Source organism: Castellaniella sp. WN (genome assembly GCF_054457555.1).
Map to the genome: position 1 here is coordinate 1 of NZ_JBTKZC010000001.1, position 112,900 is coordinate 112,900.

The following is a 112,900-nucleotide window of genomic DNA, read 5'->3' on the forward strand; positions in this document are numbered from 1 at the left end:
TGATCCAGCGCGGCAAGGCGACGAACTCACGGCAACGGTGGCACTCCGGGCCAGACGTAGGTCTGCGGACACCGCAAAACCTACAGAAGGCTCGGAATCTTCGGCCCCGGTAGCCGATCAACCCCGAAAGGAGAAAGCACCCATGAACACGAACAGCACCGCCGCGCTGAGCTATGACAACATGAACGACGCACACCCCTTGTATGTGCGCAGCCCCAGCGGGCGCTACAAGCCCGCCACCGATAGCCAGATTCTGGCGGCAGGCCGCGAAGCCGCCGTCAGCCTGATTTCCATGGAGAACGCCATGGGCAATCCCCAGCGGGTGAGGTCATTTTTTCAGTCCAAGCTGGCCGGGCTGGGGCATGAGTGCGCGGCGTTTCTGTATCTGGATTCGCAGCTGCGGCCCATCCGCTACATCGAACAGAGCATGGGGACGCTGAGCCACGCCAGCATCTACCCGCGCGAGATCGTGAAGACGTCGCTGCGGTTAAACGCCGCTGCGCTATTTATGGCCCATAACCATCCGTCCGGCCTGGCCGAACCCAGCCCCGCGGATCTGAGCCTGACGCGGCAGCTGAAGCAGGCACTGGCTTTGATTGATGTGAGGATTCTGGATCACGTCATCGTCAGCGCTACGCAGACCACATCACTGGCGGAACGCGGGCAGCTGTAGGGCTGTGGGGCAGGGTGGGGATCCGCCCTGCCCTGGCCGCCTGGCTGGGCAGTAGGCAGATGGCATGATCGCTTGATCATGAGGGCAAAGGCAGTCAGCCGGCCCCTGCCGTGCGCCTGGGGTCGCCCGCCAGGGGCCGGGGAAACAGCGCAATCCCAAGAACGACAAGGCCGACTGGGTCAGGGTGCCCCGGTCGGCCTTGTCATCTGGTGCCGGTGGCAAGGGTCACTGCCTGGATGCGGGCCATGGCCCAGTCAGAGCCCCGAGGGTACGGGGCTAGGGGCGCTTGCCGCGCGGCTGCCGTGTGGGGTCATCGCCTGGATCGGGCCGTGATCCCGTCTTCCGTAAGTTCCGCCGCCTGAAACGCCGACGTGTACCACTTTCGCTTCTCTCTGCAAGGGGTGCGCTTGCGCCAGGTACTCACCCGGTCCCTGCGCCTGGGGCTTCGGGCTGCGGCTTGCGTGCCTGCCCCTTTCCGTTCGGCGCTGCGTGGTCCAGATCGGCACGGCGACGGAACTCACGGAAGACGGCGGCAAGACCGGAAAACCAGCGTAGACCCCACACGGCGGATATACGTTCCGGCTCAAGAATCTTCGGATCCGGTCAGCTGAGAAGCAGTTCAACCCTTGTTTTGGAGATCAGATCATGAACACCTATGAAGCCAAGCAGGCAGCCCGCAAGGCCCGGTACGAAGCCCGTGCAGGGCAGGCGCATGCACAATCCGATGCGGTCGCGTCCCAAGCCAGCCGCATGGCCGATGCCATCCCCATGGGTCAGCCCATCCTGGTGGGGCACCATTCAGAAAGATCCGACCGCCGGTACCGGGAACAAATCAGCCGAGGCTTTGAAAAATCCTTCGAGCTGCAGAAGAAGGCCGAGCACTACGCCGATAAGGCCGCATCTGTGGGCAAGGGCGGGATTTCCAGCGACGACCCGGCCGCTATCGAGAAACTGCAGGCCAAACTGGCCAGCCTGCAGGCGATTCAGGAAACGATGAAGGCGATCAACGCCATTTTGCGCCGCCATGCCAAGGCTGGGGCTGATGTGCAGGTGGCCGCCTTGGTGGCATCCGGCCTGACCTATGCGGAACGCGCCCGCGAACTCGTGACCCCGGACTACATGAACCGCATCGGCTTTGCCCCGTTCCAGCTGCAGAACAGCAACGCCAATATCCACCGCATCATGGCCCGCATCAAGGAATTGCAGCGTGCCGCCGAGCGCACCGAGACCGAGCAGGCAGGGGACGGCTACACCTACCGCGAAGATCCGCAGGAAAACCGCGCCATGTTCCTTTTTGAGGGCAAACCGGCCAAGGATACCCGCGACGTGCTGAAACGCTGCGGCTTTCGCTGGAGCCCCACGCGCAGCGCCTGGGTGCGCCAACTGACCGGCAACGCCCAATGGGCCGCCAAGGACGTGATCCGCCACCTGGACGCATTGAATCAGGCCTGACCGACTTATCTGCCCTGGGCCGGATTCCGGCCTGGGGCATCACCCCAGACTTTCATCATTGGAGCATCACCATGGCATCACTGAACCGCGCGACCCTCATCGGCAACCTGGGCAAGGATCCGGAAATCCGCTACACCCCCGACGGCGCTGCCGTCTGCAATGTGTCGATTGCCACGACCAGCACCTGGCGCGACAAGACCAGCGGCGAACGCCGCGAAGAAACCGAATGGCACCGCGTGGTGTTTTACGGTCGCCTGGCGGAGATCGCAGGCGAATACCTGAAGAAGGGCCGCACCGTGTTTGTGGAAGGGCGCCTGAAGACCCGCAAATGGCAGGATAAGGAGAGCGGAGCCGATCGCTACAGCACCGAGATCATCGTCGACCAGATGCAGATGCTGGGTGGGCGGGATGACGGCCAGGCGGGAGAGGCGAAGGCGGCAGCTGTTGCAGGAGGAGGTAGGGCGAAGGGGCGTAATGGGCAGACGGCAGCTGCAGCCCCGACGGCTGGATCCGCCGCGTTGGAGGAGTGAACGATGGACGAGAGACTGATGCCGATCGTATACATTGCTCCTCGGCCGAAGGCGGGCAGGATGCCGACGATCAAGTCGAATTTCATGCTTTCACCTTCCATCGGGCTTCAAGATAGCGCCCGAAGATCTGGACGATCGAAATCAGGACCAAGTACAAAATGGCCACGGTGATGAAGACCTCCAGGGGGCGGTAGTTGGAGGCGACGATCTGGCGCCCGACTCGCAGGAGGTCTGTGACGGTAATGACCGATACGATGGCCGAGGCTTTGATGATGTCGGCTGTTTCGGAGACGAGCTGAGGCACGGTGAGGCGCAGTACTTGCGGTATCTGGATGTGCCACAACGTTTTCCAGCGCGGGATGCCGACGCTATCGGCCGCTTCGACCTGCCCCTTGGGGATGCCCTGGAATCCCGCCCGTAGAATTTCGGCTTGGTAGGCGCCTGAATTCAGACCCAGCGCGATCACGGCGGCCACATAGGGATTGAGTTCGACGCCTAGGGCGATGGGTATGTAGAACAGCATCAGGAGCTGGACCAGTAGCGGGGTGCCCCGGAAGAATCCGAGATAGATGTTGGTGAATGCGACGGCTCCGCGCGCGCCTGTATCGCGGAGGCTGTGGAGGGCGACCCCGGCCAGGAATCCGAGCAGAATCGCCCCCATGCATATGATCAGCGTGACGCTGGCGCCGGCCAGCATCGGCCCGATATAGTCGTCCAGCCTTGAGAGCATGGTTCCTCCAGTTTTCCTGCTTAATGGATTTCGATCGGCTCGGGCACGTGGGTCGGCACAGGCATTTCGAATCCGAACCACTTCATTTGCAGTTCTTTCATCTTGCCGCTGGTATTGGCGAGGGCGATTCGCTCGTTGAAGAAGGCGACCAGCGATTCGCTGTCCGCATCTTTACGGCCGACCCACGAAAAATGATATTGCCCCCGTTTTTCGTAGTCCTTAGTTCGGGGTTCAGGCAGCGATTTTATAGTGATTCGCGTGCCAGATTTTTTCGTATTCCATTGGACTGGTGTAGCCCAGTGCCGAATGCAGTCGCCGGTGGTTGTAGAACGTAATCCAGTCCATCACGGCAACTCTGGCTGCGCGGTGGGAAGCAAACTTTCGGCCATCAAAGCAAGCGGCCTTCAAACGCGCCCAGAGGCTCTCTGTTGGCGCATTATCCCAACAGTCTCCCTTCCTGCTCATCGACGGATGGATCTTCCAGGTGCGCAGCGCCTGCTGGAAGTCATGGCTGCAATACTGGGCGCCCCTGTCGCTGTGGAAGATCAGTCCCGGTGCCGGTCGGCGGCGCAAATAGGCCATCTCCAGGGCATCCTTGACCAAGCTGGTCTGCATGTGCGGCTTCAGGCTCCAGCCAACGATCTTACGGCTGAACAGGTCGATCACGGCCGCCAAGTACAACCACCCTTGGTCCGTACGCAAATACGTGATGTCGCCGCACCAGATCCGGTCCGGTTGCGGCGGATTGAATTGCCGCTTCACCAGATTTGGGGCTACTGGCAAGGCATGCCTGCTGTCGGTCGTCACAACATATTTGCGTTTGACGCGAGCGCGTATTCCGTGGGCTTTCATCAGCAACCGAACCCGCTCCTTTCCTACCTTCAGCCCACGTCGCCGAAGCTCCCGATAGATCCTCGGCCAGCCGTACTCTGCCTTCACCTCACGGTGGATGACGCAAATGTGAGCCAGTACCCGTTCATCGGGCAAGCGAGTACCTGCCGAGACACGTCCAGAACGCTGCCAGCCGTAGTAGCCGCTTTCGCTGACACACAACACCCTGCACATCGCACGAATCGGCCAGCGACCTTTCATTTTTTGAATCCAGGCGTACTTTGCAGCGTGTCCAGCGCAAAGTACGCCGCGGCTTTTTTTGCAATGTCACGCTCCATCCGAAGCTGGGCATTCTCAGCTTTCAGACGGGCAATCTCCATCTGTTCCACCGAGACTGGCGCTGTCGCTTTCGTGGGCCCTGGGCCTAGATCCCCGAGCTCGTGTTGACGTACCCAGTTGCCTAAACTTGCCTTCGGAATCCCCAGCGAATCGGCCACGGCACGGATTGACGATCCCGCCAGCACCTGACGCACACTCTCTTGCTTGAACTCCTGCGTGTACTTCGCACGCCTTCTCAAATCTGTCATTTCTTACTCCTTGAGTTCCAATTTAACTGGAACTAAGGACTTCGTCATTCAGGGGCAAGCTCACATTTCCCGCATGGGCGAACGCACGGAACTCAGGCTGATGGGCAGTTCGGCGGCGAGCGGGGTATCGTTGAATCCGACCACGGCGATGTCTTTTCCAGCGCGTATGCCGTGGTCGCGTAGCGCACCCATCAGGCCGATGGCAAGAAAGTCGTTCACCGCGAAGATGGCCGTCGGTTTACGCGGGGAGGTCAACAGCGCATCCCCGGCCCGGCGCCCGCTTTGGGTGTCGAAGTGGCCATGGATGATCCATCGGGCGGGTACTGAAACTCCATGGGCGGCGCAGCAGGCGAGGAAACCGGCCGTGCGGTCGACACCGGTTGAGGCAAAGAGTTCGCCAGCCAGGACGGCGATATCTCGGTGGCCCTGGTCGAGTAGATGCTTGGCTGCGATCCAGCCCCCTTTGTGGTCGTCGCATGTGACCGAACAGTGTCCGGGCGCACGCCGGCTCACCAGTACCAGGGGGATGCCGCGCGCCGCGAGCTCATCGATGAACATCCGGGTATCGGTGCGGGCATCGCCGATGATCAGGCCTTCGACATTGCGGTCCAGGGCTGTTTCGCCCAGTTGCGTCTGGCGTTGCGGATCGTCGAGTGTGCTGCTCACGAAGGTGAAGTAGCGATGGCGCATGGCTGCCTCGTCGATTCCTTCGTAGATGGTGGCGACAACCAGGTCGGACAGCCGCGGCAAGAGCACGCCGATAGTCCGTGTCTTGCGGGTCCTCAGGCCGATTGCTTGAGGGTTGGGACGGTAATTCAGACGCTGCGCGAGTTCGCGGATGCGTTGAATCATGTCGGGCGAGGCGGCTTCGCGGGCTTCGGCCGGGGTGCCGTTCAGTACACGCGATACCGTCGAGACGTGTACGTCGAGCGCGGTTGCCAAGGATCGGAGCGTTACGCGTTGTCGAGGTGTTGTCATTTGCCAGCTTGAGAGTGCCGATCGGGCCATATCCGACCATGGAGTACGACCATGATCTTACCCTGGCCCGGAAGGGGCCTTCGATCTCTTTTTCCCTGTCGAACGTCGCCGCCCGTCATATGCTGCATGTTTCGCCGCCGAGGGGAGCGCGGCGATCCCCGTGCCCGCCGGATCGTTCGATGCACAGGCGCGCCGGGGCCGCGCCTTCCTGCGCTATAGTGGCGCTTTGCAGGCGTGGATGCCGCCCTCGCGATGGCGGGCCTGCCACCCCCGGAAGCGCGACAGCCTTATGTTCATCGAACTCGTCAAAGGAGTTTCCCTGCTGCTGGCGCTGTGCTTCCTCAACGGCGTGAACGTCCGGCTGTGGCGCTCGCGGCCGCTGGCGGGGCAGGTGTTCTCCGGCGTCATCTTCGGCGGCATCTGCGTCGTCGGCATGCTGACGCCCCTGGCGCTGGAGCCGGGCGTCATCTTCGATGCGCGTTCGGTGGTGCTCAGCATGGCGGGCCTGTTCGGCGGCCCGCTGGTGGCCGGTGTCGCTGCCGCCATGGCCGCCGCGGCGCGGCTGTCGCTGGCGGGCGAGGGCGCGGCCGTCGGTTTGCTGGTGATCCTGCTGTGCGCCGCATCGGGCCTGCTCTACCGCCGGGCACGGGCGCGCGGGTGGCTGGACGTGGATCCGGTCTCGCTGGCCTGCTTCGGGCTGCTCGTGCATGCGGCGGTGCTGGGCCTGTTCCAGTTCTTGCCCGCCGACGTGGCGCGGCATTTCAACACGCTGGTCGCTCAGTCATTCCTGATCACGTTCATCCTTGCCACGGTGGTGCTCGGCCTGTTGCTGCGGGACATGGAGGACCGGTTGTCCACCGAGCGCGCCCTGGCGGACACGGCGGCCCGGCTGCGCGCCATTTCGCAGGCCATTCCCGATGTGTTGCTGGTGCTCGACAGCGAGGGGCGCTACGTGGAGGTGCTTTCCCGCGACGAAGGTCCGCTGGTCGCCCGCGCATCGGAACTGGTCGGCCGGCGGTTGCACGAGGTGCTGCCCGCCGCGCAGGCCGACGACTTCATGGGCCTGATTCGCGACACGCTGCGGTCGGGTCGCACGCAAAGCATCGAATACGAGATGCGGACGCGGTCGGGCCAGTGCCATTTCGAGGGGCGCGTCCAGGCGCTCGGCGTCCTGGTGAACGGCCGGCCGGCCGTGGTCTTTCTCGCCCGCGACATCACCGAACGCAAGCGGGCCGAGGGCGCACTGCGCGAATCGGAGCTGCGTTTCCGCTCGGTGCTGCTCAACATCCCCTCGATCGCGGTGCTGGGCTATCGGGCCGGCGGCGTCCTGAGCTACTGGAACCGGGCGGCGGAGCGGCTCTACGGCTATACGGCCGAAGAGGCCATGGGCAGGCGGCTGCCGGACCTGGTCGAACCGTCCGCCATGCGCGGCCGGATGCGCGAGGACATCGACCGCATGTTCGCCACCGGCAAGGTGGTCGCGGCGCGCGAGACGCGGCTGCGGCGCAAGGACGGCTCCCCGGTGGATGTGTTTTCCAGCCACGCGTTCGTCGAACTGCCCGGCCAGCCGCCGGAGATGTTCTGCTTCGACGTCGACATCTCGGACCGCAAGGCCGCCGAGGAGGAAGCGCGCCATCTGGCATCCTACGATGCGCTGACCCAACTGCCCAACCGGCTGCTGCTGGTGGATCGCCTGCAGCGGGCGCTGGTCGGCGGAGCGCGGTCGGGCCTGATCACGGCGGTGTTCTTCCTGGATCTGGATGATTTCAAGACTCTGAACGATACTCGGGGTCACGAGGTGGGCGACCAGTTGTTGCGGCAGGTGGCCGACCGCCTGCGCGACAGCGTGCGCGAACAGGACACCGTTGCCCGCCTGAGCGGGGACGCTTTCGTGGTGGTGGCGCCGGACTTGAGCGCCGACGCGCCGGAGGCGGCCGGCCAGGCGCGCGCGCTGGGCGAACTGCTCCTGGCCCGCCTGCGCGAACCGTGCGATCTGGCCGGGTACGAATATCATTTTTCGGCCAGCATCGGGGTGGCGCTGCTCGGTCGTTTCGCGGAATCGGTGGACGAAGCGCTCAAGCAGGCGGACATGGCGATGTATCGCGCCAAGGACGCCGGGCGCGATACGCTGCGCTTCTTCGATCCGGACATGCAGCAGGCCGTGACACGTCGCGCGACACTGGAGACCGAACTGCGCAACGGGCTGCGCCAGGGGCAGTTCCTGCTGCTCTACCAGCCCCAGGTGGATGGCGAAGGGCACGTGACGGGCGCCGAGGCGCTGGTGCGCTGGCGGCATCCCGCGAATGGAATGGTGCAGCCGTCCGAATTCATCCCTCTGGCGGAGGAATCGGGACTGATCCTGCCGCTGGGCCATTGGGTCATGGAAACGGCCCTGCGCCAGCAGGCCCGCTGGCGGGGGGACCCGGTGTTCGGTCGCCTGGACCTGGCCGTCAATGTCAGCCCGCGCCAGTTCCGGCAGGATGATTTCGTGGAGCAGGTGCTTGCGCTGCTGCGCGACACCGGTGCGGATCCCGCGCGGATCAAGCTCGAACTGACCGAGAGCCTGCTGCTGCATAGCGTGGATAGCGCCATCGAGACCATGCGCGCGCTCCGGGCGCATGGGTTGGGCTTTTCCCTGGATGATTTCGGCACGGGCTATTCTTCGCTGAACTATCTCAAGCGTCTGCCGCTTTCCCAGATCAAGATCGACCAGAGTTTCGTGTGCGGCGTGCTGCGGGATCCCAGCGATGCCGCCATCGCGCGTTCCATCATCGCATTGGCCGACAGCCTGGGCCTGGATGTGCTGGCCGAGGGTGTGGAAACCGAGGCGCACCGCCGCTTCCTGATCGAGCATGGCTGCCAGGCATTCCAGGGATTCCTCTTCGGGCGCCCGATGGCGCTGGACGTGTTCGAGCGGCAGGTCCGCGCGGGCGTGGCGGCTCGCTGAACTCCGCCGGTTCCTGGTGGAATCAGGTGCGCAGCGTCTTCAGCGCCGTCGCCCAGCGCAGCAGTTCATCCAGCAGCGAGGTGGCCGAAGCGTCGATCAACTCGTTGGAGGCGAATTCGCCGTTGTCCTGGATGTGCTTGGCCACCATGGGGATGGCGACGCCCTCGACCATGGGCATCATCTTCAGTGTGGTGACCTGCGGCTTGGCCGACTGGACCGCGCGCAGGCCGCCCGAGACTCCGCCGTAGCCGACGAAGCCGCAGGGCTTGTAGTTCCATTCCTTGTAGACGAAGTCCAGCGCGTTCACCAGGGAGGGCGGCGCGCTGTAGTTGTATTCGGGCGTGACGAAGACATAGGCGTCCGCGCGAGCCACGCTGGCGCCCCAGCGCTTGGTGTGGTCGTGCGCGTATTGCTGCATGCGGGGGTGCACCGGCTCGTCATAGAGGGGCAGGTGGAAGTCGGCCAGGTCCACCAGTTCGGCGTCGAACTGGCCGTGGCCGCGGGCGAATTCGTGAAACCAGCGCGCGACGGAGGGGCCGACGCGACCCGGGCGGGTGCTGCAGATGATGACTTGAAGCTTGAGCGGCATCGTGTGTTTCCTTGTGTTTTGGGGGAGGGTGATCGTCAGCCCGCGCCCTCGGGGAGCGGGATGAATTCCTGGTCGTCGCCGACTGGCAGGGCCATGCGCTGGGCGCGCCAGTCCTCGCGGGCCTGTTCGATCCGGTCCCGGGAGGAGGAGACGAAGTTCCAGTGGATGAACCGTTCGCCGACGGGCTCGCCGCCCAGCAGCATGACGGTGGCGGGCCCGCGGGCCTGGATTTGCGCGGCGCGGCCCGGTTCCAGGATCAGCATCCGCCCTTCGGGCAGCGGATGGCCGTCCAGTTCGATTTCCCCCCGGGCGACGTAGACGGCGCGTTCGGCATGGTCCGTGCCCAGGGATCGGCGCGCGCCGTCGGTCATCTCCCAGTGCAGGTAGAACAGAGGGGAGTGCGTGCCGACACGGGCGGCGGCCCCGTCGATGGCGCCGGCGATCAGGCGGCCGGCGACGCCGTCCTCGTTGAATTCGGGCAGTTCGTCGGCGCCCTGATGGTGGTGGAATTCAGGCGCCGTTTCCTCGTGCTCGCGCGGCAGGGCGACCCAGGCCTGGATGCCGTGCATGGTGGCGCCATGGGCGCGGGCGTATTCCAGCCGCTCGCTATGGGTGATGCCGCTGCCGGCGGTCATCCAGTTGACCTCGCCGGGGCGGATTTCCTGGTTCGATCCCAGGCTGTCGCGGTGGGTGATGGCGCCGCTGTACAGGTAGGTGACGGTGGACAGGCCGATGTGCGGGTGCGGCCGGACGTCCAGTTCGCGCGGGGCGCCGCGCGCCACGTCCAGCGGTCCCAGGTGGTCGAAGAAGATGAAGGGCCCCACCATGCGGCGCTTGCGGTAGGGCAGGACACGGCCGACGATGAAGCCCCCGCCCAGGTCGTGCGGGCGGCGGTCGATCAGCAGGGTAGCGGTCATGGTGTTCCTCGCGTGAGCCGATGGGAGGACGGCCCCGCGACTACGATACTACAGCCCCCGTGCTACATGTGTCCGGGCAGCCAGGTGGCCAGCCCCGGGAAATACCACAGGATCATCAGCAGCAGCGCCATCAGGCCGAAATAGGGCGCGCAGACTCGGGCCAGGTAGGTGATCTCCTTGCCGGTCATGCTCTGCAGCACGAACAGGTTGAAGCCCACCGGCGGCGTGATCTGGGCGGTTTCCACGGTGATGACCAGGAAGATGCCGAACCAGATCGGGTCGATGCCGGCCGCCTGGATGATGGGCAGCACCACGCCCATGGTGAGGACGATGGTGGAGATGCCGTCAAGGAAGCAGCCCAGTACAACGTAGAACAGGGCGAGCGTGACGATCAGCATGCCGGGCGACAGATTCAGGCCGCCGACGAATTCAGCCAGTTGGCGGGGCAGGCCGATGTAGCCCATGGACAGGGTCATGAAGGCCGCGCCCGCCAGGATCAGGGCGATCATGCAGTACAGGCGTGTGGCCCCCAGCAGGGAATCGCGGAATGATTTCCAGGTCAGGGTCTTCTGCCAGGCCGACAGCAGGAAGGCGCCGATGACACCGATGGCGGCCGATTCGGTGGCCGTGGCCACGCCGCTGTAGATGCTGGCGACCACGCCCAGGATCAGCAGGACCACCGGGATCAGCTGGCGCGATTCGCGCAGTTTTTCGGCGAAGGGCAGCCCGCCCGCCGATTCCGGCACGCGCTCGGGGTGCAGCAGCGCCCAGCCGGCGATCCAGCCGCTGAAGAGCAGGGCGAGCAGCAGTCCGGGGATCACCCCGGCGATGAAGAGCTTGGCGATCGAGGTTTCCGCCGCGACGCCGTAGACGATCAGGATGATGGACGGCGGGATCAGCAGCCCCAGGGTGGCGGGACCGCCCAGCGAGCCGATGATCTGCGCGTCGGGGTAGCCGCGCCGCCGCAGTTCGGGCAGGTTCATGCGGCCGACTGTGACGCAGGTGGCGGCCGAGGATCCACACACCGAGGCGAAGATCGTGCAGCCCAGCACGTTGGTGTGCAGCAGGCGCCCGGGCAGGCGGTTGACCCAGGGAGCCAGGCCGCGGAACAGGTTTTCCGACAGGTTGGTGCGGTAGAGGATCTCGCCCATCCAGATGAACAGGGGCAGGGCGGTCAGGGTCCAGCTGCTGGAACTGCCCCAGATGGTCATGGCCATGGCGTCGCCCGCCGCGCGGCTGGAGAAGAATTCCATGCCGAACCAGGCGACGCCGGCCAGGGTCAGGCCGACCCAGACGCCGCCGCCCAGCAGCGCGAAGAGGACGACGATCAGGGCGATGCTGGCCGAGATCTCATTCATGGTGGAGCTCCTCGGTGGCGGCGGACGGGCGTCTGCCCAGCAGTTCCAGGCAGAACTCGTCCAGGAAAGCGATGAAGAAGACCAGGGTGCCGACGGCCATGGGGATCTGGGGGATCCACATCGGCGTGGCGTCGATGCCGGTGGAGATGTCCTGGAAGGACCAGGATTGCCAGACCAGGCGCGCCGAGTACAGGGCCAGGAAGCCCGACAGCGCGACGGCGATGAGCAGGGCGATGATTTCGAGCGCCCGGCGCCCCCTGCCGCGCAGCATGCCCAGGATCAGGGTGACGCGGATGTGCTCGCCGTGTTTCAGCGTGCTGGCCAGGGCCAGGAAGCCTGCGCCGGCCATGGCGTAGCCCGTGTAGGCGTCGGCGCCGCCGACCGGGAAGCCCAGCAGGCGGCCCAGGATCATCAGCGACACCATCAGCAGGACGCCGATCATGCCCAGGCCGGCCAGCCAGGCGCTGGCGGTATAGAGTCCATCGAGAAATCGGCGCATGGCGCGTTCCTAGCGGTCGGGGAACCGCGCGCCGGGCGGCGCGCGGCGGCGGCCGGTGGGCCGCCCGTGGATCGGATCAGCGGCTGGCGCGGTAGGCGTCCAGGATCTGCTTGCCTTCGTCGCCCGCCTTGGCGGTCCATTCCTGGATGACGGTTTCCCCGACCTTGGACAGGTCGGCCTTGAGTTGGGCGGAAGGCTCGACGATTTCCATGCCGCCGGCCTTCAGCTTGGCGATGGAGTCGGCGTCGACCTTGCGGGATTCCTCCCAGCCGCGCTTCTCGGCGGCGGCCGCGGCCTTCAGCAGGGCGTCGCGCGAGGCGGGGGACAGGGCCTCGACGGCCTTCTTGTTGGCGACCACCGCGTTCTTCGGGATCCAGGCCCGGACGTTGGTGAAGTACTTCATGTTTTCGTAGAGCTTGTTGTCCGCGCCGGTGGCGCTGGACGTGATCAGCCCTTCGATGACGCCGGTGGCCAGCGCCTGGGACAGCTCGGCTTCCTGGATGGTGACGGGCTGGGCGCCGACCAGTTCGCCGATGCGGGCGGTGGTGGGACTGTAGACGCGCCACTTCATGCCCTTCAGGTCCGTGCCGGAATTGATGGGCTTGTTGCTGTAGATGCTCTGCGGTGGCCAGGCCACGGCATACAGCAGCACCATGCCCTGCTGGTCCAGTTTCTTTTCCAGGGCGGGCTTTTGGGCCTGGTAGAGCTTCCAGGCCTCGTCGTAGTTGCCGGCCAGGAAGGGCAGGCCGTCCAGACCGAAGGGTTGCCATTCGTTCTGGAAGCTGACCATGAAGAATTCGCCCGCCTGGGCCTGGTTGCCTTGCACGGCGCGCTTGATTTCCGGCATCTTGAACAGGGATGCGCCGGAATGGACGGTGATTTTCAGGTCGCCCTGGGTGGCGGCGTCCACGTCTTTGGCGAACTGGGCCAGGTTCTGCGAGTGGAAATTGAAGGCGGGATAGGCCGAGGCCAGGTCCCACTGCGTGGCGGCCCGGACCTGGGCGGTGAGGCCCAGGCCGGCGACCAGGGCGGTGGCGAGGAAAATGCGGCGCTTCATGGGGGGGCTCCTGGAGAAGGATCGGGAGGGCATCGCCGCGCGACCGCGACCCGGCCCCGACGATGGCTGCCGACAAAGATAGACCATCGGCAGTCTGCCGTCGATCAGGGTTATCAACAATAAGATTGTTTTTGTAGTTGATGTAGCCTCTGATCGTTGATTTATTCTCTTATATTGTTGAACAATTTTGGTCCGGCATCGTATACGAGCGGCCGGCCAGGCATGCCGCAGGCGAGGAACGGGTCATTCGACGTGGGCGGAATAGACGGACAGCACCATGCGTTCGGACTGGGTCAGGTAGTTTTCCAGGTTCCGGGCCGCCGCCGCCGTGTCGCCGTGCTCGAACAGTTCCAACAGGCGGGCGTTCAGATCGACGAAGGGCGCATGCAGATATTCGGGATCGTCCAGCAGGCCGAAGGCCAGCCGCAATTCAGCCGAGATGTCGGCGAACATGGCCGACAGGCGCGCGCTGTCGGCCAGGGCCACGATGCTCGCGTGGAACAGCATGTTGGCCGACCCGACCTCCAGCCAGTCGCCGGCGTCGCGCATGCGGCGTGCGTGCGCCAGGGCCTGTTCCATGCGCTTGTGCGCTGGGTGGCGGGGCCATGCCTGGGCCAGGGCCTGGCATTCGATCAGACGGCGCACGCGGTAGATGTCGATGATGTCGGCGATCGACGGCACCACCACGGAGACCCCGCGGTTCGGCTCGTGGCGCAGCAGCCCTTCCTTGGACAGGATCCGGAAGGCCTCGCGCAGGGTGTTGCGCGAGACTTCCAGCTGCTCGCTCAGTCCCGCCTCGGACAGCCGCTGTCCCGCCCGCAGCTGGCCATGGATGAGCTGCTGGCGGATGGTCTCGGCGACAGTGTCGGTCAGGCTCGGCGCGACGGCGGGGCTGGGATAATGGCGGGGGTGCATGGCTGTCCTGGAAATCGCGGCGTGTGGAGGATCTTTTCGCCGCCGGGCCGCCGGGCCGCTGCCCGGGCGGGGATGAAATGTTGGCCGGTGGATCGTTCAACGATCCACCGATCATTTTTGCAATGATAAGGAACGCACATGGACTTGAACAGCGATCTCGGCGAAAGCTTCGGCCCCTGGCGCATGGGCGACGACGCCGCCATGCTGGACATCGTCACCAGCGCCAACGTGGCCTGCGGCTTCCACGCCGGGGACCCGGCCGGCATCCTGGACACCCTGCGCGCCGCGGCGGCGCGCGGCGTCGCCATCGGGGCGCACGTGGCCTATCCCGACCTCGCCGGCTTCGGCCGGCGCAACATGGACCCATCCAGCCGCGAACTGGTGGCCGACGTCATCTACCAGATCGGCGCCCTGCAGGGCCTGGCCGCCGCGGCGGGCACCCGGGTGACCTACGTCAAGCCGCATGGCGCCCTGTACAACACGATCGCGCACGACAGGCGCCAGGCGGAAGACGTCATCGCTGCGCTGCTGGAACTGGACCCCGGCCTGGTCCTGATGGGACTGGCCGGCTCGCCCCTGCTGGACTGGGCGCGGGAGAGCGGCCTGCGGGTGGTGGCCGAAGCTTTCGCCGACCGGGCCTACACCTCCGGCGGAGCGCTGGTCTCGCGCCGCGAGGCGGGCGCCGTGCTGCACGATCCCGCCCAGGTCGCGGACCGCATGCTGGATCTGGTGCGCACGGGCGGGATCACCGCCATCGACGGCAGTCGCGTACACCTGCGGGCCGATTCCATCTGCGTGCACGGCGACAGCCCGGGCGCCGTGGCCATGGCGCGCGCGGTGCGGCAAAGGCTGGAATCGGCCGGCGTCGCGCTGGCGCCGTTCGCGGACGCGCGGGCCGCATGATTTCCGTCCGTTGCCTGCCGGCCGGCGATGGCGCCGTGCTGGCTGAACTTGGCTCGCTGGACGAGACCCTGGCGCTGTTCCAGGCGCTCGGCGAGCGGCCCGCCGGCGTGGAGGACGTGATTCCCGCCGCCCGCACGCTGCTGGCGCTGTTCCGGCCGTCCGCCCTGACCGCGCGGGACGTGGCGGCCTGGCTGCGGCGGGCCGCCGCCGGCCTGGAGGCGGTTTCCGGTGGCGGGAACGGCGTATCCCGCCCGCGTTCGGACGCGGTTCCGGCCGCGGCCGCCCGGCGCGTGGAGATTCCCGTGCGCTACACGGGCGAGGACCTAGAAGCGGTCGCCGGACTGCTCGGCCTGAGCCGCGCCGAACTGATCGAGCGTCATACTGGCAGCGACTACCTGGCGGCCTTCGCCGGCTTCGCGCCGGGCTTCGTCTACCTCGCGGGCGGCGATCCCCGCTTCCACGGCGTGCCGCGCCGCGCCGCGCCGCGCGTGCGCGTGCCGGCGGGCTCGGTGGCCGTCGCAGGGGATTTCAGCGCCGTCTATCCGTCCGACAGCCCGGGCGGCTGGCAGTTGCTGGGCGTCACGCCCTTGCGCATGTGGGACATGGGCAGGGCCGAACCGGCGCTGGTTCAGCCGGGGTTCCGGGTGCGCTTCCGCGATCTGGACGCGGCCGGCGCGGTCCACAGCCTGCCGGGCCTATCGGAGCCCGCTTCCGTGCGTGCCGCCGGGCCGGCCGGCGGGGCGGGCGATCTTTCCGCCGGCGTGTCCCGGGCATCGGAGCGCGGCGCGTCCGGCCCGGCCGCGCCGTCCGTGTGTTTCGAGGTCCTGGCCGCCGGCCTGCGGACTTTGGTGCAGGACCTGGGCCGTCCCGGCCTGACCGGCATGGGGGTGTCCCTGTCCGGCGCGCTCGACCGGAGCGCGCTGCGCGCGGCCAACCGGATCGTGGGCAATCCGGCCGATGCCGCCGTGCTGGAAAACGCCCTGGGCGGCCTGCGCCTGGCGTGCCGGGGGCGCGCCGTGGTGGCCGTCACGGGCGCCCGGGCGGAACTGAGCCTGATCACGGCGGCGGGCCTCCGCCTGCCGGCGGCCCCGGGCCGCCCGCTGGCGCTCGACGACGGCGATGAACTGCGTGTCGGCGCGCCGAGCGCCGGGGTGCGCTGCTATGTGGCCGTGCGCGGCGGTTGGGATGTGGCGCCCGTACTGGGCAGTCGCGCCACCGACACCCTGGCGGGGATCGGGCCGGCGCCGTTGCGCCCGGGCGACCGGCTGCCGGTGGGCGCCGCCCCGGGCGGGACGCGGCCTGGCGCCGTCCAGCCCGGCGGCGAGGCCGTTCCGCCCTTGCCCGGGCGCGGCGACCTCGTCACCCTGGACATCGTCCTGGGACCGCGCGCGGACTGGTTCACTCCGGAGGCTCTGGCGCTGCTGTCCGGACAGGAATGGACGGTCACGCCGCAGTCCGACCGGGTCGGCATGCGCCTGTCGGGCGCGGAGCCCCTCGCGCGCGGCCGCCAGGGGGAACTGCCCAGCGAAGGTACCGTGGCCGGCGCGATCCAGGTGCCCGCCGGCGGCCAGCCGGTCCTGTTCCTGGCCGACCATCCGCTGACCGGCGGCTATCCGGTGATCGGCGCGGTCGTCGGACGCGACCTGGATCGCGCCGCCCAGATTCCCGTGGGCGCCCGCCTGCGTTTCAGGCCCGTCGGGCCGTTCGAGGAAATCCTGCCATGATCCGTAAAGTCCTGATCGCCAACCGGGGCGAAATCGCCGTGCGCATCGCGCGCGCCTGCGCCGACCATGGTGTGCGTTCCGCCGCCGTCTACGCCGACGATGATGCCGATGCCCTGCATGTGCGCCGCGCCGACGAGGCCTGGGCACTGGAGGGGCGCCGTCCCGCCGAGACCTACCTGGACATCGGCAAGCTGCTGGCCGCCGCGCGCCGGGCAGGGGCCGACGCCGTGCACCCGGGCTACGGTTTCCTGTCCGAGCGCGCGGAGTTCGCGCGCGCCGTGATCGATGCGGGCCTGGTCTGGATCGGACCGCCGCCCGAAGCCATCGAAGCCCTGGGCGACAAGGTGGCCGCGCGGCGGATCGCCCAGGCCGCGGGCGCGCCACTGGTCGCGGGCACCGACGGGCCGGTCGCCAGCGCCGCCGAGGCCCTGGCCTTCGCCGAGGCGTATGGCCTGCCCATCGCCATCAAGGCGGCGTTCGGTGGCGGCGGGCGCGGCCTGAAGGTGGCCTGGCGGCTGGACGAGGTCGCCGAGCTGTACGAATCCGCCGTGCGCGAGGCCACCGCCGCTTTCGGGCGGGGGGAATGCCTCATCGAGCAGTTCCTGGACCGGCCTCGCCACATCGAGGCGCAGGTGATCGCCGATACCCATGGGCGGGTGGTGGTGCTGGGCGACCGCGATTGCTCGCTGCAGCGGCGCAATCAGAAGCTGGTCGAGGAAGCGCCCGCGCCCTTCCTGTCGGATGGGCAGCGTGCCCGCATCCACGAGGCCGCCCGCGCCATCTGCGCCCGCGCGGGCTACGCCGGCGCCGGGACGGTGGAATTCCTGCTGGCGCGTGACGGACGCATTTCCTTCCTCGAGGTCAACACCCGCCTGCAGGTCGAGCACCCCGTGACCGAGGAGACTTCCGGCCTGGATCTGGTGGTCGAACAGTTGCGCATCGCCGACGGCCTGCCCCTGTCCGTCGAGTCCACGCCCGCGCCGCGCGGGCACAGCCTGGAATTCCGCATCAATGCCGAGGACCCGGGGCGCGGCTACCTGCCGATGCCGGGCCGCGTCAGGCGTTTCGCGCCGCCCTCCGGACCGGGCGTGCGGATCGACAGCGGCGTGGAGTCCGGCTCTCTGGTGCCGGGCGCGTTCGATTCGCTGATGGCCAAGCTGATCGTCAGTGGCGCCACGCGGGAGCAGGCCCTGGCCCGCGCGCGCCGCGCCCTGCGGGAATTCGAGATCGAGGGCGTCGCTTCCGTGCTGCCTTTCCATCGCGCCGTGGTGGATCAGGCCGATTTCATCGGCGCGGACGCTTTCCGCGTGCATACGCGCTGGATCGAAACCGAGTTCGCCGTCGATCTGGCCGATGCGCCCCGGCCCGAAGCGCCGGACGCGGCGCCGATGCTGCGCACCTTCGTCGAGATCGACGGCCGGCGCGTATCTCTGGGGTTGCCGGCGGGGGTGCTGGGCATGGAGGCGGCTTCGCTTCGGGGCGCCGCGCCGGGTGTATCCGGCGTCGGTCCGGATGCCGGCCGTTCGTTGGGAGCCGGGCCGCGGGACGCCGGGCCGGGCGGGCTTCCGGCGCCGATCAGCGGCGCACTGCTGGCCTGGAAGGCCGGCGATGGCGTGGCGGTCGAGGCCGGCCAGGTGCTGGCCGTGATGGAGGCGATGAAGATGGAAACCCAGGTTCTGGCACCCGTGGCCGGCGTGCTGCGCCAGGCCGTCCCGGAGGGTGCGTTCGTCGAGGCCGGAAGCCAGCTTGGACGGGTCGAGGCCGGATAGCAGGCCGGGAAAGCTCGCGGGCTCCGGTGGGCATCCGCCGATGCCGGGGTAAAGACTCCGGCTGTCCGGCCGTAGATTCCGGTGCGGGCTCGCCGGCTCCGTTCCGCATGCCGGGGCCCGCGGCCGGGACGACGCCATGAACCCCCTCGATCCGCTTTCTTCCGCCGTGTCCTCGGCGGCCGGCTCCGCGTCCATCGGCGGCAAAGCCCTGGCCGGGGACGCGTTCCTGGTCCCGCCGGCCTCGGCCCGGACGTCGATTTCCGATCTGGGGCGGGCGCTGTCGGGGGTCGCGTCCAGAACCTCGTCGAATGCCGCGAATCGCTACCAGGACATCGACGACAGCGACCTGCCCGACGCTGTCAAGAGCCTGTTGCGGATGATCCGGGATCTGCGGGAACGGCTGGCCGAATTGGCGCGGGAGCTGCAGGCGGTCCAGGCCGACGAAAACATGGATCCCGAGGCCAAGCGCGCTCGCCTGCGGCAGATCCAGGCGCAGATGGGCACGCTGAACGGCGCGCTGGTTTCGGCTACCCAGAAATTGTCCAGCCTGATGCGGGAGATGAAGCTGGACAAGGCGCAGCAGCTGGCCGCCGCGCAGTTGGCGCTGCGCTGAGCGGCAGCCGGCCCGGAGAGGAGCCGGAAGCGTCCGGTCAGACGGTCTTGCCGGGCCGGGCCCGCGCGGCGCCGTTGCGGCGCCACTCGATGAGGCCGATCGTGATGCCGCTGGCGCACACGACGGCGATGCCCAGCCAGGACACCGGGTCGGGAAACTGGCCCCAGATCAGCCAGCCCAGCGCGGCGGCACTGACGATCTGGAAATAGACGAAGGGCGCCAGCAGTGAGGCGGGCGCCCGCCGGTAGGCCTGGATCTGCAGGAAGTGTCCCACGCAGCCCCAGAACCCGGTGCCCAGGAGCACCAGCCATTGCGGCGTGGAGAGCCGCCCGGCCAGCGCCGCGAGATCCCGCCAGTAGAAGGGCAGGACCAGCATCATGACGGCGCTGCCCACGGCGCCACTCCAGATCAGGGTCGTGTAGGGATCGTCCACCGCCACCCGGCGCGATGCGATGTACTGCAAGGCCAGTGCGCAGGCCGTCATCAGGCCGAACAGTGTGCCCACGGGGTCCAGCCCCGAGCCCGGACGCACCACCACCAGCACCCCCAGGAGCCCGATCACCGCCGCGACCCAGCGTGACATGAAGGGGGGCTCCCTGAGCGCCCAGGGCGCGATCGCCAGCACGATCAGGGGCGCCAGGAAATTGATCGCGGTGGCCTGGCCCAGCGGCAGGTAACGCACCGTGGTGAAGAACAGCATGGTGGCGGCCAGCATGGATAGCCCGCGCGCGACCTGCGCGCGTGGCCGGATGCAGCGCAGGGTTTTCCATCCCCGAGCGGGGATGATCGTGATCATCGTCAGTGCCACGTGCACCCCGTAGCGCACCAGGCATACCACCGACAGCGTGACCCCGATGTCGGTGCCCATCAGGTACTTGCCGCTGGCGTCCAGGCCCGACAGCGCCCACATGGATACGACCAGAAGCAGGACGCCCGCCAGGGTCTGGCGGGCGGCGGGACTGGTGGGTGATGGGGGCACGGGGGGTCTCTGATAGCGCGAGGTTCTCACTATAGGCCACTTCCGCGGTGGATGGTAATCGGGCGGTCCGTGCGTGCCATCGTGGCGCTGGTGCCGCCGCCGGCTGGTGTCGGCATGTTGACATGGTGAAGTGACGATCTTATGATGCATACACTTTCATTAAAAGTGTATGCACTTTATTGTGAAAGAAAATATCCAATAAGCTAAAAGGAGAGGGTCATGACAAAGGATGAGACATCCCGGCGTGCATTCATGCGGACTGGGTCGGCAGTGGCGATGGCGACGATGGCGGGCGCGGCTTTGCCCGCAAATGCGGCTTCCGAGCCGCGAATCAAGTGGCGTCTGGTATCCAGCTTCCCGACGACGCTTGATGTGATACATGGGGGTATCGAGCAGCTTGGGCGGCGGGTTAAGGAATTGACGGACGGGAAGTTTGAAATCAGCGTGTTCCCCGCAGGAGAAATCGTCCCCGGCTACCAAGTGCTCGATGCTGTTCAGCAAAGCACGGTCGAGTGCGGGGTCACCTGCGGTTTCTATTATCTGGGCAAGCTTCCGGCCCTGGTGTTTGATACCTGCCTCCCTTTCGGGATGACCCCTCGCCAGCAGGACGCCTGGATGAGCTATGGCGGCGGCCTCGAGCTCATGCGTGAGTTGTATGGTCAATTTGGCGTTCTGCAGTTTCCGTGCGGCGGGACGGGGGCGCAGATGGGTGGCTGGTTCCGCTCGGAAATCAAAAGTGCGCGGGATCTCAAGGGATTGCGCATCAGGACGCCGGGTTTCGTCAGCGAGGTTTATGCGAGGCTCGGCGCCGTGCCGCAGCAGATCGCCCATAGCGACGTCTATTCTTCCCTCGAGAAAGGCACGCTCGACGCTGTCGAAATCATCGGTCCGCATGATGACGAAAAGCTTGGCTTGTGGAAGGCCGCCAAGTTTTACTACTCCCCCGGCGTGCTGGAACTCGACGCGCAACTGAGTTTCATCGTGAACAAGAGTCGCTGGGACAGCCTTCCGCCGTCCTACCAGGCGGCGATCGCCACCGCGAGCGCAGAGTCCCGTTCCAAGATGATCGCAAAGTATGACTCGGTGAATATCGCGGCGCTGCGGCGGCTGCTCGCCAATGGCGTCAAGCTGCGCTACTGGCCTGAGGATGTAGTCAAGGCCATGTATGAGGCGACGGGGGATCTCCTGCGGGAAAAGGCGCGGGCCGATCCCTTGTTCGCGAAGGTCCACAAGCACTGGGAGGACTTCCGGGCGAGCCAGTCCCTGTGGTCGTCCATCAATGACGCGGCCGCCGAACACTACGTCATGACACTCGCCAAACCATCAGGCAAGTAAAGCCTTGATGCTTCGATATCGTGATTTGGAATAGTCTTGGAGAAGAAATGACCACCGCCTTGCAAGGTATCAAGATTCTGGAAATGACGAGGTTCATCGCGGGGCCGTATGCGGGCAGCGTGCTGGCGAGCCTGGGCGCGGACGTCGTCAAGATCGAGCCCCCGGACGGGGATGTGGTGCGCAGTTTCGGTCCGATGAAGGCTGGGATCGGACTCCCGTTCGAGATGATGAATCACAATAAAAAGAGCCTCGTCATTGATTTGAAGAAACCCGGCGGGCGGGAAGTCGTCTACCGTATGGCCAAGGACGCCGACATCGTTCTGGAGAGTTCCCGGCCAGGGACCGCGGAGCGGCTGGGGGTCTCCTACGAGCGGCTGAATGAAATCAATCCCCGGCTCATCTATTGCTCGATCTCCGGCTTCGGCCAGGATGGACCTTACCGCGGGTTGGGCGGCGTCGATATCGTGGCTCAGGCGATGGGTGGGCTGATGGGCATCACCGGCGAGCCGGGCGGCGAGCCTGTCAAGGTGTCTCAGCCCGTCGCCGACTATGGCTGCGGCATGTGGGCGGTGATAGGCATTCTCGCGGCCCTGGAGGCTCGGCGGCACACGGGTCGTGGGCAGCGTGTCGATTCCGCCTTGCTGGATACCCCGATCGCATGGTCGCTCTGGGAGGCTTCCCGGTATTTTGGCCTGGGGGAGATTCCCGGGCCGCTGGGATCTTCGCATCGCAATGTTGCTCCGTACCGAGCCTTCCTTTGCGCCGATGGCCGGCATGTGGTCGTCGGCGCCGCAAGCCAGGCGCTTTGGGAAAAGCTCTGTCAGGCTTTGGATGTGCCGGCGCTGCTTGCCGATGAGCGTTTCGGATCGCCGCCGTTACGCGTGCGCCACCGGACCGTCCTGGAGGCTGAACTCGAGCCACTGTTTCGCAAGAAAACGAGCGAGGCATGGCTGTCCGTCCTGAACGCGGCGTCTGTGCCTTGCGGATTGGTGAAGCGTTACGACGAGGCAGTCAACGATCCCCAGGTGAGGCGCAGAAAAATGATCGCGGATGTCCATCATTCGAAGGCTGGCGCGCTCAGTATCCTGGACGTGCCGGTCTATCTGTCCGACACGCCGAGGGTTCCCGTGTCGCAGGCCCCCGGCCTGGGCGAGCATTCGACCGAGGTGTTGGAGGGCTGGGGTTTCAGGGATGACGAAATCCAGGCGCTGCTGGCCGGGAACGTCGTGGTGTAAAGACGTGCATCGCGCGCATGAGCGGATCGGGTGCGGGCATCTCTCGAGTCCCGCGCGATTCCGCCGGTGCCGCCCATGGGGGTTCTGTGATGAGAGCATTACTGTGTTTCTCCGAATTCGTGGACAACTTGTCCGCTCGGGTCGGGAAATGGGTGTATCGGCTTGTGCTGGTCATGGTTTTGATCAGTGCGTTCAATGCGGTCATCCGCAAGGCGTTCAGATACAGCTCCAATGGTTTGCTGGAGGTTCAGTGGTACCTGTTCGCGGCAGTCTTTCTGCTGGGGGCGGGATACACCCTGATGCGCAACGAGCATGTCCGGGTGGATGTGCTGGTGGGCCGCTTGACAGGTCGGGCGCAGGCCTGGATTGACATATTCGGGACGATTTTCTTCCTTCTGCCCATGGTGATTTTGATCTGTTGGCTTTCCTGGCCTCAATTCGTGGAGTCGTTCGTGCGCGCGGAGGTGTCCTCGAACACCGGGGGCCTGATCGTCTGGCCCGCCCGTTTGCTGATACCCACTGGATTTTTCCTGCTCGGCTTGCAGGCGCTCTCGGAGCTGGTCAAGCGTGTCGCTTATTTGCGGGGCATGGGACCGGACCCCCGGGAACTCGCGGCCCGCGTTCCGGACGGAGCAGCCGAAAGTATGGACGGCCAGGCCGCCCGCCCGGAAGGGGATGCGGAATGACACAGTTACTGATTGAAAATATCGCGCCGCTGATGTTCGCTGCGCTGGTCATCGTCCTGCTGCTCGGTTATCCGGTCGCGTTTTCCCTGGCCGCGGTGGGGATCGGGTTCGGCGCGCTGGGGATTCATCTCGGCTTGCTCGAACCTTCGCTTGCGCAGGCCCTGCCTCAGCGGATATGGGGGATCATGTCCAACGACACCCTGCTGGCCATTCCTTTTTTTACATTCATGGGCCTCATCCTGGAGCGCAGCGGGATGGCGGAGGATCTGCTGGATACGATCGGGCAGCTCTTTGGGCCGATACGAGGCGGATTGGCCTATGCGGTCATCTTCGTCGGCGCGCTTCTGGGAGCGACCACCGGCGTTGTCGCAGCCTCCGTCATTTCGATGGGGTTGATTTCCCTGCCGATCATGCTCCGGTACGGCTATGATCGGCGTTTCGCCAGCGGCGTGATCGCGGCTTCGGGCACCCTGGCCCAGATCATCCCGCCTTCGCTCGTTCTCATCGTCATGGCCGATCAGCTCGGCCGGTCGGTCGGGGACATGTATGCGGGGGCGTTCCTGCCGGCGGCTTTGCTGGTCGTGCTCTATATCGCGTTTGCGATCGGCGTCGCAGTGCTGAAGCCCGCCTGGGCGCCGGCGATGCCCGGAGACGCCGTTATGCTGCGGGAGTCTTCGGAACGGAGCGGCCTCAGGTCGCTGCTGGTGCTCGTCGTCCTGGCCACGCTCCTCTCGGTCGGAGTGATGCATGCTCAGCTTCCCGATGACACTCCCACGGACGAGAAGGTCGTCATCCTGGTCCTTTTGATCACCGTCATCTCCTTCCTGGCTGCGGCGCTGTGCCGCGTGTTGCGGCCGGGCCTGCTCTCCAGGCTGGCGGAACGGGCAATTTTTGTGCTGGTCCCGCCGCTGGTGCTGATTTTCCTGGTCCTCGGCACGATTTTCCTCGGCGTGGCCACTCCCACCGAAGGTGGCGCCATGGGAGCGGTAGGCGCCCTGGCCATGGCGATATTCCGCAAGAGGCTGTCCTGGAGCTTGCTGAAGCAGGCGATGGATGTGACAGGAAAGCTGTCTACTTTCGTCCTGTTCATCCTGGTGGGCGCCCGTGTGTTCAGCCTGACGTTCTATGCGGTAGAGGGGCACCTCTGGGTCGAAAATCTGTTGCTCGGACTGCCGGGCGCACAAACCGGCTTCCTGATCGTCGTCAATGTCCTGATCTTCCTGCTGGCCTTCTTCCTGGATTTCTTCGAGCTTGCGTTTATCGTCATACCGCTGCTGGCGCCCGCAGCCGAAACGCTGGGCATCGATCTAGTCTGGTTCGGGGTCCTGATCGCGGTCAATTTGCAAGCCTCGTTCCTGCATCCGCCGTTTGGATTCTCGCTGTTCTTCCTGAGGAGCGTCGCTCCTGATAAGGACTATATCGACAAGGTCAGCGGAAAGCGGACGGCGAAGGTTACCCTGGGGCAAATATACTGGGGGGCCATTCCCTTCATCCTGATCCAGATACTGATGATCGCGATCCTCGTGGCTTTTCCGGAAATCGTCATGGTCTACAAGAGCGGCGCATCCATGGTCGATCCCGATGCCGTCCAGATCGAGCCGCCTTCGCTCGAGCGGATCAGCCCGATCACCGGGCTGGGAGGAAACTGAATGAGCTGTATGTCGCGATCCATTAAAATCCATGCCATGAAGAAACGGATATGAAGAAGCAGCAGTCCGAAATCCTGCGCGATGCAATCGAGGAAATGGTTGCGACGGGCGAACTCAAGCCCGGTCAATATCTCGAGGAAGGCGAGCTAGCGAAAAGATTCGAGGTGTCGCGCACACCGATCCGCGAGGCGCTATTGCAGCTCGGTTCGGTGGGCATAGTCGAGATACGCCCGCGTCGGCGGGCGCGTGTGGCGCAATTCGACCCGCATCTGCTCGTCGAGATGTTCGAGGTGATGGCCGAGCTTGAAGCGATGTGCGGAAGGCTCGCCGCCCGACGCATGTCGGCCGAGGAGCTTGAGGAACTCGCGCTCGCCAACGAGAACTGTCGCGAGGCGCTGTCGGAGGATCACCAGGATGCGTATTACTATGCCAACGAAAAATTCCATGAATTGCTGTATATCGGCAGCAGGAACCGCTGCTTGGCCGAACAAGCCAGGAATCTGCATCGCAGGCTGAGGCCGTACCGCAGGCTTCAGTTGCGATTACGCGCGCGCGTCAGCCAGTCGTTCGAAGAGCACTGCGCCATTGTGAAGGCGCTGCAAGAGCATGATGAAAAGACGGTCGACCACCTGATGCGGACGCATATCACGATGCATACGCAGCGTTTTTCCGAATTGATGGCATTCCTTGCTTCAGTGGGAAATCACGAAGGCTGATGCCCCGGTGGCGAGGCCAAAGAAAAAACCGCCTGGGCGTTGGACTCTAGTGTCCTGTCTGGCTAATTCCGATCCTTGCCTTCGGCGCCCGGGCTGGCCATGCTGCGTTGCTTGTCCACCTCACCGCTTGCAAGCGGTTCGGATTCGTCAGGCACGGAGCAGTCCGCAGGGACTGCTCCGTGTCCAGACTCATCCTCGCGATAGCACCGGCTATCGCCGCGGTTTGCGCCTTGCCTGACAAGCCCATGCATCCGAATTCAAGTGACCAAACTCACCAGACAGGACACTAGGTCGATAGCGGCTTGGGCGGGCGCTGCGGGGCGCCGGCAGCCCGCAGGCGCAGCGCAGCGTGTCTGTCTGATGTCTTGCGTGCTTGGGACGAAAAAAAGCCGCCAATTCAATTTGGCGGCTGATCCCGGCTGATCGGTGGGGCGCTTACCTGATCGTGATTTCCAGTTCGCGGCCCAGAGTGGACAGTGCATGCCCGATGGTGTCGATCTTCGTCGTGTGTGCCAGGTTGACGATACGGTTTACATCCTGCGGCCGGGTGCCGAGTCGGCGCGCGAGCTCTGCCGGCGTGACGCCCTGGGCCAGCATTTCATTGAGCAGCAGAACCTTGGCCGAGGCGCTGGCCGGCAGTGCGATCAGGCGTTCGCCCTTGCGTGGGGCTGACGCGGGCGGCACAGGCCGGCGGTCCTCGAAGTAGAAGTCCATTGCGGTCAGCAGCGCGTCGGCGGCTATTTCCAGGGCTTCGGCTTCGGTGTCGCCTTGAGTGATGGCTTCCGGGATGTCCCGGAAGGTGACGACGAAGCCGCCTTCCGGGGCTTCCTCGAAATGGGCAGGGTAGAACATGCTGACTCCTATGTCTGGTGCGGTACGATCGCCCAGCCCCTTGCGGGACCGGGCTGTCATTTGAGTTTCAGCTTTTTCTTCACACCATCAACCAGGGGCTGTTTCAGTTCCTTGGCCGGGTGCCTGGGAATGATGGTTTGCTCGCCGTTGAGGTAGATCTTCGTGTGGTTTGTATCCTCTTTGAAGGTTGCCCCCTGGGCGGCGAGCCATCGCTTGAACTCGCTTTGCTTCACCGTACCTTCCACTATTGAACATGGAGATATCATAAACAAAATTGCTTATTAATACAAACATTTTTGTTTATAATTTTAAGTGGAGCCAGTCTGTTGCCTCTCCAGCACATACGGCCGGAACCGCACCACGTCCTCGCCAACCCACTCATTGACCTCTGCGAAGCGCTGCTGCAGCGGGCGCGGGACGAAGGTGGCCGCCAGGATGTCGCGCTTGACGTAGATGGCGGATGAGTGGTGAGGGCTGACGCGGAAGGACTTCGCCAGACCGTCCAGGCTGAGCGGTGGCGAATACCGCTTTCCCATGTCCAGCGCCTGGACATAGTCCAGCAGGTTTCGGTCCAGCGCGTGCATGCAGGTCCAGGCCAGGTCGGCGTGGCCGAGGAGCGCACCCAGGACGAGATCCTGTGGCATTCCAGGACCGACATGACCGCGCTGTATGCCGTCGCCCGGATCCGCGAGATCTACGATGCGCTGGAGTCGATCGCGGTGGAAGGGCAGGCAGGGGAAACCATCAACCTGCTGGCGATCATGCGCCGCGCCCAGATGCGGGCCGTCGCGGAAGAAGTCACGCAAAAGTCACGCAGCCAAAGAAAAACCGCCTAGGCGTTGGCCCCTAGGCGGTTTCCAACCCGTCGAGACGACAGGGCAATTCTGGCGCGGCTGGCAGGATTCGAACCCACGACCCCTTGGTTCGTAGCCAAGTACTCTATCCAACTGAGCTACAGCCGCTAAAGAAGCGAAATTATAACGTGCTTTTTGAGGCTTGTCACATCGCTTTTCATGGCACTTTTTCAAGCGCCTTTTCCCGGTCACCCCAGGCGGATCAGACCGCCGTCATCCGGCGCCATCAGCCATGCCTGGACTGGAAAGCGCGAAATCATATCACGGATCATGTCGGCGGGCATCTGGGAGAAGGCCGTGGACAGTGCGTCGGCGGTCGTCGCGTCGGCCGCGCGCACGGTGACGCTGCGCCAGCGCGGCGTCGCCTCGCCCGTATGAGGATCGAACAGGTGCGTGAAGCGTCCGGCGGGATCCAGCGGCGTGCCGTAGCCGCCCGAGGTGGCCAGCGCCCGGTCGCCCAGGTCGATGGCCTCCAGGACGCGGGAGGGGTTCCGGGGATCGGCGATGCCGGCGCGCCAGGGGCGACCGGGCGCGGGCGAGCCCAGGCCGCGGGCTTCTCCCAGGTCGATCATGGCGTGCTCCAGGCCGTTGGCCCGCAGCAGCTCGGTCACCCGGTCGGTAATGTAGCCCTGGGCGATGCCGTTCAGGGTCAGCGCCATGCCCGGGCGATCCAGCACGATGGCGTCCTCCTCGACGCGGATGGCTCGGTAGTCCACCTTGGTGAGCGTGGCCCGCAGCTCGGCGGGGTCCGGGGGCAGCGGCCGGCCGGCGAGCACGCGAGCGGCGTACAGATCCCACAGCACCTGCACGCTGGGGTCGAAGAAGCCATCGGTCCGTTCGCCAAAGGCGATGACCTGCGACAGCAGACGGCTCAGGTCCGGCGGCGGCGCGTCCAGTCGGCCCGCGCGGTTCAGGCGCGTCAGGGCGCTGTCCTCGAGGTACAGACTGAAGACCTGTTCCAGGCGATGGACTTCGGCGATGGCCATGCGCACCAGCCGTTCGGCGTGGGCGCGGTCGGGATGCAGCAATTGCAGTTGCGCATCGGCGCCCAGGGCGACGCCGTTCCAGACGACCGGTTCGGGCAGGGAGGCGGGATCGCGCAGGGCGGCGCGCAGGGTGCCGGGCCCCACGAGGGCGGCGCTGGCGGCCAGGATGCCGAGGAACCGCCGGCGGCGGGGAAGATGGGATGTATTCATGAGGGTGCTCCGACGGGTTCGCGGTCCGTGCTGGGGGTAAGTTCGGGGGCGCGCAGGACGTAGTCCTCCGGCATGTCCTTGAAGCCGACGATGCGCCCGCCGTAGCGATCGGCGTAGGCTCGGGCGTCTTCCAGCCGGGCGAAGGGCAGGGCGTCGGGCGCGCCCATGCCGCCGACCGCGTTGCTTTCGATCAGGTAATGGGCGGTGCGGGCGTCGATCCAGGCATCGGCCGGCGGGTTGCCGTCCGGGCCCGCGCGGCCCATATCCTGCACGTAGATGGCGAGGATGGCCTTGGGCTCCTCGGGCAGCAGGGTGTAGGCGAAGACTTCGCGGATGGTGGAGAACCAGACCGGGACGTCCCGGTCGCGCAGGAGGATCTGGCCCTTGGGGCCGATATGTTCGTAGAGGTTCATGCCGCAATAGTGGCCGACGGCCTCGTCGGTCATGGCCACGGGTGAGGGGGGAAGGGAGGACGTGCCGCCGCCGTCGCCGCAGCCGGCCAGGACGGTGGCCAGCAGGGCCGCGCCGATCAGGCGCGCAGCCTGCTTCTTCATGGCGCATCCCGGACGCCCGGGGCGTCCAGGAACGCTCATAGCGACCTCCGGTTGAAGACCAGGGCCGCCAGGCCGAGGGGGACGACGATCCACAGAATCTGGGCCAGCAGCAGGACACCGGTGGACAGCGACGCCTGGTCGCTCAGGCCGGCCATGCCGGCGAACATGGCGATGTTCTCGTGGCCGGTCAGGTTCAGCAGGCGGTAGACGTCGGTCGGGTTGAACAGCAGGATGCCGTTCAGCAGCGGGGCCGTGATGATCCGGCCCTGGTCGGCCACCAGTACGCCCAGCAGCACCATGTCGTAGATCACCACCAGGAACAGCCAGACGCCGATGGCGACACCGGCGGCCGTGGCGCGTTCCTGGACCAGGGCGCTGATCAGGTAGCCCAGCGACAGGAAGCTGGCGCCCAGCAGGATGCTGGCGGCGATCAGCAGGACGAAGGGCGTCCAGGCCTCCAGGTCCAGCCCGCCATGCACCAGTTGCAGCGCCAGCCCGGCGATGCCGTAGCCCGCCACCGTGGCCATCGCCAGGATGGACAGATGGCCCAAGAACTTGCCCGCCATGACCTGGCGCCGCGCGATGGGGTAGCTGAGCAGCAGGGCCATGGTGCCGCGGTCGATCTCGCCCACGATGGCGTCGTAGGACAGCAGCATGGCGATCAGCGGGATCAGGAAGATCGACAGGCTGGACAGGCTGACGACCGTGACGGTCAGGGGATCGACCTTGACGGTGCCGGTCGGCGCGCTGCCCAGGAAGCCGAGCGACAGGGCCAGCATGGCCAGCAGCGCGGTGATGGCCAGTACCCAGCGGTTGCGCAGGCCGTCGCGGATTTCCTTGCGGATGAGGATCAGGGTCGGATTCATGCGTCCTCCCGGCGCAGGAATTGCGCGTACATTTCGTCGAGCCCGGGGTGTTCCAGTTCGATGTCGCGGATATCGGGCATGGCCTGGGCATCGCGCAACTGGCGCAGCTTGTCGGCCTCGGAGCAGGTCAATTCGATGCGGCAGGCGCCGATGCGCCGCCAGCCTTCGGGGACCTGGATGGGGTCCGTGTCCAGCGTCAGGCGGATGCGGACCGGCAGGTCGGCCTCGCGGCGCAGGTCGCCCAGGGTGCCGTCGGCGATCTTCTGGCCCTTGCACATGACGATGACGCGGTCGGCCAGGCCTTCGAGCTCGGCCAGGGCGTGGGTGGACAGCAGGATGGCGGCCCCGGCGTCGCGCAGTTCGCGGACGATGTCATAGAACAGCAGCCGGGAAGCCGGGTCCAGGCCGGTGGTGGGCTCGTCCAGCAGCAGCACCCGGGGCGAGCCGAGCAAGGCCTGGGCGAGGGCCAGGCGCTGGCGCATGCCCTTGGAGTAGCCGCCCACCCGGCGCCGTGCGGCCTCGGCGATACCCACGCGCGAGAGCAGGGCGGCGTTGCCGTCCGTGGACAGGCCCTTCAGGTGGGCGTAGAAGGCCAGGGTCTCGGTGCCTGTCAGCGACGGGTGCAGGGCGACGGTTTCCGGCAGGTAGCCGATGTGGCGGCGGACACGGGCGGCGGCCGGCGTGCCGGCGGTTTCGCCCAGGACGCGGACCGAGCCCGCTTCCGAGTGGATCAGGCCCAGGATCAGCTTGATCAGGGTGCTCTTGCCGGCGCCATTGTGGCCGGCCAGGATCACGCATTCGCCGGGTTCGATGAACAGGCTGACGTTGTCCACGGCTCGCATCGCGGCGTAGCGTTTGGTGACCGATCGCAGTTCGATCGGGGGCGCTGTGACGGTCATTGCAGGGCCTCGAATTTTTTCAGGGTCGGCGTGGACGGGATCCCCATGAGGGGGGCGCTGTCGATCACGCCGCCGGGCAGGATCGCGGGGAACTGGGACTGGGCCCAGCGGACGATGGAGACGGCCGGGCTGTTCAGCAGCAGCCGCGCGTTGGGCGCGCGCCAGACGACCTGGTCGATCAGGCCGTTGGGGCGGTAGGCGGTGTCGGCGATGCCGTCGCCGTTCAGGTCGAAGGCGGACAGGTCGGACCAGTAGTTGCCGCGGCCGTCCCGCGACCATTCCAGGTAGCGGGTGCCGACGTATTTCACCTGGTTCTGGTTGCCGACGAAGGCGTTGCCGAAGATTTCATTGCCTTCGGAACCGGTGTAGTGGACCCCGATTTCACAATCCTGGAAATGGTTGTCGGACAGGATGTTGAAGTTGGAGTTGTAGACGAAGACGCATTTCTCGGCATCGACCATGACGTTGCCGGAAATGGTCGAATAATCGGTGGCGTTGAGCATCAGGCCCTGGAACTTGCTTTTCACGGCGATGTTGTTCAGAACCTTGAGGCGGCGCGAGAACATGATGGCGTAGCCGATCTCGTTGCCGATCGACACATTGTCGCTGACTTCGCTGTCGTTGGTATACATGTAATGCACTGCATAGCGTACTTCGCGGAAGGTGTTGCGGGCGAACACATTTTGCATGCTGTTGTTGGAATAGATGCCGTCGCGGCCTTCGGAGATGTCGTTGTCGACGATCTTCGAGCCGGGCGCGTTCCAGACGGTCAGGCCGTTGCCGCGCTCGTTGACGCGCAGGCCGGTGTTGCCGACGATGCGGTTGTGTTCGACCAGGGCATCCTTTACGCCCCATAGATAGACGCCGACGGAATTGTCGATGATGTCGTTCTCGACGATGTGCGCGCGGGTGGCCGTCTTGTCGAGAAAAATGCCGGCGTCCATGTCCACCAGGCTCAGCCCTGAATGGCGGATGGTCAGGCGCCTGAGGGTGACGTCCTCGGCCTGTATCCAGACCGTGCGGCCCTTGCGTTCGCCCAGGATGCGGGCACCGCGGTCGGCGGGGCCCTGGAGAATCAGGGGCTTGTCGATGATCACATTGCCGGAATAGTCTCCGGGGGCCAGGCGCAGCGTGTCGCCCGGCGAGGCCGCCGTGATCGCGGCCTGCAGGCTGGAGCCCGCGGGGACGTCGATCACGGCGGCCACCACCGCCCCGGGCATGGCGCACAGGATCACCATGGCGGCCAGGGCCGCCCGCAGGCCGGGGACGGTGATGGAACGCATGGTCGATCAGGCCTTCTTCGGTTTCACGTACATCTGGCCGGACATTTCCATGTGCAGCGCGTGGCAGAACCACTGGCAATAGTACCAGTGCACGCCGGGGCGCGAGGCCGTGAAGGTGACCGAGGCGGTCGCCTGGGGTCCGATTTCCATGGCGAGGCCGTAGCCGCCCAGCGTGAAGCCGTGGGTCAGGTCCTCGATGCGCTCCATGTTGGTGACCACGACGGTGACTTCGTCGCCTTCATTGACTTCGAAGTTCGTCAGGCTGAACACCGGCGCCACGGCGACCATGTAGACGCGCACCTTGTTGCCGTCGCGGATGACGTTGGCGGCGGATTCCAGGGTGACACCGTCCTTGGCGGCCATCTGGCGGACATCTTCCCACATGGGATCGTTGCGGTCCCAGATGTGCTTCGGGCGGACCTTGGAGCGGTGCACCAGCAGCATGTCGTGCGGCTCGGCGAAGCTGGGGCCGTCGTGCACCAGCTTCATCTCGTCGCCGGAGATGTCGATCAACTGGTCGTTTTCCGGTTTCAGAGGGCCGACGTTCAGGAAGCGGTCCTTGGAGAACTTGTTCAGCGACACCAGCCACTTGCCGTCGGCTTCCTTGGTCTCGCCCATCGTGGTGTGATTGTGGCCGGGCTGGTAGTGCACGTCCAGTTTCTGGATGATCGGATCGACCTTCTCGCCCTTGTAGGCGCGCTTGGCCTTCTCGATGTTCCACTTGCACATCTGGCTGTCGATGAACAGCGTGGTATAGGCATTGCCGCGGCCGTCGAAGGCCGTGTGCAGGGGGCCCAGGCCCAGCTGCGGTTCGGCCACGACCACGTCGCGCTCCTTGATCTTGTCGTCGAACAGATCGTCGAGCTTGCGCACGTCGATCACCGTGACGGTGGGCGAGAGCTTGCCGTTGAATACCACGTGGATGCCGTCGGGCGCGGCGTTGCAGCCGTGCGGGGAGTTCGGCACCGGGATGTAGCGCGTGTACTTGGAACCCTTGCGGCCGTCGATGACGGGCACGCCGTTCATTTCCTTGTAGTCGCCCTTCTTGACCGCTTCCTCGATGCGCTTGATGTTGAACACCACCGCCCAGTCCTGCTCGTTGGCGGACATTTCGGTGACGGTCAGGCCCTTTTCCGAGTTGTAGCAGGTGGCGAAGGAGTACTTGCCCTGGTAGTCGGCGTCGCCGTTGTCCAGGTTGCCGTCCACCAGCACTTGCCAGGCCACCTTCATGGTCTCGCCGTCCACCGCGGTGTAGATGGCCCAGAAGTTCTTCTTCGGGTCGTCCATCACGGAGCCGTCGTTGGGCAGCGGCACGATGTGCTCACCGTTGGCGAACACATAGCCGGTCTTCGGGTAGCGCTGCGGGCGCAGGCCGTGGATGCCGTCGGCGTTCGGGATTTCGACGATCTTGTCGGTCTTCATCACGTCGCAGCGGATGCGGGCCACGCGGGTGTTGGCCTTGTCGTTGATGTAGATGTAGCGCCCGTCGTAGGTGTTGTCCGTGAAGGACATGTGGGGGTGGTGGGCGTCGCCGTTGGGCAGCACCGGCATGTGGTTGTCTTCGAGGAACTTGCGCGTCTCGGGCGTCAGGCTCTCGTTGAGTACTTTGCGGCTTTCATTGGTGCGGCCCCAGCCCGTGGCGCTGCACATGTTGAAGACCGGGATGCGCATCAGTTCGCGCATGGACGGCAGGCCCAGGATGCGCACCTCGCCCGACTGGCCGCCAGAATTGAAGGCATAGTATTCGTCCAGATCGCCGGGAGCGACCTCGACACTTTGGTGGCCCTTCTTCTTGTCATCCTTGGCATTGGCCGTCAGGTGGGTCGCGCCGACGGCGGCGGCCCCCGTTAGTGCGGCAGTGCCGAGGAATCCCCGCCGGCTGAGGCCGGATTTGTCGCTGGTGTGGTCGGACATGGTGTTCTCCCTAGGGTTGTAGGCATAGCGTCCAGGCGCGATGGCCGGGGTATGGCGCTATGGGTTCGACGAAACTGGTTGCGGTTCGGCAGACGGATCGCGCGGACGCACGGTCGGTTTGCGGCTGGCGACGACCTCGCCGGGGATGCCGGCGTCGGGCGGCGGCGCCTTGTGGCGCTTGAGCTTGGCGTTCTTCTGGATCAGGTGCGGGCAGCGCTTTTCGTTGTTGTAGAGCTGCTGGCAGTTCAGGCACTGGATACATTCGTTCGGATTGATGTCGCCTTCCGGATTGATGGCCTGCACGGGGCAATCCACGGCGCACAACTGGCAGGGGTTGCCGCAGGTCTTGTAGCGGCGCAGCCAGTCGAAGATGCGCAGCCGCGCGGGGATCGCGAGGGCCGCGCCCAGCGGGCACAGGTAGCGGCAGTAGAAGCGTTCGATGAACAGCCCCGCCAGCAGCAGCACGGCGGCGAAGACCACGAAGGGCCAGTCGCGCACGAATTTGAGGATGATCGCGGTCTTGAAGGGCTCGACCTCGGCGAACTTCTCGGCCGTGCCCAGTTCGTACAACGAGATGCCGAACAGGACCAGGAAAATGAGGTACTTCAGGCCGGCCAGGCGGGTGTTCAGGCCATGCGGCACCTTGATCTGGGGCACATGCAGCTTCTTGGCGGCCTGGTTGGTCAGTTCCTGCAGGGCGCCGAAGGGGCACAGCCAGCCGCAGAACGCACCGCGGTTCCAGAAGATCAGGGACATCGCCGTGGCGATCCACAGGATGAACACGATCGGGTCCATCAGGAAGTATTCCCAGCTGAAGTCCGTGCGCAGCGATGTGGTGAAGGTGAGCACGTTCACGACCGAGAGCTGCGCCTGGGCGTACCAGCCGATCCAGAACAGCGTGAAGATCAGGAACACCGTGCGGAAACGCTTGTAGAAGACCTCGTGCTTGACGATCTGGTTCTGGAAGAAGAACACCGCGATCAGGGTCAGCAGCGCGATCGAGACAATGGCGATTTGGACGGTCTTGGCGAGCCAGATCTGCTTCCACAGCGCCGGGGCGGCTTCTTCCGCGTCCTGCTGGTCCATGGCCGCCGCCGGGGCGCCGGTCGTGTCGCCGGCGGGCGGCGCGGCCTGCGCGGCGGGGGCCTCGGCCTTGGTGTAGGACTTGGGCAGGTCGTAGTTCAGCACGAAGGCCGTGAAGGCTTTTTCTTTTACGCTGACCACGCGCTGTACGGTGAGCTGCAGGCGCCACGGCTCGACCGGGTCGAAGGCGGCGTCCGTCGGGACGGTGAACAGCGCCACTTCGCGGAAGCCGGGCGCGCCGGCGGCCATCAGGTCGGCCAGCCGCTGGTGATCCAGATCGGTGAAGCGGAAGCTGTTCTCGTCCTGGATGACCTCGATGCGGTCGAACACGCCGCCGCGCACGTAGCCCGATCCCTTGAAGGAATAGCCGTTGCCGGCGATCAGGATGGCCTGCTGACCGGGCGCGAGGCGGTCGCGCAGGTAGCCGTACTCGGCTTCGCCCAGCAGGCTGCGGCCGATCGCCGGCGCGCTGACCAGGGCGGCGTAGAGGTCGATGAAGGTATCCTCGGGGTCGCCGGGCTCGGGATGGTCGATGGCGCCCTTGCGGCCGGTTTCCTCGAAAGCCTTGTTGACGTCGGCCACGGTCAGGCGCAAGTGCCCGACGGCGCCGGATTTCAGCAGGGCGTCCCAGGACTCCGTGCCGGTCTGCGCCATGTCGATGACGCGGTGCTCGGCGGCGGCGGCCTGGGCCTGGCCTTCCTGGCCGATGCCGTAGTGGCGGGCCACGGCCAGCACCGAACGGGTCAGGCTATCGCCGATGACCATCAGGGTGACGGTGGCGCCGCTGATGATGTCCACGGGCGGCGGCGCGCCGGGGCGCGGAGGCTCCTTGACGTAGTTTTTGCCGACGTAGCCTTCGATGAAGGCCTGGACCTTGGCTTCCGGGATACCGATCAGCACGATGGGCTCGTGGTGCTCGACCAGCCTGGCGCCGACGATCTCGCCGTCCAGGGACAGGCCCACGACGATGTCGATCGGCTTGCTGGAATAGCCCCGGGTATTGACGATGTCGGTGGTCAGGTAGACGTAGCCGACCATCTTGTCGCCCGTGTAGGCGCGGGCGACCGCGGGCTTGCCTTCCGGCGGCCCGATACGGTCGGCGCCGGGGAAGATGTCGCCGGGCTTGAGGTTCTTCAGGAACGCGCCCAGCCGGGGGCCGGCCCCGAGGGGGGTGCCGCCCTGGCCGAACTTGAAGGCTTGCTGCGCACCGCCCGCCTGGGGCGCGGATGCCGCCCCGGCCGGCGGGGCGATCAGACAGGACCACAGCAAGATCAGGGAAGCGATCCAGAACAGGCAGTTGGATCGTGACTGTCGGGGTGTGGCGAAGCGGCGCATGAAGGTGGCGGGATCGGTGGTTGGAAGATGTCGCCATCCTAGCCGTAGGGGTTAACCTTGGTCTTGCGCCGGATCAAGAAAGCCTTAAAAATGGCTGAATCATGCGGCCGTCGGGAATTCGTCGGAGACCCGCCGGGAATCTATCGCGGATCCGTCGGGGATGCGGGGCGGTCTGTGCGGATCGTCGCGCCGGGCGAACCCTGGTGAACTGCGTGCCGCGAGACGGTTGTACCGCCGCCACGGAAGGGTTGTACCACAGCTCAGGCGGATTTCCCGCCGCGCGGCGCCCGGCTGACGGCCGGATGGCCGGGGACGAAGAAGCGCAGCGGCTTCGCGGCCCATTCGCCCGCGTAGTCCACCCCGATGCGCGGGCTGGCGGCGATGTCGGCGGGGTCGGGGGCGTCGTCCCGCGCGAGCCACAGCGTGTCGCCGCACAGGTCGATGCCGTAATGGCTCCGGGTCACGCCCATGGCGCGGCACAGCCGGCCGGGACCGCTGGTGGAGGCGTCCAGGCCCCGGACGGGCGCCAGTGCCCGCAACAGCACGGCCGTGCCGCTGCCCTCGGGGCCGGTGACGACGTTCATGCAGTGATGCATGCCGTAGATCAGGTAGACGTAGGCGTGGCCCGGCGGCCCGAACATGGCCTTGGTGCGGGCCGTGCGCCCGCGCGAGGTGTGGGCGGCCAGATCGCCGGGGCCCAGGTAGGCTTCGACCTCGACGATGCGGCCGATGCGCGGGCCATCCGGCGTGTCGTGCACCAGCAGGCGGCCCAGCAGGTCGCGGGCCACGGTCTCGGCGGGGCGGTCGTAGAAGGCGCGGTCGAGCCGCCGGCAGTCGCCCTGGATCGGGTCGGCGGGCGTGATGAGCCGGGCGAGCTGGGCGGGGTTGAGCATCATGGGATCAGCTCCGGCCCGCCGCGGCCGACAGCCGGTCCAGCAGCGCGGCCTGTTCGGCCGCCGGCAGGAACGAGGCCTTCAGGCTGTTGGCGGCCAGCGTGACCAGTTCGTCGCGGGACAGGTCCAGGGCCTCGGCGCTGGCGATGTAGTTGTCCAGCACGTAGCCGCCGAAATAGGCTGGATCGTCGGAATTCAGGGTGACCACGGCACCCGCTCGCAGCAGCCGGGCCAGGTTGTGGTCGCGCAGGTCGCGGACCACGCCCAGCTTCAGGTTCGACAGGGGACAGACCGTCAGGGGCACGTGGCGCCGGATCAGGTCCTGCAGCAGCGCGGGATCCTCGCCGCTGCGCACGCCGTGGTCGATGCGGGCGACTTTCAGCGTGTCCAGGGCGCCGCGCACGTACTCGGGCGGGCCTTCTTCGCCGGCGTGGGCCACCAGGCGGAAGCCCAGCGCGGCGCAGCGGGCGTAGACCCGGGCGAATTTTTCCGGGGGGTTGCCGCGCTCGGACGAATCCAGGCCGATGCCGATCCACAGGTCGGCGTAGGCTTCGCGCAGCGGCAGGGCGGCCTCCAGCGTGGCGAGGGCCTCATCCTCGGACAGGTGGCGCAGAAAGCTGAGCAACAGGTAGCTGCTGATTCCCAGGGTGTCGCGGGCCTCGCGCAGGGCGCGCGCCAATCCGGCGAACACGGTCTCCAGCGCGATGCCGCGCCGGGTGTGGGTCTGAGGGTCGAACATGATTTCGGCGTGGACGACCCCGTCGGCGTGGGCGCGGCGCAGATAGGCCGCGGCCAGGTCGTGGAAGTCCTGCTCGGTGACCAGGACGCCGGCCCCGGCGTAGTACAGGTCCAGGAAGGACTGCAGGTCGGTGAACCGGTAGGCGTCGCGGACGGCCTGGACGTCCGCGTAGGGCAGGGCGACGCCGTTGCGCCGGGCCAGATCGAACATCAGTTCCGGCTCGAGCGTGCCTTCGATGTGCAGGTGCAGTTCGGCCTTGGGCAGGGCGCGCAGCCAGTCGCGCCATTCATGATCGGGGGATGCGGCCATCGGGATTCCAATCGGGGCTAGGCGGGCCTTCATTATAGGGAACCTCCGAGCAAGTCTCCGCGCCTTGCGGCCCGTCCCGAGCCGCGGCGTCCGCTCGCTGCCCGACTGGTTCGGAGGTTCCCCGGGCCAGGGCGGGGGGCTCGTTCAGACCCCCGGGCCGCGCCAGGCCGCCCAGGCGAGCGCCAGCCAGGACAGGATCATCAGCAACCCGCCGATCGGCGTGACGGCGCCCAGGGCGCGCACGCCCGTCAGCGCCAGCGCGTACAGGCTGCCGCTGAAGGCGAGCAGCCCGGCCAGCATCAGGCCGCCCGCCCAGGCCGCCGGAGCGGGCGCCAGGCGCGGCCAGAGGGCGGCCACCAGCAGCAGTCCGGCGCCATGGATCAGCTGGTAGTGGGCGGCCGTGCGCCAGACCTCCAGCAGGTCGGGGGCGACCAGGCGTTTCAGCCCGTGCGCGCCGAAGGCGCCGGCCGCCACGCCCAGCGCCAGGACCAGGGCGCCGCACAGAATCAGGTAACGGGGAGTCACATCAGGCCTCCGGGATGAACGACGGATCGATTGTATCCGCGCGGCTTGTCCGCCGCCGGAAATCGCGGGTAGACTGGGGTCGTGCTCGTGTCCGGAGGACATCGAAAATGGATCGCGAAGACATGGCGCAATCGGCGCTCGGAGCCGACAACCAGGTGCCGGATCTGCCTGATTGCAATCTGTACCTGACGGACGACGCCTTGGTCGAAGGCGTGCGCCGCGAAGGCGCCGGGGGCCGCGAGGCCGAACTGGAAACCTGGGGCGCCCGGCTGGGCCGCGCCGATCTGGCGCGGCTGGCGGCCGAGGTCAACCGCCAGGGGCCGGTGCTGCGGTCGTTCGACCGCCGGGGGGCGCGCATCGACGTGGTGGAATTCCATCCCGGGTGGTCCGAGTTTCTTTCGCTGGCCTTCGCCCAGGGCATGCACGGCGGCGCCTGGACCGAGCCGGGGCCGGGCGCTCAGGTCGCCCGCGCGGCGCATTACCTGATGCACGGCCAGGTCGAGGCCGGCTCCTTGTGTCCGGTGACCATGACCAGCGCCGCGATTCCGCTGCTGGCGCGCGAACCCTGGTTCGCCTCGATCCGGCCGCTGCTGGCCAGCCGCCAGTACGACGGGTGCGACGGCCCCTTGGCCGGCAAGCATGCCATGATGGTCGGGATGGGCATGACCGAGCGGCAGGGCGGGTCGGACCTGCGCGCCAATCTGAGCCGCGCCGAGTCTCAGGGCGAGGGCTGGTTCCGCCTGACGGGCCACAAATGGTTCTTTTCCTCCCCCATGTCGGACGCCCACCTGGTGCTGGCGCGCGACGGCGACGGCCATTCCTGCTTCTACATGCCCCGCTGGCTGGACGACGGCCGTCGCAATCCGGTGCGCATCCTGCGGCTCAAGGACAAGCTGGGCAACCGCTCCAATGCCAGCGCCGAGGTCGAGTTCGAGGGCGCGGTGGCGCGCCGGCTCGGCGAACCCGGCCGGGGCATCGCGACATTGGTCGAGATGGCGTCCTACACCCGCCTGGATTGTGTGCTGGGCAGCGCGGCCCTGATGCGCCAGGCGCTGGTCCAGGGGATTCACCACGCCCGCCACCGGCGGGCCTTCGGCCGCCTGCTGATCGACCAGCCGCTGATGCGGCAGGTGCTGGCGGACCTGGCCCTGGAAAGCGAGGCCGCCACTGCCCTGGCGCTGCGCCTGGCGGGGGCCTTCGACCGTCCGGAACAGCCCGCCGAGCAGGCGCTGCGCCGCCTGCTGACGCCGGCGGCGAAGTTCTGGGTCTGCAAGCGGGCCATCGACGTCACGGCCGAATGCATGGAGGTCTGGGGCGGCAACGGCTATGTCGAAGAAGGCCCCATGGCCCGCCTGTACCGCGAGGCGCCCGTCAACTCCATCTGGGAAGGCTCGGGCAACGTCATGTGCCTGGACGTGCTCCGGGCCGCCCGCCAGGAGCCGCGGCATGCCGCCCGGATGGTCGACGGACTGGCCCGGATCCACCCGGGCGAGCCGGCGTTGCGGACCGCGGCGGACCGCCTGCTGGCGACCCTGGCGCTCGATGCCGACGGACAGCAGGCGATGGCCCGGATGGTCGCCCGGGATCTGGTGCTGCTGGTCCAGGCGGACCTGCTGCTGCGCCATGCGCCGGACTGGCTGTCGCGGGCTTTCGTGGACAGCCGCCTGGGCGCCGCGGGCGGAGACGCGTTCGGCGTCCGGCCGGTGACGCTGGCCTCTGATGCGCTGCTGCGGCGAGCCTGGCCCGGGTGACCGGGGCGTGGAGGCCCGGGGCGGACGTTACGGCCGCGCGGGCGCCGCTGGCGCTCCCCGCGCTCCCCATTACAATGGCCGGGAGAGGCCGCCCATTCCGGCGCGGTCCATCCCGCCCCCTTCATGCCGATTTCCTTTTTTCCATCACCGGGTCTCGTCCGGTTCGCATTGCCGGTGCTGCTGGCCGCGGCGCTGTGTCTGGCCTTGCCCGCTCCGGCGGCGCGCGCGGCCGGGCCCTATGCCTTGTCCGGCCGGGTCGTGGACGTATCCGATGGCGACACCTTGACGCTGCTGGCGGGACGGGATCGCCACCGGGTGCGGCTGGCGAGCATCGACGCCCCGGAAACGGGCCATGGCCGCCGGCGGCCCGGCCAGCCTTACGGGCAGGCCGCCCGCAAGGCCCTGGCCGATCTGGTGGCAGGCCGGACGCTGACGCTGCATTGCTACGAACAGGACCGCTACGAGCGCGACGTCTGCGACGTGCCGCTGCCAGACGGCCGGACCGCCAACCGCGTCATGGTCGAGACCGGCATGGCCTGGGCCAACCGGCAGGGCGGCGGCAAATATCTGCGGGACGCGTCCCTGGCGGGGTTGGAGCGCCGGGCGCGCGACCAGCGCCTGGGCCTGTGGCGCCAGGCCGGGGCCGTCGCCCCCTGGGATTGGCGCTGGCAGTGCTGGGACGCGCTTGAAAACGGCCGATCGACCTCCATCTGCTGAACATGGCACTCAAAGTATTCGATCTCTCGTGCGAGCATGACCACGTCTTCGAAGGCTGGTTCTCGTCCCAGGACAGCTACCAGGACCAGTTGTCCCGGGGGCTGGTGCGTTGTCCCGTCTGTCACAGCGACCAGATCACGCGCCGGGTCTCGGCGCCGCATCTGAACGTCAGTCACCTGCGCGCCGAGCCGGTTCCGCGCGCCGAACCCGCGCCCCGGGCCCGGGCGGCGGTCGCGGCGCCGTCCGGCGATCAGATGACCCGCCTGCAGGCGGAAGTCCTGCGCCAGATCCGCCGCATCGTGCGCCAGACCGACGACGTCGGCGCCCGTTTCGCCGACGAGGCCCGCCGCATGCACAGCGGCGAGATCGAGGAACGCCCCATCCGCGGCACGGCCTCGGCCGAGGACTGCCGCGAGCTGATTGACGAGGGCATCTCCATCATGCCGATTCCCGACATCCTGGACGACGATCGGCTGCAGTAGGGGCGCGGTCGTTCGCGACGCGGGCAATGGACCCGTCAGGCCCATGCCCGCATCAGTTCCGCGAAGCGCTGCCCGGTCCAGCGCGCAGCCGTGCCCAACTCCCGCCCTTGCGGCCAGATCATGCGGATCGAGAACAGGGGCAGGGCCAGCGACGGACAGGAAACCTGGCGCAAAGGCTTGGGATAGCCGGCGTGCGCGGCGACGTTGATCGGCAGGGAGGCCCAGCCGAGATCGTCGGCAACCATCTCCGCGATGGTATAGAAGCTGTCCGAGCGCCAGACCTTGGGGCTGTAGAGGGGTTCCTCGACGTCCTCGGCGCGCATCACGAGCTGGCGGTAACGGGCCAGATCCTCTCGCTTGACAACCGGTTTCTCCGCCAGGGGGTGGCCGCTGGCCACGAAGATCCCCTGGGCGAGCGTCCCGATGTGGCGCTGATCGAAACCGTCCCGCAGCGGTCCCCGGTCGAATTGGAACGCCACGCCGGCGCGCGCTTGGCTGACATAGTCCGCGACTTCGGTGGCGGTGCCGTTGAGCAGCGTCAGCTCCAGATCGGGGAAACGGCCGGAGAGTTCGCGCAGCAGGACGCGGATCGCCGTATAGGGCAAAGCTTCGTCCAGGGCCAGCGCCAGGCTGGCTTCGTCTCCCGTGGCCAGCGACCGGGCGCGCTGGTCCAGCGCCCGCGCCTGCCGCAACAATTCACGGGCTTCCAGCAACATCGCCCGGCCGGCGTCGGACAGGGTGGCGCGATGCCTGGTGCGATCGAAAAGCATGATGCCCAGATCGGCTTCCAGCAGGCCGATCGCCGTGCTCACGGCCGATTGCGCCTTGCCCAGCCGGCGGGCGGCGGCGCTGATGGAACCGTATTCCACGGTGGCGACGAACTGGCGCAGCTGGTCGAGGTTCCATTGCATGCCCGGATATTATCAAATAAATAGATGGAATCAAACTTTTTAAATCCAAGAAATAGGTCAAAAATAGGAGAAACCGTCCAGTTCGATCCTGAAAACACTTCTTTGAAAGAAGACCATCATGGCATTGCGCTCCTGGCTGTACCTGCTGGCGGCCGTCGCGGTCGAAGTTTCCGGCGTGACCCTCATGAAGCGTGTGGCCGATTCCGGCGCCCTTGCACCGCTCCTGTTCATGTACGCCATGATCGGGCTGTCATTCTGCTTCCTGGCGCTGGCCGTCCGGCGCCTGCCCATCGCCCTGGCCTATGCCGCCTGGGAAACGCTCGGCCTCGCCAGCGTCACCTTCATCGGTCTGCGCTATTTCGGCGAAGATCTGGGTCCGGCCAGGGCGCTCGGCATGGTGGTGCTGCTGGCCGGCGTCATCCTGGTCAGCATCGGCACATCCCAGGCGCGGGGAGGGTGACATCATGCGGAACGCCGCGCTCGTGCATTATGCGTTCATGGTCGCCGCCATCGTTCTGGAGGTCGCCGCCAACGTTTTCGTCAAATATTCCGACGGGTTTCGCAGGCGCGCGGTCGGCGCCCTGGGGATTTTCTGCATCCTGGCCTCGTTCACAGCGCTGTCGCAGGCAATCAAAGGCATCGACCTTGCCGTCGCCTATGCGCTGTGGGGCGGCATGGGCATTCTGCTGACCGCGTTCGCCGGCCTGGCGTTGTTTCAGCAGCGACTCGGCCGTATCGGCTGGCTGGGAATCTCCGCCATCGTATCGGGGGTGTTGCTGCTCGAGATGACATAGCGCCCGAGGGGCGGGACGGAAACGAAAAAACCGGGCCTGAGCCCGGTTTTTTCGTGCGCGCTTCGCGGGTGATCACATGACCCGGCTGCGGTATTCATTGGTGCGGGTGTCGATCTCGATCTTGTCGCCGATGTTGCAGAACAGCGGCACGGACAGCTCGTAGCCGGTGTTGATCTTGGCGGGCTTCAGGACCTTGCCGGACGTGTCGCCCTTGACGGCGGGTTCGGTGTAGGTGATCTCGCGCACGATGATGGTGGGCAGTTCCACCGAGATCGCGCGACCGTCGTAGAACACGACTTCGACCGTCATGCCTTCTTCCAGGTAGTTCAGCGCGTCGCCCATGCTGTCGGCCTCGACTTCGTGCTGGTTGTATTCCTCGTCCATGAAGACGTACATCGGGTCGGCGAAGTAGGAATAGGTGCATTCCTTGTTCTCGAGCACCACCTGCTCGAACTTTTCGTCGGCCTTGTAGACGGATTCGCTGGCGCTGCCGGTCAGCAGGTTCTTGAACTTGAGCTTGACGACGGCGGCGTTGCGGCCGGACTTGTTGTATTCCGCCTTCTGGACGACGAGGGGATCGCTGCCGACCATGACGACGTTGCCAACGCGCAGTTCCTGTGCGATTTTCATGGAAAAAAACTCCGGGGATGTGTGCCCCGTGCTAAAACGCATTCCGAGGCAAAGCTGAAAAAAGTTAACTGTGCATTTTAGCGCGTTTGGCGTTGTCGCAGGCAAAAATCCAGCAAACCTTGACCCAGGTCTGATTGGTCGGCCAATTCGGCGCACCAGGCGCGGCTGCGCGTCCGCCAGTCGGACCAGGCCGGCTCCCGCAGCGCGGCCGGCAGCGCCCGGGCCACGGCCTCGTCGTCCTGGCGGTTCCAGGCGCGGGTCAGTTCGGCGGCGGGGGTGGGCCAGCGGGCCCGGTCCAGCCAGGCATCCAGTTTGTCGAGGTGGGCGTCCCGCGCCTGGCGGTAGATCTGCCAGACCATGGGCGCGCCGGCCCAGAGCGCGCGCACCAGGGAATCCTCGCCGCGCACGAAATTCAGGTCGCAGCACCACAGCAGTTCGTCGAAGCGGGCCTGGGGCACGAAGGGAATGGGGATGACGCGCAGGCCATCCTGGTCGCGCAGCGCGGCCGGGGGCGGGTCGCCGGGGAAGAGCAGCCAGACGGGCCGGCCCAGGCCGGCCAGGGCCGCGCACAGGCCGGCCAGCGGGGCGTCGGGATAGCAGAACAGCAGCACGCACAGGGCGTCGGCGGGCGGCGCGGACGGCAGCCCGGCCAGGGTTCGCAGACGCGAGCCGCGATCCCGCGCCTGTTCGGCGTCGCGTCTCGCCAGCAGGTCCGGTTCACGCAGCAGTCCGCCGGTGGCCGGTGTGAAGCCGGGGAAGAAAAAGAATTTCGGCACGCTGTTGGCCTGCGGCGAGGGCAGGCCGTGGCAGCCTTCCACCCAGGGCTCCGCGCTGAGATATTCCAGGTTGATCCACAGGCAATCGCGCCCGGCCATGGCGGCCTCGTAGGCCGGCGGCAAGGCGCAGGCGAAAGCCTCGATCACCACGCCGCCCGGGGGCGGGGCGGCGTGTTCCGCCCGGCGCCAGGGCCCGATCCGCACGCCCTCCAGGGTCTGCTCGTCCGCCCGCGCGTCCAGCGCCGGCAGCAGCCGCGCCAGGATCTCGGGCCGGTCGATCCACAGGCGCACGGACTGGCCCAGCGCGGCCAGCCGCCGGGCGAGTCGCCAGCATACGCCCGCATCGCCGAAATTGTCGACGACGCGGCAGAACAGATCGAAGGAAAGGACATTCATCGAGGATGAGACTGGGCACGGATCAGTCCTTGCGGACTGACCTGTGCCTGTCGAATCCGAACCGCTTGCAAGCGGCGAGGTGGAGGGATGCCACGCCCGACCCGATGTCAGTGGAACTGGACGGGCTCCGGATCGATTTCCTCCGGCAGTTCGGGGTGCTGCATGTCGCCCAGCATGTTGGGGAAATACGGCGTGCCGCAGTCCTCGCAGAACTCCATGGGCTGCAGGCCGGGCAGGCGGCGGATGTCCTGGACGCCGCATTCGCGCAGCAGGGCGGCGATCGCGTCCCAGGTGTCGACCTGGCCCTCGGCGTCCGGATCGGGCTGGGATTCCTCGCGGCTGAGCGCGGGCCAGACGCAGCCGTAGATCACGTCGTTGCTCTGGCGGGTGCAGAAGCCGATACGGTATTCCTCGATGGTCTGGTCGCCGCAGGCGACCAGCGCGGCCCGCAGGTCCGTGCCCGGGATGCGGGCCGCGGTCTGCAGCCAGGTGGCGGCCGCTTTCAGGGTCAGAGGGCGGATGCCCTGGTCGGCCTGGCGGGTGCTGGTGTAATAGGCCTCCGGGCGCAGGTATTTCAACTGGCAGCCGGTGAAGGCGGGTTCCAGAATGCGCGCGCAGCCCTCGGCCCATCGCTCGGCGACGGCTTCCTGGGTGGGGGACTCGGCGGGCAGGGGGGATTGCCATTGGAACACGGCCCCGCCGCGCGGCACCACCACCGCGCCGACCAGGAAGAACACGTCGGCCAGGAGGTCTTCCGGGGCCTCGGCCTCGCGCAGCGCGGGGCCGTCGCGGCGTAGCCCCAGGGCGCGCTGCGCCAGCGCCTGGGTCCAGGCGCGGGTCTCCTGGAACGACTGCGGCAGGCGGTCGAAACGGATCAGCGACGGCAGCAGAGCGACCCGGGCTTCGGACCCCAGCACGGTGTCCGCCAGCAGCGCTTCGAGCGCCTGCGACTGGGCCGCGCTCAACTGGCCGGCCGGCAGCCGGTAGCGGGTCCAGGCCAGGACCGGTGCCGAGATCAGCAGCGTGTCGCAGTCCTGCTCGTCCGGCCCGGGCATCAGCGATTCGGAACGGGCCTCGGCCAGTTCCACCAGGAGCTCATAGGCCGCCGAACGCTGTTCCAGCAGGACGTCCAGGGCGGATTCCACGGCGCGCCCGTGGCGGGCGCCCAGGGCCTTGTCCAGGGCTTCGCCGAGGCGGCCTTCCCAATAGACGTCTTCCAGATGGCTGCCCGAGCGCGACAGCGCCTCGGCCAGGGAAATCAGGGTCTGCGACGTGCGCGACAGCGAGGAGGAACGGGAGCGGGGAGGCATGGTGCACCGGTGAGCAGGGTAGACCCTAGTGTACCTGCACTGAAATGAAAAATGTCCGCTGTCAAGTCTCAGGCAGGATTTGGTGGTTCAAAAAAATTCTTTTAATACAAATGGTTAGATGTGTTTGCGGCCAATTCTCGCAGAAGGCGTTTGTCCATCAGGAACCACATGGGAGCGTAGCTGGAGCAAGCCAAGGCTAGCCGGATCAATGCCTCCGCGCTATAGCCAAAGCGGTTGGCCCTCCCAACCAGCCGGAAAGCCCATGTCGGCTAGCGACAAGCCTGGCACCGCCGGAAATCCATCGAGCAGTCGGCGCAACCGTGTCGGCCAGCTCGAATTCGGGCTGACCACGCGCATCATGTGCAGCAGGATGCAAAGCATCACGAACAGCCGTGACGCGACGGCGGGCTGGCCGATCACTGGATCGAAAGCTGGCACCGCCCCTGCGCGCGGCAGCTTCGGTTGATCCACCAGATTCTTGTTCCACAAGCGGCTGTGGTGCGCGGCTACATTGCGCACGAAATTCAGCGCCCGCAGCCAGCTTTGTAGAAGCTGGCCGTCGGGCAGGCTGTAGCGCGCGGCGATCGCATCCTTGTCCGCCACCTGCATGCCTTGGTAGAAGGTGGACAGCATGCCGAACTCCCACAGTTCGACCGCCACCCAGAGCGGGAAAGGCTCACCGTACTTCTGCTGGTAGTGCCGCACGAAATCCTCTCGTGAGCGCGCCACCATCTGCTGGTGCTTGTCCAACCAGAGCTGGTAGGTTGTGCGGCCGGTTGCATTGACCTTCTTGGTGAAGTTCCCGTGCAGCAGAGCCGGGTTCGTGTGGGCGAAGGGATCGCGCTGGCCCAGGCGGTAGGACACATCCACCCGCAAGGCCACTTCGATGCGCTCGATGGCATCGAGCGCCAGCAGGCGAAGTCGCTTGTCGAAGACGTAGAGCGCCAGCACCTGCTCGAAAGTGCTGCCCGGGCGGAACGCATCGGCACGCTGCACGGTGATTTGCGGCGAGCCGGTCGCTTGCGACCGCACGGTCTGGCGCAGCGGATACCAGTAGGCACTGAGCCGGTAGTAGCCGATGCGCTGAAGGCACGCCAGTGCCGCAGCTTCGTCGGTGACGCCCAAGCCCCGGCCCTTCAGAAGAGCCAGTTGCTGCTCGAAAGTGAGATAGGGCTTGTTGTACGTGGACATGGCCGGCACAAAAGAGAACCCACCCGTACATCTTTCGACGCAGAGGGGTGGGCCGTGTTGAGGTGATTCTAGCCGTTTCCGGCAGAAGGCTCAAGATGCGTTGACAGATGCGATGGCCTCTTGGCTCGGGTGGGTGGCGGCTCCGTGGCTTCTGCCGCTGCGCCCTCGTCTTGCTGCCCCCAAGGGGGCCTTTTCATCTTGGGACGGCCCTGCGATGAAAAAACCCGGGACCGAAGTCCCGGGTTCGCGCCTGCGATGCCTGGAATGCGTGGATCAGGCGTCGACCGTGCTGGCGACCGCCGTGAAGTCCTCGATCTGGTCGAAGTTCATGTAGCGGTAGATGGTCTCGCTGTCCTTGGCCAGCAGGCCCATGGCCTCGAGGTATTCCTCTCGGGTGGGGATGCGGCCCAGGCCGGAGCAGATCGCCGCCATTTCGGCCGAGCCCAGGAACACGTTGGAGTTCTTGCCCAGGCGGTTGGGAAAGTTGCGCGTGCTGGTCGAGAACACCGTGGCGCCCTCGCGCACCTGGGCCTGGTTGCCCATGCACAGCGAGCAGCCCGGCATTTCCATGCGCGCGCCGGCCGTGCCGAAGGTGCCGTAGTGGCCTTCCTTGGTCAGTTCGCCGGCGTCCATCTTGGTGGGCGGGGCCACCCACAGCTTGGAGGGCAGGTCGCGCTTGCCCTTGAGCAGCGTGGCGGCGGCGCGGAAGTGGCCGATGTTGGTCATGCAGCTGCCGATGAAGACCTCGTCGATGGCGGTGCCGGCCACGTCGGACAGCGTCTTGACGTCGTCCGGGTCGTTCGGGCAGGCCACGATGGGCTCGTGGATGTCCGCCAGGTCGATGTCGATGACCGCCGCGTAGTCGGCGTCGGCGTCGGGCTCGACCAGTTGCGGGTTCGCCAGCCAGGCTTCCATGTTCTTGATGCGGCGCGCCAGGGTGCGGGCGTCCTGGTAGCCGTTGGCGATCATCCACTTCAGCAGCGTGATGTTGCTGTTCAGGTATTCGATGATCGGTTCCTTGTTCAGGCGCACGGTGCAGGCGGCGGCGGAACGTTCGGCCGAGGCGTCGGACAGTTCGAAGGCCTGTTCGATCTTCAGGTTCGGCAGCCCTTCGATTTCGAGGATGCGGCCGGAGAAGATGTTCTTCTTGCCCTTCTTTTCGACGGTCAGCAGGCCCTGCTTGATCGCGTACAGCGGGATCGCGTTGACCAGGTCGCGCAGCGTGACGCCGGGCTGCATTTCGCCCTTGAAGCGCACCAGCACGGATTCGGGCATGTCCAGCGGCATGACGCCGGTGGCCGCCGCGAAGGCGACCAGGCCGGAGCCGGCCGGGAAGCTGATGCCGATCGGGAAGCGGGTGTGCGAGTCGCCGCCGGTGCCGACCGTGTCGGGCAGCAGCATGCGGTTCAGCCAGGAGTGGATGATGCCGTCGCCCGGACGCAGGGCCACGCCGCCGCGCGTGCTGATGAAGGCGGGCAGTTCGTGGTGGGTCTTGACGTCCACGGGCTTGGGATAGGCGGCGGTGTGGCAGAAGGACTGCATCACCAGGTCGGCCGAGAAGCCCACGCAAGCCAGGTCCTTCAGTTCGTCGCGGGTCATGGGGCCGGTGGTGTCCTGGCTGCCGACCGAGGTCATGCGCGGTTCGCAGTAGGTGCCGGGGCGCACGCCCTGGCCTTCGGGCAGGCCGCAGGCGCGGCCGACCAGCTTCTGCGCCAGGGAGAAGCCCTTGCCGCTGTCGGCGGGGGATTCCGGCAGGCGGAACAGCGTCGCGGGCGGCAGGCCCAGGGACGCGCGAGCCTTGGCCGTCAGGCCGCGGCCGATGATCAGCGGAATGCGGCCGCCGGCGCGCACTTCATCGAGCAGCACGTCGGACTTCAGCTGGAATTCGGAGATGACCTGGCCGTTCTTCAGCGCCTTGCCTTCGTAGGGGCGCAGTTCGATGACGTCGCCCATGTTCATGGCGGACACGTCCAGCTCGATGGGCAGGGCGCCGGAGTCTTCCATGGTGTTGTAGAAGATCGGGGCGATCTTGCCCCCCAGACAGACGCCGCCGAAGCGCTTGTTGGGCACGAAGGGGATGTCTTCGCCGGTGTACCAGATGACGGAGTTGGTGGCCGACTTGCGCGAGGAGCCGGTGCCGACCACGTCGCCGACGTAGGCGACCAGGTGGCCCTTGGCCTTGAGTTCGTTCAGCAGTTTGATCGGGCCGACCTGGCCGGGGGCGTCGGGCACGATGCCGTCGCGCGGGTTCTTCAGCATCGCCAGGGCGTGCAGCGGGATGTCCGGGCGGCTCCAGGCGTCGGGCGCGGGCGACAGGTCGTCGGTGTTGGTTTCGCCGGTGACCTTGAGCACGGTCAGGGTCAGGCTTTGCGGGACTTCGGGGCGGCTGGTGAACCATTCGGCGTCGGCCCAGCTCTGCAGCACGGCCTGGGCGTGGACGTTGCCCGCCTTGGCCTTTTCCTCGATGTCGTGGAAGGCGTCGAAGACCAGCAGGGTCTTCTTCAGGCCTTCGGCGGCGATCGGCGCCAGTTCGGCGTGGTCCAGCAGTTCGATCAGGGCGCTGATGTTGAAGCCGCCCAGCATGGTGCCCAGCAGCTCGGTGGCGCGGCGGGCGTCGATCAGGGGGCAGGATTCCTTGCCCAGCGCGACGGCGGCCAGGTAGGAGGCCTTGACCTGGGCGGCGTCGTCCACGCCGGCGGGGACGCGGTGCGTGAACAGGTCCAGCAGGAATTCGGCTTCGCCGGCGGGCGGGTTTTTCAGCAGTTCGATCAGGTCGGCCGTCTGCTTGGCCGTCAGGGGAAGCGGCGGGATGCCGATCGCCTCGCGGGCGGCGGCTTCGGTGCGGTAGGATTCCAGCATGGAGTGATGCCCCAGGAGAGAGGGTTGGAGAACGGCGCTATTTTACCGGCAAGCCCGGCCATGAGGCAATAGTCTTATATAAGATATAAGACCGAAGGCATGAACCGTCTCCAATGCTGCGAAGGCAGGATGCACACAGGGCGAGCCCCGCCCGTGAGAGAGCAGCCTCGCCCTGTGCCCGCGGCGGCGCCCGGGAGGCGCCGGTCATGATATCCCGCCGGATGCCGCTCAGAAGCGGTAGCCGACCCCGATGGTGGCGACCCAGGGATTGATCTTGGCCTTGCCGATGTCCGTGCCGTTCAGGTGGACGGTGGAGCGGATGTCGATGTAGCGCAGATCGGCGTTCAGGAACCAGCGGTCGTTGAGCTTGTAGTCCACGCCGACCTGGGCGGCGACGCCCCAGGAATCGTCCAGGCTGAGGTCGCTGCCGGACAGCGCGCCCTTGGTCTTGGTGTCGAAGAAGGTCGTGTAGTTCAGCCCCACGCCCACGTAGGGCTGGAAGGTGGCGTCCGGCAGGAAGTGCCATTGCAGGCTGAGGGTCGGCGGCAGGTGCTGGGTCGAGCCGATGTCGCCCAGGCCTTTGGCGCTGATGGTGTGCTTGAAGGGATAGGCGCCCAGCAGTTCGATGCCGATGTTGCGCGTGGCCATGTAGGTCAGGGTGAAGCTGGGACGGGTGCTGCCGTCGATGTCCAGCTTGACGGTGCCGTTGGCCAGGGTGCCGTTGTCGGACTTGGGCTCGACGTGCGTGACGCCGACTTTCAGCAGGATGTCGCCCGCTTCGTGGGCCAGCGCGGGGACGGCGGCGATCGAGCCGGCCGCCAGTGCGCAGGCGAGGACGGTGTGACGAAGGCGGAATGCCATGAGGGATCTCCCTTTTTGCAGGGTGGTTATGGAAGATCCCATTGTGTCGGAAGGCGGTCTCCGGGTATTTAATCCCGATCAAGGAAACCGAGGAAACCATATTTTTACTACTTTATTAGTATTTATTCACCGCCAGACAGGGGTGCCTTCGGCGCCGTCCGCGGGACATGGCCTCGCCGACCTCGCCCTGACGGGCGAGGCTTGCGCTTGGGCCCGTGGTCAGGCCACCAGATCCCGGTATTCCGGATGCCGCCGCACGAAGGCCGCCACATACGAGCACAGCGGCCGGACCCGCCAGCCGCGCGCGCGGGCCGTGTCCAGCCCGGCGCGCACCAGGTCCGCGGCGATGCCGCGTCCGCCCACGGCGGCCGGCACCCCGGTGTGCGTGAACGAAGCGACCGCGCCGTCCAGCGTGTAGTCCAGTACGCAGGAGCGGCCGTCCTCCGTCCATTCGAAACGGCGGGCGGCTTCGTCGTGGTGGACGGCCCGGGCGGGGTAGGGGGCCTCAGATGACATACAGATCCACGTATTCGTGCACCGGCATGGCTTCCAGCGTGGCCTGGTCCAGCGACGCATCCAGGATGCGCTGCTGCTGGCGGGCCGGGAACTGGCGCGCCAGGTTGCGGCGGAACTTGGCTTCCAGCAGCGGGATGCCGTCCTTGCGGCGGCGCTTGTGGCCGATCGGGTATTCGCAGACGATCTCGTCGAGCCGGGTGCCGTCCGTGAATTCGACCGTCAGCGCGTTGGCGATGGAGCGCTTGTCCGGGTCGTGGTAGTCGGCGGTGAAGGCCGGATCCTCGACGCAGACCATCTTGTCGCGCAGCGCGTCGATGCGCGGATCGGCGGCCACGCCGTCCTCGTAGTCCGAGGCGGTCAGGCGGCCGAACAGGATGGGCACGGCCACCATGTACTGGATGCAGTGGTCGCGGTCGGCGGGGTTGTTCAGCGGCCCCTTTTTGTCGATGATGCGGATGCAGGCCTCGTGCGTGCGGATCGTGATTTTCTTGATGTCGTCGGCGGTCTTGCCCCCGGACTTCAGCTTTTCATGGATCTGCATGGCGCATTCCACCGCTGTCTGCGAGTGGAATTCGGCCGGGAAGGAGATCTTGAACAGCACGTTCTCCATCACGTAAGTGCCATAGGGGCGCTGGAACTTGAAGGGCTGGCCCTTGAACAGCACGTCGTAGAAGCCCCAGACCGGCGCGGTCAGCACCGACGGATAGCCCATTTCGCCGGTACGGGCCATCAGGGCCAGGCGCACCGCGCGGCTGGTGGCGTCGCCCGCGGCCCAGGACTTGCGGCTGCCGGTGTTGGGCGCATGGCGGTAGGTGCGCAGGCTCTGGCCGTCCACCCAGGCCAGGGAAACGGCGTTGATGGCCTCTTCACGCGACAGGCCCAGCATCTGCGAGACCACGGCGGTGGAGGCGACCTTCACCAGCACCACGTGGTCCAGGCCGACCTTGTTGAAGGAGTTCTCCAGTGCGATGCAACCCTGGATCTCGTGCGCCTTGATCATGCCTTCCAGCACCGCGCGCATGGTCAGCGGCGCCTTGCCGGCGGCCACGGCGTTGCGCGACAGCCAGTCGGCCACGGCCAGGACGCCGCCCAGGTTGTCGGACGGGTGGCCCCATTCGGCCGCCAGCCAGGTGTCGTTGAAGTCCAGCCACCGGATCATGCAGCCGATGTTGAACGCGGCCTGCACCGGGTCCAGCTGGAACTGCGTACCGGGGACCTTGGCGCCGTCGGGAACGATGGTGCCGGGCACGATGGGGCCCATGAGCTTGCGGCAGGCCGGGTATTCCAGGCCTTCCAGGCCGCAGCCCAGGGTGTCGATCAGGCAGTTGCGAGCGGTCTCGAGCGCCAGCGCGCTGTCGATCCTGTAGTCGAAGACATAGTCTACGATGTCCACCAGGACCTGGTCGGGCTGGGGACGGACGTTGGAAATGGGTGCGGACATGGAGGTTCCTGAAAGAAGTGCGGCTTACTTGCGCTTGGCCAGGGGAACGAACTTGCGGTCTTCCGGACCGACGTAGTTGGCCGTCGGGCGGATGATCTTGTTGTCGATGCGCTGTTCGACGATGTGCGCCGACCAGCCGGCCGTGCGGGCGATCACGAACAGGGGAGTGAACATGGCGGTGGGCACGCCCATCATGTGATAGGACACGGCGGAGAACCAGTCCAGGTTGGGGAACATCTTCTTGGCGTCCCACATCACGGATTCGAGGCGCTCGGCGATGTCGAACATCTTCATCGAGCCGGCCGATTTGGACAGGCGTCGAGCCACGGCCTTGATGACCTGGTTGCGCGGGTCGGACACGGTGTAGACCGGATGGCCGAAGCCGATCACGACTTCCTTGGCCTCGACGCGGCGGCGGATGTCGGCCTCGGCCTCGTCCGGGGTGTCGTAGCGCTTCTGGATCTCGAAGGCGACCTCGTTGGCGCCGCCGTGCTTCGGGCCGCGCAGCGCGCCGATGGCGCCGGTGATGGCCGAATACATGTCCGAGCCCGTGCCGGCGATCACGCGGCCGGTGAAGGTGGAGGCGTTGAACTCGTGTTCCGCATACAGGATCAGCGAGGTGTGCATGGCGCGGACCCATTCGTCGGACGGGGTCTCGCCGTGCAGCAGATGCAGGAAATGGCCGCCGATGCTGTCGTCGTCGGTCTCGACGTTGATGACGCGGCCGTTGTGGCTGTAGTGGTACCAGTACAGGAGGGCCGAGCCCAGGCTGGCCATCAGGCGGTCGGCGATGTCGCGCGCGTCGGGCAGGTTGTGGTCGTCCTTTTCAGGCAGCACGCAACCCAGCACCGAGGCGGCCGTGCGCATCACGTCCATGGGATGGCTGGCGGCGGGCAGGGCCTCCAGGGCGACCTGGACCTGGGCGGGCAGGCCGCGCAGGCGGCGCAGCTTTTCCTTGTAGGCCTTCAGTTCGGCCGGAGTCGGCAGCTTGCCGTGGATCAGCAGGTGGGCGACTTCCTCGAATTCGCAGGTGTCGGCGATGTCCAGGATGTCGTAGCCGCGGTAGTGCAGGTCGTTGCCGCTGCGGCCCACCGTGCACAGCGCGGTGTTGCCCGCGACGATGCCCGACAGGGCCACGGATTTCTTGGGTTTCGGGCCCGCGGGCGCGGCGGCCTGGACGACGGGCGCCTTGGGCGCGGCGCTCTTGCGGGCCGGAGCCTTCTTGGCGGCGGGGGGTTTCTTGGCGGAGGAGGTGTTCTTGGTCGCCATCAGCGGTCTCCTTGAAAGAGAGGGGGTTCGGTTCGGAGGCGGAGTCCGGTCAGGACGCCTTGTTCTTGCCCTGCTGGAACAGGGCGTCGAGTTGTTCTTCGTAGCGGTGGTAGCCGATCCGGTCGTAGAGTTCTTCGCGCGTCTGCATCAGGTCGAGCACCGCGTGCTGGTGGCCGTCGCGGCGGATGGCCTCGTAGACGGCCTCGGCCGCCTTGTTCATGGCGCGGAAGGCCGACAGGGGGTAGAGTACGATGCCCACGCCCGCGCTTCTGAGCTCTTCGACCGTGAACAGCGGTGTCTTGCCGAATTCGGTGATGTTGGCCAGCACGGGAACGTTCAGGCTGCCGGAGAATTTCCTGTAGGTGTCCAGGTCGTAGGACGCTTCCGCGAAGATCGCGTCGGCGCCGGCCTCGACGCAGGCGTGCGCGCGCTCCAGGGCGGCGTCCACGCCGCTGACGGCGATCGCGTCGGTGCGCGCGATGACGTAGAAATCGCTGTCGGTGCGGGCGTCCACGGCGGCCTTCACGCGGTCGGCCATTTCCCCGGTGCCGACGATTTCCTTGCCGGGCCGGTGGCCGCAGCGTTTGGCGCCGACCTGGTCCTCGATGTGGCAGCCGGCGGCGCCGAATTTGACCAGGGACTTGACGGTGCGGGCGATGTTGAAGGCCGACGGCCCGAAGCCGGTGTCGATGTCCACCAGCAGCGGCAGGTCGCAGACGTCGGTGATGCGGCGCACGTCGGTCAGGACGTCGTCGAGCGTGTTGATGCCCAGGTCGGGCAGGCCGAGCGAGCCGGCGGCCACGCCGCCGCCCGACAGGTAGATGGCCCGGTAGCCGGCGCGCTGGGCCAGCAAGGCGTGATTGGCGTTGATGGCCCCGATGATCTGCAGGGGGGATTCTTCGATCAGCGCCTGGCGCAGCAGGGCGCCTGGGGAGGCGGGACGGGTCATGATGGACGCTCCGATGGGCCGCCGGCGTCCGGCGTGCCCGGATTCGCGGCAGCATTCGCCCCGTGGGGGGCGTGATTCCAGTCGATGTTCAGGGCATTCTGGCCTCGGCGGGCCGGGCTGTCTGTCATCGGCCGGACATTCGGCGGCGGGCGTGGTGGCCTCGCGGGCGTGACCGCCGCCGTCAGACTTACTTCAGCAGCTCGGCGATGCCGTCGCGCTCTTCCAGCAGTTCCTTCAGGGTGAAGTCCATGCGCTCGCGCGAGAAGGCGTCGATCTCCAGGCCGGCGACGCGGGTGTATTCGCCGTTGGCCGTGGTGACCGGCACACCGTAAATGATGCCTTCGGGAATGCCGTAGGAGCCGTCGGAGGGCACCCCCATGGTGACCCACTTGCCGTTTGAGCCCAGCACCCAGTCGTGGATGTGGTCGATGGCGGCGTTGGCGGCCGAGGCGGCCGAGGACAGGCCGCGCGCGGCGATGACGGCCGCGCCGCGCTTGCCGACGGTCGGAATGAAGGTGTCGCGGATCCAGGCGTCGTCGTTGACCAGGGCCTGGACGGACTGGCCGCCGATAGTGGCGAAGCGAGTGTCCGGATACATGGTGGGCGAGTGGTTGCCCCACACGATGAGTTTCTCGATGTCGGCCACGGCCTTGCCGGTCTTGGCGGCGATCTGCGACAGCGCGCGGTTGTGGTCCAGGCGCAGCATGGCGGTGAAATTCCTGGCCGGCAGGTCCGGGGCGGACTTCATGGCGATGTAGGCGTTGGTGTTGGCCGGGTTGCCGACCACCAGCACCTTGACGTCGCGGCTGGCGACCTCGTTCAGGGCTTTGCCCTGAGCGGTGAAGATCTGGGCGTTGACATGCAGCAGGTCCTTGCGCTCCATGCCGGGGCCACGCGGGCGGGCGCCGACCAGCAGGGCGACGTCCGCGTCCTTGAAGGCGGTGCGCGGGTCGCTGTGGGCGCTCATGCCGGCCAGCAGCGGGAAGGCGCAGTCGTCCAGTTCCATCATCACGCCTTGCAGGGCCTTCTGGGCCTTTTCGTCCGGAATTTCGAGCAGCTGCAGGATGACGGGCTGGTCCTTGCCGAGCATTTCGCCCGAAGCGATGCGAAATAGCAGGGCATAGCCGATCTGGCCGGCGGCGCCGGTGACCGCGACGCGCATGGCGGGTTTGGACATGGTGATTCTCCGATAGGGTGAGAGGGTATCCGGGGTGTGCGAAACCGCCGAAAGAGTAGTGTATTTCACCAGTCAGCGTCAAGAGTCTTATATCTTATATAAGACAGAAGAGTATTAGACATCCGGCCCTGGAAGTGCGAAAATGCGGCGTTTCATCCCGTAGCATGGCCGCACCGCTGCATCCCTGACCGACATGTCCGAATCCCCCCCGATCGATCGCCCGCAGACGCCGAGCCGCACGCCCCACAGCGCCGCGTTCAGCCCTCTGTACCAGCAGATCAAGGGCCTGATCCTGCAGGGCCTGGACCGGGGCGAATGGAAGCCCGGTGAATCGATCCCCAGCGAACTCGAACTGGCCGCCCGGTTCCAGGTCAGCCAGGGCACCGTGCGCAAGGCCATCGATGAACTGGCCGCCGACAATCTCCTGATCCGCCGCCAGGGCAAGGGCACCTTCGTGGCCACGCACAACGAGGCCAAGGTGCGCTACCGCTTCCTGCGCCTGGCGCCCGACGACGGCCGCACCGGCGTGTCCAGCAGCCAGATCCTGGACTGCCGCCGCGCCAAGGCTTCGGCTGAAATCGCCGCCGCCCTGGACTTGCGCGCCGGGGACGCGGTCGTGAACATGCGCCGCGCGCTGTCCTTCGACGACGTGCCCACCATCCTGGACGACATCTGGCTGCCGGGCAGCGTCTTCAAGGGCCTGACCCTGGAGTCGCTGCTGCGCTACCGGGGACCGGTGTATGCCCTGTTCGAGACCGAGTTCGGCGTCAGCATGGTGCGCGCCGAGGAAAAGATCCGCGCCGTGGCCGCGACCGGCGTCCAGGCCGAACTGCTGCGGGTCCAGCCCGGCAGCCCGCTGCTGCAGGTCGAGCGCATCGCCTATACCTACGGCGACCGTCCCATGGAATTGCGCCGCGGCCATTACGTCACGGAACGCTACCATTACCGCAACAGTTTGAATTGACTCGCGGATGGGCGAAAATGCCGAGTGAGTCCCGAATTCCTTCCATCTTCCAACTACGAGGCCATCATGTCTGAATCAGCCACAAAGCCGCGCCCGCAGTTCCGTAACCTGGGGTTGAGCGACCTCATGAGTTACCGGCTGCCTCCGGCGGCCAAAGCATCCATCCTGCACCGGGTCAGCGGCGCGCTGCTGTTCCTGGCGCTGCCGCTCGTGATCGTGCCGCTGTTCGCGCAGAGCGTCCAGTCGCCCGAGACCTTCGCCGCCATGAAGGAATGGGTCGCCAGCCCGGCCTGTAAGATCGTGCTGCTGGTTCTGATGTGGGGCTATTTCCACCATTTCTGCGCGGGCATCCGCTATCTGACGCTGGACCTGCACGTCGGCAATGCGCGCGAGCCCTCGCAGCGCTCCGGCGCCCTGGTGATCGGCGTGGCTCTGGCGCTGACCGTGGTCTTCGGTCTGAAACTCTTTGGAGCATGGTAATGGCTCAAGAACGCATCGGTCGCAAGCGCCTGGTCGTGGGCGCGCACTACGGCACTCGTGATTTCATCGTCCAGCGCGCCACCGCCGTCATCATGGCGGTCTATACCCTGGTCCTGGTCCTGTACGCCGTCCTGGTTCCCAGCCTGGATTTCGAATCCTGGCGCGCCTTCTTCGCCTTCACCGTCGGCGCGCTGCCGGTCGGGCAGCTGCTGGCCACGCTGGCCTTCCTGTCGCTCGCCTGGCACGCCTGGGTCGGCGTGCGCGACATCTGGATGGATTACGCTCATTCCGACGGCCTGCGCCTGTTCCTGCAGGTCCTGACCATCCTGTGGCTGGTGGCCGCGGTGGTCTTCTTCGGTCAAATTCTCTGGAGTCTCTAACGTGGCTGCTGTCAAGAAATCCCTTCCGCGCCGCCAGTTCGATGTGGTGGTCGTCGGCGCCGGCGGAGCCGGCTTGCGCTGTTCGTTGCAGCTGGCCCAGGCCGGCCTGTCCGTGGCCGTGCTCACCAAGGTCTTCCCCACGCGCTCGCACACCGTGGCCGCCCAGGGCGGCGTCAGCGCCTCGCTGGGCAATATGAGCGAGGACCACTGGCAATGGCACATGTACGATACCGTCAAGGGTTCCGACTGGCTCGGCGACCAGGACGCGATCGAATTCATGGTCCGCGAGGCGCCCAATGCCGTGTATGAGCTCGAGCACTTCGGCATGCCCTTCGACCGCAATCCGGACGGTACCATCTACCAGCGTCCGTTCGGCGGCCACACGTCGCATTTCGGTGAAAAGCCCGTCCAGCGCGCCTGTGCCGCGGCCGACCGCACCGGCCACGCGATGCTGCACACGCTCTACCAGCGCAACGTCGCCGCCCGCACCCAGTTCTTCGTCGAATGGATGGCGCTCGATCTGCTGCGCAACAACGCCGGCGACGTGCTGGGCGTGACCGCGATGGAAATGGAGACCGGCGAGATCTATGTCCTGGAAGCCAAGCACACCGTGCTGGCCACGGGCGGCGCCGGCCGTATTTTCGCGGCCACCACCAACGCCTTCATCAATACCGGCGACGGCCTGGGCATGGCGGCGCGCGCGGGCATCCCGCTGCAGGACATGGAATTCTGGCAATTCCATCCCACCGGCGTGGCCGGCGCGGGCGTGCTGATCACCGAAGGCGTGCGCGGCGAGGGCGGGTTTCTGCTGAACAAGGATGGCGAGCGCTTCATGGAACGCTACGCGCCTCAACTGAAGGACCTGGCCCCGCGCGATTTCGTGTCGCGCTCGATGGACCAGGAAATCAAGGAAGGCCGCGGCTGCGGGGACGGCTCCCACGTGCTGCTCAAGCTCGATCACCTGGGCGCGGAAACCATCACCAAGCGCCTGCCCTCGATCCGCGAGATCGCCATCAAGTTCGCCAACATCGACCCGATCAAGGACCCGATCCCGGTCGTGCCCACGCTGCACTACCAGATGGGCGGCATCCCGGCCAACTACCATGGTCAGGTCGTCACCCTGGTCAACGGCCAGGAGAAGATCGTCAACGGCCTGTATGCCATCGGCGAATGCGCCGCCACCTCGGTGCATGGCGCCAACCGCCTGGGCACCAATTCCCTGCTGGACCTGATCGTGTTCGGTCGCTCGGCGGGCAATTTTATCGTCGATCAGCATCCCGAGCGCCAGCATGCGCACCCGGTCTTGCCCGATACCGACATCGAGGCCTCCCTGGATCGCGTCGATCACCTCGAGCGCCGCACCAGCGGTGAAAAGACGCACGACGTCATCAACAGCATGCGCAACACCATGCAGAGCCATTGCGGCGTGTTCCGCAAGATGGACATCCTGCAAGAGGGCGAGCGCATGATCGCCGACCTGGTCCCGCAATTCCAGGATATTTACTACGCGGACAAGTCCAAGGTCTTCAACACGGCGCGCGTCGAGGCACTGGAAGCCGCCAACATGATCGAGGTGGCGCGCGCGACGGTCAAGTCCGCGGCCAACCGGCTCGAGTCCCGGGGCGCCCACGCGCTCGATGAATATCCCGAGCGCGATGACGAGAACTGGCTGAGGCACACCCTGTGGTTCGCGGAGAATGACCGCCTGGAATACAAGCCGGTGCGCATGCAGCCTCTCACGGCCGAAAGCATCCCGCCCAAGCCGCGCACCTTCTAATCTGGATATCATCATGAGTCAAAAACGCATCGTGAAATTCGAGATCTACCGTTACGATCCGGACAAGGATGAACGGCCGTACATGCAGAAATTCGAGGTCGAGCTGCAACCGACCGACAAGATGCTGCTGGATGCGATCCTGCGGATCAAGGACGAACTCGACGACAGTCTGGCCCTGCGCCGGTCCTGCCGGGAGGGCGTGTGTGGTTCGGATGCCATGAACATCAACGGCAAGAACGGCCTGGCCTGCACGACCAACCTGCTGACGCTGAAGGAGCCCATCGTCCTGAAGCCGCTGCCCGGCCTGCCCGTGGTGCGCGACCTGATCGTGGACATGACCTTCTTCTTCGACCAGTACCATTCGATCAAGCCCTATCTGATCAACGACACGCCGCCGCCTGAAAAGGAACGCCTGCAGTCGCCCGAAGAGCGCGAGGAACTGAACGGCCTGTACGAATGCATCCTGTGCGGCTGCTGCTCGACCGCCTGTCCGTCCTTCTGGTGGAATCCGGACAAGTTCGTCGGCCCGGCCGGCCTGCTGCAGGCCTACCGCTTCATCGCCGATTCGCGCGACGAGGCCACCGGCGAGCGTCTGGACAACCTGGAAGATCCCTACCGCCTGTTCCGCTGCCACACGATCATGAACTGCACGGATGTCTGCCCCAAGGGGCTGAATCCGTCGGCCGCGATCGGCAAGATCAAGGAAATGCTCGTGCGACGCACGGTCTGAGGTCCGGACATGTCCGGAGACCTGTCCGTCCTGGATCGCGCCCGCCTGCGGTGGCGGGCGCGGCGCGGCCTGCTCGAGAACGATCTCATCATCACGCGCTTCCTGGACGCTCATGAGGCGCGGCTGACCGAGACCGACGTCCGGGCCTTGACGCAACTTTTCGAAATGGGCGACAACGAATTGCTCGATGTCCTGCTGGGACGCGAGGACCTGTCGGGTCCCTACGACGACCCTGATATCCGCCGACTCGTCGAGCAGATGAAAGCGCTGTAACTTAAAGGAAGATTCACATGCAGCTATCCGATAAAAAAGCCACGCTGTCGTTCTCCGACGGCAGCCCCTCGGTCGAGTTCCCCGTCTACCAGGGCACGGTGGGCCCGGATGTGATCGACATCCGGAAGCTCTACGGCCAGACCGGGATGTTCACCTACGATCCCGGCTTCATGGCGACGGCTTCCTGCGAATCCGCCATCACCTACATCGACGGCGACAAGGGCCAGCTGCTGTACCGCGGCTACCCGATCGACCAACTGGCGACGAACTGCGATTTCCTGTCGATCTGCTACCTGATCATGAACGGCGATCTGCCCGACGACCAGCAGAAACGGGAATTCGACAGCCTGGTCACGCATCACACCCTGGTGCACGAGCAGATGCACAACTTCATGCAGGGCTTCCGCCGCGACGCGCACCCGATGGCGGTGCTGACGGGCCTGGTGGGCGCGCTGTCGGCCTTCTACCACGACTCCACGGACATCACCAACCCGCACCACCGCGAAGTCTCCGCGATCCGCCTGATCGCCAAGATGCCGACCCTGGTCGCCATGGCGTACAAGCATTCCCTGGGCCAGCCCATCATCTATCCGCAGAACGACCTGTCCTACACGGGCAACTTCCTGCGCATGATGTTCGCCACACCCTGCGACGACTACAAGGTCAACGAGGTGGTGGAACGCGCGCTGGACCGCATCTTCATCCTGCACGCCGACCACGAGCAGAACGCCTCCACCTCCACGGTGCGCCTGTGCGGCTCCTCGGGCACCAATCCGTTCGCCGCCATCGCGGCCGGCGTGGCCTGCCTGTGGGGCCCGGCGCACGGCGGCGCCAACGAGGCCTGCCTGAACATGCTGGAAAGCATCCAGGCCCAGGGCGGCGTGGCCAAGGTCGGCGAGTTCATGGAAAAGGTCAAGGACAAGAATTCGGGCGTGCGCCTGATGGGCTTCGGCCACCGGGTCTACAAGAACTACGACCCGCGCGCCAAGCTGATGCAGGAAACCTGCCGCGAAGTCCTCGATTCCCTGGGCCTGCACGGCGATCCGCTGTTCAAGCTGGCCATGGAGCTGGAACGCATCGCCCTGGAAGACCCGTACTTCGTGGAACGCAGGCTCTACCCGAACGTGGACTTCTATTCGGGCATCGTGCAGCGCGCCATCGGCATCCCCACCTCGCTGTTCACGGCGATCTTCGCCCTGGCCCGCACGGTGGGCTGGATCGCCCAATGGAACGAGATGCTGTCCGATCCCGACTACAAGATCGGCCGTCCGCGCCAGCTGTACACCGGCGCCGCGGTGCGCGACGTGAAGTAATCCTTCCGTTTCGCCGCGGTATGAAAAACGGGCCTCGCTGCCCGTTTTTCATTGCCCGGTCACCGCGTATCGCCGGGTTTGGCGATAAAAAACCCGGCCGCTGGAAGACGGCCGGGTTTTCGGCGGGGGCCGTGCGAACGGATCAGACCGCCTGGCCCGCCTCCTGCTGGGCGTCCACCACGGCCAGGGCCGTCATGTTGACGATCCGCCGCACCGTGGAGCTGGTGGTCAGGATGTGCACCGGGCGCGCGGCGCCCAGCAGCACCGGGCCCATGGCCACGCCGTGGCTGCCGGTCATCTTCAGCATGTTGTAGGTGATGTTGCCGGCGTCCAGGTTGGGCATGATCAGCAGGTTGGCCGGCCCCTTCAGCGCCGTGTCGGGGTAGGCCTTGACGCGGATGGTCTCGGACAGGGCCGAGTCCGCGTGCATTTCGCCATCGACCTCCAGTTCGGGGGCGCGTTCGGCGATCAGGCGCCGGGCCTCGGCCATCTTGCGGGAGGACGCCGTGGGGCGGCTGCCGAAGTTGGAATGCGAGAGCAGGGCGATCTTGGGCACGATGCCGAAGCGGCGGACTTCCTCGGCGGCCAGGATCGTCATGTCGGCGACCTGTTCGGCGGTGGGGTCCTCGTTGACGTGCGTGTCGCAGATGAACAGGGTCTGGGTCGGCAGCATCAGCACGTTCATGGCCGCGTAGGTGCGGGCCGTGGGCTTCAGGCCGATGATCTCCTCGACGTACTTCAACTGGTTGTCGAAGCGGCTGGCCACCCCGCAGATCATCGCGTCGGCGTCGCCGCGCTGCAGCAGCATCACCCCGATCAGGGAGTTGTGCTTGCGCACCATGGCCTTGGCGATGTCGGGCGTGACGCCGTCGCGGCCGCGCAGCTTGTAGTAGGCGTTCCAGGTCTCGTTGAAGCGCGAGTCGTCCTCGGGGTTGACGACTTCCACGTTCTGGCCGGGCTCCAGGCGCAGGCCGAATTTCTGGATGCGCATGTCGATCACGGCGGGACGGCCGATCAGGATCGGCTGGGCGAAGCCTTCGTCCAGCACCGTCTGGGCGGCGCGCAGCACGCGCTCGTCCTCGCCGTCGGCGTAGATCACGCGCTTGGGCGCGGATTTGGCCTGGCGGAACAGCGGGCGCATCAGCTGGCCGGAGTGGTAGACGATGCTCATCAGGGACTGGCGGTAGGCGTCCATGTCCTCGATGGGGCGGCGGGCCACGCCGGAATCCGCGGCGGCCTGGGCGATGGCCGGGGCGATTTTGACGATCAGGCGCGGGTCGAAGGGCTTGGGGATGATGTATTCCGGGCCGAAGGACAGGTCCTGGTCGGCGTAGGCGCCCGCGACTTCGGCGCTGCTCTCGGCCTGGGCCAGTTCGGCGATGGCCTTGACGCAGGCGAGCTTCATTTCCTCGTTGATGACGGTGGCGCCGCAGTCCATCGCGCCGCGGAAGATGAAGGGGAAGCACAGGACGTTGTTGACCTGGTTCGGATAGTCCGAACGGCCGGTGGCGATGATGCAGTCGGGCCGGGCGGCCCTGGCGTCCTCCGGGCGGATCTCGGGGTCGGGGTTGGCCAGGGCCAGGATCAGCGGACGGTCGGCCATGGAGCGCACCATGTCCCGGGTCAGCACGCCGGGGGCCGAGCAGCCCAGGAACACATCAGCGCCCTCGCAGACGTCGGCCAGGGTGCGGGCGTCGGTCTTCTGGGCGTAGCGGGCCTTGTTGGCCTCCATCTTCTCGTCGCGGCCCTCCCAGATCACGCCGCGCGAATCGACCACGTAGATGTTCTTCCGCGAGACGCCGAGCTTGACCATCAGGTCCAGGCAGGCGATGGCGGCGGCGCCCGCGCCCGAGCACACCAGCCTGACCTGGCCGATCTCCTTGCCCACGACCTTCAGGCCATTCAGGACGGCGGCCGAGGAGATGATGGCGGTGCCGTGCTGATCATCGTGGAAGACGGGAATCTTCATGCGCTCGCGCAGTTTCTTCTCGATATAGAAGCATTCCGGCGCCTTGATGTCTTCCAGGTTGATGCCGCCCAGCGTCGGCTCCAGCGCGGCGATGATGTCGACCAGCTTGTCCGGGTCGTGCTCGTTCAGTTCGATGTCGAAAACGTCGATGCCGGCGAATTTCTTGAACAGGCAGCCCTTGCCTTCCATGACGGGCTTGGCCGCCAGCGGGCCGATGTTGCCCAGGCCGAGCACGGCGGTCCCATTGGTGACCACCCCCACCAGATTGGCGCGCGAGGTGTATTTGGCCGCGGCGGATTCGCCCTCGGCGTGGATGGTCATGCTGGCGGTCGCCACGCCCGGGGAATAGGCCAGGGTCAGGTCGTCCTGGTTGGCCAGGGGCTTGGTCGGAACCACGGAAATCTTCCCGGGGGTGGGGAATGCGTGGTAATCGAGCGCCATCTTGGCGCGGTCGTCTTTCAGGTCCATGGCTGCCTGTGCTCCTGCTGGTTGTTTTATATCGTTCGGGTTTGCACTGAAGTGTTTGTTAATCCCAACGCCAATCGGGCGAAAACCGGCCTGGAATGGGCGTTTTCGGCCGATCAGTTTAAACCCATGCCGTCGGACGGGTATACTTTGCCCTTAATACGGCTTATGCAAGGCGTCGTACCACTGCCTTCTGCCCCTGCTATCCGCCCATCGGTCTGGCCGAGTCGCGGAAGGTTTCCCAATCTGCATCGTTCGGGTGAAGCACCCGTCAGGTGAAGCGCACAATGTCCACGGAACAAGAACTCCAGTCCAATTCCTATTTGTTCGGCGCCAACGCGCCCTACGTAGAAGACCTCTACGAAGCCTATCTAGACAACCCGGGTTCCGTTCCGGACCAGTGGCGCTCCTACTTCGATCAGCTGCAGCACCAGCCCGCCGCGGACGGCCGCGAAGCCACCCGCGACCAGGCCCACGCTCCGATCGTCGCCTCCTTCGCCCAGCGCGCCCGCGAGAACGCCTTCCAGATCCGCCCCGCGCAGGCCTCCGACCAGTCCCTGGCCATCGCCAGCAAGCAGGTCTACGTCCAGTCCATCATCGCCGCCTACCGTTCGCTGGGCTCGCGCATCGCCCAGCTCGATCCCCTGAAGCGCCGCGACCGCCCGGAAATCCCGGAGCTGGACCCCGCTTTCTACGGCCTGTCCGAGGCCGACCTCGATCAGATCTATTCGGCCACGAACACGTATTTCACCAAGGCCGACACGATGACGATGCGGGACATCCTCAAGGCCCTGCGCGACACGTACTGCCACAACATCGGCGCCGAGTTCATGCACATCTCGGATCCGACGGTGAAACGCTGGATCCAGGAGCGCCTCGAATCCACGCTGGGCATCCCCGAATTCACTGTCGAGGAAAAGCGCAATATCCTGCGCCAGGTGACCGAGGCCGAAGGCCTGGAACGCTTCCTGCACACCAAATACGTCGGCCAGAAGCGCTTTTCACTGGAAGGCGGTGAAAGCTTCATCGCCTCCATGGACGAGGTCGTGAACCACGCCGGCGAGAACGGCGTCCAGGAAATCGTCGTGGGCATGGCCCACCGTGGCCGCTTGAACATGCTGGTCAACATCATGGGCAAGATGCCCGGCGACCTGTTCGCCGAATTCGAAGGCAAGCACAGCCAGGCGCTCAGCGACGGCGACGTCAAATACCACAACGGCTTTTCCAGCGATCTGTCCACGCGCGGCGGCCCGGTCCACCTGTCGCTGGCGTTCAACCCCTCGCACCTGGAAATCGTCAATCCGGTGGTCGAAGGCAGCGTGCGCGCCCGCCAGGATCGTCGCGACGACGAGGCGGGCGACCAGGTCCTGCCGGTGCTGGTGCATGGCGACGCGGCCTTCGCGGGCCAGGGCGTGGTGATGGAAACCCTGAACCTGGCCCAGACGCGTGGCTACGGCACGGGTGGCACGCTGCACATCGTCATCAACAACCAGATCGGCTTCACGACCTCGGACCCGCGCGACACGCGCTCCACGCTGTATTGCACGGACGTGGTCAAGATGATCGAGGCGCCGGTCTTCCACGTCAACGGCGACGATCCCGAGGCCGTGGTCTTCGTCACCCGCCTGGCGCTGGACTACCGCCAGCAGTTCAAGCACGACGTGGTCGTCGACATCGTCTGCTTCCGCAAGCTGGGCCACAACGAGCAGGACACGCCGTCCCTGACCCAGCCGCTGATGTACAAGAGCATCGGCACGCATCCCGGCACGCGCAAGCTCTACGGCGACCGCCTGGTGGCCCAGGGCGTGCTGGCCGCGGACGAGCCCGACCTGTTGGTCAAGGACTATCGCCAGCTGATGGAGGACGGCCAGCGCACGGTCGAACCCGTTCTGACCGATTACAAGAACAAGTACTCCACCGACTGGTCGCCGTTCCTGGGCGCCAAATGGACGGACCACGCCGACACCGGCGTTCCCCTGGCGGAACTGACCCGCATCGGCGAAAGGCTCACTCAGGTGCCGGACAACTTCACCGTGCATCCGCTGGTCAAGAAGCTGCTCGCCGACCGCCTGGCCATGGCGCGTGGCGAGCACCCCGTGGACTGGGGCATGGGCGAGCACCTGGCTTTCGCCACCCTGGTGGCCAATGGCTACGCCATCCGCATCACCGGCCAGGACTCCGGCCGCGGCACTTTCACCCACCGCCACGCCGTGCTGCATGACCAGAAGCGCGAGCGCTGGGACGACGGCACCTATGTGCCTCTGCAGAACGTGTCCGAGGGCCAGGCGCCGTTCACCGTGATCGACTCCGTCCTGTCCGAGGCCGCCGTGCTGGGCTTCGAATACGGCTACGCCACCGCCGAGCCCAACGTGCTGACCATCTGGGAAGCCCAGTTCGGAGACTTCGCCAACGGCGCCCAGGTCGTGATCGACCAGTTCATCTCCTCCGGCGAGGCCAAGTGGGGCCGCCAGTGCGGCCTGACGCTGATGCTGCCGCACGGCTACGAAGGACAGGGGCCGGAACACTCCTCGGCGCGCATCGAGCGCTTCCTGCAGTTATGCGCGGACAACAACATGCAGGTCGTGCAGCCGACCAACGGCGCGCAGATCTTCCACGTGCTGCGTCGCCAGATGATCCGTCCCTTCCGCAAGCCGCTGGTCATCTTCACGCCCAAGTCGCTGTTGCGCAACAAGAGCGCCACTTCGCCCCTGGAAGACCTGGCCACCGGCAGTTTCCAGCCCGTGATCGGCGAGGTCGACGCGAACATTGCGCCGGACGACGTGAAGCGCGTGCTGCTGTGCTCCGGCAAGGTCTACTACGACCTGACGCACGCGCGCGCCGAACAGGACCGCAAGGACGTCGCCATCCTGCGCATCGAGCAACTCTATCCCTTCGCCCACAAGTCCTTCCAGGCCGAACTGCAGAAATATCCCAACGCCAGGGAACTGGTCTGGGTCCAGGACGAGCCGCAGAACCAGGGGCCGTGGTTCTACGTGCAGCACCACCTGTACGAGAACATGAGCGACGGCCAGAAGCTCGGCTACGCCGGCCGTCCGGCTTCGGCCTCGCCCGCCGTCGGCTACCTGGCCAAGCACCAGGAACAGCAGCGCGCCCTGATCGAGCAGGCCTTCTCGGCCAAGCTCAAGAGCTTCTCGCTGATCAAATAATCCGATCTCCCTCAAATACAGACAAAACGGAAAAAACATCATGGCCATTACTGAAGTCCTCGTTCCGCAGCTTTCCGAATCGGTGTCGGAAGCCACCCTGCTCAACTGGAAGAAGCAGCCCGGCGAAGCCGTGCAGGCCGACGAGATCCTGATCGAGGTCGAAACCGACAAGGTCGTGCTGGAAGTCCCGGCCCCGGCCTCGGGCGTGCTCTCCGAGATCGTCAAGGGCGATGGCAGTACCGTCACCTCGGGCGAAGTCCTGGCCCGCATCGACACCGCCGCCAAGGCGGCCGCCGCTCCGGCTCCGGCCGCCGCCGCGCCCGCGCCGGCCGCCGCCGTCGAAGTCGCCAAGTCGGCGGCCAAGTCTTCGGCCGTGTCCCCGGCCGCCGGCAAGATCCTGTCCGAAAAGGGCATCGATCCCGCCACGGTCGAAGGCACGGGCCGCGCCGGCCGCGTGACCAAGGGCGACGCCCTGAACGCCACGCAGGCTCCGGCGGCACCGTCCACCCCGGCCGCCCCGGTGCCGGTCGGCCTGGACGGCCGTCCCGAACAGCGCGTGCCCATGAGCCGCCTGCGCGCCCGCGTGGCCGAACGCCTGATCCAGTCACAGACCGAAAACGCCATCCTGACGACTTTCAACGAAGTCAACATGCAGGCGGTGATCGATCTGCGCAAGAAGTACAAGGACTCCTTCGAGAAGGAGCACGGCGTCAAGCTCGGCTTCATGTCCTTCTTCGTCAAGGCCGCCGTGGCCGCGCTCAAGCGCTACCCGGTCGTCAACGCCTCGGTGGATGGCAAGGACATCATCTATCACGGCTACTTCGACATCGGCATCGCCGTGGGCAGCCCGCGCGGCCTGGTGGTGCCGATCCTGCGCAACGCCGACCAGCTCAGCATCGCCGAAATCGAAAAGCAGATCGCCGACTTCGGCCAGCGCGCCCAGGCGGGCAAGCTGGGCCTGGAAGAGCTGACCGGCGGCACCTTCTCGATCTCCAACGGCGGCGTGTTCGGCTCGATGCTCTCGACCCCGATCATCAACCCGCCCCAATCGGCGATCCTCGGCATCCACGCCACCAAGGAACGCCCGGTCGTCGAGAACGGCCAGATCGTGATCCGGCCGATCAATTACCTGGCCCTGTCCTACGATCACCGGCTCATCGACGGCCGCGAAGCCGTCCTGGCCCTGGTCGCCATGAAGGACGCCCTGGAAGATCCGCAGCGCCTGCTGCTGGGCGTCTGATCCCGGACCCGGCAAAACCCCCGCGCGCGCCCGTTCGGGGCGCGCCCGGCGGGCGCGCGCATGGCGCGTGGCCCGCTCATTCATTCGAGAACTCATCATGGCAAAACAATTCGATGTGATCGTGATCGGCGCCGGCCCCGGCGGCTATATCGCCGCCATCCGCGCCGCCCAGCTGGGCCTGGCCGTGGCCTGCGTGGACGCCTGGACCGGCCCGGCCGGCAAGCCCGCGCCCGGCGGCACCTGCACCAACGTCGGCTGCATCCCGTCCAAGGCCCTCCTGCAATCGTCCGAGCATTACGAGCAGCTCAACCATCATTTCGCCGATCACGGCATCACGGCCAAGGGCGTCAGCCTGGACCTGGCCAAGCTGATCGGCCGCAAGGATACGGTGGTCAAGCAGAACAACGAGGGCATCCTGTTCCTGTTCAAGAAGAACAAGGTGTCCTTCTTCCACGGTACCGGCTCTCTGGCCGCCAAGACCGACTTCGGCTGGTCGGTCAAGGTCTCCGGCAAGACCGACGAGGACCTGGAGGGCCGCCACGTGATCGTCGCCACCGGCTCCAGCGCGCGCGCGCTGCCCGGCGTGCCATTCGACGAGGAACTGATCCTGTCGAATGACGGCGCCCTGCGGATTCCCGCCGTGCCCAAGAAGCTCGGCATCATCGGCGCGGGCGTCATCGGCCTGGAAATGGGCAGCGTCTGGCACCGCCTGGGCGCCGAGGTCACCATCCTGGAAGCCATGCCCGACTTCCTCGGCGCGGTGGACCGCGACGTGGCCAAGGAAGCCCAGAAGGCCCTCGTCAAGCAGGGCCTGGACATTCAGACCGGCGTGCGCATCGGCGAGGTCAAGGCTTCGGCCAAGGGCGTCAACGTGCAGTACACGGACGCGGCCGGCGCCGAGCAGAAGCTGTCGGTCAATCACCTGATCGTGTCCATCGGCCGCGTGCCCAACACCCAGGGCCTGGGCGCCGACGTGGTGGGCCTGAAGCTGGACGAGCGCGGCTTCGTGGTCGTCGACGAGGACTGCCGCAGCAACCTGACCAACGTCTGGGCGGTGGGCGACGTGGTGCGTGGTCCGATGCTGGCGCACAAGGCCGAGGAAGAGGGCGTGGCGGTGGCCGAGCGCATCGCCGGCCAGCACGGGCACGTCAACTTCGACACCATTCCCTGGGTCATCTACACCTCGCCCGAGGTCGCCTGGGTCGGCAAGACCGAGCAGGCGCTGAAGGCCGAGGGCCGCGACTACAAGGCGGGCAGCTTCCCCTTCATGGCCAATGGCCGCGCCCGCGCGCTGGGCGACACCACCGGCTTCGTCAAGATCCTGGCCGACGCCAAGACCGACGAGGTCCTGGGGGTGCACATCGTCGGCCCGATGGCGTCGGAACTGATCGCCGAGGCCGTGACCATCATGGAATTCCGCGGCGCCGCCGAGGACATCGCGCGCATCTGCCATGCGCACCCGACCCTGTCCGAAGCCGTCAAGGAAGCCGCTCTGGCCGTCGACAAGCGCACGCTGAACCTGTAGCCGCTGACGATGGATGTCAGCGCGTATTACGCGCAGGCCCTGCGCGAGCGGGGCTTCGTCGCCGACGAGGCCCAGCGCGCGGCGGTCGAGCGCCTGCAGCGATACTATGATGACTGGATCGAGTTCAAGCGCCAGCGCTCGAACGGCCTGAAAAAGCTGTTCCTGCGCCCGGCCGTGCCGCGCGGGGTCTACCTGTGGGGCGGCGTCGGGCGCGGCAAGAGCTTCCTGATGGACGCGTTCTACCTGACCGTGCCCGTCAAGCGCAAGGTGCGCCTGCATTTCCATGAGTTCATGCGCGGGGTCCACCGGGAAATCCGTGCCGTCAGCGGCGAGGCCGACCCGCTGGACCACGTGGCGCGCAAGATCGCCGCGCGCTACCGCCTGATCTGCTTCGACGAGTTCCACGTCTCGGACGTGGCCGACGCCATGATCCTGTACCGGCTGCTGCTGCGCCTGTTCGAGCACGGCACGTCCTTCGTCATGACCTCGAACTACGAGCCGTCCACGCTCTATCCGGACGGCCTGCACCGCGACCGCATCCTGCCGGCCATCGCCCTGATCCAGGAAAAGATGGACGTGATGAACGTCGACGCCGGGGTGGACTACCGGCGACGCACCCTGGCGCAGCTGCGCACCTACATCACGCCGATCGTGGCCGCGACCCACGACGAACTGCGTTCGGCCTTCGACCGTCTGGCCGACACCGACGAGCAGAAGCCCGTCCTGAACATCGAGAACCGCGAGATCCAGGCGGTGGCGCTGGCCGGGACCGTGGTCTGGTTCGATTTCCACGCCCTGTGCGGCACGCCGCGCTCGCAGAACGACTACCTGGACCTGGCGGACCGCTTCCAGACCGTGATCGTGTCCGACGTGCCGCGCATGAGTCCGCGCCAGGCGTCCGAGGCGCGCCGCTTCACCTGGCTGGTGGATGTGTTGTACGACCACAAGGTCAAGCTGATCCTGTCGGCCCAGTGCCCGGCCGATGAGCTTTATACTCAAGGCCCGATGTCGAACGAATTTTCCCGTACCGTGTCGCGCCTGATGGAAATGCGATCGCGCGAATACCTGGCCGAAACGCGCCGGGCCTCGGTCGTCCTGTAGGGGCGTTGCGCGCCCCCGCCTCGGCGATGTCCGGCAAATCCCCTGGAAACCCCATGAGCACACCCGTCACCCGCGTCCTGACCGGCATTACCACGTCCGGCACTCCCCACCTGGGCAATTACGCCGGCGCCATCCGCCCGGCGATTCAGGCCAGCGCCGAGCCGGGCGTGGACGCCTTCTTCTTCCTGGCCGACTACCATGCGCTGATCAAGTGCGACGATCCCGCGCGCATCGCGCGCTCGCGGCTGGAGATCGCAGCGACCTGGGTCGCGGCCGGCCTGGACACCGACCGCACGACCTTTTACCGCCAGTCGGACATTCCGGAGATCCCGGAACTGTGCTGGATGCTGAATTGCGTCACGGCCAAGGGCCTGATGAACCGCGCGCATGCCTACAAGGCCTCGGTGGACGCCAACGTCGCCAAGGGTGTCGAGCCCGACGACGGCGTCACCATGGGGTTGTTCTCCTATCCGGTGCTGATGGCCGCCGACATCCTGATGTTCAACGCCCACCGTGTGCCGGTGGGACGAGACCAGATCCAGCATCTGGAGATGGCGCGCGACATCGCCCAGCGCTTCAACCACCTGTACGGCCGTGGCGAGGACCTGTTCGTGCTGCCGGAAGTCCAGATCGATGAGGCCGTCGCCACGCTGCCGGGCCTGGACGGGCGCAAGATGTCCAAGAGCTATGACAACACCATCCCTCTGTTCGAGGGCGGGGCGAAGGCGTTGAAATCGGCCGCGGCGCGGATCGTCACTGATTCTCGGCTGCCCGGCGAGCCCAAGGATGCCGAGGGCTCGCACCTGTATACGCTGTACCAGGCTTTCGCCACGCCTTCGCTGTCGGCGGAGTTCCGCGCCGCCCTGGAAGGCGGCCTGAGCTGGGGCGAGGCCAAGCAGGCGCTGTGCGAGCGGATCGAGGTCCAGATCGGCCCGATGCGCGAGCGCTACGCGGATCTGATGGCTCATCCTGAGCGGATCGAAGACATCCTGCAGGCTGGCGCGGTCAAGGCCCGGCGCATCGCCACCCCCATGATGGCCCGCCTGCGCGAGGCCGTGGGCCTGCGCATGGCCGCCGGGACGGGTGCCGGCGTGTCGCGCGCGGCCGGGGCGGCCGGCGTCGCGCGCTCCGGCCGCGCGAGGATCGTGTCCTTCCGGGACGAGGACGGCCATTTCCGTCAGCGCCTGTTCGGCGCCGACGGCGCCGAGTTGCTGTTGTCCGAGCCTTTCGGCGATCCCAAGGTCCTGAACGGTCTGGGCCGTTCCTTCGCCGGCCGCGACCTGTCGGGCCTGGCCGCCGCGGTCGACGGCCTGGTTGATCTGGAGGCCGACGGCCTGTGCTGGGCACGCGTCCCGGCCGACCGCCTGGAGGCGATCCGGAAAGCCCTGGCGCAGGTCTGAGCGCGGTTTCCCTGTACAAGGACAGGGGCGTCGACCAGGACGGGCGCAACGAATCGGTGCGGCCGGCCATTCAGGGCGGGGTGGATGACGACTTCGACAGCGGCTTCCACATTTCTATCCTGGCGAGGGTTCGCGCAATTCGGGCGAGGTCTATGCGGGCCTGAAATACCGGCGCCTCGGATTCAAGGTCTATCGCGGCGTGCGCGAGAACGTCAACACGAACGACATATATTACCGGTTGAACTATGCCCATCCGCTGATGGACAGGCTGGATATGACGCTGGGCGCGGGATACCAGCCCTACGACGCGTTCAGCCTGCGCAACAAGTTCGACTACAGCGTCGGCCTGGATTACGCCCTGGGCAAGAACCTGACGCTTTCGGGCTCGGTCGCGGGAGCCAGCCGCCGCCACGACGTGGCCGACGGGTCGCGTGACGCGCGCCTCATCGTGGGAGCCGGCGCCCGCTTCTAGTGTCCTGTCCGGCTAATTCCGATCCTTACCTTCGGCGCCCGGGCTGGCCATGCTGCGTTGCTTGTCCACCTCACCGCGGCTTGCGCCTTGCCTGACAAGCCCATGTATCCGAATTCAAGTGACCAAACTCACCAGACAGGACACTAGGGCGTGCGGCCGGGATCCGGACGGGGCGGGCGGCGTGGGCCGCCACCCGGGCCGCTCAGCCGTCCAGCCGCACGGTCTTGGCCTCGACGCGCCCGCGCAGCCATTCCAGGGCCAGCAGCAGCGCCGTCGAGAACAGGATCAGGATGGTCGCCACGGCGGCGATGACCGGGCTGATGTTCTCGCGGATGCCGGTGAACATCTGGCGCGGCAGGGTGGTCTGCTCGGGGCCCGCCAGGAACAGCGTGATGACGATTTCGTCGAAGGCGGTGGCGAAGGCGAACAGGGCGCCCGCGATGACGCCGGGCGCGATGATGGGCAGGGTCACGCGGAAGAAGGTCAGGACGGGGCCGGCGCCCAGGCTGTAGCTGGCGCGCAGCAGGTTGGGGTCGAAGCCCTGCAGCGTCGCCGACACGGTGGTGACCACGAAGGGCGCGCCGATCGCGGCCAGGGCCAGGATCAGGCCGGCATAGCTGTTGGCCAGGCCGTAGGGGGCGAAGAACAGATAGATGCCCAGGCCCGTGACCACGAGCGGCACGATCATCGGCGAGATCAGTACGGCCATCAGCAGCCCTTTGCCGTGGAATTCGACCCGGTGCAGGCCCGCCGCGGCCAGTGTGCCCAGGATAGTGGCCAGCAGGGTGGCGGCGGGGGCGACGATGAAGCTGTTGGCCGTCGCCCGGGCCCATTCGTCCGAATGGAACAGAGTCTCGTACCAGCGTAGCGAGAACGATTCGATCGGATAGAGCAGCATGGAGCTCTGGTTGAACGACAGAGGCACGATCACCAGGATCGGCAGCAGCAGGAACACCAGGATCAGCGCGCACAGGATGCGCAGCGTGTAGTGCCAGGTGCGTTCGCCCAGGGACAGGTAGGGCGGGAATTCGGTCTTGAACATGGTCGTCCTCTCAGGGCCTGTCTTCGCTAGTTCAGGGCCAGTTCCTTGCCGGAGATCCGGCGGTACAGGGCGTAGAGCAGCAGGGTGGCCGCCAGCAGGATCAGGCCGAGCGCGCTGGCCATGCCCCAGTTGATGGTCTGGTTGGTGAAGTACGCGACGTAGTAGCTGATCATCTGGTCGCCGGCGCCGCCCAGCAGGGCCGGCGTGATGTAGTAGCCGATGGCGATGATGAACACCAGCAGCGACCCGGCCGCGGCTCCGGGATAGGTCTGCGGCACGTACACGCGCCAGAAGGCGGCGAAAGGATGGCTGCCCAGGGAAATGGCGGCGCGCTGGTAGCTGGGCGGCACGGACTGCATGACGCTGTACAGGGGCAGCACCATGAAGGGCAGCAGGATGTGGACCATGGCGATATAGACGCCCAGGCGGTTGAACAGCAGGGGCAGGGGCTCGGAAATCAGGCCCAGGCCCCCCAGGGCGCCGTTGATCAGGCCCTCGCGCTGCAGCAGCACCACCCAGGCGGCGATGCGCACCAGCACGGAAGTCCAGAAGGGGATCAGGATGCAGATCAGCACCAGGTTGGCGCGCCGCTTGGGCAGGCGCGTGATCCAGTAGGCCAGTGGGTAGCCCAGCGCGAGGGTGATCAGGGTGACCACCAGGCTGATGACGAAGGTGCGCGAGAAGATTTCCTGGAAGGCCGAGGTGCCGGGGGGCGCGGCCACCACGCGGCCGTCGGCATCGAGCTTCAGGTCCAGCGAGGCCAGCAGGTAGTAGGGGGTCCAGGAGCGATCATTGCTGGCGATGACACCCCAGTAGGCGGGTTCGGCCCAGCGTTTGTCCAGGGCGGTGAGCTGCGCGCGGGCGTCGGCGTCGTCGGCCGCCTCGATCGGCACGCGTCGCAGGGTCTTGAAGAGCAGCGAGCGGTAGCCGGCGATTTCGTAGTTCAGGCGCCGGGCGAGTTCGCCCGCGGCGGGGGAATTCTTGGCCTGCTCCAGGTCTTGCGCCAGCGCCCGGAAGGCCGCGTCGGGCGGCGCGGTGCGGCCGTCCCAGCCGGCCAGCGCGTGCAGGGTGCGGGGCAGGGTGCCGATGACTTCGGGATTGTCGGCCGCCCGGGTCAGCAGGGCGGCGATCGGGATCACGAAGACTGCCAGCAGGAACAGGGCCAGCGGCCCGACCAGCAGGAGGGCGCGCCAGGTCCGGCGCCGCTGCGCGGCTTGCATCGCGCGCCGGATGGCGCCGGGATCGTCGAATGTCGTGTCCATGGCGGGTTTTCTCGGGTGGTCGAAGGGGGCCGGCGTCCGGCCGGCCCCCGGCCGGATCAGCGGGCGGCCCAGGCCGTGAAGCGCTGTTCGAGTTCTTCACCGTGGTCGGTCCAGAACTCCAGGTCGTTGAACAGGGCGTTGCGGGCGTTGGCCGGGGAGTTGGGCACGTTGGCCAGGACGTCTGGCTTGAGCATGCCGATGGCTTCCTTGCTGATCGGCCCGTAGGCGATATGCTGCGAATAGGCCGCCTGCGCCTTGGGCGAGCTGGCGTAGCGGATGAATTCGATCGCCTGATCCTTGTTCGGCGAGCCGACCGGGATGACCCAGTAGTCGAAGTCGTAGACGCTCTGGCTCCAGACGACCTTCAGGGGCCGGCCCTCGCGTTGCGCCGCGTCGATGCGGCCGTTGTAGGCGGCGGACATGACGACGTCGCCGGCCGTCAGCATCTGCGGCGGCTGGGCGCCGGCCTCCCACCACTGGACGTAGGGCTTGATCTCGTCGAGTTTCTTGAAGGCGCGGTCCACGCCTTCGGGAGTCGCCAGGACCTTGTAGACGTCCTGCGGCGGCACGCCGTCGGCCATCAGGGCGAATTCGACGTTGTAGTGCGCGCCCTTGCGCAGGCCGCGCTTGCCGGGGAATTTCTTCACGTCCCAGAAGTCCGCCCAGCCGGTCGGCGGCGTCTTCAGGGTGTCGGCGTTGTAGGCCAGGACGGTGGACCAGACGAAGGTGCCCACGCCGCAGTATTTCAGGGCGCCGCGCACCAGATCGCCCTTGTTCAGGATCGAGCCCCAGTCGATGTTTTCGTACAGGCCTTCGTCGCAGCCCCGGCCCAGGTCGCCGGTCTCGACCTCGACGGCGTCCCAGACGACGTTCTTGGACTGGACCATGGCCTTGACCTTGGCCTGTTCGCCGTTGTAGGCGACGGAAATGACCTTCTTGCCGGTCTCCTTCTCGAAGGGCTGGATGAAGGCGGCGTTCTGGGCGTCGCCATTGGCGCCGCCGAAGTTCACGACCGTCAGGTCACGCGCCTGGGAGGGGGCCTGGGCCAGGGCCAGGGGAACCGCGAGCGCCAGGGCGGTGAGCAGGGGTTGGTTTTTCATGGAATGTCTCCTGTGTTTTGGTGGGGGATGTCAGGGGAGGAAAACGCGGACGTGTCCGGGATCGATCCGCAAGGGGATACGGGTTCCGGGGGCATGCGCCCCGGCGTCCGCGGCCAGGGGCATTTTGACGAAGAAGGTGTCGCCGCCGTCCAGGCGGCAGCGCAGGCGGACGTGGTCGCCGAAGTAGACCTCGTCGACAGCGACGGCGTGGAATGCGTTGGCGCCGCCATCGGCGGCCGGCAGGACGCGCTCCGGACGCATCGCCACGACACAGGGGGCTCCGGCCGCCAGGCCCTGGACGTTGAGTCCGCGCAGCTGTGTGCCGCCGGTCAGGTCGACCAGGCAGAAGTCGCCCTCGACGGCGCGCACGGTGCCGTGGAACTGGTTGCTGTCGCCCACGAAGCCGGCCACGAAGCGGTTGCACGGCGTTTCGTACAGTGTGTCGGCGGCGCAGACCTGCTGGATGACGCCCTGGTTGAACACCGCGATGCGATTGCTCATGGTCAGGGCTTCGCTCTGGTCGTGGGTGACGTAGACGAAGGTGATGCCCAGTTGCCGGTGCAGCGCCTTGAGCTCGAGCTGCATGTGTTCGCGCAACTGCTTGTCCAGCGCCCCCAGCGGCTCGTCCATGAGGACGATCTTGGGCTGGAAGACCAGGGCGCGCGCCAGGGCGATGCGCTGCTGCTGGCCGCCCGAGAGCTGGGCGGGGTAGCGCTTGGCGAAGTCCTGCATCTGTACCATGGACAGGGCCTCGTGGATGCGCTCCGCGCGCTGCGCGGCGGGCATCTTGCGGACTTTCAGGGGGTATTCCAGGTTGCGCTCGACCGTCATGTGGGGGAACAGCGCGTAGTTCTGGAACACCATGCCCAGGTTGCGGTGATGGGGCGGGACATCGTTCAGGCGGCGTCCTTCCAGGAGGATGTCGCCCCGGGTCGGAGACTCGAAGCCGGCGAGCATCATCAGGCAGGTGGTCTTGCCGGACCCCGAAGGGCCGAGCAGGGACAGGAACTCGCCGGGGCGGATGTCGAGATTGAGGTCCCGGACGACCAGGTGACTGCCATCGTAGGATTTCTGGACGCCCTGGAATCGGACCAGGGGTTCGGGAGTGGGGACTGCGGACATCGAGGGCAACCTCCGGATGCGGATGGACGGGATGCGGCCGGGGCGAACCCTAGGCGGCCATGGCTTCCTGGAGGATAGCCAGACCTTCTTCCAGCAGGCCATCGGGGATTGTCAGGGGGAAGAGGAACCGGATGACCTGGCCGTAGGCGCCGCAGGTGAGCAGGACCAGTCCGCGTTCCAGGGCGCGGCGCTGGATGCGGGCGGCGGTGTCGGGATCGGGCCGGCCGTCGGGATGGCGGAACTCGGCGGCGACCATGGCGCCCAGGCCGCGGATTTCAGCCATGCGCGGGTGCGCGAAGCCGGCCAGCGCCTGGCGCAGTCTTTGGCCCAGGGCATCGGCGCGCGCGATCAGGCGTTCCTCGTCGATCACGTCCAGCACGGCCAGGGCGGCGGCGATGGCCAGCGGATTGCCCGCGTAGGTGCCGCCCAGCGAACCGCGCGGCGCGGCGTCCATCAGTTCGGCCCGGCCGCAGACGCCGGACAGCGGCATGCCGCCCGCCAGGCTCTTGGCCATGGTGATCAGGTCGGGCGTCACGCCCGAGTGCTCGATGGCGAACATCCGGCCCGTGCGGGCGAAGCCGGTCTGGACCTCGTCGGCGATGAGCAGGATGCCATGGGTGTCGCAGCGCTCGCGCAGCGCCCGCAGGAGTTCCGGCGGGGCGACGTTGAAGCCGCCTTCGCCCTGGATCGGCTCGATCACGATGGCCGCCACGCGTTTCGGACTGATGTCGGCCTTGAACAGCAGGTCCAGAGCCCGGAGGGCGTCCTGCGTGGTGATGCCGTCCAGCGGATTAGGGAAGGGGATATGGTAGACCTCGGCCGGCAGCGGGCCGAAATCCTGCTTGTAGGGGGCGACCTTGCCGGTCAGGGCCATGCCCATGAAGGTGCGGCCGTGGAAGGCGCCGGAAAAAGCCACGACTCCGGTGCGTCCAGTGGCGGCGCGTGCGATCTTGACGGCATTTTCCAGGGCTTCGGCGCCGGTCGTGAAGAAGGCGGTTTTCTTGGGGTGACCGCCGGGCGTCAGGCGGTTGATGCGCTCGGCCAGTTCCACGTAGGAGCCGTAGGGCGCGACCTGGAAGGCGGTATGGGTGAAGGCATCCAGCTGTTCGCGGATCGCCTGGACGAGGCGAGGATGGCGGTGGCCGGTGTTGGCCACGGCGATCCCGGCCGCGAAGTCGATGTAGCGCCGGCCTTCCACGTCCCACAGCTCGGCGTTCAGGGCGCGGCTGGCGTAGAAGTCGCAGGTGATGCCGATGCCATTGGGGATGGCCGCGTTCTTGCGGGCCTGCAATTGCTGGTTCAGTCCGGTCATGATTGTCTCCGCTGGGTAGGGGATGGCCCTGTTTTTTCAGTCAATATACTGTGGTTTTGGTTTGATAAATAGATCCATTTGATTATTATTAATGGAGCCAATCGACGAAGAACATCGATATCGCCCAAGGGCGGAGAGAAATCCACAGCATGACCTATGGACCTGGTATTTTCCCTGATGTCGCTTGGTCTGCGGGGGCCAATCAGCCGGATGACGGACCCTGTTTGCGCGTTGCGGCCCGGCAGGGCCGCATGTGGGTGTCCTGGTTCGACTAGTGTCCTGTCTGGCTAATTCCGATCCTTACCTTCGGCGCCTGGGCTCGCCATGCTGCGAATTTGATACTCGGTGAGCGCAATCTGATCAGCCGGTTCATTGAAGCGCTCCATACGGTTTGCGACTGGCTCGCCCCGTCGCATGTGGCTCGGCCCACCTTGCAAGAGGGCGCAATCCACGATACGGGAGACGGGCCACCTTCGCTTAACGAGCGGCCATTATGTCTGGGAAGGATTGCGCGCTTCGCTGGGCGTCATTCCGAAGCGCGCCTTGAACTGATTGCAGAACTTGGATTGGTCCGTGAAACCCAGTTGATAGGCGATCGTGCCGATCTGGATGCTGGCGGGACGGTAACGCAGCCGCGCGTGGGCTTCCTGCAGGCGCAGTTCGCGGACCCAGTCCGATACGCTGCAGCCGGTTTCGCGGCACAGCATGTGCAGGTAGCGCGTGGACAGGTTGCACGACCGGGCGATCAATTCGGGCTTCAGGCCGGGATTGTCGAGGTGCGTGCGGATGTAGGCTTCCACCCGCTTCAGGTGGGCATTGCGGACCGCCGAATTCTCCGAGTGCAGCACCTTGGGGTTGCGTTCGAGGGTGGAGGCGAGCAGATCGACCGTGTGCACGCCCATCAGCGCCTGCGTCGTTTCGGGCAGATCCCGGCGGTGCTCGATGAGCAGCTTCAGGTAGCTGACGAACAGCGAGCCCGCGCCGTCGCGGGCATCGAACAGGGTGGCGCAATAGTTTCTAGGGTTGCGCAGCCGCGAGCGCAGCAGGTCGCCTGGTACTTTCAGCACCCACATGGCGTTTGCCTTGGGATGCTGGAAGAGGAAGGGTTCGCGGCTGTCTTCCAGGATGAATCCGCCCGGCGGGCACCAAGTGCTGCGCCCCATCTGCTCGAAGTGGATCTCGCTGAGTTCGGGCACGGTGACCAGGAAGCTGTCGTTTTCGCTCGCGCAGTGCTGGCCCAGGCGCTGATAATGCAGCGCCTGGGAGCACAGGCGCGACAGGGACAGACGGCCGATCTCCCAGGAGTCCAGCGTGGCGTCGAACGAGCGGGTTTCCTCGAAGGTGAGCTTCAGGTTGAAGTAGGTGTCGTTGACCGCGGCCTGCCAGTAGCGGGACTTGTCCTGATCGGCAATTCCGCGGGTGGAGTATTGGCTGTGCATACTCATCTCCCAAGGATTCCATCCGCTTCATTCTAGGCTGGACCGGCGGAATCCGGATACGCGGCGCGCGGCGACCGCGTACACGGCCGAGGAGACGAGGAAGGTGACGGGAGCCGAGAACGAAGCCATGCCGGCGTCGTGCATCAGGAACAGGCCGCAGGCCGTGCCCGTGAACCAGGCAAGCAGGCCTCCCGGATTGAGCGCCTGCCGCGCCGGGGAGCCGGCCGCGAGAGCCTGCGCGGCATCGGCGCCGGCCGGGTGCAGCAGGATATGCACCAGGGCGACACCCACCCATGCGACCACGAACACTCCCTGGTAGGCGAGCGCCTGCAGGATGTAGCTGAATACGTCCGCCAGCATGATCACATAGGCCAGCGCACCCACGAAATCGCCCATGCCCAGTGCGGCAGCCGCAGGCGCAGCAGGCGCTCGAAGAAGGCGCGCATGTTGGTGGTGGCCAGGTGAAAATTGGCGGTATTGATCCGCGTCTGCGTCACCCAGGCGAACACCAGCCCGCCGAAGCCCATGAGCCGCACGAGGCTGGTCACCACGCCCGCCTCGCTCGTGGTGCCGAGTGTGGATGCCAGAAAGATGCCGGCCATCCCGCTCAGCAGGAAGGTGACCAGGTAGAAAGGGATGCCGAAGTTGAAATGGGCATGGTAGGACTCGTCCTCCCTGCGGCCGTAGCGCGCATAGTCGAACGTGTACATCATCAATATCCATACGCCCATGTAGTAGGTATAGCAATGCCACCAGCCGTATTCGACCGGCCCGTTTTCGGGCGCCAGGAACAGCCAGTCGTTGCTGTAGCCATGATCCGAGATCGCGAGCAGCACGGCCACGGCCAGCCCCGCCAGATAGATCGGCAGCAGCACGCCGTTGAGTTTGTCGAGCCAGGTTTGGATGCTGCCGAAGATGAGGACGATGCCGTAGACGATGACGATCAGGTAGGCCAGATTCAGGGGCACGGATGGGAAGTAGGCCTGCAGGGCCACGGCCATCACCGAGCTCTCGAACACACCGTAGTACAGTGCGGTGGCAAAGAAGATCAAGGTGGCGAGCGAGGCTCCGAAGTCGCCGAAGAGCACCCGGGAAAAGAGGCCGACCGACAGTCCGGTGCGGATGGCGTAGCGGGCGATGGCGGCGTTGATCGCGCCATAGGTCAGCACTGAGAGCACCATGCCGATGATGGCGTTCAGAGTGCCGAACTGGTGTGCCAGCGATGCGGCGACGACGATGTAGAACATGGCGCTGCACACGCCCCACCAGGCCATGGTCAAGCTCAGCTTGCCCATCCGGGATCGGGCCGGAATCGCTCCGGCGATTTCTTCCGCGGCGGCGGCCTGCGCCCCGCCTTGTACGTGCGTTGTCATTTTGTCTCCTCCTGTTCCGCTGGTTTTATGGTGTGCGGAAGGGCTGTTTCAATGGGGGTGGATCATAGGGCCTGCTGGTCGCGCATGATGTAGGTACCGCTCGCGTCCAGGCGGATGTTCCAGCCTGGATCGACGACGATGGTGGTGGTGGCTTCCTCGATGACGGCCGGGCCGGAGAGCTCGTCGCCCTCGCCCAGCTTGTCGCCGTCGTATACCGGGGTGTCGATGCGCGAGCCGTCTGCGCTGAAGATCATCGGACGGCGCGTGAGCAGCGCCTCGGCCGTCCGGCCGCCCGGCGGGGTGTTCTGCCGCACTTCATGGCCGCTGCGCAGGAGCGCGATGCTCTCGATGTTGACGATCTCCACCTCGCTTTCGGGCTCTGAATAGGTGAACAACTGCTCGTGCATGGCATCGAAGGCGCGGCGGATCTCGCCGATCGTACCGGTGTTCACGGGCAGAGAACCGATGCTGACCGAGCATTCGTGGATCTGGCCCACGTAGCGCATGTCGATGACGCGGCTGAAGGACACGCATTCGCCGTCGATGCCTTCCTCCTTTTCCAGCAGGGCCAGTGCCCGGTCCTGCAGTTCATTGAAGCGGCGCTCGATGCGTTCGAGATCGGCGTGCCCGTCCAGGCGCATCGGGCAGGCGGCCATGAGGTTGTACTTGATGTCGGACAGGATCTGGCCGAAGGCGCACAAGCCCGAGGCGAGCTTGGGGATCAGCACTGTACGGATGCCGATCTCGCGCGCCAACGCGGCGATATGCAGGCTGGTGGCCCCGCCCGCGCCCACCAGCACGAAATCGCGTGGGTCGTGGCCGCGTTCGATGGTCACCCGGCGGATGCCGTCCACCATGTTGTGGTTGACGATACTGTGGATGCCATAGGCGGCTTTTTCCGGCGTAATGCCGAGCGGCTGCGCGATGACCCTGTCGATCGCGTCATGCGCGGCCTGCCGGTCGATCTTCAGGCGGCCGCCCAGGAGGTGTTCAGGGTTCAGGTAGCCCAGCACCACGTTCGAGTCGGTGACCGTGGGCTCGGTGCCTCCGCGGCCGTAGGCTGCCGGCCCGGGGTCGGCGCCGGCGCTGCCCGGGCCGACGTTGAGCACGCCCATGCGGTCGATCCAGGCGATGGAGCCGCCGCCGGCGCCCAGGGTCTCGACCTGCACCATGGGGGTGCCGATGCGGTAGCGCAGGAAGTCGATGTCCTTGCTTACGTTCGTGACGCCGCCGTGCGTGAGCGTCATGTCGAACGAAGTGCCGCCCATGTCGACGGTGATCAGGTTATCGTAGCCGAAGGGCTTGCCGATGTGCAGGGCGGCCTGCGGTGCCGAGGCGGGACCGGAGTTGATGGCGTTGACCGCGCGCGAGGCCATGACTTCGAGCGAGGCCATCCCGCCGTTGGACTGGTAGTAGCGCACCGGGGTCACGGCACCCTGGTTCCGGAAATACTGATCGATGCGCGTCACATAGCGGCGCAGGACCGGCCCGAGGTAGGCATTGGTGACGGTCGTGGACGTGCGTGTGTACTCGCGCATCTGCGGGTAAACCTCGGTGCCGACCGAAACGTAGACGCCGGGCAGCATCGCGCGCACGATTTCCGCTGCGCGCCGTTCGTTGCCGTCGTTCAGCACTGACCACAGGAACGAGATGGCGACCGCTTCCACGCCCTCCCCGCGGAAGAATTCACATGCCTCGCGCACGTCGTCCTCGTTCAGCGGTACGCGTACCGATCCGTCGCTCAGGGTGCGTTCGCGGATGGGACGGCGCAGGTAGCGCTCCACCAGCATCTTCGCCGGAGGGTACTGGCCGTCGTAGCGGTGGCCTTCTTCCTTGTGGCCCAGGCGGATTTCGATGGAATCCTCGTGGCCCGCGGTACAGATCAGGCCAGTCTTGACGCCCTTGTGCTGGATCAGCGCGTTCAGGGCCACCGTCGTGCCGTGCACGCACAGTTCGGTATCGGCCAGGATGGCGGCCACGGGCCGGCCCAGCGCTTCCGAGATCTGACCCAGGCCGTCCGCGATCGCGCGCGTGCCGTCTTCGGGGGTGGACGACGCCTTGAACAAGCGCACGTTGCCGGTCTGGTCCGCCAGGATGAAGTCCGTGAAAGTGCCGCCGGCATCCACGCCCAGTCGATATGTCGTCATGATGTCTTCCTCTGTGTCGTTTCGGGATCGGGCGGTTCAGGAGGCGAGTGCTTCGTGTCGCAGGACCTCGGTGCGCAGCGCACGGGTGCGTTCGTCGTCCAGGACCAGGGTCGCCGGTTCGATGACTACGCCGTATTCGTCGCGCGCGGCTTCGATCGACACCAGGCCGTTGCGCACATCGTGCAGCACGGCGGCGGGGTCGCGCTCCAGCGCCGGTCCCCAGCCGCCGCCGCCGGGGTTGTAGCTGGCGATTCGCTGGCCCTCCTTCAGAGTGAAGATGGCATTCTTCTTCACCGTCCGCACGAGGTCGGCACTGTCGTGGATTTCGATGCGGCCCACCTTGAGTTCGGGACGGGCGCTGGCCGCGCCGCTCGCGCCCAGAGCCGGCTGGAATCGGCCCTCGCCGAAGCTCACCGCCGTCATGGAGTGGCCCAGCGGCTCGACTTCCCACACCGTGCCGCAGCCGCCGCGGTATTTTCCGGCACCGCCGCTGTCGGGGATGAGGCCGTAGCGGTGGATCTGGATTGGATAGGAATGCTCCAGCATTTCGATGTCGCCGGAATAAAGGGCGCCGAAGCAGCACTGCGGGCCGCAGGCGTTCCAGCCGTCCATGTGCGCCGTGGCGCCCGCGCCCGAAATCAATGAGGCGAGCACCATGGTCACGTATTCCTCCTGGTTGCGCCTGTCCATGCCGGCGATGTTCAGGCCGCTCGAATGCCCCCAGGATCCCACGGCCCGCGAAGAGTCCGCCCGCTCCAGGGCGAGACGCACGGCGTCGGCCAGGGTTTCCATGGGCGTGGTGGTGCTGTTCACGTGCGGCGCCGGCTCGGTGGCGTTGCACAGTGTGCCCTCGGGACCCAGATCCACGTGGATGCAGCGGTACAAGCCTTCGTTGTAAGGCGGATCCAGCTGGGCGAACATCATCAGTCCCAGGTAGACGCCGGAAATCGAGTTGCCCGCGTAGGAATTGATGAAGTAGGGGATCTGGGGCGGGCTGGAAATGCGGATGTGGCAGGTGTCGCCCTGGATGTCGATCCGGGCGCCGATGGTCAGGTTGCCGTAGCCGTGGCCGGCATCCTCGAGCACCGCCTCGGCCTTGTAGCTGCCGTCCGGTACTGAATGGATGATGCCGCGCATGTGGCGGTCGGCCATGTCGAGCAACTCGTCGACACAGGCCTGGACGGTTTCGACGCCGTATTTTTCCAGCAGGGCGGTGAGGTTGCGCGCGCCCACGTTCACTGCGCCCAACTGCGCCTTGAGATCGCCTTCCTGGTCACGGCGCGAGCGCATGTTGGTGAGCATGAAGTTGATGACGTCCTCCCTGGGCTTGCCCTTTTCCCAGAGCTTCACGGGCGGGATGCGCAGACCTTCGGCGAAGATTTCCTTGGCGTCCGGGTTGTAGCCGGCCGGCACCGGACCGCCGATGTATGCGGCCACCGCTTTCATGGCGGGGATCAGGCCGCCCAGATGGATGGGGATGTCCTGGCCCTGCAGGATCATTTCAGGCCGATGGTTGAAGAGGGCGTTGCTGTAGTCGTGGGCGACGTTGAAGACGCTGGACCGGGCGGTCTTTTCCAGCGTCATCGTCATTTCGCGCTGGGTGGTCTCCAGCGCCCCCCGGACGACGGCCAGGGTGATGGGATCGAGCTGCTTGGTCATGCTTGTCTCCAGGAAAATCCTTGGCATGCGGGCCGTGCGATTCTTGTTGTCGGGTGCGCGGCTTGATGTACCCGATAGGTTAAAGATTCGGTCCTGGAGAAAATTGGCGTATGGAGAAGGATGAATTGCCGTTGGGGGAACAGTCGTGTGACGGCTGGCCCGGGCTATTTCGCCGCGGATCAGTTTCACCTATACTATTGATATGGTTCTGTAATTAAACCATTTTAATTAATATTAATGGAGCCAATTTGGAGCCCTTTGTCCTTTCTGAGTGGCTGCAGCAGCACTTCGATCCCGCGGGAGATAGTCCTGCCTATCATCGTCTCTATGGCCTGATCAGTAGGGCCATTCTCGAAGGCCGCATGGCGGCGGGCGCGCGCCTGCCTTCCACCCGCGATTTGGCTGCGGACCTGGGCATTGCGCGCAATACCGTGCTTCAGGTCTATGATCAATTGACCGAAGAAGGCTACGTGCATGCCGGTGTGGGACGAGGCACTTATGTACAGGACATCAGCCAGGACCTGATCGAGGCGCCTCTGAACGGCGAGGTGACCGACGGTCACGCGCCGTCGGGGGCGGACCGGGGCCGGCACCTGTCTCGTCGCGGTAGTGTGTTATTGGCGCATTTGGGGTTTTCCAATCGCCAGTCCGGCGCTTTCATGCCCGGCATTCCGGATGTGCGCGAATTCCCTCTGAAAATCTGGTCGCGGATCCAGAACCGGCAGTGGCGCGAAGGCCCCTGGGATCTGATGCGCTATGCCCCTGCGGGCGGCTACGGTCCTTTGCGCCAGGCTCTGTCCGACTATCTCGGCAGTGTGCGCTCCGTACGCAGCACGGCCGCGCAGGTCATCATGACCACCGGCATCCACCAGGCCATCGATGTCACCGTCCGGTTGCTGTGCGATCCGGGCGATACGGTCTGGATCGAGGAACCGTCCTACTGGGGGGTACGCAACCTGCTGGCCTCCGCCGGATTGCAACTCGTGCCGGTCCGTGTAGACGACGAGGGCCTGTGGTTGAGCGAAGCCGAGCATTCCCGCCCCCCGCGCCTGATCGTGGTGGCTCCCTCGCACCAGTATCCCCTGGGCATGGTGATGAGCCTGGCGCGCCGGCGCATGCTGCTCGAATATGCGCGCCAGCATGCCTGCTGGATTCTGGAGGATGACTATGACAGCGAATTCCGCTATGGCAGCCGGCCCCTGCCGTCCCTGCAGGGCATGGACGAGGACGGGCGTGTGCTGTATGCCGGCAGTTTCAGCAAGACCCTGTGCCCTGGCCTGAGGGTCGGCTTTCTCGTGGTGCCCGAGGCGCTTGCCGGCGCCTTTGCCAATGCGGTCGCCGAACTCTACCGCGAGGGCAACATGATGACGCACTCGGTCCTGGCGGAATTCATCCGCGAAGACCATCTCGGGTCGCATATCCGCCGCGTCCGCCGTCGATATGCGGAACGGCGCGCCTGTCTGATCGAGGAAGTCCGCCGGCATTTCGGCGATACGCTGGAAATCGTGGGCGACGACGCGGGCCTCCATCTGATCCTGGCCTTGCCCGACGGCGTGGACGACGCCATGGTGGAACGGGATGCCTTGCAACAAGGCGTGGTGACCCGCCCGTTGAGCACCTATTACATGGAGCGGACGCATGCCCGGCCCGGCCTGCTGCTGGGCTACGCAGGAGCGACCCTCGACGAGATACGGCCGGCCTTCGATGCGCTGGCCCGCGTGATCCGCCGCTATGTCTGATGCATTGCCCGATCAATCGATTTTTTACGGATGGAACCCGAAGGAAACACCTGACATGACGACGAACGATACCCTGGCGCGCAGCGATGTCGCCTACCAATTGCATTCCTACACCAATGCGGTCCAGCATCAGGGCGTCGGCCCTTGCATCATGGATCGCGGCAACGGGATCCATGTGTACGACACCGGGGGCAAGGAATACATCGAGGGGATGTCGGGGCTGTGGAGCGTGGCGGTGGGCTTCAGCGAACCCCGGCTGGCCCGGGTGGCCTACGAGCAGATGCAGCGCCTGCCCTTCTATCACACCTTCAGCCACAAATCGAACGTGCCCTCGATCGAGCTGGCCGAAAAGCTGATCGGGCTGACGGGCGGGCGCATGGCGCGGGCCTTCTTCACCAATTCCGGGTCGGAGGCCAACGACACCATCGTCAAGATGGTCTGGTATTACAACAATGCCCTGGACCGTCCGGAGAAGAAAAAGATCATCGCCCGTCAGCGCGGGTATCACGGCGTGACGGTGGCCTCGGCCAGCCTGACGGGCCTGGCGGGCAATCACCGCGGCTTCGACCTGCCCCTGCCGCGCATCCTGCACGCGCGCTGCCCGCACTGGTACCGCGAGGGCCTGCCGGGCGAGACCGAGATTGCATTCGCCGACCGGCTGGCCGCCGAACTGGAGGCGCTGATCCTGGCGGAAGGCCCGGAGACGGTGGCGGCGTTCATCGGCGAGCCCGTCATGGGCGCGGGCGGGGTGATCGTGCCGCCCGAGACCTACTGGCCGAAGATGCAGGCGGTGTGCCGCAAGTACGACGTGCTGGTGATCGCCGACGAGGTGATCACCGGGTTTGGTCGCACGGGGCGGATGTTCGCCTCGGAGCTGTTCGGCATCGAGCCGGATTTCATGACCCTGTCCAAGCAGCTGACCTCGTCCTACCAGCCGCTGGCCGCGGTGCTGATGAACGAGCGGGTGGCCTCGGTGATCGCTCGCCACAGCGGCGAGCTGGGCACCTTCGGCCATGGCTACACGGCCAGCGGCCACCCGGTGGCGGCGGCGGTGGCGCTGGAGAACATCCGCATCATCGAGGAGCGCGGCCTGGTGGACAATGCCGCGGCGGCGGGCGCCGCGCTGCAGCGCCGGCTGCGGGAGCTGGCGGATCATCCGCTGGTGGGCGAGGTGCGGGGCGTGGGGCTGATCGCGGCGGTGGAGCTGGTGGCCGGCAAGGCGTCGCGCGCACCCTTCGATCCCGCGGGCAAGGCCGGCGCCCGGGTGGTGCGCCAGGCCCAGGACAATGGCCTGATCCTGCGCGGCATCCAGGACAGCGTGGCCTTCTGCCCGCCGCTGATCATCACCGAGGCGCAGGTCGGGACGCTGGCGGACCGCTTCACGCGGTCGCTGGAAGAGGCGGCGAAGGCGCTGTGAGATCCGGCGCCCGGACGATGGCGCTGGCCGCCGGGCCGTCGTCCGAGAGCGCGCCGCCATCGTCCGGCCTGGCATCGCCGCGTGCCTGCCCGGCCAGCCAGTCGCGGAAATGCGCCAGGGCGGGCAGGGTGGCCTTGCGCTCGGGGACGATCAGGTGAAAGGCCCGCTGCCCGGGGCCGCTGTGCGGGTTCAGCACGGCCAGGGCGCCGCCGGCCAGCTCCTGGCGGATCAGGAAGGGCGGGATCAGCGCCACGCCCAGCCCGTCGCTGGCCGCTTGGGACAGCATGGAAAACAATTCCAGCCGCATGCCCGCCATGGCGGCGGGCGCCGCGACGCCGGCCGAGGCGAACCATTCGCGCCAGGCGGTGGGCCGGGTGCTTTGCTGCAGCAGGGGCAGGGCGGCGATGCCGGCCGCGTCCAGCGGACCACGCGCCAGTTTCGGGCTGCAGACCGGGACGGGATTCTCGCGCATCAGGAAGTGGGCCCGGGTGCCGGGCCAGCGCGGGTCGCCCGAATAGATGGCGGCGTCGAACTCGGTGTCCTCGAACAGGAAGGGATGGGTGCGGGTGGACATGTTGACCTGCAGGCCCGGCCGCTCGGCGCGCAGCGCCGCCAGGCGCGGCAGCAGCCAGCGGGTGGCGAAGGTCGGCACCACGGCCAGCTCCAGCACGCCGCCGCCCTGGTGGGCCATGACGGCCTGGGTATCGCGTTCGAGCGCGTCCAGCTGCCGGCGCACCAGCCGGCTGTAGCGTTCGCCCGCGTCGGTCAGACGTACACCGCGGCGCGCGCGCTGGAACAGCGGCACGCCGACCAGGGCTTCCAGGCCGGCGACCTGGCGACAGACCGCGCCCTGGGTCAAGGACAGTTCCTGGGCGGCGCGGGTGAAGCTTTCGTGTCGTGCGGCGGCCTCGAAAGCCTGCAGGGCCTGGGTGCTGGGCAGACGTTTGCGCATGTACGGAGTGAGTGAAAGTCACTGATAACGCAGTTTATATCGTTTGTGCCCCATGAGATATCCCGTTAGGATGCGTGAATATCACTGATCCAGTTCCTTTCTTTTCGGAGATCCCCCATGTCCGCCTCCCGTCCCCAGTTCGAATGGCTCGATCCTCTGCTGCTGGACCGGCAGTTGAGCGACACCGAGCGCATGGTGCGCGATGCCGCCCGTGCCTACGCCCAGGGCAGCCTGTTGCCGCGCGTGCAGGAAGCCTTTCGCCATGAGAAGACCGACCCGGCGATTTTCCGCGAGATGGGTGACCTGGGCCTGCTGGGCGCCACGATTCCTGAACAGTACGGCGGCGCGGGCATGAATTACGTCTGCTACGGGCTGATCGCCCGCGAGGTCGAACGGGTGGATTCGGGCTACCGCTCGATGATGAGCGTGCAGAGCTCCCTGGTCATGGTGCCCATCAATGCCTTCGGCACCGACGCGCAAAAAGAAAAATACCTGCCGAAGCTGGCCTCGGGCGAATGGATCGGCTGCTTCGGCCTGACCGAGCCCGACCATGGCTCGGATCCGGGCTCCATGGCCACGCGGGCGAAGAAAGTGCCGGGCGGCTACAGCCTGACGGGGGCCAAGACCTGGATCACCAACAGCCCGATCGCCGACGTGTTCGTCGTCTGGGCCAAGGACGAGGCCGGCGACATCCGCGGCTTCATCCTGGAAAAAGGCTGGAAGGGCCTGTCGGCGCCCGCCATCCACGGCAAGGTCGGCCTGCGCGCCTCGATCACGGGCGAGATCGTGCTGGACGAGGTCTTCGTGCCGGAAGAGAATGCCTTCCCCGAGGTGCGTGGCCTGAAGGGGCCCTTCACCTGCCTGAATTCGGCGCGCTTCGGCATCGCCTGGGGCGCCCTGGGCGCGGCCGAGGCCTGCTACGAGACCGCGCGCCAGTACGTGCTGGATCGCAAGCAGTTCGGCCGCCCGCTGGCCGCCAACCAGCTGATCCAGAAGAAGCTGGCCGACATGCTGACCGAGATCACCCTGGGCCTGCAGGCGGTGCTGCGCGTCGGACGCCTGAAGGACGAGGGCCTGGCGCCGGTGGAAATCACCTCCATCATCAAGCGCAATTCCTGCGGCAAGGCGCTGGACATCGCCCGCACGGCGCGCGACATGCTGGGCGGCAACGGCATTTCCGACGAATTCTGCATCGCCCGGCACCTGGTCAACCTGGAGGTCGTCAACACCTACGAGGGTACGCACGACGTGCATGCCCTGATCCTGGGGCGGGCCATCACCGGCATCGCCGCCTTCGCCAACTGAGGGACGGGCCATGGCGCAAGAGACCTCCGGCCAGACCGGGCAGGGCGCCGCGTCCCGGGGCGCCTTGTCGCACATCCGTGTCCTGGACCTGTCGCGCATCCTCGCCGGACCCTGGGCCACGCAGATTCTGGGAGACCTGGGCGCGGACGTGATCAAGATCGAGCGTCCCGGCGAGGGCGACGACACGCGCGGCTGGGGCCCGCCGTGGATGCCCGACGCCCGAGGCGGCGAATCGCGCGTCGCGGCCTATTACCTGTGCGCCAACCGCAACAAGCGCTCGGTGACGGTGGACATGGCCACCCCGGAGGGACAGGATCTGATCCGCCGGCTCGTGCGCCAGTCCGACGTGCTGGTGGAAAACTTCAAGGCGGGCGGTCTGGCGCGCTACGGTCTGGACTACGACAGCCTGCATGCGATCAACCCGCGCCTGGTGTATTGCTCCATCACGGGCTTCGGGCAGACGGGGCCCTACGCGGCGCGAGCGGGCTACGATTTCCTGATTCAGGGCCTGGGCGGCCTGATGAGCGTCACCGGGCGGCCCGATGGCGAGCCGGGCGGCGGGCCGATGAAGGCCGGGGTGGCGCTGACCGACATCCTGACCGGCCTGTACGCGGCCAATGCCATCCAGGCCGCGCTGGCGGCGCGCGAGCACACGGGCGTCGGCCAGCACGTGGACATGGCGCTGCTGGACGTGCAGGTCGCCTGCCTGGCGAATCAGGCCATGAACTACCTGGCCACCGGCCGCAGCCCCGTGCGGCTGGGCAACGCGCATCCCAGCATCGTGCCGTACCAGGATTTTCCCACGGCCGACGGCCACATGATCCTGGCCATCGGCAATGACGGGCAGTTCGCCCGGTTCTGCGAGGAAGCCGGCCGGCCGGACTTGGCGCGGGACGCCCGTTTCTCCACCAACCGGGCCCGGGTGGAGCATCGCGATGCGCTGATTCCCATCCTGCGGCATCTGACCACGGCCCGCACCACGGCCGCCTGGGTCGCGGCGCTGGAATCCCGCGCCGTGCCCTGCGGCCCGATCAACGCCATGGAGCAGGTGTTCGACGACGTCCAGGTCCGCGCGCGCGGGTTGCGCATCGAGATGCCGCATCCGGAGACCGGCTCGGTGCCGCTGGTGGCCAGCCCGATCCGCCTGTCGGACACGCCCGTGGGGTACCGCCTGCCGCCGCCGCCCCTGGGGGCGCACACGGCCGACGTGCTGGGGGAAGTGCTGGGGCTGGCGCCGGCCGAAGTCGAGGCTCTGCGCGCGCGCGGCGTGGTCTGAGCACGCTTTCAGGCACAAGCCTCGCCCGCCGGGGCGAGGTCGAGCGAGGCCCCTTCACTCGTGGTCCTTCCCTCCTGTGGCCCCTTCGCCACGGCGCCCGCGCCGACGGGTTTGATCGGCGTCAAGGTCCGTGCGCATCGGGGAGCGGATCGCTCCCGCATTCATCTGGCGTCAATGTCTCTGTTTCTATGATGGAAGCATGGATGGCCGCCGCCCGGTGGCCGGATGAATGGGGGGCATCATGAGGAAATCCTGGAATACGCTCGGCGCTTGCCTGCTGGCCGTGTCGCTGGGCCTGGCCGCCGCGCCGGCTGCGGCCGGAGATGACTGCGACGTACCCATCGAGCGCTGGCAGACCCGCGAAGCCGTCACCCGGATGGCCCGCGAGAAGGGCTGGGACCTGAAGCGCATCAAGATCGACGACGGTTGCTACGAGGTCCGTGGCGAGGACGCTCAGGGCCGCGCCTTCAAGGCCACGCTCGATCCCGAGACGCTGGAAGTCGTGAAGATCAAGTATCGCGATCACGACGATCATGACCGCGACCGCCGCCGCGACCGGGACCGCGACCACCGCGATTCCCGCGGCGCCGCGCCGGGTGCCGCGCCGGGGTCCTCTCCGGCGGCCGCGGCGGGCAGGCCATCCCCGGCCGTGTCTGTCTCCGGCGCCCGGATCGAGTGACCCGACCCCGGGCGGCAAGCGCCGTGCGGCGCCCGCCCTCATGTGCGCCGGGCGAGTCCTTCCGGGCGGAGCTGGCCGAAACTTCCACAGGAGCATTGTCCATGAAGACCTTTTCGATCGCGGCCCTGCTGGCCGCCACCACACTGGCCGTTCCCGCCCTGGCGCAGGGCCGCGCGGTGACTGTGTCCACGACTCTGAAGAACTACGGCGGCGATGGCGCCTACCTGGCGGTCTACCTGACCGATGCCCAGGGCGCCTACGCGGGCACCCTGTGGGTGGCCGGCGGCAAGGCCAAGTACTACAAGCACCTGAGCGACTGGAACCGGCTGTCCGCCGGGGATGCGGCCCGGCTCGACGGCGTGACAGGCGCCAGCGTGGGCGAGGGCCGGACGTTGAAGGTGACCGCCGATCTGGCCGACGCCCTGTTCGACGCCGGCTACGAGATCCGCGTCGATGCCGCCGTCGAGGACATGCGCGACAGTCCGTCCGAAATCCGCGTTCCTCTGACCACGGCCGGTGCCGGCCAGTCCACCGCGGGGCGCCGTTTCATCCAGTCCTTTACCTATCGGGCGCAGTGATCATCATGCAATGGCGGCAGATCCATCGCTGGCTGGGCCTGTGGGCCGGGGGCCTGGCCCTGCTGGTCGGGGTCACCGGGCTGATCCTGGCCTTCTTCCCGGTACGCGACACCTGGCAGGCCGTTCAGGTCGAACCCGGCCTGCCGGTGGCGGTCCTGGCGCAGCGGGCGGCGGCCCGGGTTCCAGGGATCGAGGAAATCCGTCGCCTGCCGTCCGGGGAGATCGTCGCGTATTCCTTCGACGGCGGCCAGGCCCGCGCCAGCCGGATCGATCCGGCCAGCGGCCAGGTGCTGGGCGACTACAAGGCGTCCGCCGTCGAACGCTGGGTGCGCAACCTGCACCGCTCCTTCATGCTGGACGATCCGGGCCGCCTGGGCGCGGCCGGGGTCGCGCTGGCCATGCTGCTGCTGACGCTGTCCGGGACCCTGATGCTGGTCCGGCGTCAGGGCGGCTGGCGACATCTCGTGTCCGGCCGCATCCGCGGGACTCCGGCCCAGCGCATCCACGGGATCAGCGGCCGGGTCCTGGTGCTGGTCCTGGCCCTGTCCTCGCTGACCGCGCTCTACATGAGTGCGACGACCTTCAGCCTGATCCCGGCCGATTCGGATACGGACCCGGACGTCGTGTCCGCGCCCGGTGAACAGCCCGACCGGACAGCGGAGGCCCTGCCGCTTCTGCAGGCCCTGTCGGCCGACGGCCTGCGCAAGCTGAATTTCCCGGCGGCGGACGATCCGGAGGACGTCTGGATCATTTCCACCGATGCCGGCGACGGCTGGATCGACCGGCGCAGTGGCCACGTGCTGGCCTGGCGGCCGGCCCCCGCCGTCCGCGTCCTCTATGACTGGATCTACGCCCTGCACACCGGCCAGGGTCTGTGGGCCTGGGCGCTGGTCCTGGGCCTGGCCGGCCTGTGCATCCCGGTCTTCTGGGGTTCCGGGTTCCTGATCTGGCGGCAGGGCAGGGCCCAGGTGCCGCGCTTGGCGGACAACAGTCCGGCGCGGCGGGCCGACATGCTGATTTTCGTGGCCAGCGAGGGCGGCACGACCTGGGGTTTCGCCGAGGCGCTGCACGACGCCTTGACGCGCAACGGCCACGCGATCCATACCGCGCCGCTGGAACAGTTTCAGGCGCCCGGATCGGCCCGCCAGGTGTTCATCCTGGCGGCTTCCTACGGGGATGGCCAGGCCCCGGCGCATGCCGCCCGTGCGCTGGAGCGGATCGCCGGCCTGGCGGCCGGTGCCGTGCCGGTGACGGTGCTGGGCTTCGGCGACCGCCAGTTCCCGGCCTTCTGCGGCTATGCCGAAGCACTGGACCGGGCCCTGCGGGCCGCCGGATGGCCGCGGACCCTGCCGCTGGAATGCATCCACCAGCAGTCGGCGCAGCAGTTCGACCGCTGGGGGGCGGCCCTGTCCAGAGCGCTGGGCGAGGAACTGACGCTGAACTATGCACCGCGCATTCCGCCGACCTTTCCCCTGGAACTGGTGGAACGGCAGGATTATGCGGGCGCTGCCGGCCCGACCGCCATCCTGCGCCTGCGCTGGCAGGACAGCGGTCCTATGGCGCGGCTGCTGGGCCGGGGCATGCCGCGTTTCAAGGCGGGCGACCTGGTGGGCATCGTGCCGCCTGGCAGCCCGGTGCCCCGCTATTACTCACTGGCCTCGGGGTTTCGCGACGGCTTCCTGGAGATCTGCGTGCGGCGGATGCCCGACGGGGTCTGTTCCGGCTTCCTGCACGGCCTGAAGCCCGGCGACCACGTCCGGGTTTTCATCAAGCCCAATCCGGGCTTCACCCTGGATGCCTCGCGCCGTCCCGTCGTGCTGATCGGAGCGGGCACCGGCGTCGCCCCCCTGGCGGGCTTCATCCGCGACAACGCCCGCAAGACACCCATGTTCCTGTACTTCGGGGCGCGCAATCCGGACGAGGATTTCTATTTCGGCGCCGCCATCCGCCGCTGGCTGGACGAAGGGCGGCTGTCCGCGCTGCGCACGGCCTTTTCCAGGATCAAGGATGGCGGCGGCTACGTGCAGGACGCCCTGCGCCGCGACGCGGACCGCCTGCGGGCGCTGGTCGCCAAGGGCGCCGTGCTGCGGATCTGCGGCAGCAGGCCCATGGCGACGGGGGTCGCGGAGGCGCTGAACGAGATCCTGGGCCCGCTCGGCCTGGATGTGCATCGGCTGAGGGAAAGGGGGCGCTATGCCGAAGACGTATTCTGATCCGGCGGCCGTCGCGCCCGCCGTCCGTCCCGCTCCTGTGACCGGCGCGGCGCCGGCCGAGTCCACCCTGAGCGGCCCGACCATGGGCACGCGCTGGTCGGCCCGATACCAGGCGCCGCCGGACTTCGACCATGGGGCGCTGTCGCGCGACCTGGCCCAGGCCGTGGATGCGGTGGATGCGCAGATGTCGCCCTGGAAGCCGGACAGCGACCTGATGCGCTTGAACCGGGCCGAGACGGAGCGTTGGGTGGCGCTGCCGGCGGCTCTCTTCGAAGTGCTGGCGCGGGCGCTGGACATCGGCGCCCTGAGCGGCGGCGCCTATGACGCCGCCGTCGGCGACCTGGTCAACGCCTGGGGGTTCGGCGCAACGGCGGACACACCCGATCCGGCCGCCATCCGGCTTGCCGCCGCCGGCCATCGGCCGGCCCATCTCTGGCTGGACCTCGACCGGGAGCAGAACTGCGCGCGCAAGCGGGCGCCCCTGACCCTGGACCTGTGCGGAATCGCCAAGGGCTACGCCGTGGACCGGATGGCCCGGGTCATGGCCCGGCACGGCGTCGGCCATGCCCTGGTCGGCCTGGATGGCGAGTTGCGGGCCTGCGGCGCCCGGGCCGACGGCCGGCCATGGGCCGTGGCACTGGAAAGCCCCCGGGAAGGGCGACGCGCGGCGCACGGAGTGATCGAGCTGGCCGATCTTTCAGTGGCGACCTCGGGCAATTATCGCCGTTGGATCCGGGTCGGCGACGAACGCCTGGCGCATACCATGGATGCCCGCAGGGCATCGCCGGTGCGCAATCCGGTGGCATCCGTCACGGTGCTGGCGGACGCCTGCATGGATGCCGATGCCTGGGCTACGGCGCTGCTGGTGGCGGGGCCGGGCGAAGGGCCGGCACTGGCGCGGCGCATGGGGCTGGATGCCTTGTTCCTGCTGCGGAGCGAAGGCCGGCTGGTCGAGTTCGGGCTGGGCCGCTTCGCGCCCGGGGCCGGCGCCGGTCCGATCGATGCGGCCTGGGGGATGGATTCACCCTGGACGCGCCGGTTGCCGGCCTCGTCATCCGAAGACGTCGATCGCCTTGCGGATGACGACGAACAGGGTGGCCAGGAAGCCGATGCCCAGCAAAATGATGCCTGGGTTCCGGTCGCGGAAGCCGAAGCCGATGAACATCGCAATGATTCCCAGGATGAAGAGGACCAGTAGCAGGTTGCTGTGAAAGAACATGGCGTTGCGCTCGATGGGGGCTGATGGGAAGATCATAGGCAATTCGGGGCGCGCCGGTGTTGAGGCAGGACAATGACCCGCGCCGGATGCCGGTCGGTGCGCACGAACGCAGGCCGGCCCGCGTTTTCATGCGGGTCCGGTCCCGGCCGGGATCATTCGAATGGCCGGCCTTCGCCCGCTTCTTCGTGGGTGGTTCCGTCGCGGATGCGGTAGAGCCGCTTGAAGGTCGGGATGATCTTTTCGTCGTGCGTCACCACGATGATGGCCGTCCGGTATTGTCGCGCCATGTGGTGCAGGATGCGCACGACCGCCATGGCGCGTTCGCTGTCCAGCGGCGCCGTCGGTTCGTCGGCCAGGATGACCGGCGGCCGGTTGATCAGTCCACGTGCGATGGCGACCCGCTGCTGTTCGCCGCCGGACAATTGCGAAGGCATGGCATGCGCCCGGTGTCCGACCTCCAGCGAGGCCAGCGCTTCCAGCGCGCGGGCGCGGGCCTCGCGCTTGTCGGTGCCCGCCAGCATCGGCAGCAGGGCCACGTTGTCGGTAACGTCCAGGAACGGGATCAGATAGGGCGCCTGGAAGATGAAGCCGATCCGGTCGCGGCGCAGCGCCCGCAGATCCTTCACCCGCCAGCCGTCGTCGTAGATGACCTCGCCGCCCAATGTCATGCGCCCGCTGGTCGGGTCGATCACGGCCCCCAGGCATTTCAGCAGCGTGCTCTTGCCCGAACCCGACGGGCCGATCAGGCCCACGACCTCGCCGGGCGCGACCGACATATTGACGTTGCGCAGGGCCTGCACGGCCGTGTCGCCCTGGCCGTAGCATTTGCTCAGGCCTTCGATCAGGATGCCGGAATCTGTCATGGCGTTGAGTGCGAGCGGGCCCTAACCGATGGCGTTGGCGGGATCGACCCGCAGGGCGACGCGGATGGCCACCAGGCTGGCCAGGGAGCAGATCAGCAGGATGGCGGCCAGTCCCGCGATGGAATCCGCGGGTGTCAGCAGCACGTACTTGGGAAAGATGGGGGCGGAGAATGTCGCCGCGATCTTGCCCACCATGAAGCCGATCGATCCCAGGGCCAGGGCCTGCTGCAGAATCAGTCCGGCGATGGTGCGGTTGCGCGTGCCGATCAGCTTGAGCACGGCGATCTCGCGGATCTTGTCCATGGTCAGGGTATAGATGATGAAGGCCACGATGGCTGCGCTGACCAGGGCGAGAATGATCAGGAACATGCCGATCTGCCGCGCCGACGAGGCCACCAGCTTGTCCACCAGGATGGTTTCCATCTGGGCCCGTGTATAGGCGGACAGGCGCATCCAGCGCCGGATCCGGGCGGCGACTTCGTCGGCGTCCGCGCCAGGGGCCAGCGTCACCAGGACGGCGTTGACGAAGGGATTGGCCGCCTGGCTGTCGAGCACGGCCTGAAGGGCCGAATCGTTGCCGGGCCAGTTCAGTCCGGGATTGGCGGCGGTGCGCCGGCGGCTCTGCCGGATGGCGTCGTTGTCCTTCTGGAATTGCGCCTGCTGCGCGTCTTTCAGGGGGATGAAGACCATCGGATCTCCGCTGGAGGACACCGTGCGCCGGGTCTGGCCGACGATGGCATATTCGTGGCGGCGGATGGTGATCCGGTCGCCCGGGGCAAAGCCGGTCGCCACGTCCGCCACCGCTTCGTAGTGGCTCAGGACGATCTGGCGGCCGGCCACCAGGCTGGGCGGCCAGCCCGGGGTCGCGCCCGGAGCGCCCGGGGCCACGCCCACCACCATGATGCGGACGTCGCGGCCGAGATGGTGCGCCTGCATGGTCAGGTAGGTGACGTTGGCCGCCTGGTCCACGCCCTCCAGCCCCAGGATGCCGCGGTAGGCGTCGTCGGGCAGGCTGGAGTTCTCGGCGTAGGGCCCCTGGGTGTCTTTCTGCACGACCCACAGGTCGGCGCCGCTATTGTCCAGCAAGGCCCGCGCATCGGCCACCAGGCCCCGGTAGACGCCCGCCATGATCAGCGTGACGCCGATCAGCAGCCCCAGGCCGATGCCGGTGAACAGGAATTTCCCCCAGGCATGCAGGATGTCGCGTCCGGCCAGGTTGATCATGCCGCCGGCTCCGGGTGCGCCGGGCCGGTTTCGTGGACCCGGCTGCGGGCCGTCAGCGGACTGGCGCTATGGATGATGACGAGGTCGCCGGCCCGCAGCCCGTCCAGTACCTGGACCATGCCCCGGGCATCGGTGGCCCCGACGAGTATGGGAGCGAAGGCCGGCCGCCCGTCCTGGATACGCCAGACTCCGGGCCGCCCGTCCTGGTGGCGGATGGCGGCGTTGGAAACCACGGGCCCCGGCAGGGTGGCCGGCAGTTCCACCGTGATTTCGGCCAGCTCGCCCAGGGCGGGCGGCGGCACGGGCGGGGTATTGAAGGCGACCTTGGCCAGCAGTTCCTCGGTGATGGCGTCGGCAACCGGTTCGATGCGGGCGATCCGGCCTTGGACCGGCTCCAGCCCGCGGGATCGCAGCACGATCCGGACCGCCAGGCCTTTGACCAGGCCGGCGGGACCGGCCTGGTCGAAGCGCGTGTCGATCCATAGCGTGTCGGGCGCGATCACCTGGACGACGGCCTGCCCGGCCATCAGGGTCGTGCCCGGGTCCGCGTCGCGCGTGAGGACGAAACCGTCGATGGGCGAGATCAGCGCCAGATTGCGCCGTTGGGTCCGCAGCGCGGCCAGTTCGGCCTGCAGCCGCTCGATGTCCCGCGTGGAGGCCTCCAGGGCGGACTGCGCCAGCTTCAGTTCATGGCGCTTGTCGCTGGTGGTTTCCTCGCTGATGGCCGACGCTTTCAGCAGCGTTTCGTAGCGGCGCAGCTGGACCTGCGCCCGATCCTGGCGAATGCGGAATTCCTGTTCCAGGACGCGCGCGCGGGACAATGCTGCCGCCTGGGCCTGGATGCGGTCGTCGAGGTCCACGGGGTCCATTTCGCCCAGGACCTGGCCGGCCCGCACGGAATCGCCCACCTCCACGTCCAGCCGCAGCAGCCGCCCCGTCAGGGCCGGGCCGATCCGGTGGACCTGGCGGGCCTCGACCGTGCCGATGCCGAAGCGCACCGGATGAATGGAGGCCTCCTGGATCCGGGCTGTGGTGACCGGGATGCGGGCCAGCGGCCCGGATCGCAGGGCGACATACAGGAACAGCCCCAGCAGGGCCAGGGCCAGCGCGGCCAGCAGCGCGCGTTTCCTGTCGAAGGGCAGGGCCTTCATGGGCGGGTTCCGATGCCCTGGCGGAACAGGGAGAACAGGGTGGCCGCCTGACGCTTCATGCGCTGGATGTCGCCGGCCAGCATGGACTGGATCACCAGGCCCTGGATCATGCCCACGAACAGCACCGGCAGGGTGTCCAGGTCCAGCGTGTCCCGCAGTTCTCCCTGGTCGATCCCCAGGCGGGCATGCTCCAGCAGCCGTTCGCGATAGTGTTCCAGCATGGTCAGCACGCGGGTCTTCGCCGGTGTCGCCCGATCGTGCTGCAGTTCGGCAAACAGGATGCGCGGCACCCCCGGGTGGCCGGCGATGAAATCCACATGGGCCTGGAACATGGCCTCCAGCGCCGCCAGCGGGCCATCTGTCCGGGCGGTGGCCGCATCGATGCGCGCCAGCAGCTCTTCGCCGGTATAGGCCATCACAGCGTCCCAGATGGCTTCCTTGTTCGGGAAATGTCGGAACAGGGCGCCCTGGGTGAGCTGCATGTGCTGGGCGATGGCGGCCGTCGTGATGTCCGCCGGATTGCGGCTGGCGGCCAGTTCGATGACCGCCCGCACGGTGGCCGCCCGCCGTTCTTCCGCCGGCAGATGTTTCTGGGTGGGCTTTGGCATCCCGTCTCTCATGAAGAAAGTAACTGATTACTATCTTATCATGAGAAACGAGAGGCCGGGGGCCCGGATCGCCTTCGAACAGGTCCCGGAGCAGGGACCGCTTCAGTCCAGCAGGTCGAGGGCGTGCCGGGCCGCGATCCATTCCTCATTGGTGGGTTCCATCGCGACCCGCACGGTGCCGCCGGGCGCCGACAGCGTCGTGGCCTGGGCCGCGTTGGCCATGGGATCCAGCGCCACACCCAGCCAGGCCAGTCCTTCGCAGATCCGCCGGCGCAACTCGACGCTGTGCTCGCCGATTCCGGCCGTGAACACCAGCATGTCCAGTCCACCCAGCACGGCCGTCAGCGCGCCGATCTCGCGCACGATGCGGCGCACGTACATGTCCAGGGCCAGCCGCGCGCGGGGCTCCCGGGCCTCGACGGCCAGCAGGTCGCGCGGATCGGGCGAAATGCCCGAGACGCCCTTCAGGCCGGACTCGTGATACAGGATGCGGCCGACTTCCTCCAGGCTGAGCCGCTCGATCTCCATCAGGTAGATCACGGCTCCCGGGTCCAGCGAGCCGGTGCGGGTGCCCATCATCAGGCCGTCCAGTGCGGAGAAGCCCATCGTGGTGGCCTGGCTGCGCAGGTCGAGCATGGCGCACAGGCTGGCGCCGCTGCCCAGGTGGGCGGCGATGACGCGCCCGCGCGCCTGGTCGCCGTGGCGCTCGGGCAGGGCGATGGACAGGTATTCGTAGGACAGGCCGTGGAAGCCGTAGCGGCGCAAGCCGCGTTCCCAGGCATCATAGGGCAGCGGCAGCATCTGCTCGATCTGCGGGATGGTGTGGTGGAAGGCGGTGTCGAAGCAGGCGATCTGGGTCAGGCCGGGCCGTTCACGCAGCAGGATGTCGATGGCCTCCAGGGCGAAGGGCTGGTGCAGCGGCGCCAAGGGGATGTAGCCGCGCAGGTCCTCCAGGACGTCGGCGTCGATGCGCACCGGCGCGAAATACTTGCTGCCCCCGTGGACGACGCGGTGGACGACGGCCACCAGGCGCCCGTCGCCCAGCCGGGCATGCACGCGCCGCAGGATCAGGTCGAGGGCGCAGCGGTAGGGGGCCTGCGGGTCCAGCCGGACGGCGAACGGCGCCACGCCGGTCTCGCCGAAATCCGGCCGCTCGCCACCGATGCCCTGGACCTTGCCGTTCCAGGCCGGGTGGCGTGGCAGCGGGCTGGCCGAGGTGTCGAACAGCGCGAACTTGATGCTCGACGAACCGCAGTTCAGCACCAGGATCAGGGCTTGCCCGGAAGTGGAAGTCTGGCCGATGGTCATAGAGGAGTGCTCCGGTAGTGGTGCGCCAGCAGCAGGGCCAGGGCGCATGAGGCGATGCGGGATTCGTAGGTGTCGGCCCGGCTGGTCAGGATGATGGGCACGCGGGCGCCCAGGACGATGCCGGCGCTGGCCGCGTCGCCCAGGTACATGAGTTGCTTGGCCAGCATGTTGCCGCTTTCCAGGTCGGGCGCCACGAGGATGTCCGCGCGTCCCGCGACGTCCGAGCGGATGCCCTTGATGTGGGCCGCCGCCAGGGAGACGGCGTTGTCGAAGGCCAGCGGGCCGTCGAGCCGGCCCCCGCTGATCTGGCCGCGATCGGCCATCTTGCACAGGGCGGCCGCGTCCAGGGTGGCCGGCATTGCGGCGCTGACCGTCTCCACGGCGGCCAGGATGGCCACGCGCGGCTGCTCGACGCCGATCGCATGGGCCAGATCGATGGCGTTGCGGATGATGTCGGCCTTCTGCTCCAGGGTCGGGGCGATGTTGATCGCGGCGTCGGTGATGATGAAGGGGCGCGGGTATTGGGGCGTCTGCATCAGGTAGCAGTGGCTGACGCGCCGCTTGGTGCGCAGGCCGTCGGCGCGTACCACCGCGCCCATCAGTTCGTCGGTATGCAGGCTGCCTTTCATCAGGGCCTCGACCTCGCCCGTCCGGGCCAGGGCCACGGCCAGGTCGGCCGCCGCGTGGCTGTGCGGCACGTCGCGGACGTCCAGGCCATCGAGCGATGCGCCCAGGGCCTGGGCGGCCTGTTCCAGGCGTGTCCGGGGGGCCACCAGGATCGGATCGATCAAGCCTTCGCTGCGGGCGTCCAGGGCCGCCCGCAGACTGATCTCGTCGCAGGGGTGCGCCACCGCCACCCGGATCGGATCGCGTCCGCGCGCGTGCCCCAGCAGGGTGCGCAGCCCGTCCCGCGCGGCGTCCTGGATGCGGATCTCGGGCAAGGAGCCGCGGGGGCATTCGATGGACCGTTCGGGCGCCTGGACGCAGGCCTCGCCCTCGATGGCGACCGTTCCGTCGGGCAGGGTGCAGGCGCAGGCCAGGCGGACGCGCCGGTGCCCGGGCTCCAGGGCGGTTACCCGGACTTCGACGGTCAGGCGGTCGCCGACGCGCACTGGCGCCAGGAACGACAGGCTCTGGCTCAGGTAGAGGGTGCCGGGGCCAGGGAGCTGGGTGCCCAGCACGGCCGAGATCAGCGAGGCCCCCCACATGCCATGGGCGATCACGCTCTGGAAGGGGCCGTGCGCGGCGAAGTCGGGATCCAGGTGCTGCGGATTGACGTCGCCCGAGACGGCGGCGAACAACTGGATGTCCCGGGAGGTCAGTACCCGGTCGATGCGGGCGTGGTCCCCCACGGCGAGTTCCGCGAAGGTCCGGTTGCGCAGGGCGTTCAGCGAGGAGTCGGTCATGGATGTCTCAATACATGTGCTGGCCGCCGTTCATGGCCAGGTTGCTGCCCGTCATGAACGCCGCCAGGTCGCCGCAGACGAAGGCGACCAAGGCGCCGATCTCTTCGGGGCGTCCCAGGCGGCCGATGGGGATCTGGGAGATGATCTGGCTTTCCAGTACGTCGTGGGGGACGGCGGCGACCATGGCCGTGTCCATGTAGCCCGGGGAGACCGTGTTGACGGTGACGCCCTTGCGCGCCAGTTCCAGCGCCAGCGATTTGGTGAAGCCGTGGATCCCGGCCTTGGCCGCGGCGTAGTTGGTCTGGCCGAACTGGCCTTTGCTGCCGTTGATCGAGGCGATGTTCACGATGCGGCCCCAGCCGGCCTCGACCATGCCGTCGACGAAGGGCTGGGTGACGTTGAACATGGAATCCAGATTGGTGCGCAGCACGCTGTCCCAGGCGGATTTTCGCATCTTGCGGAAGGTGCCGTCGCGCGTGATGCCGGCGTTGTTCACCAGGATGTCCACCCGGTGGCCGTCGGCCCGGATGCGTTCGGCCATGGCCAGGCACGAGGCTTCGTCGGCCACGTCGGCGCCGTAGGCATGGAAAGTGTAGCCGTCGTCGGCCTGCGCCTTCAGCCAGGCCGGGACGTGGTCGTTGCCGGGGGAGTGCGCGACCAGGACGGTGCGGCCCTGCTCGTGCAGGGCGCGGGCGATGGCCTGGCCGAGTCCGCCGGTGCCACCGGTGACCAGGGCGGTATGGGGAGAGGACATGATGGGCTCCTTGGTGGGGTGGGAAATCAGGCCATGCTGCCGATGGTCGAACGGAATCGCCGCAGCGAGAGATGGAACATGATGGAACCGATGACCAGCAGCGCGGCGAACGAGGGCCAGACGACCTCGAATCCGGCGCCCCGGTACAGGATAGCCTGCCCCAGTTCGACGAAGTGCGTGGTCGGCGCGGCCAGCATCAGGTCCTGGACGAACCGCGGCATGCTTTCACGTGGCGTGGTGCCGCCCGAGAGCATCTGCAGCGGCAGCAGGATCAGGATCATCAGCATGCCGAACTGGGGCATGTTGCGCGCCAGGGTCGCCAGCCAGATGCCCATGGCGGTCATGGCGAACAGGTGCAGCGTGGCGCCGGCGAAGAACAGCGGCAGCGAGCCTTCGATCGGCACCTGCAGCAGGCCGCGCACGATGCCGTTGAGCGACAGGGCGGCGGCGGCCAGCACCACCAGGCTCATGGACCAGACCTTGGAGAGCATGATCTGAGCCGGCGTGACGGGCATGACCAGCAGATGTTCGATGGTGCCGTGCTCCCGCTCGCGGATCAGGGCGGCGCCGGTCAGGATCAGCGACAGCATGGTGATCTGATTGATGATTTCCATCAGGCCGCCGAACCAGGATTTTTCCAGGGCGGGGTTGAAGCGCGCGCGCAGCACCAGGTCCACCGGCGGAGCCATCGACGGATTGCGTCCGCGCAGGAAGGTGCCGATCTCGTCGAGAATGATCCGCTGGATGTTGCCGTTGCCGGTGAAGGCCTGGCTCATGCGGGTGGCGTCCACGTTGATCTGGATCTCGGCCGCCCCGCCGGAGAGCACATTGCGCTGGAAGTTCGGCGGGATGTTCAGCACGAAGGAGTAGCGGCCGATGTCCATGCCGGGATCCACTTCTTCGTGGCCGATCATGGCGGGCGGGATGAACTGGGGTGGATAGAAGGCGGCCGTGATCTGTTGGGACAGCGGGGAATGGTCCTCGTCCACGATGGCGATGGCGACGTGGTGCAGGGTCTCGGGCACGGCCGTGGCGGCGGTGTAGACCGAGACCGTGAAGGAAAAGGCGATCAGCACCAGCATGACGGGATCGCGCCACAGGCTCCAGAGTTCCTTGACGCCCAGTCGCCAGATCGTGCCGAGGGAAGCATGCCGCTTCATGTCAGCGGTCCTGTTTGCGCAAAAGGGCGACGGCCGTGCCCAGGATGACCGGGATGGACAGCATCATCGGCCAGATCGAAGGCCAGAGGTCGTGAAATTCGAGCGCCTTGTTGAAGACGCCCCGGCTGATGGTGAACATGTAGGCGGTCGGGTAGGTCCGGCCGATGATCCGGCCCAGGCCCTCCAGCGAGCTGACAGGGTCCAGCAGGCCCGAGAACTGGATGGCCGGGATCAGGGTGGCGATCATGGTGAAGAACATGGCGGCGATCTGGCTGCGCGTCATGGCCGAGGCCAGCAGGCCCAGGCCTGTGGCGGCGACGCAGTAGACGACGCCGGTCAGCGCCAGGGTGGCGAGGCTGCCCTTGATCGGCACGTCGAAGACTGTGACCGACAGCAGACACATGGCCGCGAGGTTCAGCAGCGCCAGGCCGATGTAGGGAATCTGCTTGCCCAGCAGGAATTCCGTTCGCGTCACCGGGGTGACGTACAGGTTGATGATCGAGCCGATTTCCTTTTCGCGCACCACGGCCAGGGCCGTCAGCATGGCTGGCAGCATCATCAGCAGCAGCGGGATGACCACCGGCACCATGGCCGGCAGGCTGCGCACGTCCGGGTTGTAGCGGAAGCGCGTCTCCAGGCCGGCCGGCGAGGCGACGGGCACGCCCAGGCGTTCCCGGGCCTGCTGCGCCAGCCATTGCTGGTGCATGCCCTGGACGTAGCCTTTGAGGGTTTCGGCGCGCTGCGGCATGGCGCCGTCGATCCAGGCGCCGATCTCGGCCGTGCGTCCGTGCAGCAGGTCGCGCCCGAAGCCGGGAGGGATCTCGATCGCCAGGGACAGCTCGCCGCTGCGCATGCGGCGGTCCATGTCGGCTTCGTCGAGGATGGGGGGATGCTCGATGAAATAGCGCGAGCCCGACAGGTTCAGCGCATAATCGCGGCTGATCGTGCTGTTGTCCCGGTCCAGCACCGCGAAGCGCAGGTTCTCCACGTCCAGGCTGATGCCAAAGCCGATGACGAACATCAGCACCAGGGATCCCAGCAGAGCCAGCGTGCCGCGCACCGGATCGCGGCGCAGTTCCATGGATTCGCGCCGCATGGTGCTGAACAGGCGGCCCGGACTGAAGGACGGGATGCGGGCCGCGTGGTCCGCGCCCGCGGCGGTGGTCGCGGGGATGACCGGCGCGCCGGCCCCGGACGCCTCGGGCGCGGCGGTCCGTGGCGGTGGCGCGGATTCGCCGCTGGCTTCCAGCAGATAGCCGATGAAGGCCTCTTCCAGCGTTCTGGCGCCGCGCTTGCGCACCAGTTCGGCCGGCCGGTCGCTGTCGAGCACCCGGCCTGCATGCATCATGGACATGCGGTCGCAGCGTTCGGCCTCGTTCATGAAGTGGGTGGAAATGAAGATCGTCACCCGGTCGCGCCGCGACAGGGTGATCAGCAGGCGCCAGAACTCGTCGCGGGCCACCGGGTCCACGCCCGAGGTCGGTTCGTCCAGGATCAGCAGCTCGGGCTCGTGCACCATGGCGACGGCCAGCGACAGGCGCTGGCGGATGCCCAGCGGCAGGCTGTCGGGCAGCATGTCCAGCGCTTCGCCCAGGCCGAAGCGCGCCACCATGGTCCCGACGCGTTCGTCGATGCGTTTCGGCGCGACATGGAACAGGCGGGCGTGCAGGACCAGGTTCTGGCGTACCGTCAACTCGCTGTAGAGCGAGAAGGACTGCGACATGTATCCGACCCGGCGGCGCACGTCCAGGTCGTCGGGATCGATCTCGCGGCCGAACAGCCAGGCGCGGCCTTCGCTGGCGGGCAGCAGCCCGGTCAGCATTTTCATGGTGGTCGATTTGCCGCAGCCGTTGGAGCCCAGGAAGCCGAAGATCTCGCCGCGGCGGATGCGGAAGCTGACGTGATCGACGGCGACGAAATCGCCGAAGCGCATGGTCAGGTCGTGGGCCTCGATGGCGACGTCCCGCCCGCCGTCCCCGGGCAGCGGCGGGATCTCCACGGGGGCGTAGCCCTCGCGCCGGGCGGCCGGCAGCAGGTGGATGAAGGCCGACTCCAGCGTCGCCTGGCCTGTGGCTCGCAGCAGTTCGGCCGGCGTGCCGGTGGCGAGGATGCGGCCCCCGTCCATGGCGACCAGCCAGTCGAAGCGCTGCGCCTCGTCCATGTAGGCGGTGGCGACGATCACGCTCATTCCAGGCTGGCCGGCGCGGATGCGGGCGATCAGCTCCCAGAACTGGGCGCGGGCCAGGGGGTCCACGCCGGTCGTCGGCTCGTCCAGGATCAGGAAGTCCGGGTCGTGGATCAGGGCGCAGCACAGGCTGAGTTTTTGCTTCATGCCGCCCGAGAGCTTGCCGGCGGGACGCGACAGGAAGGGGTGCAGGCCGGTGCTGCGGGTCAGGCCGTCGATACGGCGGCGCCGTTCGGCGGCTCCGTGGCCGAACAGCCTCGCGAAGAACTGCAGATTTTCCTCGACCGAGAGCGTCGGGTAGAGATTCTTCCCCAGCCCTTGCGGCATGTAGGCGATGCGCGGGCAGGTACGCTGGCGGTGGGCGCGCCGCGCCATGTCGCCGCCCAGAACCTCGGCCCGGCCTTCCTGGATGACGCGGGCCCCGGCCAGGATCGACAGCAGGGTGGACTTGCCCACGCCGTCCGGGCCGATCAGGCCGACCATGCGGCCGGCCGGGATGTCGAGGTCGATGCGATCCAGCGCCCGGGTCTTGCCGTAGCGGTGGCTCAGCCCCAGGGTCCGGGCGACGGGAGTGTCCTGCGTCATGGGCCTACTCGGGCAGGCGGACGGTCAGGGCGTCGGGCCAGGGCCGGGAGGCGTCGGTGCGTACCCAGGCGACGCCGGGCAGGCCGGTCTTGACCTGTTCGAGGTGCTTGCGCAGAAGGTCCCGGGGGATGCGCGCCTTGATGCGGAACATGAGTTTCTGCCGCTCGCTGGCCGTTTCCACGGTCTTGGGCGTGAACTGCGCCTGGCTGGCGACGAAAGCGACTTCGGCGGGAATCACGTATTGCGGGGCTGCGTCCAGGACGATGCGGACTTCGCTGCCCAGGGCCAGCCGGCCGGCGACGGCCTCGGGCATGAAGAAGGTCATGGTCACGTCGGACAGGTCCAGCATGTTGAGCACGCGGCCTCCAGCGGCCAGGACTTCGCCCGGCTGGGCCACGCGCAGCTGGATGCGGCCGTCGCGCGGGGCCTTGAGGCGGCTGTCCTCCAGGTCGGCCCGGATGCGCGCCACCGTGGCGGCCGCGGCAGCCACGGCGGATTCGGCGCCCACCTGGTCGGCCTTGGCCGCCGACACGCCGGCCTGGGCCGACACCACCTGGGCGCGGGCGGCGGCGAGGCCGGCTTCGGCGCTGTGCAGCCGGGCCTGGTCGTCGTCCAGTTCCTGCTGCGAGGCGGCGCCGCGCTTGACCAGCGAACTGGAGCGGTTCAGGCGTTGCCGGGCGGCGAACAGGTCGCTTTCGCGCTGCCTGACGACGGCCTGCGCCGTGGCGACGTCGCTTTCCCGCAGGGCGACCTGCGCCTGGGCCGCGATGACGGCATGGCCGGCCTGCCGCCAGCGGGCCTCGGCTTCCTCGATCTGGGCTTGCAGGGAATCCGGGTTCATGAGGGCCAGGGTCTGGCCGGCCTGGACGAAATCGCCCTCGTCGGCCAGGATCTGATCGACCCGGCCAGGCAGCTTGGTGGCGATGTCGATCTCGGTGGCCTCGATGCGGCCGTTGCCTTGCATGAAGCCGGGGCCGGGGCCGCGATCCTGGGACCAGCGCCAGACGCCGTAGGCGCCGGCGGCCACGGCGGCGATCAGGATCAGCGGCAGGGATTTCTTGATTTTATCGGTGAGGTTCATGTCGCTCAGGGATCGGTATGAGAGGAGGGGGCGGGGTGATCCGCGTCCGTCGCGGCGGCGCCTGGAGCCTGGCCTGCGCCGCCGCCCAGGGCGGTGTACAGGGCCACCTGGCTCGACAGCCACGCGCGGTGGGTCTGGACCAGTTGCTGCTGGGCCGTCAGCAGGTCGCGCTTGGCATCCAGGACTTCCAGGTAGGGCGCGGCGCCGCTGTCGTAGCGTAGCTGGGCCAGATCGGCCCGTTCGGCCTGGGTGTACGTCATGCGGGCCAGGATTTCCATCTGCTCGGCCAGGCCCTGGCGGGCCGACAGGGCGTCGGCCACTTCGCGGAAGGCAGTCTGGATGCTTTTCTCGTAAGTGGCCACCGCCATGTCGCGGCGGACTTCGGCCACGTCCAGATTGGCCCGCAGGCGGCCGGCCGTGAAGATCGGGACTTCGATGACGGGCGCGAAGGTCCAGGTCTTGCTGCCGCCGCCGAACAGGCCGTCGAGTTCGGCGCTGGCCGTTCCGATGCCCGAAGTCAGCGCGATGCGCGGCAGGAAGGCGGCGCGCGCGGCGCCGATGCGGGCGTGCGCGGATCGCAGCCGATGTTCGGCGGCGCGGATGTCCGGGCGCGCCAGCAGAACCTCGGAGGGCAGGCCGGGTTCCAGCCGGGCCAGCCGGGTGGCTTCCAGGTCGATGCCGCGGGTCGGCGCGATGCCGGGGTCGGTGCCCGCCAGCAGCGTCAATGCGTGCGCGGCGGCGGCCCGTTCCTGTTTCAACTGGGCCCGCAGGGCTTCGGCCTGGATCAGCAGGGTGCGCACCTGGGTCAGTTCCAGCTCCGAGGACGATCCGACCGTCTTGCGCTGCAGGAAGATGTCCAGGGACTGGCGGCGGTTGCGCACGGCCTCGTCCGCCAGGAAGGCGCGCTGGTCCAGTTCCCGCAGGGCGAGTACCGAATCGGCCACCTGGCGCACCAGCGTCACCTGGACGGCCTGCCGGGCCGCATCGGTCGCCAGCCATTCGTCCAGCGCGGCGTCATTCAGATTGCGGATCCGGCCCCAGAGGTCGATTTCCCAGTTGGTCAGGCCGATGCTCGCCTGGTTCCGCGTCTGGATCTGCGGCTGGCCGGTGACGGTGAGATCGCCGGGAACGTGGCCGCGCTCGATACCGCCCTGGACGCCGATCGACGGCGCCAGGTCGGCCCGCTGGATGCGGTAGGCGGCCTCGGCCTCGCGCACGCGCAGCACGGCCAGCCGCAGGTCGCGGTTGTGCTCCAGCGCCAGGCCGATCAGCCGGCGCATGTCGGAATCCTGGAAGTAGTGCGACCAGGCCAGGTCGTGCAGCGCGCGGACGGTGGCCGCTTCCGTGTCGGCGGGCCAGGTGTCGGCGACCGGCGAGGGCGGCAGACGCGTCTCGGGCGCCAGGTTGACGCAGGCCGACAGGGCCAGCAGGCCGGCGGCTCCCAGGGCGCGGAGCAGGGGCCGGCCGACGGCGATGCCGGCCATGGGGCCTCGTGCGCCGCGCGGGAGCGGGCGAGGCGGAGTCTGCCGGTGCATGGCTCAGGTCTCCAGTACGTAGCGCCCGGGGGCGGCTCCCAGGCCCGGACGGCCGGGGATTCCCAAGGCAGGCGGGGCTTCGGGTGCGCCCGAACGGTCCGCCAGCCACTGCGACCAGGCCGTCCACCAGGACCCGTCGTTGACGGGCGTGGCGGCCATCCATTCGTCAGGCGGCAGGAAGGGGTCGCCGGGCTGGCGGGTCCGGATGCGGTACTGGCGCCGGGGATGGCCGGGCTCGTTGACGATTCCGGCGTTATGCCCGCCGCTGGTCAGCACGAAGCTCAATTCGCCCGGCAGGAACTGGTGCAGCTTGTAGACCGAGCGCCAGGGGGCGACATGGTCGGTGATGGTGCCCACGGCGAAGACCGGCAGGCGGACGTCGCCGATCGATACGGGCCGTCCGCCCACGGGGTAGCGTCCGGCGCTCAGGTCGTTGTTCAGGTACAGCCGCCGCAGGTACTGCGAATGCATGCGGGCGGGCATGCGGGTGGTGTCGGCGTTCCAGGCCATCAGGTCGTTCATGGGTCGCCGATCGCCCAGCAGGTATTCGTGGATGACGCGCGACCAGAGCAGGTCGTAGGAACGCAGCATCTGGAAGGCGCCGGCCATCTGGTCGGCGCTGAAGTAGCCCCGGCGCCCCATCTGGGCTTCGAGCATGTGCACCTGGGCTTCGTCGATGAACAGACCGATTTCCCCGGGCTCGCTGAAATCGACCTGGGCCGTGAACAGGCTGACGCTGGCGAGCCGCGCATCGCCGTCGCGTGCCATCGCCGCCGCCGCGATCGACAACAGCGTGCCGCCCAGGCAGTAGCCGGTGGCGTGGATGCGACGTTCCGGCTGGATGCGTCCAATGGCGTCCAGGGCGGCGAAGAACCCATGGCGCAGGTAGTCGTCCATGCCCAGGTCGGCATCCTGGTCGGCGGGATTCTTCCAGGAGATGCAGTAG

General features: G+C 66.9%; 97 protein-coding genes, 1 tRNA gene and 1 pseudogene (1 of these 99 cut by a window edge). 40 read left to right on the plus strand and 59 right to left on the minus strand.

Features of this window, described 5'->3' with window-relative positions:
• The first annotated feature begins 142 nt into the window (after window positions 1–142).
• The 3 genes from ACTPOE_RS00005 (at window position 143) to ssb (ending at window position 2,655) form a co-directional block, all read left to right on the plus strand.
• On the plus strand, window positions 143–673 hold the full coding sequence (locus tag ACTPOE_RS00005) for a JAB domain-containing protein (RefSeq protein WP_458869989.1): 531 nt from the start codon (window positions 143–145) through the stop codon (window positions 671–673).
• Window positions 674–1,318: 645 nt separating this feature from the next.
• Window positions 1,319–2,125, plus strand: a complete 807-nt coding sequence (locus ACTPOE_RS00010; protein WP_458869991.1) for a DUF3560 domain-containing protein — start codon at window positions 1,319–1,321, stop codon at window positions 2,123–2,125.
• 71 nt (window positions 2,126–2,196) lie between these two features.
• Complete coding sequence (gene ssb, locus ACTPOE_RS00015) at window positions 2,197–2,655, plus strand: single-stranded DNA-binding protein (RefSeq protein ID WP_458869993.1); 459 nt, start codon at window positions 2,197–2,199, stop codon at window positions 2,653–2,655.
• 82 nt (window positions 2,656–2,737) lie between these two features.
• Here ssb and ACTPOE_RS00020 read toward each other — a convergent pair whose 3' ends face one another.
• The 3 genes from ACTPOE_RS00020 to ACTPOE_RS00030 all read right to left on the minus strand — a co-directional run bounded on the left by ACTPOE_RS00020 (window position 2,738) and on the right by ACTPOE_RS00030 (window position 5,781).
• Window positions 2,738–3,385 carry an amino acid ABC transporter permease gene (locus tag ACTPOE_RS00020; protein WP_458869995.1) on the minus strand — a complete coding sequence of 216 codons (648 nt, stop codon included), beginning with the start codon at window positions 3,383–3,385 and terminating at the stop codon, window positions 2,738–2,740.
• Window positions 3,386–3,616: 231 nt separating this feature from the next.
• Window positions 3,617–4,803 (minus strand): IS3 family transposase gene (locus ACTPOE_RS00025; protein WP_458869997.1). Its coding sequence is split into 2 segments (ribosomal slippage): window positions 3,617–4,539 and window positions 4,539–4,803, totalling 1,188 coding nucleotides; the frame shifts between segments, so codons are not numbered across the junction.
• Between the two features lie 60 nt (window positions 4,804–4,863).
• Complete coding sequence (locus tag ACTPOE_RS00030) at window positions 4,864–5,781, minus strand: LacI family DNA-binding transcriptional regulator (RefSeq protein WP_458869999.1); 918 nt, start codon at window positions 5,779–5,781, stop codon at window positions 4,864–4,866.
• 289 nt (window positions 5,782–6,070) lie between these two features.
• Between ACTPOE_RS00030 and ACTPOE_RS00035 the strand changes: the two genes are divergently transcribed.
• Window positions 6,071–8,728: an EAL domain-containing protein gene (locus tag ACTPOE_RS00035; RefSeq protein ID WP_458870001.1), complete on the plus strand. Its 2,658-nt coding sequence runs from the start codon at window positions 6,071–6,073 to the stop codon at window positions 8,726–8,728.
• Between the two features lie 22 nt (window positions 8,729–8,750).
• Here the strand turns inward: ACTPOE_RS00035 and ACTPOE_RS00040 are convergent, their stop codons facing one another.
• The 6 genes from ACTPOE_RS00040 to ACTPOE_RS00065 all read right to left on the minus strand — a co-directional run bounded on the left by ACTPOE_RS00040 (window position 8,751) and on the right by ACTPOE_RS00065 (window position 14,063).
• The gene (locus ACTPOE_RS00040) at window positions 8,751–9,317 is read right to left on the minus strand and encodes an NADPH-dependent FMN reductase (protein WP_458870003.1); all 567 of its coding nucleotides are present in this window, start codon (window positions 9,315–9,317) and stop codon (window positions 8,751–8,753) included.
• Window positions 9,318–9,352: 35 nt separating this feature from the next.
• Window positions 9,353–10,234 carry a pirin family protein gene (locus ACTPOE_RS00045; protein ID WP_458870005.1) on the minus strand — a complete coding sequence of 294 codons (882 nt, stop codon included), beginning with the start codon at window positions 10,232–10,234 and terminating at the stop codon, window positions 9,353–9,355.
• 62 nt (window positions 10,235–10,296) lie between these two features.
• Window positions 10,297–11,592 carry a TRAP transporter large permease gene (locus tag ACTPOE_RS00050; protein ID WP_458870007.1) on the minus strand — a complete coding sequence of 432 codons (1,296 nt, stop codon included), beginning with the start codon at window positions 11,590–11,592 and terminating at the stop codon, window positions 10,297–10,299.
• Window positions 11,585–12,091, minus strand: coding sequence for a TRAP transporter small permease (locus ACTPOE_RS00055; protein WP_458870009.1), 507 nt, complete (start codon window positions 12,089–12,091; stop codon window positions 11,585–11,587). Before ACTPOE_RS00055 ends, ACTPOE_RS00050 begins: the two co-directional genes overlap by 8 nt.
• Window positions 12,092–12,167: 76 nt before the next feature.
• Window positions 12,168–13,148, minus strand: coding sequence for a TRAP transporter substrate-binding protein (locus ACTPOE_RS00060; RefSeq protein ID WP_458870011.1), 981 nt, complete (start codon window positions 13,146–13,148; stop codon window positions 12,168–12,170).
• Window positions 13,149–13,391: 243 nt separating this feature from the next.
• A complete protein-coding gene (locus ACTPOE_RS00065) occupies window positions 13,392–14,063 on the minus strand; it encodes a GntR family transcriptional regulator (protein WP_458870013.1) in 672 nt (223 codons plus the stop codon).
• Between the two features lie 138 nt (window positions 14,064–14,201).
• Between ACTPOE_RS00065 and ACTPOE_RS00070 the strand changes: the two genes are divergently transcribed.
• From ACTPOE_RS00070 to ACTPOE_RS00085, 4 genes are all read left to right on the plus strand, one after another.
• Window positions 14,202–14,966, plus strand: coding sequence for a LamB/YcsF family protein (locus tag ACTPOE_RS00070; protein WP_458870015.1), 765 nt, complete (start codon window positions 14,202–14,204; stop codon window positions 14,964–14,966).
• Window positions 14,963–16,690 carry a 5-oxoprolinase subunit B/C family protein gene (locus tag ACTPOE_RS00075; protein WP_458870017.1) on the plus strand — a complete coding sequence of 576 codons (1,728 nt, stop codon included), beginning with the start codon at window positions 14,963–14,965 and terminating at the stop codon, window positions 16,688–16,690. The genes ACTPOE_RS00070 and ACTPOE_RS00075 overlap by 4 nt, the downstream gene beginning before the upstream one ends.
• On the plus strand, window positions 16,687–18,459 hold the full coding sequence (locus tag ACTPOE_RS00080; protein WP_458870019.1) for an acetyl/propionyl/methylcrotonyl-CoA carboxylase subunit alpha: 1,773 nt from the start codon (window positions 16,687–16,689) through the stop codon (window positions 18,457–18,459). The genes ACTPOE_RS00075 and ACTPOE_RS00080 overlap by 4 nt, the downstream gene beginning before the upstream one ends.
• A gap of 136 nt (window positions 18,460–18,595) precedes the next feature.
• A complete protein-coding gene (locus ACTPOE_RS00085; RefSeq protein ID WP_458870021.1) occupies window positions 18,596–19,072 on the plus strand; it encodes a hypothetical protein in 477 nt (158 codons plus the stop codon).
• A 37-nt stretch (window positions 19,073–19,109) separates the two neighbouring features.
• Here the strand turns inward: ACTPOE_RS00085 and ACTPOE_RS00090 are convergent, their stop codons facing one another.
• Window positions 19,110–20,051: a DMT family transporter gene (locus tag ACTPOE_RS00090; RefSeq protein ID WP_458870023.1), complete on the minus strand. Its 942-nt coding sequence runs from the start codon at window positions 20,049–20,051 to the stop codon at window positions 19,110–19,112.
• A gap of 219 nt (window positions 20,052–20,270) precedes the next feature.
• Between ACTPOE_RS00090 and ACTPOE_RS00095 the strand changes: the two genes are divergently transcribed.
• The 5 genes from ACTPOE_RS00095 (at window position 20,271) to ACTPOE_RS00115 (ending at window position 25,672) form a co-directional block, all read left to right on the plus strand.
• Window positions 20,271–21,386, plus strand: a complete 1,116-nt coding sequence (locus ACTPOE_RS00095) for a TRAP transporter substrate-binding protein (RefSeq protein ID WP_458870025.1) — start codon at window positions 20,271–20,273, stop codon at window positions 21,384–21,386.
• A 47-nt stretch (window positions 21,387–21,433) separates the two neighbouring features.
• The gene (locus ACTPOE_RS00100; protein ID WP_458870027.1) at window positions 21,434–22,621 is read left to right on the plus strand and encodes a CaiB/BaiF CoA transferase family protein; all 1,188 of its coding nucleotides are present in this window, start codon (window positions 21,434–21,436) and stop codon (window positions 22,619–22,621) included.
• A gap of 89 nt (window positions 22,622–22,710) precedes the next feature.
• On the plus strand, window positions 22,711–23,307 hold the full coding sequence (locus ACTPOE_RS00105; RefSeq protein WP_458870029.1) for a TRAP transporter small permease subunit: 597 nt from the start codon (window positions 22,711–22,713) through the stop codon (window positions 23,305–23,307).
• Window positions 23,304–24,956 carry a TRAP transporter large permease gene (locus tag ACTPOE_RS00110; RefSeq protein ID WP_458870031.1) on the plus strand — a complete coding sequence of 551 codons (1,653 nt, stop codon included), beginning with the start codon at window positions 23,304–23,306 and terminating at the stop codon, window positions 24,954–24,956. The genes ACTPOE_RS00105 and ACTPOE_RS00110 overlap by 4 nt, the downstream gene beginning before the upstream one ends.
• 50 nt (window positions 24,957–25,006) lie before the next feature.
• The gene (locus tag ACTPOE_RS00115) at window positions 25,007–25,672 is read left to right on the plus strand and encodes a GntR family transcriptional regulator (protein WP_458870033.1); all 666 of its coding nucleotides are present in this window, start codon (window positions 25,007–25,009) and stop codon (window positions 25,670–25,672) included.
• 435 nt (window positions 25,673–26,107) lie between these two features.
• Here the strand turns inward: ACTPOE_RS00115 and ACTPOE_RS00120 are convergent, their stop codons facing one another.
• From ACTPOE_RS00120 to ACTPOE_RS00130, 3 genes are all read right to left on the minus strand, one after another.
• Window positions 26,108–26,524: a type II toxin-antitoxin system HicB family antitoxin gene (locus ACTPOE_RS00120; protein ID WP_458870035.1), complete on the minus strand. Its 417-nt coding sequence runs from the start codon at window positions 26,522–26,524 to the stop codon at window positions 26,108–26,110.
• 56 nt (window positions 26,525–26,580) lie between these two features.
• Entirely contained in the window at window positions 26,581–26,757 is a 177-nt protein-coding gene (locus ACTPOE_RS00125; RefSeq protein ID WP_458870037.1) for an mRNA interferase, read from the minus strand.
• 75 nt (window positions 26,758–26,832) lie between these two features.
• Window positions 26,833–27,168, minus strand: coding sequence for a hypothetical protein (locus ACTPOE_RS00130; RefSeq protein ID WP_458870039.1), 336 nt, complete (start codon window positions 27,166–27,168; stop codon window positions 26,833–26,835).
• A 12-nt stretch (window positions 27,169–27,180) separates the two neighbouring features.
• Between ACTPOE_RS00130 and ACTPOE_RS00135 the strand changes: the two genes are divergently transcribed.
• Window positions 27,181–27,360, plus strand: coding sequence for a hypothetical protein (locus ACTPOE_RS00135; RefSeq protein ID WP_458870041.1), 180 nt, complete (start codon window positions 27,181–27,183; stop codon window positions 27,358–27,360).
• 49 nt (window positions 27,361–27,409) lie between these two features.
• Here ACTPOE_RS00135 and ACTPOE_RS00140 read toward each other — a convergent pair.
• The 11 genes from ACTPOE_RS00140 to ACTPOE_RS00190 form a co-directional block, all read right to left on the minus strand.
• Window positions 27,410–27,486 (minus strand) — tRNA-Arg (locus tag ACTPOE_RS00140).
• 80 nt (window positions 27,487–27,566) lie between these two features.
• Window positions 27,567–28,574: an FAD:protein FMN transferase gene (locus ACTPOE_RS00145; protein ID WP_458870043.1), complete on the minus strand. Its 1,008-nt coding sequence runs from the start codon at window positions 28,572–28,574 to the stop codon at window positions 27,567–27,569.
• A complete protein-coding gene (locus ACTPOE_RS00150; protein WP_458870045.1) occupies window positions 28,571–29,128 on the minus strand; it encodes a nitrous oxide reductase accessory protein NosL in 558 nt (185 codons plus the stop codon). The genes ACTPOE_RS00145 and ACTPOE_RS00150 overlap by 4 nt, the downstream gene beginning before the upstream one ends.
• Window positions 29,129–29,163: 35 nt before the next feature.
• Complete coding sequence (locus ACTPOE_RS00155; protein ID WP_458870047.1) at window positions 29,164–29,994, minus strand: ABC transporter permease; 831 nt, start codon at window positions 29,992–29,994, stop codon at window positions 29,164–29,166.
• Window positions 29,991–30,893, minus strand: coding sequence for an ABC transporter ATP-binding protein (locus tag ACTPOE_RS00160; protein WP_458870049.1), 903 nt, complete (start codon window positions 30,891–30,893; stop codon window positions 29,991–29,993). The genes ACTPOE_RS00155 and ACTPOE_RS00160 overlap by 4 nt, the downstream gene beginning before the upstream one ends.
• Entirely contained in the window at window positions 30,890–32,176 is a 1,287-nt protein-coding gene (locus tag ACTPOE_RS00165; protein WP_458870051.1) for a nitrous oxide reductase family maturation protein NosD, read from the minus strand. The genes ACTPOE_RS00160 and ACTPOE_RS00165 overlap by 4 nt, the downstream gene beginning before the upstream one ends.
• 6 nt (window positions 32,177–32,182) lie before the next feature.
• Window positions 32,183–34,090, minus strand: a complete 1,908-nt coding sequence (gene nosZ, locus ACTPOE_RS00170; RefSeq protein WP_458870053.1) for a TAT-dependent nitrous-oxide reductase — start codon at window positions 34,088–34,090, stop codon at window positions 32,183–32,185.
• A gap of 57 nt (window positions 34,091–34,147) precedes the next feature.
• Complete coding sequence (locus ACTPOE_RS00175; RefSeq protein WP_458870055.1) at window positions 34,148–36,508, minus strand: 4Fe-4S binding protein; 2,361 nt, start codon at window positions 36,506–36,508, stop codon at window positions 34,148–34,150.
• Window positions 36,509–36,768: 260 nt separating this feature from the next.
• Window positions 36,769–37,404: a DNA-3-methyladenine glycosylase gene (locus ACTPOE_RS00180; RefSeq protein WP_458870057.1), complete on the minus strand. Its 636-nt coding sequence runs from the start codon at window positions 37,402–37,404 to the stop codon at window positions 36,769–36,771.
• A 4-nt stretch (window positions 37,405–37,408) separates the two neighbouring features.
• A complete protein-coding gene (locus ACTPOE_RS00185; protein WP_458870059.1) occupies window positions 37,409–38,449 on the minus strand; it encodes an adenosine deaminase in 1,041 nt (346 codons plus the stop codon).
• 144 nt (window positions 38,450–38,593) lie between these two features.
• Entirely contained in the window at window positions 38,594–38,974 is a 381-nt protein-coding gene (locus tag ACTPOE_RS00190) for a DUF423 domain-containing protein (protein ID WP_458870061.1), read from the minus strand.
• Between the two features lie 107 nt (window positions 38,975–39,081).
• Between ACTPOE_RS00190 and ACTPOE_RS00195 the strand changes: the two genes are divergently transcribed.
• The 3 genes from ACTPOE_RS00195 (at window position 39,082) to ACTPOE_RS00205 (ending at window position 41,924) form a co-directional block, all read left to right on the plus strand.
• The gene (locus ACTPOE_RS00195; protein WP_458870063.1) at window positions 39,082–40,725 is read left to right on the plus strand and encodes an acyl-CoA dehydrogenase family protein; all 1,644 of its coding nucleotides are present in this window, start codon (window positions 39,082–39,084) and stop codon (window positions 40,723–40,725) included.
• A 123-nt stretch (window positions 40,726–40,848) separates the two neighbouring features.
• Window positions 40,849–41,442, plus strand: coding sequence for a thermonuclease family protein (locus ACTPOE_RS00200; RefSeq protein WP_458870065.1), 594 nt, complete (start codon window positions 40,849–40,851; stop codon window positions 41,440–41,442).
• 2 nt (window positions 41,443–41,444) lie between these two features.
• The gene (locus ACTPOE_RS00205; RefSeq protein WP_458870067.1) at window positions 41,445–41,924 is read left to right on the plus strand and encodes a DUF1178 family protein; all 480 of its coding nucleotides are present in this window, start codon (window positions 41,445–41,447) and stop codon (window positions 41,922–41,924) included.
• Between the two features lie 35 nt (window positions 41,925–41,959).
• Here ACTPOE_RS00205 and ACTPOE_RS00210 read toward each other — a convergent pair whose 3' ends face one another.
• Window positions 41,960–42,835, minus strand: a complete 876-nt coding sequence (locus ACTPOE_RS00210) for a LysR family transcriptional regulator (protein ID WP_458870069.1) — start codon at window positions 42,833–42,835, stop codon at window positions 41,960–41,962.
• 118 nt (window positions 42,836–42,953) lie between these two features.
• Between ACTPOE_RS00210 and ACTPOE_RS00215 the strand changes: the two genes are divergently transcribed.
• Both ACTPOE_RS00215 and mdtI read left to right on the plus strand, forming a co-directional pair.
• Window positions 42,954–43,295, plus strand: coding sequence for a DMT family transporter (locus tag ACTPOE_RS00215; protein WP_458870071.1), 342 nt, complete (start codon window positions 42,954–42,956; stop codon window positions 43,293–43,295).
• A 4-nt stretch (window positions 43,296–43,299) separates the two neighbouring features.
• On the plus strand, window positions 43,300–43,629 hold the full coding sequence (gene mdtI / locus ACTPOE_RS00220; RefSeq protein WP_458870073.1) for a multidrug/spermidine efflux SMR transporter subunit MdtI: 330 nt from the start codon (window positions 43,300–43,302) through the stop codon (window positions 43,627–43,629).
• Window positions 43,630–43,701: 72 nt separating this feature from the next.
• Here mdtI and efp read toward each other — a convergent pair whose 3' ends face one another.
• The 11 genes from efp to ACTPOE_RS00275 form a co-directional block, all read right to left on the minus strand.
• Window positions 43,702–44,259, minus strand: a complete 558-nt coding sequence (gene efp, locus ACTPOE_RS00225) for an elongation factor P (protein WP_458870075.1) — start codon at window positions 44,257–44,259, stop codon at window positions 43,702–43,704.
• Between the two features lie 77 nt (window positions 44,260–44,336).
• Window positions 44,337–45,431 (minus strand): elongation factor P maturation arginine rhamnosyltransferase EarP, encoded by a 1,095-nt coding sequence (earP, locus tag ACTPOE_RS00230; RefSeq protein WP_458870077.1) that lies wholly within the window; start codon window positions 45,429–45,431, stop codon window positions 44,337–44,339.
• Between the two features lie 107 nt (window positions 45,432–45,538).
• Window positions 45,539–46,741 (minus strand): DUF2863 family protein, encoded by a 1,203-nt coding sequence (locus ACTPOE_RS00235; protein ID WP_458870079.1) that lies wholly within the window; start codon window positions 46,739–46,741, stop codon window positions 45,539–45,541.
• A 219-nt stretch (window positions 46,742–46,960) separates the two neighbouring features.
• Complete coding sequence (locus ACTPOE_RS00240) at window positions 46,961–47,932, minus strand: Abi family protein (protein ID WP_458870081.1); 972 nt, start codon at window positions 47,930–47,932, stop codon at window positions 46,961–46,963.
• 273 nt (window positions 47,933–48,205) lie between these two features.
• The gene (gene acnB, locus ACTPOE_RS00245) at window positions 48,206–50,791 is read right to left on the minus strand and encodes a bifunctional aconitate hydratase 2/2-methylisocitrate dehydratase (RefSeq protein WP_458870083.1); all 2,586 of its coding nucleotides are present in this window, start codon (window positions 50,789–50,791) and stop codon (window positions 48,206–48,208) included.
• 228 nt (window positions 50,792–51,019) lie between these two features.
• Window positions 51,020–51,652 (minus strand): OmpW/AlkL family protein, encoded by a 633-nt coding sequence (locus ACTPOE_RS00250; RefSeq protein WP_458870085.1) that lies wholly within the window; start codon window positions 51,650–51,652, stop codon window positions 51,020–51,022.
• A gap of 219 nt (window positions 51,653–51,871) precedes the next feature.
• Complete coding sequence (locus ACTPOE_RS00255) at window positions 51,872–52,168, minus strand: GNAT family N-acetyltransferase (protein ID WP_458870087.1); 297 nt, start codon at window positions 52,166–52,168, stop codon at window positions 51,872–51,874.
• The gene (locus tag ACTPOE_RS00260; RefSeq protein WP_458870089.1) at window positions 52,158–53,609 is read right to left on the minus strand and encodes a bifunctional 2-methylcitrate dehydratase/aconitate hydratase; all 1,452 of its coding nucleotides are present in this window, start codon (window positions 53,607–53,609) and stop codon (window positions 52,158–52,160) included. Before ACTPOE_RS00260 ends, ACTPOE_RS00255 begins: the two co-directional genes overlap by 11 nt.
• 24 nt (window positions 53,610–53,633) lie before the next feature.
• Window positions 53,634–54,878: a bifunctional 2-methylcitrate synthase/citrate synthase gene (gene prpC, locus ACTPOE_RS00265; RefSeq protein WP_458870091.1), complete on the minus strand. Its 1,245-nt coding sequence runs from the start codon at window positions 54,876–54,878 to the stop codon at window positions 53,634–53,636.
• 49 nt (window positions 54,879–54,927) lie between these two features.
• Complete coding sequence (gene prpB / locus ACTPOE_RS00270; protein ID WP_458870093.1) at window positions 54,928–55,827, minus strand: methylisocitrate lyase; 900 nt, start codon at window positions 55,825–55,827, stop codon at window positions 54,928–54,930.
• A gap of 187 nt (window positions 55,828–56,014) precedes the next feature.
• Entirely contained in the window at window positions 56,015–57,004 is a 990-nt protein-coding gene (locus ACTPOE_RS00275; RefSeq protein WP_458870095.1) for a malate dehydrogenase, read from the minus strand.
• Window positions 57,005–57,197: 193 nt separating this feature from the next.
• Here ACTPOE_RS00275 and ACTPOE_RS00280 point away from each other — a divergent pair, with 193 nt between their 5' ends.
• The 7 genes from ACTPOE_RS00280 (at window position 57,198) to gltA (ending at window position 62,921) form a co-directional block, all read left to right on the plus strand.
• On the plus strand, window positions 57,198–57,968 hold the full coding sequence (locus ACTPOE_RS00280; RefSeq protein WP_458870097.1) for a GntR family transcriptional regulator: 771 nt from the start codon (window positions 57,198–57,200) through the stop codon (window positions 57,966–57,968).
• Between the two features lie 66 nt (window positions 57,969–58,034).
• On the plus strand, window positions 58,035–58,448 hold the full coding sequence (gene sdhC / locus ACTPOE_RS00285; RefSeq protein ID WP_458870099.1) for a succinate dehydrogenase, cytochrome b556 subunit: 414 nt from the start codon (window positions 58,035–58,037) through the stop codon (window positions 58,446–58,448).
• A complete protein-coding gene (sdhD, locus tag ACTPOE_RS00290; protein ID WP_458870101.1) occupies window positions 58,448–58,828 on the plus strand; it encodes a succinate dehydrogenase, hydrophobic membrane anchor protein in 381 nt (126 codons plus the stop codon). The genes sdhC and sdhD overlap by 1 nt, the downstream gene beginning before the upstream one ends.
• A gap of 1 nt (window position 58,829) precedes the next feature.
• The gene (sdhA, locus tag ACTPOE_RS00295; RefSeq protein ID WP_458870103.1) at window positions 58,830–60,605 is read left to right on the plus strand and encodes a succinate dehydrogenase flavoprotein subunit; all 1,776 of its coding nucleotides are present in this window, start codon (window positions 58,830–58,832) and stop codon (window positions 60,603–60,605) included.
• Window positions 60,606–60,618: 13 nt separating this feature from the next.
• Window positions 60,619–61,335 (plus strand): succinate dehydrogenase iron-sulfur subunit, encoded by a 717-nt coding sequence (locus tag ACTPOE_RS00300; RefSeq protein WP_458870105.1) that lies wholly within the window; start codon window positions 60,619–60,621, stop codon window positions 61,333–61,335.
• A gap of 9 nt (window positions 61,336–61,344) precedes the next feature.
• Window positions 61,345–61,608, plus strand: a complete 264-nt coding sequence (locus tag ACTPOE_RS00305; protein ID WP_458870107.1) for an FAD assembly factor SdhE — start codon at window positions 61,345–61,347, stop codon at window positions 61,606–61,608.
• Window positions 61,609–61,625: 17 nt separating this feature from the next.
• On the plus strand, window positions 61,626–62,921 hold the full coding sequence (gltA, locus tag ACTPOE_RS00310; RefSeq protein WP_458870109.1) for a citrate synthase: 1,296 nt from the start codon (window positions 61,626–61,628) through the stop codon (window positions 62,919–62,921).
• A gap of 142 nt (window positions 62,922–63,063) precedes the next feature.
• Here gltA and ACTPOE_RS00315 read toward each other — a convergent pair whose 3' ends face one another.
• Entirely contained in the window at window positions 63,064–65,358 is a 2,295-nt protein-coding gene (locus ACTPOE_RS00315) for an NADP-dependent malic enzyme (protein WP_458870111.1), read from the minus strand.
• Between the two features lie 284 nt (window positions 65,359–65,642).
• Here ACTPOE_RS00315 and ACTPOE_RS00320 point away from each other — a divergent pair, with 284 nt between their 5' ends.
• From ACTPOE_RS00320 to ACTPOE_RS00345, 6 genes are all read left to right on the plus strand, one after another.
• Entirely contained in the window at window positions 65,643–68,522 is a 2,880-nt protein-coding gene (locus ACTPOE_RS00320) for a 2-oxoglutarate dehydrogenase E1 component (protein ID WP_458870113.1), read from the plus strand.
• Between the two features lie 40 nt (window positions 68,523–68,562).
• Complete coding sequence (odhB, locus tag ACTPOE_RS00325) at window positions 68,563–69,762, plus strand: 2-oxoglutarate dehydrogenase complex dihydrolipoyllysine-residue succinyltransferase (RefSeq protein ID WP_458870115.1); 1,200 nt, start codon at window positions 68,563–68,565, stop codon at window positions 69,760–69,762.
• Window positions 69,763–69,859: 97 nt separating this feature from the next.
• Complete coding sequence (lpdA, locus tag ACTPOE_RS00330) at window positions 69,860–71,287, plus strand: dihydrolipoyl dehydrogenase (RefSeq protein ID WP_458870117.1); 1,428 nt, start codon at window positions 69,860–69,862, stop codon at window positions 71,285–71,287.
• A 9-nt stretch (window positions 71,288–71,296) separates the two neighbouring features.
• The gene (gene zapE, locus ACTPOE_RS00335) at window positions 71,297–72,388 is read left to right on the plus strand and encodes a cell division protein ZapE (protein ID WP_458870119.1); all 1,092 of its coding nucleotides are present in this window, start codon (window positions 71,297–71,299) and stop codon (window positions 72,386–72,388) included.
• Window positions 72,389–72,441: 53 nt separating this feature from the next.
• The gene (locus tag ACTPOE_RS00340) at window positions 72,442–73,788 is read left to right on the plus strand and encodes a tryptophan--tRNA ligase (RefSeq protein ID WP_458870121.1); all 1,347 of its coding nucleotides are present in this window, start codon (window positions 72,442–72,444) and stop codon (window positions 73,786–73,788) included.
• 259 nt (window positions 73,789–74,047) lie between these two features.
• Window positions 74,048–74,260, plus strand: coding sequence for a hypothetical protein (locus ACTPOE_RS00345; RefSeq protein ID WP_458870123.1), 213 nt, complete (start codon window positions 74,048–74,050; stop codon window positions 74,258–74,260).
• 202 nt (window positions 74,261–74,462) lie between these two features.
• Here the strand turns inward: ACTPOE_RS00345 and ACTPOE_RS00350 are convergent, their stop codons facing one another.
• The 9 genes and pseudogenes from ACTPOE_RS00350 to ACTPOE_RS00390 all read right to left on the minus strand — a co-directional run bounded on the left by ACTPOE_RS00350 (window position 74,463) and on the right by ACTPOE_RS00390 (window position 86,716).
• Entirely contained in the window at window positions 74,463–75,302 is an 840-nt protein-coding gene (locus ACTPOE_RS00350; protein ID WP_458870125.1) for an ABC transporter permease, read from the minus strand.
• Window positions 75,303–75,328: 26 nt separating this feature from the next.
• Window positions 75,329–76,564 (minus strand): ABC transporter permease, encoded by a 1,236-nt coding sequence (locus ACTPOE_RS00355; protein ID WP_458870127.1) that lies wholly within the window; start codon window positions 76,562–76,564, stop codon window positions 75,329–75,331.
• 56 nt (window positions 76,565–76,620) lie between these two features.
• Window positions 76,621–77,664: an ABC transporter substrate-binding protein gene (locus ACTPOE_RS00360; protein ID WP_458870129.1), complete on the minus strand. Its 1,044-nt coding sequence runs from the start codon at window positions 77,662–77,664 to the stop codon at window positions 76,621–76,623.
• Between the two features lie 30 nt (window positions 77,665–77,694).
• Entirely contained in the window at window positions 77,695–78,786 is a 1,092-nt protein-coding gene (locus tag ACTPOE_RS00365; protein WP_458870131.1) for an ABC transporter ATP-binding protein, read from the minus strand.
• Between the two features lie 49 nt (window positions 78,787–78,835).
• The gene (gene gabT, locus ACTPOE_RS00370) at window positions 78,836–80,098 is read right to left on the minus strand and encodes a 4-aminobutyrate--2-oxoglutarate transaminase (RefSeq protein ID WP_458870133.1); all 1,263 of its coding nucleotides are present in this window, start codon (window positions 80,096–80,098) and stop codon (window positions 78,836–78,838) included.
• Between the two features lie 491 nt (window positions 80,099–80,589).
• The gene (locus ACTPOE_RS00375; RefSeq protein WP_458870135.1) at window positions 80,590–81,537 is read right to left on the minus strand and encodes an AraC-like ligand-binding domain-containing protein; all 948 of its coding nucleotides are present in this window, start codon (window positions 81,535–81,537) and stop codon (window positions 80,590–80,592) included.
• Between the two features lie 27 nt (window positions 81,538–81,564).
• Window positions 81,565–82,910: pseudogene (locus ACTPOE_RS00380) on the minus strand (purine-cytosine permease family protein).
• A 62-nt stretch (window positions 82,911–82,972) separates the two neighbouring features.
• Window positions 82,973–85,057, minus strand: coding sequence for a caprolactamase subunit alpha (capA, locus tag ACTPOE_RS00385; RefSeq protein WP_458870137.1), 2,085 nt, complete (start codon window positions 85,055–85,057; stop codon window positions 82,973–82,975).
• A gap of 36 nt (window positions 85,058–85,093) precedes the next feature.
• On the minus strand, window positions 85,094–86,716 hold the full coding sequence (locus ACTPOE_RS00390; protein WP_458870139.1) for a hydantoinase B/oxoprolinase family protein: 1,623 nt from the start codon (window positions 86,714–86,716) through the stop codon (window positions 85,094–85,096).
• Between the two features lie 248 nt (window positions 86,717–86,964).
• Here ACTPOE_RS00390 and pdxR point away from each other — a divergent pair, with 248 nt between their 5' ends.
• Entirely contained in the window at window positions 86,965–88,455 is a 1,491-nt protein-coding gene (gene pdxR / locus ACTPOE_RS00395; RefSeq protein ID WP_458870141.1) for a MocR-like pyridoxine biosynthesis transcription factor PdxR, read from the plus strand.
• 55 nt (window positions 88,456–88,510) lie between these two features.
• Complete coding sequence (locus ACTPOE_RS00400; RefSeq protein ID WP_458870143.1) at window positions 88,511–89,872, plus strand: aspartate aminotransferase family protein; 1,362 nt, start codon at window positions 88,511–88,513, stop codon at window positions 89,870–89,872.
• Here ACTPOE_RS00400 and ACTPOE_RS00405 read toward each other — a convergent pair.
• Window positions 89,835–90,824, minus strand: a complete 990-nt coding sequence (locus tag ACTPOE_RS00405) for a LysR substrate-binding domain-containing protein (RefSeq protein WP_458870145.1) — start codon at window positions 90,822–90,824, stop codon at window positions 89,835–89,837. The genes ACTPOE_RS00400 and ACTPOE_RS00405 overlap by 38 nt on opposite strands.
• Before the next feature lie 117 nt (window positions 90,825–90,941).
• Between ACTPOE_RS00405 and ACTPOE_RS00410 the strand changes: the two genes are divergently transcribed.
• The 6 genes from ACTPOE_RS00410 (at window position 90,942) to ACTPOE_RS00435 (ending at window position 98,073) form a co-directional block, all read left to right on the plus strand.
• Window positions 90,942–92,129, plus strand: coding sequence for an acyl-CoA dehydrogenase (locus tag ACTPOE_RS00410; protein ID WP_458870147.1), 1,188 nt, complete (start codon window positions 90,942–90,944; stop codon window positions 92,127–92,129).
• Between the two features lie 10 nt (window positions 92,130–92,139).
• Window positions 92,140–93,405, plus strand: a complete 1,266-nt coding sequence (locus tag ACTPOE_RS00415) for a CaiB/BaiF CoA transferase family protein (RefSeq protein WP_458870149.1) — start codon at window positions 92,140–92,142, stop codon at window positions 93,403–93,405.
• 241 nt (window positions 93,406–93,646) lie between these two features.
• The gene (locus tag ACTPOE_RS00420) at window positions 93,647–94,084 is read left to right on the plus strand and encodes a PepSY domain-containing protein (RefSeq protein WP_458870151.1); all 438 of its coding nucleotides are present in this window, start codon (window positions 93,647–93,649) and stop codon (window positions 94,082–94,084) included.
• Between the two features lie 101 nt (window positions 94,085–94,185).
• On the plus strand, window positions 94,186–94,662 hold the full coding sequence (locus ACTPOE_RS00425; protein ID WP_458870153.1) for a DUF2271 domain-containing protein: 477 nt from the start codon (window positions 94,186–94,188) through the stop codon (window positions 94,660–94,662).
• A gap of 5 nt (window positions 94,663–94,667) precedes the next feature.
• The gene (locus ACTPOE_RS00430; protein ID WP_458870155.1) at window positions 94,668–96,875 is read left to right on the plus strand and encodes a PepSY domain-containing protein; all 2,208 of its coding nucleotides are present in this window, start codon (window positions 94,668–94,670) and stop codon (window positions 96,873–96,875) included.
• Window positions 96,856–98,073: an FAD:protein FMN transferase gene (locus tag ACTPOE_RS00435; RefSeq protein ID WP_458870157.1), complete on the plus strand. Its 1,218-nt coding sequence runs from the start codon at window positions 96,856–96,858 to the stop codon at window positions 98,071–98,073. Before ACTPOE_RS00430 ends, ACTPOE_RS00435 begins: the two co-directional genes overlap by 20 nt.
• A 173-nt stretch (window positions 98,074–98,246) precedes the next feature.
• Here ACTPOE_RS00435 and ACTPOE_RS00440 read toward each other — a convergent pair whose 3' ends face one another.
• The 12 genes from ACTPOE_RS00440 to ACTPOE_RS00495 form a co-directional block, all read right to left on the minus strand.
• A complete protein-coding gene (locus ACTPOE_RS00440; RefSeq protein ID WP_458870159.1) occupies window positions 98,247–98,957 on the minus strand; it encodes an ABC transporter ATP-binding protein in 711 nt (236 codons plus the stop codon).
• A 21-nt stretch (window positions 98,958–98,978) separates the two neighbouring features.
• Entirely contained in the window at window positions 98,979–100,181 is a 1,203-nt protein-coding gene (locus ACTPOE_RS00445; RefSeq protein WP_458870161.1) for an ABC transporter permease, read from the minus strand.
• Window positions 100,178–101,332, minus strand: coding sequence for an efflux RND transporter periplasmic adaptor subunit (locus ACTPOE_RS00450; RefSeq protein WP_458870163.1), 1,155 nt, complete (start codon window positions 101,330–101,332; stop codon window positions 100,178–100,180). The genes ACTPOE_RS00445 and ACTPOE_RS00450 overlap by 4 nt, the downstream gene beginning before the upstream one ends.
• A complete protein-coding gene (locus ACTPOE_RS00455; RefSeq protein ID WP_458870165.1) occupies window positions 101,329–101,940 on the minus strand; it encodes a TetR/AcrR family transcriptional regulator in 612 nt (203 codons plus the stop codon). The genes ACTPOE_RS00450 and ACTPOE_RS00455 overlap by 4 nt, the downstream gene beginning before the upstream one ends.
• Window positions 101,941–102,042: 102 nt before the next feature.
• Complete coding sequence (locus tag ACTPOE_RS00460; RefSeq protein ID WP_458870167.1) at window positions 102,043–103,248, minus strand: acetate/propionate family kinase; 1,206 nt, start codon at window positions 103,246–103,248, stop codon at window positions 102,043–102,045.
• Window positions 103,245–104,654 carry a bifunctional enoyl-CoA hydratase/phosphate acetyltransferase gene (locus ACTPOE_RS00465; protein WP_458870169.1) on the minus strand — a complete coding sequence of 470 codons (1,410 nt, stop codon included), beginning with the start codon at window positions 104,652–104,654 and terminating at the stop codon, window positions 103,245–103,247. Before ACTPOE_RS00465 ends, ACTPOE_RS00460 begins: the two co-directional genes overlap by 4 nt.
• A gap of 7 nt (window positions 104,655–104,661) precedes the next feature.
• The gene (gene phbB, locus ACTPOE_RS00470; RefSeq protein ID WP_458870171.1) at window positions 104,662–105,408 is read right to left on the minus strand and encodes an acetoacetyl-CoA reductase; all 747 of its coding nucleotides are present in this window, start codon (window positions 105,406–105,408) and stop codon (window positions 104,662–104,664) included.
• Window positions 105,409–105,434: 26 nt separating this feature from the next.
• On the minus strand, window positions 105,435–106,568 hold the full coding sequence (locus tag ACTPOE_RS00475) for an ABC transporter permease (RefSeq protein WP_458870173.1): 1,134 nt from the start codon (window positions 106,566–106,568) through the stop codon (window positions 105,435–105,437).
• A gap of 1 nt (window position 106,569) precedes the next feature.
• Window positions 106,570–109,338: a ribosome-associated ATPase/putative transporter RbbA gene (gene rbbA, locus ACTPOE_RS00480; protein WP_458870175.1), complete on the minus strand. Its 2,769-nt coding sequence runs from the start codon at window positions 109,336–109,338 to the stop codon at window positions 106,570–106,572.
• Between the two features lie 4 nt (window positions 109,339–109,342).
• The gene (locus ACTPOE_RS00485; RefSeq protein WP_458870177.1) at window positions 109,343–110,419 is read right to left on the minus strand and encodes an HlyD family secretion protein; all 1,077 of its coding nucleotides are present in this window, start codon (window positions 110,417–110,419) and stop codon (window positions 109,343–109,345) included.
• Between the two features lie 5 nt (window positions 110,420–110,424).
• Window positions 110,425–111,903, minus strand: a complete 1,479-nt coding sequence (locus ACTPOE_RS00490; RefSeq protein ID WP_458870179.1) for an efflux transporter outer membrane subunit — start codon at window positions 111,901–111,903, stop codon at window positions 110,425–110,427.
• A 54-nt stretch (window positions 111,904–111,957) separates the two neighbouring features.
• A protein-coding gene (locus tag ACTPOE_RS00495) for a PHA/PHB synthase family protein (protein ID WP_458870181.1) crosses the window boundary here: on the minus strand, window positions 111,958–112,900 show its 3' portion. Its footprint extends 812 nt past the window's final position; the window shows 943 of its 1,755 coding nt (coding positions 813–1,755); the start codon falls outside the window, past its right edge; the stop codon is at window positions 111,958–111,960.

Bases quoted from the DNA above. Each gene is read 5' to 3' on its own strand.
- ACTPOE_RS00250 (WP_458870085.1), bottom strand. From the start codon at position 51,652: ATGGCATTCCGCCTTCGTCACACCGTCCTCGCCTGCGCACTGGCGGCC.
- ACTPOE_RS00440 (WP_458870159.1), bottom strand. From the start codon at position 98,957: ATGACAGATTCCGGCATCCTGATCGAAGGCCTGAGCAAATGCTACGGC.
- ACTPOE_RS00150 (WP_458870045.1), bottom strand. From the start codon at position 29,128: ATGAAGAAGCAGGCTGCGCGCCTGATCGGCGCGGCCCTGCTGGCCACC.
- ACTPOE_RS00005 (WP_458869989.1), top strand. From the start codon at position 143: ATGAACACGAACAGCACCGCCGCGCTGAGCTATGACAACATGAACGAC.
- ACTPOE_RS00070 (WP_458870015.1), top strand. From the start codon at position 14,202: ATGGACTTGAACAGCGATCTCGGCGAAAGCTTCGGCCCCTGGCGCATG.
- ACTPOE_RS00365 (WP_458870131.1), bottom strand. From the start codon at position 78,786: ATGTCCGCAGTCCCCACTCCCGAACCCCTGGTCCGATTCCAGGGCGTC.
- ACTPOE_RS00145 (WP_458870043.1), bottom strand. From the start codon at position 28,574: ATGAATACATCCCATCTTCCCCGCCGCCGGCGGTTCCTCGGCATCCTG.
- earP (WP_458870077.1), bottom strand. From the start codon at position 45,431: ATGAATGTCCTTTCCTTCGATCTGTTCTGCCGCGTCGTCGACAATTTC.
- ACTPOE_RS00185 (WP_458870059.1), bottom strand. From the start codon at position 38,449: ATGGCCGCATCCCCCGATCATGAATGGCGCGACTGGCTGCGCGCCCTG.
- ACTPOE_RS00465 (WP_458870169.1), bottom strand. From the start codon at position 104,654: ATGACCGACTCCTCGCTGAACGCCCTGCGCAACCGGACCTTCGCGGAA.
- ACTPOE_RS00300 (WP_458870105.1), top strand. From the start codon at position 60,619: ATGAGTCAAAAACGCATCGTGAAATTCGAGATCTACCGTTACGATCCG.
- ACTPOE_RS00390 (WP_458870139.1), bottom strand. From the start codon at position 86,716: ATGACCAAGCAGCTCGATCCCATCACCCTGGCCGTCGTCCGGGGGGCG.
- ACTPOE_RS00345 (WP_458870123.1), top strand. From the start codon at position 74,048: ATGGACAGGCTGGATATGACGCTGGGCGCGGGATACCAGCCCTACGAC.
- ACTPOE_RS00060 (WP_458870011.1), bottom strand. From the start codon at position 13,148: ATGAAGCGCCGCATTTTCCTCGCCACCGCCCTGGTCGCCGGCCTGGGC.
- ACTPOE_RS00110 (WP_458870031.1), top strand. From the start codon at position 23,304: ATGACACAGTTACTGATTGAAAATATCGCGCCGCTGATGTTCGCTGCG.
- ACTPOE_RS00160 (WP_458870049.1), bottom strand. From the start codon at position 30,893: ATGACCGTCACAGCGCCCCCGATCGAACTGCGATCGGTCACCAAACGC.
- ACTPOE_RS00100 (WP_458870027.1), top strand. From the start codon at position 21,434: ATGACCACCGCCTTGCAAGGTATCAAGATTCTGGAAATGACGAGGTTC.
- ACTPOE_RS00240 (WP_458870081.1), bottom strand. From the start codon at position 47,932: ATGTCCACGTACAACAAGCCCTATCTCACTTTCGAGCAGCAACTGGCT.
- ACTPOE_RS00375 (WP_458870135.1), bottom strand. From the start codon at position 81,537: ATGCACAGCCAATACTCCACCCGCGGAATTGCCGATCAGGACAAGTCC.
- gltA (WP_458870109.1), top strand. From the start codon at position 61,626: ATGCAGCTATCCGATAAAAAAGCCACGCTGTCGTTCTCCGACGGCAGC.
- ACTPOE_RS00035 (WP_458870001.1), top strand. From the start codon at position 6,071: ATGTTCATCGAACTCGTCAAAGGAGTTTCCCTGCTGCTGGCGCTGTGC.
- ACTPOE_RS00065 (WP_458870013.1), bottom strand. From the start codon at position 14,063: ATGCACCCCCGCCATTATCCCAGCCCCGCCGTCGCGCCGAGCCTGACC.
- ACTPOE_RS00215 (WP_458870071.1), top strand. From the start codon at position 42,954: ATGGCATTGCGCTCCTGGCTGTACCTGCTGGCGGCCGTCGCGGTCGAA.
- ACTPOE_RS00120 (WP_458870035.1), bottom strand. From the start codon at position 26,524: ATGTTCTACCCTGCCCATTTCGAGGAAGCCCCGGAAGGCGGCTTCGTC.
- prpB (WP_458870093.1), bottom strand. From the start codon at position 55,827: ATGACCCGTCCCGCCTCCCCAGGCGCCCTGCTGCGCCAGGCGCTGATC.
- ACTPOE_RS00050 (WP_458870007.1), bottom strand. From the start codon at position 11,592: ATGAATGAGATCTCGGCCAGCATCGCCCTGATCGTCGTCCTCTTCGCG.
- ACTPOE_RS00355 (WP_458870127.1), bottom strand. From the start codon at position 76,564: ATGGACACGACATTCGACGATCCCGGCGCCATCCGGCGCGCGATGCAA.
- ACTPOE_RS00445 (WP_458870161.1), bottom strand. From the start codon at position 100,181: ATGATCAACCTGGCCGGACGCGACATCCTGCATGCCTGGGGGAAATTC.
- lpdA (WP_458870117.1), top strand. From the start codon at position 69,860: ATGGCAAAACAATTCGATGTGATCGTGATCGGCGCCGGCCCCGGCGGC.
- efp (WP_458870075.1), bottom strand. From the start codon at position 44,259: ATGAAAATCGCACAGGAACTGCGCGTTGGCAACGTCGTCATGGTCGGC.
- ACTPOE_RS00340 (WP_458870121.1), top strand. From the start codon at position 72,442: ATGAGCACACCCGTCACCCGCGTCCTGACCGGCATTACCACGTCCGGC.
- ACTPOE_RS00235 (WP_458870079.1), bottom strand. From the start codon at position 46,741: ATGCCTCCCCGCTCCCGTTCCTCCTCGCTGTCGCGCACGTCGCAGACC.
- ACTPOE_RS00205 (WP_458870067.1), top strand. From the start codon at position 41,445: ATGGCACTCAAAGTATTCGATCTCTCGTGCGAGCATGACCACGTCTTC.
- ACTPOE_RS00455 (WP_458870165.1), bottom strand. From the start codon at position 101,940: ATGCCAAAGCCCACCCAGAAACATCTGCCGGCGGAAGAACGGCGGGCG.
- ACTPOE_RS00425 (WP_458870153.1), top strand. From the start codon at position 94,186: ATGAAGACCTTTTCGATCGCGGCCCTGCTGGCCGCCACCACACTGGCC.
- ACTPOE_RS00080 (WP_458870019.1), top strand. From the start codon at position 16,687: ATGATCCGTAAAGTCCTGATCGCCAACCGGGGCGAAATCGCCGTGCGC.
- ACTPOE_RS00210 (WP_458870069.1), bottom strand. From the start codon at position 42,835: ATGCAATGGAACCTCGACCAGCTGCGCCAGTTCGTCGCCACCGTGGAA.
- ACTPOE_RS00200 (WP_458870065.1), top strand. From the start codon at position 40,849: ATGCCGATTTCCTTTTTTCCATCACCGGGTCTCGTCCGGTTCGCATTG.
- ACTPOE_RS00490 (WP_458870179.1), bottom strand. From the start codon at position 111,903: ATGGCCGGCATCGCCGTCGGCCGGCCCCTGCTCCGCGCCCTGGGAGCC.
- mdtI (WP_458870073.1), top strand. From the start codon at position 43,300: ATGCGGAACGCCGCGCTCGTGCATTATGCGTTCATGGTCGCCGCCATC.
- ssb (WP_458869993.1), top strand. From the start codon at position 2,197: ATGGCATCACTGAACCGCGCGACCCTCATCGGCAACCTGGGCAAGGAT.
- ACTPOE_RS00095 (WP_458870025.1), top strand. From the start codon at position 20,271: ATGACAAAGGATGAGACATCCCGGCGTGCATTCATGCGGACTGGGTCG.
- ACTPOE_RS00105 (WP_458870029.1), top strand. From the start codon at position 22,711: ATGAGAGCATTACTGTGTTTCTCCGAATTCGTGGACAACTTGTCCGCT.
- ACTPOE_RS00415 (WP_458870149.1), top strand. From the start codon at position 92,140: ATGGCGCAAGAGACCTCCGGCCAGACCGGGCAGGGCGCCGCGTCCCGG.
- acnB (WP_458870083.1), bottom strand. From the start codon at position 50,791: ATGCTGGAATCCTACCGCACCGAAGCCGCCGCCCGCGAGGCGATCGGC.
- rbbA (WP_458870175.1), bottom strand. From the start codon at position 109,338: ATGACGCAGGACACTCCCGTCGCCCGGACCCTGGGGCTGAGCCACCGC.
- ACTPOE_RS00430 (WP_458870155.1), top strand. From the start codon at position 94,668: ATGCAATGGCGGCAGATCCATCGCTGGCTGGGCCTGTGGGCCGGGGGC.
- ACTPOE_RS00040 (WP_458870003.1), bottom strand. From the start codon at position 9,317: ATGCCGCTCAAGCTTCAAGTCATCATCTGCAGCACCCGCCCGGGTCGC.
- ACTPOE_RS00195 (WP_458870063.1), top strand. From the start codon at position 39,082: ATGGATCGCGAAGACATGGCGCAATCGGCGCTCGGAGCCGACAACCAG.
- sdhC (WP_458870099.1), top strand. From the start codon at position 58,035: ATGTCTGAATCAGCCACAAAGCCGCGCCCGCAGTTCCGTAACCTGGGG.
- ACTPOE_RS00260 (WP_458870089.1), bottom strand. From the start codon at position 53,609: ATGTCCGCACCCATTTCCAACGTCCGTCCCCAGCCCGACCAGGTCCTG.
- ACTPOE_RS00410 (WP_458870147.1), top strand. From the start codon at position 90,942: ATGTCCGCCTCCCGTCCCCAGTTCGAATGGCTCGATCCTCTGCTGCTG.
- ACTPOE_RS00180 (WP_458870057.1), bottom strand. From the start codon at position 37,404: ATGATGCTCAACCCCGCCCAGCTCGCCCGGCTCATCACGCCCGCCGAC.
- ACTPOE_RS00360 (WP_458870129.1), bottom strand. From the start codon at position 77,664: ATGAAAAACCAACCCCTGCTCACCGCCCTGGCGCTCGCGGTTCCCCTG.
- gabT (WP_458870133.1), bottom strand. From the start codon at position 80,098: ATGACCGGACTGAACCAGCAATTGCAGGCCCGCAAGAACGCGGCCATC.
- capA (WP_458870137.1), bottom strand. From the start codon at position 85,057: ATGACGACATATCGACTGGGCGTGGATGCCGGCGGCACTTTCACGGAC.
- ACTPOE_RS00085 (WP_458870021.1), top strand. From the start codon at position 18,596: ATGAACCCCCTCGATCCGCTTTCTTCCGCCGTGTCCTCGGCGGCCGGC.
- ACTPOE_RS00280 (WP_458870097.1), top strand. From the start codon at position 57,198: ATGTCCGAATCCCCCCCGATCGATCGCCCGCAGACGCCGAGCCGCACG.
- ACTPOE_RS00155 (WP_458870047.1), bottom strand. From the start codon at position 29,994: ATGAATCCGACCCTGATCCTCATCCGCAAGGAAATCCGCGACGGCCTG.
- ACTPOE_RS00460 (WP_458870167.1), bottom strand. From the start codon at position 103,248: ATGACCATCGGCCAGACTTCCACTTCCGGGCAAGCCCTGATCCTGGTG.
- ACTPOE_RS00045 (WP_458870005.1), bottom strand. From the start codon at position 10,234: ATGACCGCTACCCTGCTGATCGACCGCCGCCCGCACGACCTGGGCGGG.
- zapE (WP_458870119.1), top strand. From the start codon at position 71,297: ATGGATGTCAGCGCGTATTACGCGCAGGCCCTGCGCGAGCGGGGCTTC.
- ACTPOE_RS00305 (WP_458870107.1), top strand. From the start codon at position 61,345: ATGTCCGGAGACCTGTCCGTCCTGGATCGCGCCCGCCTGCGGTGGCGG.
- sdhD (WP_458870101.1), top strand. From the start codon at position 58,448: ATGGCTCAAGAACGCATCGGTCGCAAGCGCCTGGTCGTGGGCGCGCAC.
- ACTPOE_RS00020 (WP_458869995.1), bottom strand. From the start codon at position 3,385: ATGCTCTCAAGGCTGGACGACTATATCGGGCCGATGCTGGCCGGCGCC.
- ACTPOE_RS00485 (WP_458870177.1), bottom strand. From the start codon at position 110,419: ATGAACCTCACCGATAAAATCAAGAAATCCCTGCCGCTGATCCTGATC.
- phbB (WP_458870171.1), bottom strand. From the start codon at position 105,408: ATGTCCTCTCCCCATACCGCCCTGGTCACCGGTGGCACCGGCGGACTC.
- ACTPOE_RS00135 (WP_458870041.1), top strand. From the start codon at position 27,181: ATGACCGCGCTGTATGCCGTCGCCCGGATCCGCGAGATCTACGATGCG.
- ACTPOE_RS00075 (WP_458870017.1), top strand. From the start codon at position 14,963: ATGATTTCCGTCCGTTGCCTGCCGGCCGGCGATGGCGCCGTGCTGGCT.
- ACTPOE_RS00405 (WP_458870145.1), bottom strand. From the start codon at position 90,824: ATGCGCAAACGTCTGCCCAGCACCCAGGCCCTGCAGGCTTTCGAGGCC.
- ACTPOE_RS00115 (WP_458870033.1), top strand. From the start codon at position 25,007: ATGAAGAAGCAGCAGTCCGAAATCCTGCGCGATGCAATCGAGGAAATG.
- ACTPOE_RS00165 (WP_458870051.1), bottom strand. From the start codon at position 32,176: ATGCGTTCCATCACCGTCCCCGGCCTGCGGGCGGCCCTGGCCGCCATG.
- ACTPOE_RS00010 (WP_458869991.1), top strand. From the start codon at position 1,319: ATGAACACCTATGAAGCCAAGCAGGCAGCCCGCAAGGCCCGGTACGAA.
- ACTPOE_RS00315 (WP_458870111.1), bottom strand. From the start codon at position 65,358: ATGGACCTGAAAGACGACCGCGCCAAGATGGCGCTCGATTACCACGCA.
- ACTPOE_RS00475 (WP_458870173.1), bottom strand. From the start codon at position 106,568: ATGAAGCGGCATGCTTCCCTCGGCACGATCTGGCGACTGGGCGTCAAG.
- ACTPOE_RS00275 (WP_458870095.1), bottom strand. From the start codon at position 57,004: ATGTCCAAACCCGCCATGCGCGTCGCGGTCACCGGCGCCGCCGGCCAG.
- ACTPOE_RS00130 (WP_458870039.1), bottom strand. From the start codon at position 27,168: ATGCCACAGGATCTCGTCCTGGGTGCGCTCCTCGGCCACGCCGACCTG.
- ACTPOE_RS00450 (WP_458870163.1), bottom strand. From the start codon at position 101,332: ATGAAGGCCCTGCCCTTCGACAGGAAACGCGCGCTGCTGGCCGCGCTG.
- ACTPOE_RS00350 (WP_458870125.1), bottom strand. From the start codon at position 75,302: ATGTTCAAGACCGAATTCCCGCCCTACCTGTCCCTGGGCGAACGCACC.
- odhB (WP_458870115.1), top strand. From the start codon at position 68,563: ATGGCCATTACTGAAGTCCTCGTTCCGCAGCTTTCCGAATCGGTGTCG.
- ACTPOE_RS00055 (WP_458870009.1), bottom strand. From the start codon at position 12,091: ATGCGCCGATTTCTCGATGGACTCTATACCGCCAGCGCCTGGCTGGCC.
- ACTPOE_RS00175 (WP_458870055.1), bottom strand. From the start codon at position 36,508: ATGCGCCGCTTCGCCACACCCCGACAGTCACGATCCAACTGCCTGTTC.
- ACTPOE_RS00420 (WP_458870151.1), top strand. From the start codon at position 93,647: ATGAGGAAATCCTGGAATACGCTCGGCGCTTGCCTGCTGGCCGTGTCG.
- ACTPOE_RS00030 (WP_458869999.1), bottom strand. From the start codon at position 5,781: ATGACAACACCTCGACAACGCGTAACGCTCCGATCCTTGGCAACCGCG.
- ACTPOE_RS00320 (WP_458870113.1), top strand. From the start codon at position 65,643: ATGTCCACGGAACAAGAACTCCAGTCCAATTCCTATTTGTTCGGCGCC.
- prpC (WP_458870091.1), bottom strand. From the start codon at position 54,878: ATGGCGACCAAGAACACCTCCTCCGCCAAGAAACCCCCCGCCGCCAAG.
- nosZ (WP_458870053.1), bottom strand. From the start codon at position 34,090: ATGTCCGACCACACCAGCGACAAATCCGGCCTCAGCCGGCGGGGATTC.
- ACTPOE_RS00255 (WP_458870087.1), bottom strand. From the start codon at position 52,168: ATGTCATCTGAGGCCCCCTACCCCGCCCGGGCCGTCCACCACGACGAA.
- ACTPOE_RS00435 (WP_458870157.1), top strand. From the start codon at position 96,856: ATGCCGAAGACGTATTCTGATCCGGCGGCCGTCGCGCCCGCCGTCCGT.
- ACTPOE_RS00400 (WP_458870143.1), top strand. From the start codon at position 88,511: ATGACGACGAACGATACCCTGGCGCGCAGCGATGTCGCCTACCAATTG.